This window comes from Mesobacillus sp. S13 (assembly GCF_020422885.1).
In the GTDB taxonomy this organism is placed as follows: Bacteria; Bacillota; Bacilli; order Bacillales; family Cytobacillaceae; genus Mesobacillus; species Mesobacillus selenatarsenatis_A.
The window spans coordinates 4,526,828-4,642,170 of the sequence record NZ_CP084622.1 but is presented as its reverse complement, the minus strand read 5'-3'; the positions used below and the strand labels follow the sequence as shown (position 1 = coordinate 4,642,170).

Here is a 115,343-nt window from a genome sequence, read left to right as displayed (position 1 = left end):
CAAAAGCTCTACACTCTCGAAGAGTATACAGAGCTTCAGACAGAACTGCTTTTCAAGGGAATCAAGGGGTCGGAAATGAAATTAGGAACAGGGGGAACAAAATGAGTATGCCGGAAATGTATCAACCAAAGAACCATATTCGCTTTGTGACAGCTTCAAGTTTGTTTGACGGCCACGATGCCTCAATCAACATCATGCGAAGGATTATCCAGTCAATGGGTGGCGAGGTCATCCACCTGGGTCATAACCGTTCCGTTGAAGAGGTCGTCAATGCCGCAATCCAGGAAGACGCACAGGGAATTGCGATTTCTTCCTATCAAGGCGGGCACGTCGAATATTTTAAGTATATGTATGACTTGCTGAAGGAAAAAGGCGCTTCCCATATCCGCATTTACGGCGGTGGCGGCGGCGTTATCATTCCTCGGGAAATAAAAGAGCTTCATGAATACGGGATCGCCCGCATTTTTTCACCGGAAGACGGCCGGAAATATGGCCTAAACGGCATGATCCAGCAGATGATCAAGGAATGTGATTTCCCAACCGTTACTCCAGAAGGCGTAGAGGAAATTGAGAAGCTGGAAGCGGGTGACTTGAATGCGGTTGCCAAGCTGATCACGCTTGCCGAGCAGCATGTCAGTTCTGAAAAAGAAACCGCTGCCGCTGTGGAAAGCTTGATGGAAAAAGTAAAGACGATGACCAAATCGGTTCCAGTAGTCGGAATCACCGGTACGGGCGGTGCAGGAAAAAGCTCATTAACAGACGAACTAATCAGGAGATTCATCAATGAAATACCTGAAAAGCGTGTTGCAATTTTGTCAGTAGACCCGACAAAACAAAAAACAGGCGGCGCCCTTCTAGGAGACCGCATCCGCATGAACGCAATCTTCTCTCCGCGCGTTTATATGCGAAGCCTGGCAACAAGACAGTCAAGATCAGAACTATCGCTGGCAATTAAAGATGCGATTGATGTCGTCAAAGCAGCGGGCTTCGACCTCGTCATCGTCGAAACAAGCGGAATCGGACAGGGCAATGCGGGAATCACTGATGTGTGTGATGTTTCCATGTATGTGATGACAAGTGAATTCGGTGCGCCATCACAGCTTGAGAAAATCGACATGATTGATTATGCGGATCTGATCGTCATCAATAAATTTGAACGCAAAGGCTCTGAGGACGCTAAGCGCCAGGTACAGAAGCAGTATCAGCGCAGCCATATGTTTTTTGATAAAGAGCTTGATGAAATGCCTGTGTACGGAACAATTGCCAGCCAGTTCAACGACCCTGGCACGAACGCGCTGTTTGCTGCACTTGTCAATACAATCAATGAAAAAGCAGGGACAAACTGGACGACATCTTTTTCTACCAATGCTGTAGTCGAAAAGCAGAATGTCATCATCCCGAATGATCGTCGTTATTATCTTCGTGAGATTTCGGAAACAGTACGAGGATACCATAAGCTTGCTGCGGAGCAGGCAGACCTTGCTCGCAGATTATTCCAGATTGAAGGGACAATCGAAGCAGTAAAAGAAAGAGAAACAAACAGCGAAGTCGTTTCCTCACTTCAAGTATTAAAAGAAGAAGTAGAGAAGAAGCTGACTCCTGAATCCAAATATATACTCGAAAACTGGCAATCCCTCAAGGAGAAGTACAGTGCTGACCAGTTCGTGACAAAGATTCGCGATAAGGAAATTGTCACGGAGCTAAGGACGAAGAGCCTGTCAGGTTTGAGCATCCCTAAAGTGGCATTGCCGAAGTATAAGGATTACGGCGAAATTCTTCGCTGGGTTTACCTTGAGAACGTGCCAGGAAGCTTCCCTTATACAGCGGGGGTATTCCCGTTCAAACGTGAGGGTGAGGATCCAAAGCGCCAGTTTGCTGGTGAAGGGACACCGGAACGGACGAACCGCCGTTTCCATTATCTTTCCAAGGACGACAATGCGAAGCGATTGAGCACAGCTTTTGACTCTGTAACCCTATACGGTGAAGATCCTGATTATCGCCCAGATATTTACGGTAAGGTCGGCGAGAGCGGTGTCAGCGTTTGTTCGCTTGATGACATGAAAAAGCTGTATTCAGGATTTGACCTTTGCCATCCGTCAACATCGGTTTCGATGACCATCAACGGACCGGCACCGATCATCCTGGCGATGTTCATGAACACTGCAATTGAACAGCAGGTACAAAAGAAGGAAGAAGAACTTGGCCGCAAGCTGAATGACGAAGAGTTTGCTCAAGTGAAGGAAATGACGCTCCAAACAGTTCGTGGAACGGTGCAGGCGGATATTTTAAAAGAAGACCAGGGACAAAATACTTGTATCTTCTCGACTGAATTCGCACTGAGAATGATGGGCGACATCCAGCAGTATTTTATCGACGAGAAAGTCCGGAACTATTATTCTGTTTCAATTTCCGGCTATCATATTGCTGAAGCAGGCGCGAACCCGATCTCCCAGCTGGCCTTCACGCTGTCAAATGGGTTCACGTATGTTGAATACTATTTGAGCAGAGGCATGAACATTGATGATTTTGCACCGAACCTGAGCTTCTTCTTCTCGAACGGCCTTGATCCTGAGTATTCCGTGATCGGCCGCGTAGCTCGCCGTATTTGGGCGACTGTAATGAAGAACAAGTATGGTGCAAATGAGCGAAGCCAGAAGCTGAAGTATCATATCCAGACTTCCGGCCGGTCTCTTCATGCACAGGAAATAGATTTCAATGATATCCGTACAACACTTCAGGCATTGATGGCCCTTCATGATAACTGCAACTCGCTTCATACGAATGCCTATGACGAAGCCATCACCACGCCTACGGAGGAATCAGTCCGACGTGCGATGGCCATCCAGATGATCATCACGAAGGAGCACGGTTTGACGAAAAACGAGAATCCACTGCAGGGTGCGTTCATCATTGAAGAGCTGACTGATCTGGTAGAGGAAGCAGTCCTTCAGGAATTTGAACGGATCAATGACCGCGGAGGCGTGCTCGGCGCAATGGAAACACAGTATCAGCGCGGCAAAATCCAGGATGAATCGATGTACTATGAGATGAAGAAGCATTCAGGGGAACTGCCAATCATTGGTGTGAACACCTACCTGAATCCAAATCCTCCATCCGAGGAAGAAATCGACAAGATGGAGCTTGCTCGTGCGACAAAAGAGGAAAAAGAAACCCAGATTCAAAACCTTGAAGCCTTCAAGGGTAAAAACAAAGATGAATCACAAGAAGCGCTCATTCGCCTGAAGGAAACTGCTGTTAGCGGAGGCAATATTTTTGCAGAGCTGATGGAAACGGTGAAATACGCGAGCCTTGGCCAAATTACCCGAGCGCTTTATGAAGTAGGCGGCCAGTTCCGCAGGAATATGTAAAGCAAGTTCAAGTGCAGCTTGTTTAAAATTTGGCTTTGTTAAAGCTGAAGGTTGTTTTTACATCCTGTTGATTGCAATGGAATGCGCGAAGACTCCTCCGAAAATGCTAACGCATTTTCATCGTGCGTGGGCAGGTTCGAGGAAGCTCAATCAATGTCCTGCGGGATCATCTGGCCAGGTGAAACCCCACAGCCGAGTTTAACAGAGTTTAAAATTCTAAAAGATTGTGTATAAAGGTAGGACGTGGCATTAGAGCTTTTTGCAATGGACCTAGATTGGGCAAGGTGGCTTGTAGGAAAACTATGAGCCACCTTGCATTTTGTTCATTCTATTTCGTAAACTAGCTTTACCTAGAAAATGGTCCGGTTTTTCACAAGAGGATCCGGATTTAAGGTGGAATTTGGTTTGTAATCATAACTTTTATAGAATTTTTCATATCTTTTGCCAAATAATCTTATATAATCTAGGTATCAGCTCATACATACGACCTACTTCAGGATGTGAAATTTGTGAGATCAGTGTTGTTAACGGCAGGTGCTGTCATTGCAGCTGCAGGCATGTATTATCTCTACCAGCGTCAGCTCGGTGCGATATCATTTTTCCTTCTTTCGATTGTCTTCTTTTTCCTGGCCTATACCCAGCTGAAAAAGCGAAAAAGGACTGGCAGCAGGAAAGTAGGCAATGAAAGCGAAAAAAGGCAAGAAAACGACAGATAAAACTGGCATAAAGGTTTAGAATTTGTTTATAATGTAGAATATGCATTCTGGGATATTTTCCTTGTTTTCGGACGCAGGGCCGGGTAAGGCCTGGAATAGAGAAAGGAAGTGCGAAGATTGAGTTTAAGTCAATACTCAAAAGAAGAGCTTCAAGAAATGTCATTGATTGAAGTTGCCTACGAAATGTTAAAAGAAAAGAAGCAAGCGATCACGTTCCAAGAAATGATGGCTGAAATCAAGAGCATTCTTGAATTGGACGAGGCCGATGTAAATGAAAAAATGGTTCAGTTCTATACAGATATAAACATAGATGGACGTTTCATGTCCCAGGGAGAAGGACGCTGGGGGCTTCGCGTCTGGTATCCTGTTGACCAAATCGAAGAAGATAATGTTACGACAGTCAAGCCTAAGAAGAAGAAGTCGAAGAAGGCAGTGGATGAGGATGACCTCGACCTTGACGAATTCGATGAAATCGATGAAGAAGATCTTGACTTTGATGACATCGACGAATTTGATGAAGATGATTCCGTAGACGATGAAGATGAAGATGATGATGAAGATTTCGATGAGGATCTTGAAGACACTGACGACTTTGACGATGATGACGAATTATTAGAAGACGAAGACGAAGATGAAGAACTTCCACTCGAAGATGAAGATGACGAGGATGAAGAACTGTAATTAACGGCTTGACTTTTAATAGGACCGGCTGTAGAATACTTTTTGGGCTCCTTAAAAAAGGACGATTATGTAAAACAGCTACAAAACGCTCCCCATACTATGTATGCGGGGCGTTTTTTTATTTTGTCCAGAAACCCCCAGGCAAACAGGTTTGCACCATAAACTGCAGGCCGATGATATCGTTAAAAATTTTTTTAATAAATCAATTAAACAGGTACATATTGTACAAACTGTTTGATGAGGGGGATTACACAAATGGCAAAGTATATTTTTGTAACAGGCGGCGTAGTTTCGTCATTAGGTAAGGGGATTACAGCGGCATCTCTTGGAAGATTACTGAAAAACAGGGGCATGAATGTAACAATCCAGAAATTTGACCCATACATCAACGTAGACCCAGGAACAATGAGCCCTTACCAGCACGGTGAAGTTTTCGTTACAGACGATGGTGCGGAAACGGATTTGGACCTTGGTCACTACGAGCGCTTCATCGATATTAACCTGAACAAGTACTCTAACGTGACAACAGGAAAAATCTATTCGACTGTCTTGAAAAAGGAACGCCGCGGGGACTACCTTGGCGGAACAGTACAGGTTATCCCGCATATCACGAATGAAATCAAAGACAAGGTTTTTCGCGCTGGAAAGGAAACAGGCGCAGATGTAGTCATCACTGAAATCGGGGGAACAGTTGGGGATATCGAATCTCTTCCTTTCCTTGAAGCAATCCGCCAGATCAAGAATGATGTTGGTCGCGACAATGTGATGTACGTCCACTGTACATTGGTTCCTTACATCAAGGCAGCCGGAGAAATGAAGACGAAGCCAACCCAGCATAGTGTAAAAGAACTTCGCAGCCTTGGTATCCAGCCAAATATCATTGTTCTTCGTACTGAAATGCCAATTTCACAGGACATGAAAGATAAGATTGCCCTTTTCTGTGACATTGATAAGGAAGCAGTCATCGAAGCTGCAGATGCAGATACGCTTTATTCCATTCCATTGGCATTGCAGGCACAAAAGATGGACCAGCTTGTCTGCGACCACTTCAAGCTTGATTGCGGCGAGGCCGACATGACAGAGTGGAATGCGCTGGTTGAAAAGGTGACTCACCTTTCCGGTAAAACAAGAATCGCGCTTGTTGGTAAATATGTAGAGCTTCAAGACGCGTACATTTCAGTTGTAGAATCATTGAAGCACGCAGGTTATGCATTTGACAGCGATATTGAGATCAAGTGGATCAACTCTGAAGAAGTAACAGAAGAAAATGTGGTTGAATTGCTGAATGACGTGGACGGAATCCTTGTCCCTGGCGGCTTCGGAGACCGCGGGATCGAAGGGAAAATCCTTGCAACCCAATTCGCGCGAGAGAACAAAGTTCCATTCTTCGGAATTTGCCTTGGCATGCAGCTGGCAACAGTTGAATTCGCTCGCAATGTTCTTGGCCTGAAAGATGCTCACTCTGCTGAAATCATGCCAAGCACACCGTATCCAATCATTGACCTTCTTCCTGAACAGAAGGATATCGAAGATCTTGGCGGAACACTTCGTCTTGGATTATATCCATGTAAGCTTGGTGAAGATACGAAAGCATTCGCCGCTTATGGTGATGATTTGGTGTATGAGCGCCATCGCCACCGTTACGAATTCAACAATGAATATCGCCAGGCAATGGAAAAAGAAGGATTTATCTTCTCTGGGACAAGCCCGGACGGCCGCCTGGTAGAAATCATTGAACTTGAAGATCACCCGTGGTTCCTGGCGTCCCAGTTCCACCCGGAATTCACATCAAGACCAACACGCCCGCAGCCATTATTCAGGGACTTCATCGAAGCATCAATCAAGTCAAGTAAATAATCCGCGGGATAATAAGCGAAAGCCGGTGATATTCACCGGCTTTTTTAGCTTTTATTAGTACTCCTCCAACATCTCTTCAATCGTGAATTTCAATCCGAAATAAATGAATAAGGCAACAATCGACGTGGGGTAACCGACTCTGTTTCCCATTTCATCAGGCAGGAGTCCTTTTTTTATTTTTAAATCGATGTGCACGTCAGCCATCGCATTTAGACTTTCAGCTTCTTGATCATCGCGGACAGTGGAGATGGCGACAAATGGAATCCCTTTATCCTGTAGTTCTCGCGCTGTCTCAACAGCCTCTTGATCGTCTGCGTAGCGGCTTACAATCAGAACGCGGTCAGCAGCCTCAAGTTCAACCTCCTCTGTTAAAATCGCTGCGGATTGCAATGGTTCCTCGCCATAGACCGCTTCAAGGGCTACCGCCTGCATTTCGTTTGTCCCGAAAATATATACTCTGCCCTCACCAGCTGCAGCTTGTGCCAGCAGTCGCGCTCCATCCTCAATTGAGAACTCTTCCTTTTCCTGAAGCCTGTTGAACAGACCTGCCAGCTGTGTCGAAAACATTTTTAACATAAAAGCACCTCCGTTTTTGCCAATACTGATTATAAAGTACTACAATGGGAATGAAAAAGCATCTGTCGAAAAATAAGTTTAAGAATATGGGAGGAATTTCAAGATTTTTAACGAATTGTGTAAATGGGGATAAGACGAAACCGTTTCCTAGACAAATACATTTAATAACATAATACATTTATTAGGGGGAAGAAGCGGCATGAAAGAAAAAATACTTATTGTAGACGACCAGTTTGGCATCAGAATTCTACTTAATGAAGTGCTGCAAAAAGAAGGTTATCAAACTTATCAGGCTGCAAATGGCGTCCAGGCCCTGGATATCGTTAAAAAGCATCCACCTGATCTCGTTCTTTTGGACATGAAGATTCCTGGAATGGATGGAATTGAAATTCTAAAAAGAATGAAGGTAATCGATCCGGACATCCGCGTCATCATCATGACCGCTTACGGCGAGCTCGATATGATCCAGGAAGCAATGGATTTAGGTGCGCTGACCCACTTCGCAAAACCATTTGATATCGACGACATCCGGGCAGCAGTAAAGAAATACTCACAAACCGTATCTTAAGTATCAATATTGATTACATAGGAAGGCCCTCTCGATTACTTCGAGGGCTTTTCTTTTTTAAAAAAAGGCTCTGTTAAAGCCCAATGTTGTTTTAAGCCCTGTTGATTGTAGTGGAAGGCGCGTAGACTCCTGCGGGATGAGAATGTCCTGGGGAGACCCCGCAGGCGCTTGCGCTGAGTAGGCTCCCCGACTGCCCGCGGAAAGCGAAGCGCCTGGAACGAAAATCAACAGCCAGGTTTAAGAGAGCCCTGAAAAATAGAAAAACAGAGTTTCCACACTAGTGAAACTATTGAAAACGCTTGCTTTATAGCATTTTTATGACACTTGCAAAAACAAGGCTAGAACAATGGCATTTCTGATTTTCTTCTGGTATGATACTTATGAATTCCACAGGATCATTCGTTTTGATGAATGCCATCTCGGGTACATAATCAAAAGCAGAGAAGGAAATCCTTTTAAAGGGTAGCATAGTCAAATGACGATTGATCATAACGAAGGAGGAAATGATATGCCTTTAGTTTCAATGACAGAAATGCTTAAAAAAGCGAATGCAGAAGGCTACGCTGTTGGGCAGTTTAACTTAAATAACCTTGAGTTCACTCAAGCGATCCTTCAAGCTGCAGAAGCTGAGAAGTCACCAGTAATCCTTGGTGTTTCTGAAGGTGCTGCACGCTACATGGGCGGCTTCAAGACTGTTGTCAAAATGGTAGAAGGTTTGATGGAGGACTATAAAACTACAGTTCCTGTCGCAATCCACCTTGACCATGGTTCAAGCTACGATAAGTGTAAGGAAGCAATCGACGCAGGTTTCACATCTGTTATGATCGATGCTTCACACGGACCTTTCGAAGAGAACATTGAAATCACTTCAAAAGTGGTAGAATACGCTCACTCAAAAGGTGTTTCTGTAGAAGCTGAATTAGGAGTAGTCGGCGGACAGGAAGACGATGTCGTTGCAGATGGCGTGATCTATGCTGATCCTAAAGAGTGTGAAGAACTAGTTCAACGCACTGGCATCGACTGCCTGGCTCCAGCACTTGGATCTGTTCACGGACCTTACAAAGGCGAACCGAACCTTGGCTTCAAAGAAATGGAAGAGATCAACAAGACTGCAGGCGTACCATTGGTACTGCACGGCGGAACTGGAATCCCTACAAAAGACATCCAGAAAGCTATCTCTTTCGGAACAGCTAAAGTCAATGTAAATACTGAAAACCAAATTGCTTCAGCTAAAGTTGTGCGTCAAGTATTGGCTGAAAAGCCTAACGAGTACGATCCTCGTAAATATCTTGGACCAGCTCGTGACGCAATCAAAGAAACGGTAATCGGCAAAATGCGCGAATTCGGTTCTTCTAACAAAGCGTAAAAGCAATAGAAATTTGTTATAATTAAACCGCCTTACAATAAGGCGGTTTTTGTCCATTTATATATGATTGAAAATTTTGTCGACTGGAGGCGTTTACAAATGAAGTTTTTTATCGATACTGCGAATATGGAAGAAATCCGCGAGGCCTATACACTGGGAATTTTATCAGGGGTTACAACCAACCCTTCACTCGTGGCAAAAGAAAAGAATGTGAAATTTGAGGACCGTCTGAAGGAAATCACCGAGTTAGTCCCTGGTTCTGTTAGTGCAGAAGTCATCGCACTGGATGCAGAAGGCATGATCAAAGAGGGGAAAGAACTTGCAGCAATCGCTCCTAACATCACCATCAAAGTTCCGATGACACCAGAAGGTTTGAAAGCTGTTTCTGTATTCTCAAAAGAGGGAATCAAAACAAATGTAACATTGGTCTTCAGCGCCAACCAGGCATTGCTTGCAGCAAGAGCGGGAGCTACATACGTATCACCATTCCTTGGCCGCCTGGATGACATCGGCCATAACGGACTAGACCTGATTTCAACGATTGCGGACATCTTCACCATCCACGGAATCGACACAGAAATCATCGCAGCGTCCATCCGTCATCCACAACACGTAACAGACGCAGCACTAAGAGGAGCACACATCGCAACCGTGCCATACAAAGTCATCCAGCAAATGTTCAGCCACCCGCTAACAGACAAAGGCATCGAAGCATTTTTGAAAGACTGGGAATCACGAGGACAGTAATTTTTTTAAAAACTGTGTGATGAAGGAAGAGAAATTATAAGCACCTGTTGATTGTAGTGGAGGGTACTCGACTCCTCCGGGATCAGCGGGTCAGGTGAGACCCCGCAAGCGCTTTAGCGCTGAGGAGGCTCACCGCACGCCCCGCGGAAAGCGAGTGCCCGGAACGGAAATCAACAGCCAGGTTCAAAGAGTTGGTTTTTTACTGAAAAAAATCAACTCTAATTAGGAAGTTTTACCCAATTTAAACTTTTTTGCATTTTATTACATGAATTTGGGAATATCGTGTAAACTAAAGAAATAGAAAACTCCCGGAATCTGCGTGTTTTTAATGGAAAAATATACCTTGTTGATTTCGGTAATCAAATCTAAGTAGAGCCTATACTGGTCTTAGCTGTAAAAGTTTGCATCTCCAGCTTGACCTTAATACATCACGGCTTAGAAGGGAGTCAAAAATGGAAAAGCTTAAGATTGCAGGCGGCTATCCTTTAAAAGGGACTGTACGGGTCAGCGGCGCGAAAAACAGCGCAGTGGCCTTGATCCCAGCAACGATTCTGGCTGAATCGCCTGTGACCATTGAAGGTTTGCCGGATATTTCCGACGTTCATATGCTCAAGGACTTAATGGAGGAGATCGGCGGTTCTGTTGAATTCTCGAACAATGAAATGACGGTAGATCCGTCTTCCATGATTTCCATGCCTTTGCCGAATGGAAAAGTGAAAAAGCTGCGAGCTTCATACTATCTAATGGGAGCTATGCTGGGCCGTTTCAAAAAGGCTGTCATTGGTCTGCCGGGCGGCTGCCATTTGGGTCCAAGGCCGATTGACCAGCATATAAAAGGATTCGAAGCTCTTGGTGCGAGTGTGACAAATGAGCAGGGCGCGATTTACCTTCGTGCCGACGAGCTTCGCGGTGCGAGGATTTATCTTGACGTCGTCAGCGTTGGGGCAACAATCAACATCATGCTTGCTGCTGTCCGTGCAAAAGGGCGTACCATCATTGAAAATGCGGCAAAAGAGCCGGAAATCATTGATGTTGCTACTTTGCTTACCAATATGGGAGCGAAAATCAAAGGCGCAGGAACGGATGTCATCCGGATTGATGGTGTAGACGAGCTTCATGGTTGCCGCCATACGATCATTCCTGACCGCATTGAAGCTGGTACCTACCTGATCCTCGGCGCTGCTATTGGTGATGGTGTGACGATTGATAATGTCATTCCTCAGCATATTGAGTCACTTGTGGCCAAGCTGAAGGAAATGGGCGCTAAAATTGAAGCCAGTGACGAGCAAATATATGTTGCGCCGTCTGAACTGTATAAAGCAGTCGATATCAAAACCCTGGTTTACCCAGGCTTCCCGACGGATCTGCAGCAGCCATTCACAGCGCTTTTAACCAGAGCGGAAGGTTCCAGTGTTGTAACAGATACGATTTACGGGGCACGTTTCAAACATATTGACGAACTGAGAAGAATGAATGCCAATATCAAAGTCGAAGGCAGATCGGCGATCATTAGCGGACCTGTGAAGTTGCAGGGAGCTAAGGTAAAGGCGAGTGACCTCCGAGCCGGAGCGGCGCTTGTCATTGCCGGACTTATGGCAGAAGGCGTCACCGAAATCACCGGTGTAGACCATATCGATCGCGGCTACAGCCACATTGTTGAAAAGCTTAATGGGCTTGGTGCTACGATTTGGCGTGAAGATATGACATCTGAAGAGCAAGAAGAAGTAAAAAAATCATAAAAAGTATAGTACAATGGAAGTTGTACAATACAAATAGTGGTGCTAATGCTTATCTAAACCGTAAAGTAGTATAACCTATTTGATTATGCAGCCGCCAAACTGCGGCTACATAAAAGTTTCTCTTCTAAGCAGTTTCATAGACATAATCGGCATTGAGGAGATGCTGATTATGCTAGGACTGAATACGAAGGAATTTAAAGAGGTATACCTTTTGTAGATGGGCATTAGCGCCTTTCATGATTAGGGGATGATCATATGGAACGTAGCTTAACGATGGAGCTTGTCCGCGTGACAGAGGCAGCGGCGCTTGCTTCAGCCCGCTGGATGGGACGCGGTAAAAAAGACGAAGCTGACGATGCTGCAACGTCAGCGATGAGAGATGTGTTTGACACCATCCCGATGAAAGGTACAGTCGTGATCGGTGAAGGGGAAATGGACGAAGCGCCGATGCTATATATCGGTGAAAAGCTTGGTACAGGCTATGGCCCGCGTTTGGATGTCGCAGTCGATCCTTTGGAAGGAACAAATATTGTAGCGTCCGGCGGCTGGAATGCCCTAGCTGTTCTCGCGGTAGCAGATAACGGCAACCTGCTTCATGCACCAGACATGTACATGGATAAACTGGCGGTAGGTCCTGAAGCGGTAGGAATGGTGGATATCAATGCTTCCGTTCTTGATAACCTGAAGGCAGTGGCGAAAGCGAAGAACAAGGATATTGAGGATGTTGTAGCGACGGTTTTAAACCGCCCTCGCCATGAACATATCATTGCCCAGCTTCGTGATGCTGGAGCAAGGATCAAATTAATCAATGACGGCGATGTAGCAGGCGCCATCAACACCGCGTTTGATTTTACAGGCGTGGATATCCTGTTTGGTTCTGGCGGAGCACCGGAGGGTGTCATTGCTGCGGTAGCGCTGAAAAGCCTAGGCGGTGAAATCCAGGGTAAACTGCTTCCGCAAAATGATGCAGAGCTCGAGCGCTGTAAAAAAATGGGCATAGATGTAAGCAAAGTCCTTCTTATGGAAGATTTCGTCCGCGGAGAAGATGCCATTTTCGCAGCAACTGGCGTAACCGATGGTGAGCTTCTAAAAGGAGTCCAGTTCAAAGGCTCTTACGGATCGACCCACTCCGTCGTAATGCGTGCAAAATCAGGAACAGTCCGCTTTATTGAGGGACAACACAGCCTGAAGAAAAAGCCTCACCTGGTAATGAAATAATATTTTTTTTAATGAACCGAAAACCCTTACAAATCAGCTCCCTTTGCCGCACTATGTAGGTAAAGGGAACTGATAAATAAAAAGATTGATTATTTTTCCTGTTTAAGGGTAAAATGAAAATTGTTTTAATACTAGAAAAACAAACCAGTTGTATACCTTCATTAATTCCTTCTTACAACCTTCAAAGGAACTCATTTCTTCTTTTTCCATCCATACGCTGATATTCTTAATACATTTTTTATGGGGGAAATCGAAATATTTTAAGGCGTGGTGACATTATGGAAGTAAATATTTCAAGCTTAGAAAATATGAAATTGAAAGAGCTTTATGAACTCGCAAAGGAGTATAAAGTCTCTTACTACAGCAAATTAACGAAAAAAGAACTTATTTTTGCTATTTTAAAAGCGCGTGCAGAGCAGCAGGGCTACTTTTTCATGGAAGGTGTCCTGGAGATCATCCAATCTGAAGGGTTTGGATTCCTGCGCCCGATCAACTACTCGCCAAGCTCTGAGGACATTTATATCTCGGCATCACAGATCCGCCGTTTTGATTTAAGGAACGGGGATAAAGTATCGGGTAAGGTCCGTCCTCCTAAAGAGAATGAACGATATTTCGGCTTGCTTCAGGTGGAGGCAGTCAATGGTGATGACCCTGAATCGGCAAAGGAAAGGGTTCACTTCCCTGGTTTGACGCCGCTGTATCCTGATCGCCAGATGAAACTGGAAACGACGCACAACAAAGTTTCGACCAGGATCATGGATGTCATCGCACCGGTCGGATTTGGCCAGCGTGGCTTGATCGTTGCTCCTCCAAAGGCTGGTAAAACGATGCTGTTAAAAGAAATCGCCAACAGCATTACGACAAACCATCCGGAAGCAGAACTGATCGTGTTGTTGATCGATGAGCGTCCGGAAGAGGTAACTGATATCGAGCGTTCCGTTGCTGGAGATGTGGTCAGCTCCACTTTTGACGAAGTGCCTGAAAACCATATCAAGGTCGCTGAACTTGTGCTTGAGCGTGCTATGCGCCTTGTTGAACACAAGCGTGATGTCATCATCCTGATGGACAGCATCACTCGTCTTGCTCGTGCCTATAACCTTGTCATCCCGCCAAGCGGACGTACATTATCCGGTGGTATTGACCCTGCGGCATTCCACCGTCCGAAGCGCTTTTTCGGTGCTGCCCGTAATATCGAGGAAGGCGGCAGCTTGACGATCCTTGCAACAGCGCTTGTTGATACAGGCTCCCGCATGGATGATGTTATTTATGAAGAGTTCAAGGGAACAGGTAATATGGAACTTCACCTTGATCGTTCACTTGCTGAAAGAAGGATCTTCCCGGCAATCGACATCCGCAGATCCGGAACGCGTAAAGAAGAGCTTCTTATTCCTAAGGATCACCTGGACAAGCTTTGGGCTATCCGCAAATCAATGTCGGATTCACCGGATTTCGCGGAAAAATTCCTGCGTAAACTGAGATTATCCAAGTCGAACGAAGATTTCTTCGCTGTCCTTGGTGAAGAAATGAAGGGAAATAACAAGCGTTCGTAATTCCAAATTCTGGACGTAAAAACTGACTTGAAATATATAGGTGGACTTGTTATAATGAGGTCAGTGTGTTTTTCCAATAACGGTCTAACCGTTGATTATAACTCTGTTTCGGATATGATTCAGGGCGGAAGGAGATGAAAAGAATGAAATCAGGAATTCATCCAAACTACAAAACAGTTAAGGTGACTTGCGCATGCGGTAACGAATTCGAAACTGGTTCTGTAAAGAACGAGATTCGCGTTGAAACTTGCTCTGAGTGCCACCCATTCTATACTGGACGTCAGAAGTTTGCTGAAGCTGGCGGACGTGTTGACCGCTTCAACAAGAAATACGGTCTTAAAAACAACCAGTAATAGTAATATAAGAAACCAAACAGGCAAGAAGCTTTGCGACTTGCCTGTTTTTTATTTTGCTTTTTTTGAAGAAATCGGGTACATAAATTTATTTTTGTGAACTTTATTAATGTGTCTAGATTCAGCACTGATTTTTGTTATAATGGAAAAAGCTGAAAAAAGTGTCGAACTTTTAATCAGGCTTTTTTCGTACCTTTATGGCATGAAAAAGCCGTAATTCTACGAAAGCAGCTTTTAGTTTTTAAATATGAGAATTGTCTAGCTCCAGCGCCTAGACCCTCGAGTCGCTTCGGTCCGCTCGATGAAGTCACAGAACGACTTCACCGTTCGGCCCTCCAGCGCTTGTCGGGATCTGCCCAAGGCGCTTACGCTTTTAAATTTTCCATCGAGGAAGGAGAGGCCGACCATGTACGTTATGAAACAAAGCGGTTGGATCGAATTGATTTGCGGCAGCATGTTCTCGGGGAAATCCGAGGAACTAATCCGCCGCGTGCGCAGAACTCAATTCGCCAAGCAAAAGATTGCTGTATTCAAGCCTGCGATTGATAACCGCTACAGCGAAGAATCGGTTGTATCACACAACGGAACTGCAGTTACTGCAAAGCCTATTGCCAACTCTACTGATATTTTCAAGCATATCAACCCTGATATCGATGTCATTGCGATTGATGAAGTGCAATTTTTTGACAATGAAATCCTTCCGGTTGTCCAGCACCTGGCAGACAGCGGCTACCGCGTCATCGTTGCCGGCCTTGACCAGGATTTTCGCGGCGAGCCTTTCGGGCTGATGCCTGCGTTGATGGCTGTTGCTGAAAATGTGACCAAGCTTCAAGCTGTATGTGCAGTCTGCGGATCGCCATCAAGCCGTACACAGCGCTTGATCAACGGCAAACCAGCCTCTTATGATGACCCAATCATTCTCGTTGGCGCATCCGAATCATACGAACCGCGATGCAGACATCATCATGAAGTACCTAAATCACCAAACGAGCTGAAACTCGAAAAAACGACGGAAAGCTTGACATAGTATGTTTAATCCTCCCGGCAGCGGGGGGGATTTTTTTATGTAAGGGTCAAAATTCCCTTATATTGGCTGAATGTGCAATTACGTCACTTATCGGTGCAAAAATAACAATTGAGCGTGCAATTAATGGTTTTGAGCGTGCAATTATGGCTCTGTACCGTGCAATAATAGCCGCTAAGTAAGAAGATAATTTTTCTAGTAGCTGATTTTGCTAAAAAGGAGCTAATTTTGGGCATGGTTGGTACCTCCAGAGGGCAAGATAACGACGGGAGGTGCCATAATTTGAAAAAATTACTCATGTTGATTGTGTTTGCAGTGGTTATGGTTTCAGGATGTGGCCAGGATAATACAGAATCAGTCTATGACAAAAATGAAGACCAGGCTGGCGTTGGCCTGAACAGAGATGATGACGGTGTCCGTGAGGGAGATGGCCCGAATTTCACCAAGGATCGGGATAATGGCATGACGATGACCGACCAGAACCCGAATTTGCTGAACACGGATAACGAGAACCACCATAGTTATTCCCAGGATGTCCAAAAAGCGAAGGATGTCATTTCTGACGCTGGATACGAGCCAGGCTCCATCTGGATCAACGGCGGTGAAATGAACGTAACCGCACAGCTTGAAGGACGCGTGACCAGGAAAGACCGTGAAAATGCCCAAAAGACACTGCAGCAAAAGTTGACGAGAGCATTACCGCGCTATGACATTAATGTAGATATTCAATAGAATTTCGCACTGCAGCAGCATGCTCGTAAAAAGGGCATGCTGTTTTTTTTGGCGCTTACGCATTTATTCTTGGGGCTGACTGAGGCGCTTACGCTTTTCCAGTCACAATGGCTTTGACTGAGGGGGTCAGCTATACTATAATTAGAATGTTATGCTATGTGAATGATCTGACCTGTTGCGGAAATAAACAGGCAAGAATAAATTTAATCCAATTTTCAAGGCAATTAAAATAGAGGTGAATGTCCGTGTTTGATCGTCTTCAAGCAGTTGAGGATCGTTATGAAAGATTGAATGAGCTATTGAGTGACCCGGAAGTTGTCAATGACTCCAAGAAGCTCCGCGAGTATTCTAAGGAGCAGTCGGACATCCAGGAAACGGTCATGGCTTATCGTGAATATAAGGAAGTTAAAGAGCAGTTGACAGATGCGAAAGCGATGCTCGAGGATAAGCTCGATGCAGAGATGCGCGAAATGGTTAAGGAAGAAATCTCTGAGCTTGAACCTCGTATTGGGGAGCTTGAAGATCGCATCAAGATTCTTCTTATCCCTAAAGACCCTAATGATGACAAGAACGTTATCATGGAAATCCGCGGCGCTGCAGGCGGCGATGAAGCTGCCCTATTTGCCGGTGACCTTTACCGCATGTACAGCCGTTATGCGGAATCCCAGGGCTGGAAAACGGAAGTCATCGATGCCAGTACGACTGGTGTAGGCGGCTTCAAGGAAATCATCTTCATGATCAATGGTAATGGTGCTTATTCCAAAATGAAGTTCGAAAATGGCGCGCACCGTGTACAGCGTGTTCCGGAAACAGAGTCAGGCGGCCGCATCCATACTTCAACAGCTACTGTTGCATGTCTTCCAGAAGCTGAGGAAGTAGAAATCGAGCTGCATGATAAAGACATTCGCTTTGATGCGTTTGCATCCAGCGGTGCCGGCGGACAGTCTGTTAACACGACAATGTCAGCAGTACGTCTGACACACATCCCGACTGGAATCGTCGTATCGTGCCAGGATGAAAAATCACAGCATAAAAACAAAGATAAGGCGATGAAGGTACTTCGTGCCCGCGTCTATGACAAGTTCCAGCAGGAAGCACAAGCAGAGTATGACCAAGTCCGTAAATCTGCTGTAGGTACAGGGGACCGCTCCGAGCGTATTCGTACGTACAACTTCCCGCAAAACCGTGTGACTGACCACCGCATCGGACTGACAATCCAGAAGCTCGACCAGATCCTTCAGGGCAAGATGGATGAAATCATCGAAGCGCTTATCATGGAAGACCAGTCCCAAAGACTTGAGAGTGCGAACAATGACTAATGTGAAAATATTTGAAGCCCTCAATTGGGCTTCTTCTTTTTTAAAAGAACATAAGCGCGAGGAGTTCGCCGGTGAGCTTTTGCTGCGGCACTATTCGGGGCTGTCCCGCACTACCATGCTGATGAACATGCGTGAAGAATTGGATGGCGAAGTATGGATCGAATTCCAAGCTGCTGTAAAAAGGCATGGCGCTGGCGAGCCGATTCAATATATCATTGGCAGCGAGGAGTTTTACGGCCGCCGTTTCCAAGTGAATGAGCATGTGCTAATTCCAAGACCGGAAACGGAAGAACTTGTGCATGGTACACTCCAGCGGCTGGACAAGCTTTTTCCGGATAGAGATTCGATTGACCTTGTCGACGTCGGGACCGGGAGCGGGGCGATTGCGGTTACCTTGAAGCTGGAAAAACCGGAATTGAAGGTAACAGCGGTTGACCTTTCGGAAGACGCGATCGAGGTAGCAAGCAAAAATGCAAGCCAGCTTGGTGCGGACATGGAATTTTTACATGGTGACCTGCTGCAGCCGCTGATTCTACAGAGAAAAAAAGTGGATGTCGTTATCTCGAACCCGCCATATATTCCGGTTTCGGACCAGGAATGGATGTCCGATATCGTCACCGAGCATGAACCGCATATGGCGCTTTTTGCCGGAGAAGATGGTCTGGATTTGTATCGCCGGTTCATGGAGGAACTTCCGCTGGTTTTAAAAGAAAAAGCGCTCGTTGGCTTCGAAATCGGTGCCGGCCAGGGTGAAGCAGTACGCGGGTTACTGGAAAAAGCCTTCACAAAAGCCAAGGTAGAGATTGTTTTTGATATCAATGGCAAGGACCGGATGGTGTTTGCCGAGTTGGACTCCTGACAAAAAGGGGTCCAATTTTTTTTTCAAAATTACTAGTTTAAGAATCTATCAAACTGTCCACACTGTTTACTAGTGAAGGGACGGTGCGAGAAATGATAAAGATGAAAAAATCAGCCGCTATTTTATACATATTATTACTATGTGCAGGTACTATTTTAAGTTTATATACACCGAAGAATGAAGTGACCGCGAAGGAAGCAATGATTATCCCGAATGAGGCAATCCGCCTGAGAATCCTTGCTGACAGCGATCTGGAAAAGGACCAGAACATCAAGCGCCTAATCCGCGACGAAGTGAACAAAGAAATCACGAAATGGGTTCAGGAGCTCACTTCGATCGAAGCAGCGAGGGAAGTCATCAAATCCAAGCTTCCCGAAATCCAGGTGATTGCGGAAGGGGTTATCGCAGCTGAAGGTGCAAACCAATCTGTAAAAACAGAGTTTGACAAAGTCCAGTTTCCTACTAAATTATATGGACAGTTCCTCTATCCAGCCGGAGAGTACGAAGCAATCCTGATCACGATTGGCGAAGGAGAAGGTGCGAACTGGTGGTGCGTCCTCTATCCGCCACTATGCTTCCTTGATTTCTCAAACGGAGAAGCAACAAGCGAAGGCTTCGATGAAAATGACAGCAAGGGCGACGTGAAAGTGGAAACAGCTGATGCTGAGCTTGATGATGAGAAGAACCAAGGTGAAAAAGAGAAGAAAAAAGACAAGAAAAAAGTATATGAAGGCGGCGAAGAAGAGGAAGTGGAGGTATCATTCTTCCTCGTCGAGATTTGGAACAGGATTTTCGGATAAAATAAGCCCCTGCGCAGGCCGCAGGGGCTATTTTTAGCTAAGAAGATAGATTGCAGTTCAGATAATGGCGATTTTCCAAATATATCGACCACATTTTTAATTATATCAGCGGATTTTTAAATATATCGACCACATTTTTAATTATATCAGCGGATTTTCCGAATATATCGACCAGGTGGGGAAATTCCGCTCTTTGTTTGGGCTTTTGCATAAATCTTGTTGATCTTAAATATTCTGCGCAAATCTTTCATCCGGAATCTTGTTAAGCATCACATAAAGTGTGACTGGCTCTGATCCGGTGTTTTTATAGGCCAGTTCTTCTGCGCCTCCAAGGTGGACAGTTTCGTTTGCTGCGGCCACGATCTCATCACCATCAACAATGAAAGTGCCTTCTCCCTGCATTGTTAAAATGAACACTTCAGTACCTGGATGCGTGTGTTTTGGTAGTTCCTGGCCTGGCATGAAGTTCAACAGGAACACAGTGCTGTCACCTTTTTTGAAAACAATTCTTTTCGTAAAACGTTCTTCGCTGAATTCCTGGTATTGTTTCAATGATTGTTTTTCCATGATAAAAATTCCTCCTTATTGTCTATTGATCATAATCGGTGCGATCTGGCTCAAACGATCGAACAGCGCTTTGCCGCCCTCGGTGTCAATCAAGCCAGTTTCTGTCAGTGTTTCATGCATCAGCTTCAGCCATGCCTGGGCGCGCACTGGTGTAATTTCGAATGGCATATGCCTGACTCTCATATTAGGTGGTCCAAATTCCTCGCTGTACAGTGCACCGCCTCCAGTCAGCTGGGTGAGGAACATCCACTGCTTCCGTTTGATTTCATTGATATCGCCCTCGAACAATGGACTGAGCTCCTCATTTTCGTAAACCTTTGGATAAAATGTATCGACTATCTTGCGGATTGACTCATCTCCGCCAATCTTCTCGTATATTGTTTTGATTTCCATCCCGTTCCCCCTTTTTTGAGAAAGGTTTTCAATTGATTACATTTATTATAACCAGACAAAAATGGTGGCATAGTGACTTAAATCACTCACTTAAGAATTTTTCACTATGAGAAGCTAGGAAACATTAGCTAGCTTCTCGTATGAAATACTTGGTAGGAGAGGAAATATACCTGTCAGAATTTCCAAAAATATTACATTCTTCAAACAAGCATATTACATTCCCTTTTTAATAGTTTCAGGTGGGGGGAATCCGGATATTCAAAGTAGTGTAACATCAAAACTTAGATTTCAAGGAGGATGAGTAAAATGGCTAAAAACAATAATAATGATAAGATGTCACGTGAAGAACGAGGACGCATGGGCGGCGAAGCTACAAGCCAAAACCATGGCAGCGAATTCTATCAGGAAATCGGCCGTAAAGGCGGCGAAGCAACTTCGAACAATCACGATCAAGATTTCTATCAGGAAATTGGCCGCAAAGGCGGAGAGGCTACTGCTGAGAGCCATGACAGCGAATTCTACCAGGAAATCGGGAAAAAGGGTGGCGAAGCAACATCAGAAAGCCACGATAAGGACTTCTATCAGGAGATCGGCCGCAAAGGCGGAGAAGCGACCTCTGAAAACCATGATCGAAGCTTCTATGAAGAAATCGGTGAAAAAGGCGGTAATTCCCGCAGTAACAACAATAACTAATCAGTTGGCTTAGATAACCGGAATCAAGAGGATGCACGGCAGCTTTCATGTTAATGAAGGCTGCCGTGTTTCTTTTTATCTTTTAGGTTCTACTTTTTCATGTCTCTCATATTAATTTACTAGAATCTTATTTTGAGGTGATAGAGATGACATGGAAAATCAGGAGTGCGAATCAAGAGGACCTGCCAAAGTTGGAAGCTTTTTTAACAGAGGCAGGAGTAAGCCCGGATGGATTGAATGATACAATTGAGAATTTTTCTTTAATGGAGAACCAGGAAGGAGAACTCAAAGCGTGCCTAGGAGTAGAGCCGGTAGGAAATGCAGGATTGCTTCGATCATTTGTCGTATCCCCGCAGATTGGCCAGCCTGATTTGATGCTTCTGTTTAAACGGGCATTTTTGACAGCGAAAAATCAGGAGCTGGAAGAGCTATATCTGGTTACGAACAAGATGAGTGCAGTTTCCTTTTTCTCAAGCCTTGGATTTGAAATGGTTAATCAATCGGAACTTCCCGACTCTCTTCTTGAAAAAAGTCATTTAAAACAAGTTCTAACTGTGGATAACTCCGCCATTATGAAAATAATTCTGTAAATTGTGGATTAATCCACAAAGTTATCCACGGATCCGTTAAAATTATACACAATTTGTGGATAAAAACTTGAGTTCTGCTTATTCTTCTTTTATACTTTCATAGAAATAGACTAGTATAGCGAGAAGTAAAAGGTGGATGTACATGCAAACACAAATGTGGACAGTGGATAAGACTGTGGATAATTTAAGAACATATCCACAAATCGTTGAAGCTGCACAAAAACTGAAGCAAAATGAAGTAGTCGCTTTTCCGACTGAAACAGTTTATGGCCTTGGCGGCAACGCAAAAAGCGATGAAGCTGTCATGAAAATATTCGAAGCAAAAGGAAGACCTGGAGATAACCCGTTGATTATTCATATAGCAAAACGAGAGCAGATTCATTCGTTTGTAAAAGAAATCCCTGAACAGGCTGCCGTGCTAATGGATGCTTTTTGGCCTGGTCCTTTGACGATCATTCTTGAAAAAAAAGATGGTGCGCTTTCTGAAAAAGCAACTGCTGGATTGTCCACAGTTGCTGTCAGGATGCCCGACCATCCAGTAGCGCTCGCGCTCATTGAAGCATCCGGTTTGCCGTTGGCTGCCCCGAGCGCAAATCTGTCAGGTAAACCAAGCCCCACGACAGCGAATCACGTTGCCGATGATTTAACTGGCAGGATTGCCGGGATTGTTAATGGCGGAGCAACGGGTGTCGGCCTTGAATCCACAGTTGTTGACTGTACCGGCGAGATCCCGGCGATTTTAAGGCCAGGCGGGGTAACGAAGGAACAGCTGGAAGCGATAGTTGGTGAAGTCGGGGTGGACCCGGCTCTGAAGGATTCAGACCAGGCGCCAAAATCCCCGGGAATGAAATATCGCCACTATGCTCCGAATGCGCCGTTCTACCTTGTTGACGGGACAAAGGATGAGATCCAGAAGCTTGTGAATGAGAAACGAAGAGAAGGCCTGAAAGTCGGCGTGATGACAACGAAGGAAAACAAGAGTTTTTATGACTCTGACATAGTGATTTCATGCGGTGAAAGAGCGAAGCTGGAAACGGTCGCCGAAGCACTTTATGATACACTCCGGGCCTTCAATCAAAAAGACCTCGATATCATTTTCGGCGAAATTTTCCCCGAACACGGTGTAGGCCAGGCCATCATGAACCGGCTATCAAAAGCATCGGGACTGCCGATTATTAATAAATAAGACACGGAGAAAAGCGCTTCAGTTTTGGAGCGCTTTTTGTAATGTGAATGTTATTTAGTTTCCTTTTTAACGGGAAAAAACCGATACACCAGTCAGGGAAAGCCCCTTGCTAATATCATTCGCAATCTGAAATTCCCTGCTTCTAAAACCTTTTGGACGTGCATATGCTGAATTAGCAAGTCCGAGGGGGCGAAGACATGACAGCAATAGCCGGCGAATTATTCACACTGATGTTGATGGCATTCGCGTTGGGAATGGATGCATTTTCCGTAGGTCTCGGAATGGGCATGTTCAGACTGACGAAGAGGCATATCTTTAAAATTGGCGTCACGATTGGTTTATTCCATGTGTGGATGCCGCTGCTGGGAATGGTGGCAGGGAGATTTTTGTCCGAGCAGTTTGGGGCGATAGCGGGATATATTGGCGGTCTGCTCCTGATTGTGCTGGGAGTCCAGATGATTTGGGCAAGCTTCAAAGATGATGAGACAAGCTTGATCACACCGGTTGGCAAGGGTTTATTTATTTTTGCCCTCAGCGTCAGCCTTGACAGTTTTTCAGTGGGACTGACTCTTGGAATTTACGGAGCGAGAACGTTGCTTGTGCTAGTCTGTTTCGGGGCTGCAGCAATGGCGCTTACGTGGGCAGGCTTATTGGTTGGAAAAAGAGTACAGGGATGGCTTGGTACATACAGTGAGGCATTGGGCGGCAGCATTCTGCTCGCATTCGGGCTCAAATTGCTTCTCCCGCTATAAAAATTTTTTGCGCCTGCTCGTCAGGTGTATTTTTTTTGCCTAGGCTCTTTTCGTAACTTTATTGCTTTCTTAAACAAAAGTAAGAACGGCACCTGGATTTTTTACGAGTAAAAAAGTAATCTGAACTTGAACTTGAAAAGAACCCCGACACCCTATAGCGCGATTTTTAAATCATGCACGGAAAGCAACGAGAGCAGCCTTTATCTTAAATGAAAATGCACAAGAATTATCATATAATGAAGAAAAGTTATTCATAGGAGGGACAAGCATGGCGCGCATTTTATTTGTCTGTACCGGAAATACATGCCGCAGCCCGATGGCAGAAGCGATTTTAAAAAGCAAGCAGCTGCATGGGGTTGAGGTGAAATCGGCTGGAGTGTATGCTCCGAATGGCGCGGAAGCTTCGGTCAACGCGAAGGTTGTGCTCACCGAAAACAATATCAATCATGACCATCGCTCCTCGACACTGACAAGGGAACAGATTGACTGGGCAACCCTGGTCTTGACGATGACACAGAGCCATAAAGGCTTGATCATGAATCAGTATCCGTTTGCGGCTGATAAAACTTTTACATTAAAAGAATTTGCTGATGAACCGGGAAACCTGGATGTAGCAGACCCGTTTGGCGGAAATGAACAAATTTATCGCCAAGCTTTTAAAGAAATTCAAAAAAGTATCGAAAGAATCCTTGAAAAAATCCGATAAAAACCTTGAGGAGTTTTTATTAATTTTTCAGGGGGATTATCAGTGGGGTCTAAACGCAGCTACAAAATGGGATTAAGAAAGAAAATGGTCATGCTGACGACTGTGTTGGCGATCATCACGTATTCAACGAGTGCAATTTTTATTTATTTCCTGCAGCCTTATGTACAAAATTTTATCCAGATCAATTCGGTCGTCTATACGGCGGCAGTTCTAGCTATGGGGATTTTCTGGTCAGGCCTGCTTGCGTATATGGCTGCCGGGCTGATTATCAAGCCGCTTCAAAAGCTTGAACAGTCTGCTTTAAAAGCAGCACAAGGTGAGATTGGCGAGGATGCGGAAGTTTCGAAATCAGATGATGAGATCCGATCTTTAGGATTGGCATTCAATAATATGCTCGCAAACCTGCGCGAAATGGTGAGCCAGATAGATAGTAACTTTAAAGAAACAAACGAGAAAGTCATCCGGATTTCCGGGCAATCTGCTGCAGCCTCTGAGCAGGCGTCCGTCATCTCGACAACCATTAAAGAAATCTCTGCGGGAGCTGACTCCTCAGCATTGTCGACACAGACAACTGCTGAGTCTGTCGATGAAGTCATCCGTATCGCCGAGGATGTCCAGGAAAAAGCGCGAGCATCTGAATCCATCTCTGTGGAAATGGTCAAAGACCTGCAGGAATCGAAAAATGCAATCCACTCACTGATTTCAGGCATCGAAACACTTGCAAATGATAACCGTGAATCTCTAGGTACAGTAAAAAGATTGGAAGAGAATGCGACTAAGGTAGAGCAAATCATCCAGCTTGTTGGCGATATCGCCGCGCAAACGAATTTGCTCGCATTGAACGCCTCGATTGAAGCAGCGCGTGCTGGAGAGCATGGAAAAGGGTTTGCAGTCGTTGCTGAAGAAGTCAGGAAGCTGGCGGACCAGAGTGCAGACGCCGTTCAGGGAATATCAGAACTGATCCAAAACATCCAGACAGAAGTCCGGAATGTGGTTGGCCAGATCAGCAGGCAGGTTGAAACCGCGAACGGTGAAGCGAAAAAAGGTGAGAGAACGAACCAGGTGATCGACGAAATGACATCGACAATCCATGAGATGGCAAATGTCATCCATGCGATCACAGCGCTAGTCGAAACCCAAATGGAAACAATCCAGCACACCTCTACGCAGTCGCAGGAAATGGCGGCAATCGCAGAAGAAACCTCAGCTGGAGCACTAAGCGTCGCATCAGCCGCAGAGCAGCAGGCAGAAGTCATCGCGAATGTTGAAGAACTGGCGGTAGACCTGAAGACTCAGGCGGAAAAATTAAAAGGTACGATTACGAAGTTTTCGTTATAATTTTAGGGGACCACAGCTGGGGATGCTGTGGTTTTCTTTTTATAATTGGAAAAAATCGCGCGAAATTTCCAATTCGCTATAAAAATGAAATTCTCGCTATAAAAATGAAAAAGTCGCTATATAAGATAGAAACTCGCTATATAAATTAAAAAGTCGCTATATAAAATGAAAACTCGCTATAAAATCACTATTTTGTATATAGTTTTTTTCCTGCTCCCAATTTAATCGAAAAAAATCCGTTTTCTTTATAATTCAGAGCGAATATGAGAAAATAACGATAGATTTGATCGCCCCGCAAGCCGGGAATACATAGGAGGATTTTACAATGAAAGTTGCTATTGCTTCAGACCATGGCGGAGTGAACATCCGTGAAGAAATCAAGAATTTGATGGACGAAATGAATATCCAGTATGAAGATTTTGGCTGCGAATGCGGTACATCTGTTGATTATCCCGACTATGCACTTCCGGTTGCCGAGAAAGTGGCGAACGGAGAGTTCGATAAAGGAATCCTGATTTGCGGAACAGGAATCGGCATGAGCATTGCTGCGAACAAGGTAAAAGGAATCCGCTGTGCGCTTGTGCATGATGTATTCAGCGCAAAGGCAACGCGCCAGCACAATGACAGCAATGTCCTGGCAATGGGTGAGCGTGTAATTGGACCTGGATTGGCGCGGGAAATCGCAGCCGTGTGGCTTTCGGAAGAATATGAAGGCGGCCGTCACGAAAACCGAGTAGGCAAGATCAAGGAGTATGAAAATAAATAATCCGGAGCATTCCGAAAATAAAATACCAATGTAATGGAGGCGTTACAACTGTCTATTGAACAATGGAAAGCAGAATTGAACTCCATCCTTACTGAATTTAATGAGCAGGTGCAGCTGAAAAAAGGCCAGGTGCTGGTCGTTGGCTGCAGCACGAGTGAGATCATTGGCAAGCGAATCGGCACAGCGGGTACAGACGAGGTTGCGGAAATGGTGTTCAGCCAGCTTCGCGAACTGAAGGATAAAACGGGTGTCCAGCTGGCCTTCCAGTGCTGTGAGCATTTGAATCGGGCGATTGTCGTTGAGCGGGATACGGCTGAACAGAAGCAGCTGGAAGAAGTGACCGTGATTCCAGTGAGGAACGCAGGCGGTGCTATGGCATCTTACGCCTACAAAAACCTAGAGGATGCTGTGGTCGTAGAGTTCATCAAGGCTGACGCCGGCATTGATATCGGCGATACGCTGATCGGCATGCAAATGAAGCACGTCGCTGTACCAGTACGTGTTCAGCAGAAAAGCATCGGTCATGCGCATGTGACACTGGCGAAGACGAGGCCGAAGCTGATTGGCGGTACCAGGGCGGTTTACGAGCAAACAAAAGAAAACGAGTCTTGTTGATAGGGAAAGGCAATGAAGGAAAATGCAGGCCTGATAACCAGTTCTACTTTTACCTTCAGCCTTTCCTTTCATTATAATATCGGCTAAAATAAGAATGAATTTTCTAATAACGGAACAAGGGAATACATATAAGAGGGGGAACTTAAGTGAAGAACTTGTCACAGCAGGACAACCAGCTATACGCTGCAATGCAGGATGAATTGAAACGCCAGCGTACGAAAATCGAATTGATTGCATCAGAGAACTTTGTCAGTGAAGCGGTAATGGAGGCGCAGGGGTCTGTACTTACGAATAAGTACGCAGAAGGATATCCTGGCCGCCGTTATTATGGCGGATGCGAACATGTTGATGTTGTTGAAAATATTGCCCGTGACCGCGCGAAGGAAATTTTCGGCGCGGAGCATGTCAATGTCCAGCCGCACTCAGGTGCACAAGCTAATATGGCTGTTTATTTTACGATTCTTGAGCAAGGGGATACTGTGCTTGGGATGAATCTTTCACACGGCGGCCACTTGACGCACGGAAGTCCTGTCAACTTCAGCGGCATCCAGTATAACTTCGTTGAGTATGGTGTAGACGAAGATACACATACAATCAACTATGATGTCGTTCTTGAAAAAGCTCGCGAGCACAAGCCGAAGCTGATTGTTGCCGGCGCAAGTGCTTACCCGAGAGCGATCGACTTCAAGCGATTCCGTGAAATCGCTGATGAAGTAGGCGCTTATTTAATGGTCGATATGGCACATATCGCTGGTCTTGTCGCAGCAGGCCTGCACCAGAATCCGGTGCCGTATGCTGACTTTGTCACAACGACTACTCATAAAACACTTCGCGGCCCGCGCGGCGGCATGATTCTCTGCAAAGAAGAATTCGCGAAGAAAATCGATAAATCCATCTTCCCTGGCATCCAGGGCGGTCCGCTTATGCATGTTATCGCTGCAAAAGCTGTTGCATTCGGCGAAGCGCTACAGGATTCTTTTAAAGAATACGCACAGAATATCATTTCCAATGCGAATCGCCTTGCTGAAGGCTTGAAAAAGGAAGGCATCGACCTTGTATCGGGCGGTACAGACAATCATTTGCTCTTGGTTGATTTGCGTTCACTTGGCCTGACTGGAAAAGTAGCAGAAAAGGTTCTTGATGATATCGGCATCACCGTCAATAAGAATACAATTCCATTCGATCCGGAAAGTCCATTCGTCACAAGCGGAGTCCGTATCGGTACAGCTGCCGTCACAAGCCGCGGCTTCGGTCATGAGGAAATGGACGAGATCGCATCAATCATCGCCTTCACATTGAAAAACCACGAAGACGAAGCGAAGCTGGAAGAAGCAAGCAAACGCGTTGAAGACTTAACAAGCAAGTTTGAATTATATCCTGAAAGATAAGTTTTTCACCCAGCGGTCCTCAAACGAATGAGGACCGCTTTTTATAGAAATAAAGTTTGGTTTTAATTTCAATCGGTGAAATGTCTAGCTCCAGCGCCTAGCCAGTTTTCATCCTTGCTTGTCTTCCTCGAGTTTTGAGCAGCTCGAGACGCTTCAGTCCGCCTATTGAAGTCAAAGAACGACTTCACCAGTCGGCCCTCCAGCGCTTGTCGGGGCTGACCAAGGCGCTTCCGCTTTTCAATCAAAAATCATTACGCTGTTGCGGTTGCTTGTACAGAAGTTTTTCTGTAAAATTATACGAAGTGTGATTCAACAGATCTTACATACAACAGACAGGTGTTCACAACTCATTTACCTTTAAAAGGAGCGATACACATGGCAAAAGTATACGTATTTGACCATCCATTGATCCAGCATAAACTTACTTATATCCGTGAAAAAAGCACAGGCACGAAGGAATTCCGCGAGCTTGTCGATGAAGTAGCAACGCTGATGGCGTTCGAAATCACGCGTGACATGCCTCTTGAGGAAATTGAAATTGAAACACCAGTCGAAAAGACAAAATCCAAAGTATTATCAGGCAAAAAGCTCGGCATCATCCCAATCCTGCGTGCAGGTATCGGAATGGTCGATGGTATCTTGAAACTGATTCCAGCAGCGAAGGTCGGCCATATCGGACTTTACCGCGATCCGGAAACATTGATGCCGGTTGAATATTATGTGAAGCTTCCAAGTGACGTCGAAGAGCGCGATTTCATCGTCGTTGATCCAATGCTTGCAACAGGCGGATCGGCCGTCGAAGCGATCAACTCTCTTAAAAAACGCGGTGCGAAGCACATCAAATTCATGTGTTTGATTGCAGCTCCTGAAGGGGTAGAAACGGTAAAAGAAGCTCACCCTGATGTAGATATCTACATCGCTGCACTCGATGAAAAGCTGAACGACCACGGATACATCGTACCTGGACTAGGAGACGCAGGAGATCGTTTATTCGGGACTAAATAAGGAGTGTTTGCGATGAACAAGCCTATTAAAGTAATGACCATCTTTGGGACACGCCCGGAAGCCATTAAAATGGCACCGCTTGTCCTCGAATTACAGAAACACCCTGAACACTTTGAATCAATTGTTACGGTAACCGCCCAGCACCGCCAAATGCTGGATCAGGTTTTGAATATTTTCAACATCAAGCCAGATCACGACCTAAACATCATGAAGGATCGCCAAACTTTGATTGATGTAACAACAAGAGGGTTGGAAGGCCTGGATAAAGTAATGAAGGAAGTCAAGCCGGATATCGTCCTTGTGCATGGGGATACGACAACTACGTTTGTGGCCAGTCTTGCGGCTTATTACAATCAGATTGTCGTCGGTCATGTCGAGGCAGGATTGAGAACGTGGAATAAATATTCTCCGTTTCCTGAGGAAATGAACCGTCAGCTGACAGGAGTAATGGCAGATCTTCATTTTGCGCCAACTTCTAAATCAGCGGCTAATTTGCTGCGGGAAAACAAGGCTGATGAGAATATCTTCGTAACCGGTAACACGGCTATTGATGCATTGAAGACGACGGTAAAAGAAACCTATCAGCATGAGGTTCTCGATAAGCTGGGCGATGACCGCTTGATCCTGATGACGGCACACCGCCGGGAAAACCTCGGTGAGCCAATGCGCAATATGTTCCGTGCCATCAAAAGAATCGTCGATGAGCAGCAAGATGTACAAGTTGTTTACCCTGTTCACTTGAATCCTGTTGTCCGTGAACTGGCAGATGAAGTGCTGGGCAATGATCCTCGCATTCATCTGATCGAGCCTCTTGATGTTATTGATTTTCATAACTTCGCATCCCGTGCCCACCTGATTCTGACTGACTCAGGCGGCGTGCAGGAAGAAGCACCATCTTTAGGTGTGCCTGTACTCGTTCTTCGCGACACAACCGAGCGTCCGGAAGGCATAGAAGCAGGAACACTGAAGCTCGCTGGGAACGAAGAGCAGCCAATTTACGAAATGGCAACAGAATTGCTGACAGACCAGGAAGCATATGAAAAAATGGCCAAAGCCTCAAATCCGTATGGAGATGGCCGCGCATCTGAACGCATTTGTGAAGCCATCCGTTATTACTTCAAACGCACTGAAAATCGTCCTGAACAATATAAATAAGCACCGATTAGACACCTCTTTTTTAAAAAAAGGGGTGTTTTTTAGGTGTATTGTGGCTTTATGCTACTTGATAGATTCTTAACTAAATAAGTTCAGTTGTAACTAAATGTTGATTTTAGATTTGTAAAATAAAAGGAGAAATTCCGCTTAAATTGAACACGAGCATTATTTCTTTAAAAATAAGGGTAGTTTTTCCGGTTAGCTAATCAAAATCAACTAATTTTGTCTTTTTTTTAGTAGTTAACCGTAATACCTCCGCTTATTTCTGCTTCCAAAGCTTCCCCCGTATACAGTAGCCGGAAATTCTCCGCTTATGAGATCTCATACGCACTCGAAAATCAACAATGAAAGAGGACTAGCCGTTTAAAAATAATAATTGCACGGATATCAATCATAATTGCACAGACATCAGTAATAATTGCACTCTCACCTCAATTAATTGCGCGAAAAGCCACCATAATTGCACGATAAACCTAAGGAATTGCACCATCACCCTATTTTTGGAAGTATATAAGAAGCCCCCGATTGCAACCCTAAACGGAAAAAGGGGGATTCCGTCTTGATCAAGCGTTCTCTAATGATTATTTTTCCAATATTGCTGATTCTCGCTGCTTTCGAGCCTCAAAAGCTGCAGCTTCCGCCGATTCCTCAAGAAGATCCCCAAACGGAAAAAATCGCAATTGTATTAACGAAGCAACAACTCAATGAACACGAAATCAACAATCAGCTAAAACCACTCAAGAACACTAAGCTTCGCCGCATCTTTACACATGCGATTAATGGATTCTCAATTAAAGGGCCGGTGTCTGAGCTGGAGAAGTTAAAAAAATCAAATGACATTCAATTTTTATCCGAAGTGAATACATACAAGGTGGAAAGCTCCGCCCATCTTCCCAACCGCTACAAACCAAGCGATAGTTTTATCGATAATTTTGAACTGATTGGAACGGATGCGGTCCATGGAATTCTTGATGAAAATGGCAATCGCCTGACAGGAAAGGGTGTAACAATCGGGGTAATCGATACGGGAATAGATTATGATCATCCTGACTTGCGGAGGAGTTTTGCCGGAGGGCATGACTTGGTGGATGGCGATGATGACCCGATGGAAACGAAGGGAGCCGGCTTCCGGAGCACCCTGCACGGCACGCATGTGGCTGGCGTCATCGCGGCAAACGGCAGGATGAGAGGGATTGCCCCAGATGCGAAACTGGTTGCTTACCGCGCGCTTGGGCCAGGAGGAAGTGGTACGACAGAGCAGGTGATTGCTGCTATTGATGAAGCGATAAAGGATAAGGTCGACATCCTGAATCTATCACTCGGAAATGACGTCAATGGTCCTGACTTGCCCATCAGCCTCGCGCTTAACAAGGCGGTGGACGAAGGAATCGTGGCGGTCACTTCCTCTGGGAACTCTGGGCCTAATCGTTGGACAGTAGGATCGCCAGGCACCGCTTCCAAAGCAATCTCGGTTGGTGCGTCAACTCCTCCTATGCAGGTGCCATATCTTAACGCAACAGGGATATCGGATAAAATCAGGCTTGAACTTTTACAGGGTTCGGACAATTGGAATATTACCCAAAGTGAAAACCTTGTATTTGCAGGCCTGGGCACGAAGGAAGAAATGAATGATGTAAGGGACAAGCTTGTTTTAGTAGAACGGGGAAAGCTTACTTTTACCGAAAAAGCGAAAAACGCCTATGAAGCTGGCGCAATCGGGGTAATCATCTATAACAACACTAAGGGAACATTCTTCGGGAATCTGGAGGAAAGCCTGCCGATCCCAGTGGCTGCAATCAGCAAAGAAGCAGGATTGGCACTGAAAAAACAATTCGATAATAACTCGACGCTGATCCGCATTCATTTAATAGAAGAAAAAGATATACTTGCTGACTTCAGCTCCCGCGGGCCGGTGACAGTCACATGGGAAATCAAGCCGGATATCGTTGCGCCTGGCGTGGCGATCAACAGTACAATACCAGGAGGCTACCTCCCGCTTCAAGGAACAAGCATGGCCGCGCCCCATGTTGCAGGTGCAGCAGCCCTGATCAAGCAGGCCCATCCAGAATGGTCACCAGCTGAGATCAAGTCGGCAATCATGAATACGGCCAAGGATATTACAGATCGAACGGGCAAAAGGTATCGTACATTCGAGCAAGGAGCGGGAAGGATCCAGTTAGAGGCAGCGATCAATACCGAAACCCTTGTCAGTCCTGGTTCCCTTCAATTCGGTAAATTCCAGCTTGCCGACAGCATGCATGAGCACAGTGCGAAACTGACTGTTAGAAATACAGGCTCTACTGCTAGGACCTATTCATTTTCCATTCCAAAAAAAGAACAGGGAATAGATTGGGAGCTTCCGATGAGTTTTACACTGAGACCGAACGAAGCGAAAGACGTGGAGCTTGCAATGATAGCCAGCCCTTCTTTGCTAAGGGATAAAATCCATGACGGCAGCCTTTCTATAGATGATGGGAAAAATAAGATCAGGATTCCATACCTTTATGTTGTAGAAGAACCGGATTACCCTCGTGTGATGGGCTTCGACTTCGCGCCAGCTGATAATGGCGAAGCCTACAGGTATGAAGTCTATTTGCCTGGTGGAGCAGAGGAATTCGGCATCGCACTTTTTGATCCAGATCAATACCGTTTCATCGGATTCCTTGATTGGGGGAGGAAGCTGGAAAAAGGAATGGTCGGAAAAGAAATACCTATGGAAAAATTGCCGGAGGAAGGGATGTACCTTGCGAAAGTATTTGCCCGAAAGCAGGGCAGGGAGAGCACGATCGATACAATGATTTTTATCAGTAAAAGTGTAAGGGCCGAAGAACATGATTGAACCAGTGCATGATGTAAAAATGCAAAGGGCGGAGAGAACGATTTAAACATTGCTTTATGTAAAAATGCTAGGGCCGGAGAAAGTGACCCCCTTTCCGGCTCTTTATTATTTTCGATTTAATTCATGCTATCATTTGGAAAAGTTGAGCTGAAATGCAATCGAAAATTAGTTTTTATAATATAATACTTAGATAGGGTTAATGGTATATATTCACAGTGAAAACTTTGTGAATTTTTTCACCCCAATGGATTGACATTGACTTTTGGCTATTGTATGCTTACAAAGGGCATAAAATGATAAGGTTTTCAATGTTGATATGCAAGCTTTTTTTGTGAAAATATTGTTTTTTCGAAAAATGATTTTTCACCCCCTGAAGCTCCCATTCTCATATGCGAGGATGCGTTTTTTATGCGCCGAAACAACCGCCACCCTTTACAAGCGATGGCACTCATGTCCGCTATACTATCTCAATTGGTAGGCTCCATTTTAATTGGCATTTTCTCCGGGAGATGGCTTGACCGTACCATTGGTACAGAGCCACTTTTCTTAATATTCGGATTGCTGATCGGATTGGCGGCAGGTGTTTATGCCATGCTCCGCCTCATCCAACACTTCTTTTCGGGAGACTAGCCATCTATGGAAATCCAGGACTTGTTTATTCGCCAGCGCAAATACATATTCACCTTGTTGTCTTTATACGTACTCGGGTACGGCTTTACAAGCTATCAATCTGTTTTTGCGGGGTTGATCTTTGGTACAAGCCTGAGCCTTTTTAATTTATGGCTGCTCGCGAGGAAAATGAACAACTTCGGGGATTCGGTGGTACAGGGGAAGAAGGTGCGATCGCTCGGCTCGATGTCGAGGCTTGCTACCGGAGCACTTGCTGTAATCGTTGCAATGGAATACCCGGATCAAATAAACCTTGTGTTTACAATTTTGGGATTAATGACAGCTTATATTGTCATTATGATAGATTTTTTTGTCCAGTCTTTTCAATCACGTAAATAGCGGGGAAGAGAGGTGAATAATTGATGCATCATGAAGCTCCTTTAGTTCCATTTTTAGGACTTTATTTTAACCTGGCAAACATGCTGATGATTACAATAGCTAGTGCTATCGTCTTCATCATTGCAGTACTTTCCACTCGTAAGCTTGCGATGAAACCGACAGGAATCCAGAATTTCATGGAATGGATCATGGATTTCGTAAAAGGAATCATCAACAGCACGATGGACTGGAAGGATGGGGGAAGATTCCATGTCCTTGGCATCACATTGCTGATGTATGTGTTTGTTGCCAACATGCTGGGATTGCCGTTCTCTGTCGTTGTCGACAATCAACTCTGGTGGAAATCACCGACAGCCGACCCAGTCATTACACTGACTCTCGCAGTCATGGTAGTAGGACTTTCCCATTATTATGGCGTCAAGCTTAAAGGTACTGCCGAATACGGCAAGGAATTTTTTAAGCCATTTTGGTTCATGTTCCCGATCAAGATCATTGAAGAGTTTGCGAACACGCTCACACTTGGTCTGCGTCTTTACGGTAACATTTACGCAGGTGAGATCCTGTTGGGTCTACTTGCAGCCGGACTTGCAACTGACGCTGTCAGCACTTTGGCGGCAGCCGTTCCAATGCTTGTATGGCAAGGTTTCTCCGTTTTCGTCGGAGCAATCCAGGCATTTATCTTCACAATGTTAACGATGGTTTATCTCTCTCATAAAGTGAGCCATGACCATTAATATATACCTGTTCATTTAATGGACAAAACTAAAAAAAACATTTTTTCATACATTAAAGGAGGAACTTTATAATGGGTCTTTTAGCAGCAGCAATCGCAATTGGTTTAGCAGCACTTGGTGCAGGTATTGGTAACGGTTTGATCGTGTCACGTACAGTAGAAGGTATCGCTCGTCAGCCAGAAGCTCGCGGTATGCTTCAAACTACAATGTTCATCGGGGTTGCATTGGTTGAGGCGATTCCTATCATCGCTGTAGTTATCGCGTTCATGGTTATTGGTGGTTAATCAATTATAAGAATTTAAGATGGCGAAGATCATTCCGCGCGAACCTTCGCCATTCTATTATGTAGGCTTCGTGCCGGTTCAATCCGGCGGAAGCAGACCTGAATTTGAATGTAAGCAATCGTTTGAAATAAAATCGGGCAAGCCCGGTATTGAAACGGGCAGCCTTTAGCGTTGGCTATTAGCCACAGGCTTTTAAGCCAGATGACGCTTGTTGGACCTTTTTAATCATGGTACAACTCTTGAAGGGAGTGAATCGAGGGTGTTAACAATGAATTTTGTATTGGGAGCGGCTTCCGGCCTTAACACTGGAGATATCTTGTTCCAGCTAGTTATGTTCCTCATCTTGTTAGCATTGCTTAAGAAGTTCGCTTGGGGTCCATTGATGGGCATCATGAAGGAACGTGAAGAGCATATTGCTGGCGAAATCGGAGCGGCTGAAAAGAGCCGTGCTGAAGCACAGAAACTTATGGAAGAACAGCGTGAAATGCTTAAGCAGGCACGCACAGAAGCACAGGGCCTAATTGAAAATGCAAAGAAACAGGGCGACGTTCAGCGTGATGAAATCATTGCACTGGCACGCACTGAATCTGACAGAATCAAAGAATCTGCGAAGCTTGAAATCGAGCAGCAGAAGGAGCAGGCTGTTGCGGCGATCCGCGAACAAGTTGCTTCACTTTCTGTATTGATTGCTTCTAAAGTAATCGAGAAGGAAATCTCTGCAGCTGACCAGGAAAAGCTCATCAATGAATACATTCAAGAGGCGGGTAATGCCCGATGAGCAACTCGACAGTAGCAAAGCGCTATGCCCTGGCACTTTTTCAACTCGCTTCTGAAAAGCAGGCTCTCCCACAGGTTGAGGAAGAGCTTCGCACAGTAAAAGAAGTTGTTGTGAACAATCCGGAATTGACTGCCTTTTTAAAGTCTCCGAAGCTTCCAAACGAGAAGAAGAAAGAGGTTTTGAAATCAGCTTTCGGATCTGTAAGCACGTATGTCCTTAATACACTGATGATCTTGGTTGACCGCCACCGCGAAGACCAGATCGCAGACGTTGCTGACCAGTTCATCGCCCTTGCGAATGATGCAAAAGGCGTGGCTGAAGCAAAGGTTTATAGTGTCCAGCCTTTGACGGCTGAGCAGGCTGAAGCACTTTCAGCTTCGTTCGCTCCGCAGGTTGGCAAACAGGCACTTCAAATTGAAAACATTGTAGATTCCAATTTGCTTGGAGGCGTAAAGCTTCGCATTGGAAACCGCATTTTTGACGGCAGCTTGCGTGGCAAGCTAGACCGCTTAGAACGTAAATTGCTAGGCTAAGATTCGTAGATAGGGGTGAAACTCATGAGCATCAAAGCTGAAGAAATCAGTGCGCTGATAAAATCGCAAATCGAAAATTATCAGTCGGAAATTCAAGTGAGTGATGTGGGTACAGTTATCAGTGTTGGTGACGGTATCGCCCGTGCTCATGGCCTCGACAATGTCATGGCTGGAGAACTTGTTGAATTTTCAAACGGCGTTATGGGTATGGCACAAAACCTGGAAGAAAATAACGTCGGTATCATCATCCTTGGACCTTTCACGGACATCCGCGAAGGTGACGAGGTACGCCGTACGGGCCGCATCATGGAGGTTCCTGTTGGGGAACAGCTTATCGGCCGCGTCGTAAACCCTCTTGGACAGCCAGTGGATGGCATGGGTCCAATCAACACAACAAAAACTCGTCCTATCGAGTACGCTGCACCAGGCGTTATGGACCGTAAATCCGTTCATGAGCCATTGCAGACTGGTATCAAGGCGATCGATGCTCTTGTGCCAATCGGCCGCGGACAGCGTGAATTGATCATCGGTGACCGCCAGACTGGTAAAACATCTGTAGCGATCGATACAATCCTTAACCAAAAAGGCCAGGACATGATCTGTATCTACGTTGCAATCGGACAGAAGGAATCAACTGTACGTAACGCAGTTGAAACTCTCCGTAAGCACGGCGCGTTAGATTACTCTATCGTTGTTACAGCATCTGCTTCACAGCCGGCACCACTTTTATACCTAGCTCCTTACGCTGGTGTAACAATGGGTGAAGAATTCATGTACAATGGCAAGCACGTTCTTGTCGTATATGATGACCTTTCAAAACAAGCGGCAGCATATCGTGAACTTTCCTTGCTACTTCGCCGTCCTCCAGGCCGCGAAGCTTACCCAGGGGATGTATTCTACTTGCACTCACGCTTGCTAGAGCGTGCTGCTAAGTTGAGCGACGCTAAAGGCGCAGGTTCAATCACAGCACTTCCGTTCATTGAAACACAGGCAGGCGACGTTTCTGCTTACATTCCAACGAACGTTATCTCAATCACAGACGGACAGATCTTCTTGCAGTCTGACCTATTCTTCTCTGGCGTACGTCCAGCGATCAACGCAGGTCTTTCTGTATCCCGTGTAGGTGGATCCGCTCAAATTAAAGCGATGAAGAAGGTATCTGGTACACTGCGTCTTGACCTTGCTTCATACCGTGAATTGGAAGCATTCGCACAGTTCGGTTCTGACCTTGACAAAGCAACTCAGGCAAAACTAAACCGCGGTGCACGTACGGTAGAAGTACTTAAACAAGATCTTAACAAGCCGCTTGCTGTTGAAAAGCAAGTTGCGATCCTATATGCACTGACTCGCGGCTTCCTTGATGATATTCCATTGCAGGATATCCGCCGCTTCGAAGGTGAATTCCTTTCATGGTTAGACCACAACCATACAGATGTGTTAGACCATATCCGTTCAACGAAGGAACTTCCTTCAGACGACGATATGAGTGCTGCAATCAACGCGTTCAAAAAGACGTTTGCAGTTTCTGAGTAACTAGAAAAGCGGAAGCGCCTTGGTCAGCCCCGACAAGCGGTGGAGGGCCAGCCGGTGAAGTCGTGCTTTGACTTCATTGGATGGACCGAAGCGACTCGAGGGGCTAGGCGCTGTAGCTGGACAGGTAGAATAAGTAGCAGCGCCAGCAGTCCTTTTTAAAAAAGGACCTGGCTTCTGCTTACACTTGGACTAACAATCTTTTGTAAAAGGGTGGTGAGAACCGAAATGGCATCTTTACGCGATATTAAAAACCGTATTACTTCGACTAAAAAGACGAGCCAGATTACCAAGGCAATGGAGATGGTATCCGCAGCTAAATGGAACCGTGGAGTCATGAATGCAAAAGCATTCGTTCCTTACATGGAAAAAATCCAGGAAGTGACTGCCTCAATCGCAATGGGCAGCAAGGATTCCAACCACCCAATGCTGAACAGCCGTCCAGTCAAGAAGACGGGATATCTAGTAATCACATCTGACCGTGGACTTGCAGGGGCATACAATAGTAACGTCCTTCGCCAGGTTTACCAGACGATCCAGCAACGCCATAAATCAAATGATGAGTTTGCGATTATCGCGATCGGGCGTGTCGGCCGTGACTTTTTCCAAAGCCGTGGCATGAACGTTGTCCTTGACATCGTCGGCATTGCAGATCAGCCGTCCTTCGCGGAAATCCAGGATATCGCCAGCAACACTGTTGGCATGTTCTCAGATGGATCATTTGATGAATTATATATTTACTACAGTCATTACGTCAGCGCGATCGCTCAAGAAGTAACTGATAAGAAGCTCCTTCCGTTAACGGATATTGGCGGATCTTCAACAAAGCTTACTTCTTATGAATTTGAGCCGAACGCTGAGGAGATCCTGGAAGTTCTCTTGCCTCAATACGCAGAAAGCTTGATTTACGGAGCACTGCTTGACAGTAAAGCAAGTGAACACGCTGCTCGTATGACAGCCATGAGAAACGCAACGGATAACGCGAAAGAGCTGATCAATTCCCTCAGCTTGAGCTACAACCGTGCTCGTCAGGCTGCTATTACCCAGGAAATCACCGAAATCGTCGGTGGAGCTGCAGCGCTCGAATAGATTTTTCAATGACAACAGGGGATGTGGCTCGATGCTGCATCCCATCATGATGTGTATATTTCAACTAGTACGATAGGAGGGAACAAGATGAACAAAGGACGCGTTCTCCAGGTTATGGGTCCGGTTGTTGACGTTAAGTTTGAAAGCGGCAATCTTCCAGAGATCTATAACGCTTTGAAAATTGTAACAAGCGATGCGGATGTGAACATCGAACTAACTCTTGAAGTAGCCCTTCACTTAGGCGATGACACAGTTCGTACAATCGCGATGTCTTCCACAGACGGCCTTAAGCGTGGCGTGGAAGTATTAGATACAGGTGCTCCAATCTCCGTTCCGGTTGGGGACGTAACACTAGGACGTGTATTCAACGTATTGGGTGAGTCAATCGACCTTGACGCTCCAGTTGCTGCTGATGCACGCCGCGATTCAATCCACAGGGAAGCTCCAACATTCGAACAGCTTTCAACTGAGGTTGAAATCCTTGAAACAGGGATCAAGGTAGTTGACCTTCTTGCTCCATATATCAAGGGTGGTAAGATCGGATTGTTCGGTGGTGCCGGTGTAGGTAAAACCGTTCTTATCCAGGAATTGATCAACAACATCGCTCAAGAGCACAGCGGTATCTCCGTATTCGCAGGTGTTGGTGAGCGTACACGTGAAGGTAATGACCTTTACCACGAAATGACTGACTCTGGCGTTATCAAGCAAACAGCGATGGTCTTCGGACAGATGAACGAGCCGCCAGGAGCACGTATGCGTGTTGCCCTGACTGGTTTGACAATGGCTGAATATTTCCGTGATGAGCAAGGACAGGACGTTCTTTTCTTCATGGATAACATCTTCCGTTTCACGCAAGCAGGTTCTGAGGTTTCTGCCCTACTTGGCCGTATGCCATCAGCGGTAGGTTATCAGCCGACTCTTGCTACAGAAATGGGTAAATTGCAGGAACGTATCACATCTACTAACGTAGGTTCTGTTACTTCCATCCAGGCGATCTATGTACCTGCCGATGACTACACTGACCCGGCTCCGGCTACAACTTTCGCTCACTTGGATGCAACAACGAACCTTGAGCGTAAGCTTTCTGAAATGGGTATCTACCCTGCGGTGGATCCACTTGCTTCGACTTCACGTGCATTGACACCTGAAATTGTTGGCGAAGACCACTATTCAGTAGCTCGTCGCGTACAGCAAACATTACAGCGTTACAGAGAACTTCAGGATATCATTGCGATCCTTGGTATGGATGAGCTATCTGACGAAGATAAGCTAACTGTACACCGCGCTCGCCGTATCCAGTTCTACCTATCACAAAACTTCCACGTAGCCGAACAGTTCACAGGACAAAAAGGTTCTTACGTGCCAGTTAAAGAAACAGTTAAAGGATTCGCTGAAATCCTTGACGGCAAATATGACCACCTTCCAGAAGATGCATTCCGCCTAGTTGGCCGAATCGAAGAAGTTATCGAGAATGCAAAACGTATGGGTGTAGAGGTCTAATAACGGACCAGGAGGGTAAAAAATGAAGACGATTAAAGTCAGTGTTGTTACTCCCGATGGGCCGGTGTATGAATCAGATGTTGAAATGGTAAGCACAAAAGCGAGCACAGGCGAGCTTGGAATCTTGCCAGGCCACATTCCTATGGTTGCACCGCTACAAATTGGCGCTGTCCGTTTGAAAAATGGCAGCAATAACGAGTTCATTGCAGTCAGCGGCGGCTTCCTCGAGGTCCGTCCTGAGCAGGTAACCATCCTTGCTCAATCTGCAGAACAATCATCTGAAATCGATCTTGAACGTGCACTTAAAGCAAAAGAACGCGCTGAGCAGCGCCTGCATGAAAGAAAGCAGGAGAACATCGACTTCAAGCGTGCAGAACTTGCCCTGCAGCGTGCAATCAACCGTATTTCAGTTGCAGAACGCAGAATCTAAGATACTTCAACACCCTCCGGCACTGCCGGGGGGTGTTTTTATTTTATAGAAGGTGATGGATTTGCTGAAATCTTATTATGTTGGTGGGTGAAATAGCGAATGTGCTGCGATTTTCTGCTGCCAGAAGATTTACAAATCTAGGAGCAGGTTCCGTTTCGCTATATAATCAATAAAGTCGCTATATAAATGAAAAACTCGCTATAAAACCGGTAAACTCGCTATAAAAATCAATAACTCGCTATAAAAAATAAAAACTCGCTATAAAAATAATATTCTTGCTATAAAACATTTGGATATCATCAATCAGCCTGGAAAAAATGCTGATGGATCAGGTTTGCAATCTAAATCTCGCTTATGCATCGTAAAAACTCATGTCCAGAGATATTTCAGCGTCAATCGCTCAATTAATCAGTCAATTAATCAGTCACTTTACCACTCAATTCTTAATTAATACCCTCATAAAGACCCCGCAATCAAAAATTCCATAATTCCGCCATAAATGAAAGCTGGCAAAGAACTTCACAATGTTGACAAACGTCACTGACAACTTAATCCAAATTGGATTTAATATAGGATGTAACCGATTGTCTGCTGCGTTTTACCGTTTAAAGCGCATGTTCGGGAGGCTGCACCCTCCATACTGGCAGGCGCTCGAAAAATGCCTGGTCAAAAGAGTAAGAATATATTGCCTTTATAGCAACTAAGTATGAAAGGGGAACCCTCTTTCCACCAATCCATTCATACTCAATGAGAAGCTATTTTTCTATTGAAAAAGCAATGGAAGAAGGTTGCCAGATTGTTCAAAGGCTTGTCGACACACTATTGTAACAATGGTATAATTGTTATCGGTTACAAGATTAAAAAGTATGAAAATTTCACAACATTGGAGGGATGGGCATGGAGCAGTTGAATCTATATCAAAATAACTATTTGATAGTCTTTGTGTTCCTATGTCTCGGGGTATTGCTTCCAATCGTAGCCTTGTTTGCGGCTAAGCTTTTGCGGCCGAAATACAAGCAGGACGAGCGGAAATATACCACCTACGAGAGCGGGATGGTACCGTTCAGTGATGCACGGGTCCAGTTTAATGTCCGTTATTATGTTTTTGCTCTTATGTTCGTTATTTTTGATGTAGAAACAGCGTTTTTGTATCCATGGGCTGTCGCCTATGAGAAGCTGGGAATCTTCGCATTGATCGAGATGCTGATTTTCGTCGTAATGCTTCTGATCGGACTCATCTACGCATGGAAAAAGAAGGTGCTAAAATGGATTTAAAGTTGGATGATTTCTCACCTGAAGAAGTGGCAGAACTCCAAAGGAATGTGTTCGTAACAACTCTAGAACAGGTTAAAGGCTGGGCCCGCAGCAACTCCATGTGGCCAATGACTTTCGGTCTTGCATGCTGCGCGATTGAAATGATGGCATCCAGTTCGGCTCACTATGACCTGGACCGTTTCGGGACATTCTACCGGAACTCACCTCGTCAGTCCGATGTCATGATTGTTTCAGGCACAGTTACCAAAAAAATGGCTCCGACTGTCCGCAGACTGTATGACCAATTGGCAGAACCAAAATGGGTAATCGCCATGGGTTCATGCGCGACAGCAGGCGGTCCATATGTAAAATCATACTCAGTTGTAAAAGGTGTCGATCAGATTGTGCCGGTCGATGTTTACATACCGGGTTGCCCGCCGAATCCAGCAGCATTGATTTACGGGATTAATAAATTGAAAGAGAAAATCCGTTATGAGGCGAAAACCGGGAAGAAGGTGATCTAACCGATGAGCGGGGAAAAGGATTTAGAGCAGATAAAGAGAGAAGCAGCCCAAAAAGCAAAAGAGCTTGCGAAGCAGCGACAGGCTGCTAAACAGGCAGGGGAAGGAAATGACCCGAAAGAGGTTGCCGACAAAGTCGCAGAACCTGAAGTGAAAGAAACAGAGGCGAAGGCAGATGCACCAGCAGGTGACGATGCCGAGCTTGCGAAAAAGAAAGCAGCCGCCGCAGCGAAGGCGAAAGCAGCTGCACTGGCAAAAATGAAAGCGAGTGGGCAGGCTGAAGAACCAGAAGCGAAAGAGGAAGTATCGGCTCCGGTAGAAGGTCAAGATGCTGAATTAGCCAAGAAAAAAGCAGCCGCAGCAGCAAAAGCAAAAGCAGCCGCTCTTGCTAAAATGAAGGCAACAGGCCAGACAGAGGAAAGCAAGGAAGAATCTGCAGCTCCTGAAGCTCCAGCAGGCGATGATGATGATCTTGCGAAAAAGAAAGCCGCAGCCGTAGCGAAAGCGAAGGCAGCAGCGGCAGCAAAAAGGAAGGCTCAAGAGGCAGCTGGAGGAGCAGACGCTTCAGCAGGTGACGATGATGACCTTGCGAAAAAGAAAGCCGCAGCTGTAGCGAAGGCAAAGGCAGCAGCGGCAGCGAAAAGGAAAGCTCAGGAGGCAGGCGGAGGAGCAGACGCTTCAGCAGGTGACGATGATGATCTTGCGAAAAAGAAAGCCGCAGCTGTAGCGAAAGCGAAGGCGGCCGCTGCAGCAAAGGCAAAAGCAGCAGCATCGGGCGGAGGATCCGCTGACGACGAGAAAGCGAAAGCGATTGCCGCAGCAAAGGCAAAAGCCGCAGCTGCAGCGAAGGCGAAGTCAGCAGCTGGTGCAAAAGCAGGAGCAGAAGAGCCTGTTGAAGAGAAAAAGCCATCTCCAAACCAGCCTTACTTAGATAAATATGTAAAAGCGATTACCGACAATCTAGGCGATGATATTTTGGAAGATTCGTATATTAATCCACTTTCAAAAGATGTCCCAACGCTTGTCGCTAAGAGAGAATCTTATTACCGATTGGCTGAATTCCTGAAGTACAACGAACTATTAGGCTTTGATTACCTATCAGAGATTCACGGCACTGATTTCCAGACACATATGGAAGTGTATGTTCACTTGTACTCATACAAAAACAGGCAGTCCGTTGCATTGAAGGTCAAGCTTGACCGCGACCAGCCGGTTATTGAGTCACTGGCGAACCTGTGGGCAGGTGCGAACTGGCCGGAGTGTGAAGCGTATGACCTGCTTGGCATCAAATTCGAAGGCCATCCAAACCTCCATCGCATCATGCTTGGTGAAGACTGGGTAGGCCACCCATTAAGAAAAGACTATGAACCGTATGATGTGGAGGTGTAGCCCGTGATACGCACAGAAGAAATGCTCTTGAACGTGGGCCCGCAGCACCCTAGTACACACGGTGTATTCCGCCTCGTTCTGAAAATTGATGGTGAGATTATCGTTGAAGCGAAGCCGGTCATCGGTTATTTGCACCGCGGGACTGAAAAACTAGCTGAAGACCTGCAATACACGCAGATCATTCCGTATACAGACCGAATGGACTATGTATCGGCAATGACGAATAACTATGTAATCGTCCATGCAGTCGAAACGATGATGGGCGTACAGGTTCCTGAACGCGCCGAGTATCTTAGGATATTGGCGATGGAATTGAACAGGGTTGCCAGCCACTTGCTGTGGTGGGGAACATTCATCCTCGACTTCGGTGCGACAAGCCCATTGCTTTACGCATTCCGTGACCGTGAGATGATCCTCAACCTATTGAATGAATTGTCTGGTGCTCGTCTGACGTTCAACTACATGCGTGTGGGCGGAGTCAAATGGGACGCTCCGGAAGGCTGGATTGAAAAGGTCGCTGAATTTGTCCCTTACCTAAGAGGACAATTGAAAGGTTATCACCAGCTGGTATCAGGAAACGAGATCTTCCTCAACCGTACAAAAAACATCGGTACATATACAAAGGAAGATGCGATCAATTACTCATTGAGCGGACCGAATCTGCGCTCAACAGGCGTGAAATGGGATCTGCGCAAGGATGAGCCGTACTCAATTTATGACCGCTTCGATTTTGACGTTGTCACTCGCGATGAAGGCGACGCGCTTGCCCGTTACCATGTAAGGATGGGCGAGATCGAAGAATCACTGAAAATCATCGAACAGGCTGTGCAGCAATTCCCGAAAGACGGAGAAATCATAGCCAAGGTTCCAAAAATCATCAAGGCTCCAAAAGGGGAAGCGTTTGTCCGGATCGAAGGCTCACGAGGCGAAATCGGCTGCTATATTTCCAGCGATGGCAAAAAAGAGCCGTACCGTCTCAAGTTCAGACGACCGAGCTTCTATAACCTGCAAATCCTCCCTAAACTGCTCGAAGGTGAAAGCATCTCAAATCTAATTGCAATTTTAGGAGCGGTTGATATCGTTCTTGGGGAGGTAGACGGTTAATGGTTCAGAACTTTCTCGAATCTAGCCCAGGCCTTATGAATTTCAGCATCTTTTTCGTCCTGGCTGTCGTCCTGCTATTAGTAATCCTTGGATTCGTAACGATGGCGATTCTGGCAGAGAGGAAAGTGCTTGGTTTCATGCAGGGCCGTTATGGTCCATCCCATGTCGGCGGTAAATGGGGGCTGTTGCAATCCGTTGCCGACGTTCTAAAGCTGCTAGTAAAAGAAGACTTAATACCAAAAGCAGCGGATAAGCCGCTGTTCATTATCGCGCCGGTCATCGCGTTCGCGCCGTCCTTCATGGTCATGGCGACGATTCCTTTGACTGACAAACTGCAGTTTGCTGACTTGAATGTAGGATTTCTGTATTATATCGCTATTTCAGGGCTGACAATTGTCGGCATGCTGATGGCAGGCTGGGCATCCAATAACAAGTACTCATTGCTTGGCGGTATGCGTGCCGCGGCCCAGATGATTTCCTATGAAATCCCGCTTGTCATGAGCGTACTTGGAATCGTCCTGCTGACAGGCAGCCTGAATCTTAATGATATTGTTGCAGCTCAAGGTGATAGTGGCTGGTTCATTTTATGGCAACCGATCGCGTTCATCGTGTTCTTCATCGCTGCTACTGCTGAACTGAACAGGGTTCCATTTGACCTTGCAGAAGCGGAAAACGAGCTTGTTGCCGGTTTCCACACAGAGTACTCTGGCTTCCGCTGGGCAATGTTCATGCTTGCTGAATATGTGTATATGTTCGCAATGTCTGCGTTGATCACTGTATTATTCCTTGGAGGCTGGCTTCCGCTGCCGTTCCTTGGCTTCATTCCAGGAGCTGTATGGTTCTCGCTCAAGTTCAGCTTGGTGGTCTATATCCTCATCTGGTTCCGTGCTACGTTCCCGCGTATCCGCGCCGACCAATTGATGGAGTTCGCATGGAAAGTGCTTCTGCCGGTAGCGCTGGCAAACATCTTCCTTACTGCTTTGATTAAAGAATTTTTTCTAAAATAGGAACGGAAGCAGCATTGCTTCCTGCATTAAAGGGGTGAATTACGTGCTAGGATGGACTAAAGGATTAGCTTATACCCTTAAACAATTGACTCGCGAAAAGCTGACTTACGATTATCCAAACGAACCGATTCCGCTTCCTGACAGGTTCCGCGGGATCCAGAAGTTTTATCCTGAAAAATGCATCGTCTGCAACCAGTGTGCCAATATTTGTCCGACAGATTGCATTAACTTGACTGGTAAAAAGCATCCTGATCCAACGAAAAAAGGCAAAATCATTGATACGTATGATATCAACTTCGAACTTTGCATCCTCTGTGACCTGTGCACAGAAGTTTGCCCGACTGAAGCGATCATCATGACGAACAACTTTGAGCTTGCTGAATACAGCCGGGATGATTTATTCAAGAACCTGGAATGGCTTGACGAAAATGATGAGAATATACGGAAGGTGAATAAAGCATGACGTTAACAGGCGAATTCTTTGCGTTTATGTCACTTGCTTTAGTGGCGGTAATCGGCGGCGTGCTTTTATTGAACCTCACCAAGGTCATCCACATGGTCGTAGCGCTCGTCTTTACATTCGTCAGTATTGCAGGTATTTATGTGCTCTTGTCCGCTGAATTCTTGGCGGTCATCCAAGTCATGATCTATTCCGGCGCCATCACGATCATGATGCTGTTCGGGATCATGCTTACCCGCCACCACGGTGATGAAGCAGAACCAAAGGGCGGAATGCTGCGCAAGCTTGCACTGCTGCTAGGCGTAATTGGCTTTGGAGCAGCGGTGTATTTTGGGATTTACGATTTGAATTTCGAAGCAGTACCAAATACGCTGCATGAAAATAACACAGAACAAATCGGGGTATCATTGTTCTCGCAATATATCATCCCGTTTGAGCTGACATCCGTAATCCTGCTTGCTGCGCTCGTCGGCGCAATCGTACTTGCGCGCAAGGATGACGAAAAGGAGGGTGATCAGGAATGAGTTCTGTTCCGGTTTCAGCCTATCTGGCACTTGCACTTATTCTTTTCTGCATCGGACTTTACGGTGCGCTGACAAAGAAGAACACAGTCATTGTGTTGATATCTATCGAATTGATGCTGAATGCGGTCAATATCAATCTGGTAACCTTCAGTAAATACGGAGTCAATCCTTCGATTACTGGCCAGGTTTTCGCGCTGTTCTCCATTGCGGTGGCAGCAGCTGAAGTAGCGGTAGGACTGGCGATCCTGATTTCGCTTTACCGTAACCGCAGGACGGTCAATATCGATGAAATGAATCAGTTGAAAAATTAGATTGATGGATTTTTCATAAGCGGCATTTGCCGTTAAAAACCAGAAGATTTCTTGTAGCTGGACTGCCCCGTGAAAGACGGGCCTCAATCTGACGGGCGTATATATGATAGATAGCGCGCGTTCAAAAAAGGGGATTGTGATATTAATGGAGAATGCTTGGCTCATTCCGCTGTTCCCGCTTGTATCCTTTCTATTCCTGCTGCTGTTCGGTAAAAAGCTTAAAGAAGCGAGCGCATTCGTTGGTATTCTTGCGACGCTTGCCTCTCTTGTATACTCCATCCTTGTGCTGATCGAGCGCTTTTCGGAGTCTACATTCAAAGCTGAATCCGTGTGGCTGACAATCGGGAATCTGGAACTTACTGCGGGCTTTGAAGTAAATCAATTAAACGCATTGATGCTGGTGATCGTGTCTCTTGTCAGCTTCCTTGTGCATACCTATTCAAAAGGCTATATGCATGGTGATGAGCGCTTCCCGGTTTTCTATGCTTATCTAGGACTATTTACTTTTGCAATGCTTGGTCTTGTAATCTCGCCGAATCTTTTGCAGACCTATATTTTCTGGGAATTGGTCGGTGTAGGTTCATTCCTGTTGATTGGATTCTATTTTTACAAAGAAAGCGCCAAAGCGGCTGCAAAGAAAGCCTTCATCATGACCCGTATCGGGGATGTCGGGTTGCTGATCGGGATGATTCTCTTATTCTGGCAGACTGGCAGCTTCGAATATGATGAAATTTTTGCAGCGGTAGAAGAAGGTGCTATTTCCGGAACGATGATTACTCTTACTGCAATCCTGATTTTTATCGGTGCAGTTGGTAAATCAGGACAGTTTCCGCTTCACACATGGCTTCCAGACGCAATGGAAGGCCCGACGCCAGTTTCTGCGTTAATCCACGCAGCGACAATGGTTGCGGCCGGTGTATACTTGGTTGCATCGCTGTTCCCGCTATTCAATGCGAGTGAGACAGCTATGCTCACTGTTGCGATCATCGGTGCCTTCACAGCGATTTTTGCGGCAACAATCGGCCTTGTCCAGACTGACATCAAGCGTGTACTTGCATTCTCGACTGTCAGCCAGCTTGGCTATATGATGCTTGCATTAGGTTCAGCCGGTTATGTTGCCGGAGTGTTCCACTTAATGACTCACGCTTTCTTTAAAGCATTGCTTTTCCTTGCAGCAGGCAGCGTCATCCATGCTGTACAAACTCAGGATATTGAAAAAATGGGCGGGCTTTGGAAAAAGCTTACCTTTACTGGACCTTTGTTCCTGATCGGAACACTGGCAATCAGCGGTGTCCCATTGTTCTCAGGCTTTTTCAGTAAAGATGAAATTTTGATCGCTGCATGGGCACATGAAAATTACGGCCTGTTCTGGCTGGCAGTGATCGCGGCGTTCTTCACAGCATTCTACATGTTCCGCCTGTTCTTCATGGTATTCTCCGGTGAAGCACGAAGCGAAATGAAGAATGTCCATGAATCGCCATCCGTTATGACTCTGCCTATGGTAGTGCTTGCTGTACTGGCTGTTGTTGCTGGTTATGTGAACACACCTTGGTTCGGCACTTTCCTTGGCGACTGGCTTGTTGAAGGAAACGAAGCTCTTGGCCACGGCCATATCGAAGGTCCAGGCTGGATCATGATTGTCGCGACAGCTGTTTCCTTGCTCGGCATCCTGCTTGCATGGATGATGTACAGCAAGAAGTCAGTTTCCCGCGACTGGCTGTCCAGCAGGGCGCCAATCGCTTATGGCATCGTGAAAAACAAGTACTATATCGATGAAATTTACAATCAAAGCATCGTTTTTGCAGTAAAAGGAATCAGCTTGTTCCTGCGCTTCATCGAGGTCTTCCTTGTTGAGGGACTTGTCAAGCTGACAACAGCAGCTGTCCAGGGACTTGGTAAAACAGGTGCGAAAATCCAGAACGGCCAGGTACAGACATATGGCACGATCGCCTTTGTCGGCCTTGCAGTCCTGATTGTCATCTATGCGTTAACAGGGGGGTATTTATAATGGATTTCAACTATTTTCTTACCTTGCTGGTATTCTCCCCTTTACTAGGAATCCTGCTTTTGGCCTTCATGCCAAAGGCGAATGAATCAGGCATCAAAATGCTTGGCGTATTGGCAACACTGCCGTCGTTGATCCTTGCGCTGATCGCATACTTTTCGTACCGCGGCGGCCATGACCTGGCCAATTTTTCGGAAAAATTCCGCTGGATCCAATTCGGCGGTCAGGGTGCTGAGCAGCAGGGCTTGTTCTCGGTAAACTACGAGCTCGGAATCGATGGTTTCGGTTTGATCATGGTGGTTCTCACAGCTGTGATCGCGACGCTTGCGGCAGTTGCTTCCTTCCATATCAAAAAAGAATGGAAAGGCTACTACATGCTGTTCTTGCTTCTCGAAATCGGGATGCTTGGAGTCTTCACATCACAAAACCTGATCCTGTTCTTCCTTTTCTTCGAAATTACATTGATTCCAATGTTCTTCCTGATTGGAAAATGGGGTTATTACGACAAAGAAAAGGCTGCCTACAGCTTTTTGATTTATAACGGCCTTGGGTCAGCCATCCTGCTGATCGTCATCATGGTGTTGTTCTCAAGAACTGGCACATCCAATATCGAAATGCTGTCAGTCATGATGAACGCAGAAAACGCGCCATTGTTCGCGCCAGTATCTGAGTCATTGAAAATGGGATTATTGATCGCATTGCTAGTGGCTTTCGGTGTAAAGCTGCCAATCTTCCCGTTGCATAGCTGGATGCTGCGCGTCCACGTTGAAGCGCCGCCATCCATCGTCATGATCCACTCAGGGATCTTGCTGAAAATCGGTGCGTTTGGTCTGATTCGCTTCGGGATGGGGATTTTCCCTGAACAATTCGCGGAATTAGCCGTATTGCTCGCAGTACTGGGTGTCATTAACCTGCTTTACGGTGCATTCCTTGCTTTTATCCAGACAGATTTCAAAATGGTCCTAGCTTACTCTTCTATTTCCCATATGGGGATCGTTTTAATCGGACTTGGAGCATTAAATGAAGCAGGAATTCAAGGGGCTATTTTCCAGGTCGTCTCACACGGCTTGATTTCAGCTCTATTGTTCTTCCTTGTTGGAGTTCTTTATGAGCGCACGCATACGACAACGCTTGCGAACCTTGGCGGCATGGCAAAAGGAATGCCGCTTGCATCAGGCTTCCTGCTTGCAGGTGCGATGGCATCACTTGGACTGCCTGGCATGTCCGGATTCGTCAGCGAGTTCATGGCCTTCCTTGGACTATTCGAGGAAATGCCAATCCTGGCAGCGGTAGGTACAATCGGCATCATCATGACAGCTGTTTACCTGCTGCGCGCAGTGCTCGCCATCACATATGGCAATGCAGAGCGCGAGTTTGTTGGAGTTTCCGACATCCGTTCATTTGAATGGGCTCCAGTATTGGTGCTCATCGGCTTGATCGTTCTGATCGGTGTATATCCAGCTGTTCTTAGTGAACCGCTTCAGGCAACTTTAGAGACTATCTTGATGGGAATAGGGGGGTGATGAAGGATGGATCTAGATACACTTCTATCATTTGATTGGGGGACGATGACTCCGGAATTCATCATCCTTGGTGTCATTGCCATTTTATCAGTCGCTGATTTATTCATGCCAAAGCATGTTGACCGTAAAGTCCTTGGCTGGGCTGCTTTTGCAGGTGTAGTACTGGCGCTGGTTTCACTGGTTTCACTTATCGGTACGGAAACAACATCGATTTTATATGATACATTCAGATTGGATTCTTTCGCGATCGCATTCAAGTTGATCCTCTTACTTGGATCTGCACTGGTCTTGCTATTGGCGATCGACTACAGGACGAATGACGGACTTGAGGAATATAAGGGAGAATTTTTCTACCTGTTCCTGACGGCATTGCTTGGTACGATGTTCATGGCATCAAGCGGCGACTTGATTACTTTATTCGTTGGCCTTGAATTGTTGTCCATTCCGTCCTATGTTCTTGCAGGGATGCGCAAACGCAATCTGAAATCGAATGAGTCAGCGATGAAATACGTCCTAAATGGCGGAATTTCTACCGCAATCACATTGTTCGGTATGAGCTATGTATACGGAATCGCCGGAACAACTAATCTAAAAGGAATCGCTCAAGTCTTTGGCGGACTGAGTGACCCTCAGCATATCTACATTCTTGGACTGGCATTCTTCATGATTTTCGTTGGCTTGTCCTTCAAACTGGCATCTGCGCCATTCCATATGTGGGCACCGGATGTATACGAAGGAGCACCGACTCCAGTGACAGCGTTCTTGAGCGTCGTCTCAAAAACAGCTGGATTCGTGATTATCCTTCGCATCCTCTTATCGATTTTTGGATACATTCCTGTCGCACAGGAAGATGGACAGCCAATTCCATTACTGTTCGCAGTCCAGGATTACATCGCATTCCTGGCGGGAGCAACAATGATCATTGGTAACGTCATCGCTTTAAGACAGCGCAACATCAAGCGCATGTTCGCCTACTCAAGTATCGCGCATGCCGGTTACATCCTTGTCGCATTGACTGCCATGTCATTCGTGACCTTCGATGCAATCTGGTTCTACATGCTCGCATACGTATTGATGAATCTTGGGGCATTCGCCGTGATCCAGGTGATAACAATGAAAACTGGCTCAGAAGATATCAGCCACTTTGCCGGCCTTTACCGCCGCTCACCTTTATTGGCTGTTGGAATGGGAATCTTCATCCTGTCACTCGCAGGAATCCCGGGTACTGCAGGCTTCATCGGTAAGCTGAACATCTTCATGGGCGCATTGATGGTCGACCAGGCCCACTATGTACTCGTATCGATCATGATTGCGACAACAGTCGTATCTTATTTCTACTACTTCGGAGTCATGACGCAAATGTTCTTCCGTCCGGCAGCAAGTGACGAAAAAATCCAGCTGCCAGCAGGAACTATCTCCGTCATCCTGATCACAGTAGTCGGAACAATCCTGTTCGGAGTCATGCCAAACCTGGCAATCGACTTCATGCAAAGTAACTTCAACCAATTCGTTGATTTTATGAGATAAGCGCCTTTCGGTAACAAAAAGCACCAATCATGTTTGGGTTTTGGGGAAAATCTATCATGGAAACAAAGGGGTAAATTCAGCTGGTCTGCATTGATTGCAGGCCAGTTTTTTTATGCATTGATTTAGATATGATGAAAGAAAGCCGAAAACTAAGGGAAGAGTTAGTTTCGGTCACAAGGGTGATAAATTAAGAGAAGAGTTAGTTCCGTCACAGGATAAATTAAGATGCGAAAATTAATCATGAAACTTTCCGGTTTCTGAAACGTCTAAAATAACAGGTAATCATCTAGTTTATGTTAAAATAGACATGGTTAGGGGGGACACTTTATGATTACAGGTTTTGGCGGCTTTGCGCTGACCAGCATTCTGACACATCTTATTTTTATCGCCATTTCATGGTGGGCTCTTCAAGCACTCCAATTCGATAAATTGCTCAGGGCAAACCATGTTCTTCAAGCCCGTGTTTTATACATTCTTGCATCCATCGCACTGGGATCCACCGTAAGTAATTTCTTCCTTGATTACCTCCAATGGTCACAGCAGCTTCCGATGATTTTTCAATAAAATCGCTTAATCAAAAGTAATCCGATCAATATTCAAAAAGCTCCGCGAAAAATTCTTCATTAATGGGGAGCTAGCAGTGGCTGGCATGGACTCTTTGGCCCATTCCTGTAAATCCTAAACAAATTGGTAAAAAATTAGGTCTTCATACATGTTTCCAAAACATGAAAACTTGAGTATTATTGTTTTTGTGCTTGTTTTTTGCAAAGGCATGTTTATTTTTTCACAAACAAATGAACACCCGGCTAAGTTGATACATAGAATGATGTCAAAAAGTGACGAGAATTCCCAAGTATGCGATTCGCTCTCCTGGTAAGAATGGTAATAAGGGGAGAGTGAGAGACATATGAAGAAGATTCCATTTATTTTATCAATTTTTGGCATTATTGGTTTTATTGTGTTCCAAGCTGGGAATAAGACGACTGTAGCTGACGCTGATCATGAAATAAAAACTCTGGCCTCAGTTTTGCAGGACGAAAATATTTTAATCACTGGTTGGTCTATATATGCTAGGGAAACATTGGTAGAAGAAAATGTCGAAGGTTTGGTAAAAGAACTGAAGGACCAGCTTCCGAATTGGACATGGAAGCACCGAGATGGAGAACTTACAGCTGTTTCTAATTCTTCTGAGATTCAGGAAAAAATTAAAATTGTTTCTACGGACACAAATGGGCTGATACATACGTATGTGATGTATGAGGTCAGAGGTCACTACTGGAATAAAAATACAGAAGCATTTTTAAACAAAAATTTACCAGGCAGAATATTTGACATTTTTCGAGGAAACGCCACAACTTTCTCTTGTATTGAAGGCGAGTTCAGTGATAAGATAAAATCGGCTTTACCTGTTTATAAAACTAAATTGCTAAAGGCTTTTCAAGCTAAGGAAGTCGAAGGGGTAGAAGAGGAATCATTCTTATCTACATCCGCTGTTTCGCCTTTGTTCGACAAACCCTTGAGCAATGACCATGAGATGAATATGCAGCTTGGATTACGGAAAACTGATCGATTGGGCGCTAAGACTACCCTCGTAGTTGGCACACCCATCATAACGATTGAATATTAATATAGAGAAATTGGACGCGGAGGGGAATACACTTGGAAAAAATCATCGTCCGCGGCGGACAAAGGCTAAGCGGTTCTGTAAAGGTTGAAGGAGCTAAGAATGCCGTCTTGCCTGTTATCGCTGCAACATTATTAGCAAGTGACGGAAAAAGCGTAATTCGTGATGTGCCAACTCTCTCCGATGTATATACCATCAACGAAGTATTACGTTCTTTAAACGCCGTAGTGGAGTTTGAAAATAACACGATTACAGTAGATGCATCCAGAGAGTTAAAAATAGAAGCACCTTTTGAGTATGTTCGTAAAATGCGTGCTTCTGTACTAGTAATGGGATCCCTGCTTGCCAGGAATGGCCGTGCTCGCGTAGCGTTGCCAGGCGGCTGTGCAATCGGTTCCCGTCCTATCGACCAGCACCTTAAAGGCTTTGAAGCAATGGGTGCGACAGTCAAGGTAGGCAACGGTTTTATTGAAGCCGAAGCAGCCAATGGCCTGCATGGAGCTAAAATATACCTCGATTTCCCTAGCGTTGGCGCTACGGAAAATATCATGATGGCGGCTGTTCTTGCAAAAGGCACAACCATCATCGAAAACGTCGCAAAAGAACCAGAAATCGTCGACCTTGCCAACTTCCTTAACAAAATGGGAGCGAAGGTAAAAGGCGCTGGCACTGGCACAATCAAGATTGAGGGTGTGGAAGTACTGTTCGGTGCTGATCACAACATCATTCCTGACCGAATCGAAGCAGGAACCTTCATGGTGGCGTCTGCCATCACTGGCGGCAACGTCCTTGTAAAAGGCGCTGTACCGGAACATCTTTCTTCATTGGTTGCCAAGATGGAAGAAATGGGTGTTACGATCATTGAAGAAGAAGATGGCCTTCGTGTCATCGGTCCTGAAAAATTGAAAGCAGTCGACATCAAGACGATGCCGCACCCTGGCTTCCCGACAGATATGCAATCCCAGATGATGGCATTGCTATTGCGCGCTCAGGGCACAAGCATGATCACTGAGACTGTTTTCGAAAATCGCTTCATGCACGTGGAAGAATTCCGCCGCATGAACGCAAACATCAAAATCGACGGACGTTCTGTCATCATGAACGGACCATCCAACCTTCAGGGAGCAGAAGTGGCAGCAACAGACCTGCGCGCCGCAGCATCACTGATCCTGACTGGCCTTGTAGCAGATGGAGTAACACGCGTGACAGAGCTTTACCACCTGGACCGCGGCTATGTGAACTTCCATCATAAACTTGCTGCACTAGGCGCTGACATCGAACGCATCAGCGAGGTAGAAGAACAGCCAGTAACTGAAAACTTAGTCTCAGACATGAACGCATAAGATATCTAGTCTTAGACATGACCCATAAAGAATACTACTCAATGAACCGGAGAATTGTGCTTACATGTATAGTTCTGCGGTTTTTTGATTTTTGATTGGTTTTTTTAAAAAAACCGCTGAATTCTTGTTATTAGTCCTGTTGATTGGAAGGGAATTAACTTCTTGTTTTAAAAATATCTGTCCAATTTCGACCGACTTATTATGAACGTTTTAAAGGAAAATATACAAATGATGAGCTTTTTTGAAATTTGTCATAAAAGCTTGTCCGCCTCCATATGAATGGAATGAGACGGTTAACGACCGTGAAATTTCATAATGGAGGCTTTTTCTATGTTAAAATTCAAACCACTCATCGTACTAGCTGCAATTCTATTTGCTGTCACACTCCTGATTCCATCCTTGCTCGTCCTCCCTTTTATGGAAGAAAAGGCAGGCGGAAAGCTTGGGGAAGAGTTGCAAAGTGAAGCGAAGGATGCTGCTGCTGTCCCAACTGCCGATTCCGCAGTAGAGGTAGCAGTTTACAGGACAGCTCTATCCAAGACCGAAAAGCTTCCGCTTGATGAATACTTGATCGGTGTCGTCGCTGCTGAAATGCCCGCCGAGTTTGAGCTGGAGGCATTAAAGGCGCAGGCACTGTCGGCAAGGACTTATTATGTAAAACAAATGCTGAGCCCAAATAAGGTAGGCGTACCTGAAGGCGCTCAATTGAATGATACAACCATTCACCAGGTATTTAAAAACAAAGAAGAATTGAAAAAGCAATGGGGCGTCGACTACAAATGGAAGATGAAGAAAATCGCCGAGGCTGTAAAGGCAACTGACGGCCAGGTCCTTACATTTGACGGTGCGCCCATTGATGCGACCTTCTTCTCGACATCGAACGGCTTTACTGAAAACTCAGAGGAATACTGGTCAAACTCACTGCCATACCTGCGCAGCGTAGAAAGCCCATGGGATCTGGAGTCACCGAAATTCCGCAACCAGACTGTGATGACCGTGGCCGATGTGGAGTCTAAGCTTGGGGTCAAGCTGCCGAATTCTCCGGAGATTGGCAAGGTCATCTCAAGAACATCAGGCAACCGCGTAGCCAAAATCGACATAGGCGGCAAAGTCCTAACTGGCAAAGAAGTCCGTGAAAAACTAGGGTTGCGCTCAAGCGACTTCACCTGGGAGCTCAAAGGCAATAACGTCGTCATCACCACCGAAGGCTTCGGCCACGGCGTCGGCATGAGCCAATACGGCGCCAACGGCATGGCCACCGAAGGCAAGAACTATCAGGATATCGTCAAACACTACTATAAAGGCGTCGAGATCAGCGAAGCAGAGAGTATGCTGACGAAGGTGACTGCGAAGAAATAAGATCAGGCTGCTTTTGCAAAACCGAATAATGACGTGGCCAGGGCGAAGAGCAGCCCTGGCTTTTTAGCGCATTTGAGTTGTGCTTCGGTAACTTTTGTCTTTTTGCGGGATTCAGTATGGTATATGTCGATTATTTTTTCCGGGAATTGAAGAATGTTTCAATGTCGGGTGGCATGTGGTAGATGCGGCCTTTTTTGGTGCCTGTGTGGGGGAGGTTCATAAAAGATAACATCCGATTTGCAGTCTTTATCGAAGGAATGTTTGCAAAGCGTCTAAATTCTTGATTTGTCATGGTAGGCTTAAAGAGAAGAAAGTGGTCTAATATTGCTCCGTGATGAGCAGTTTTAGATGAATGTCCACAATGAGGGCAAACCCAATGCCACTTCATGCGTGTCATCCCAAAAGTCGAACAAGCAGGACACTGAACTCCTTTATGAAAATCGGAGCTTGTAAGGGAGTAATACTTTAATAAATCCGGACGCTGTGGAGTATCCTTTTTTAAAAGAAGATTTGAGAATTTTTTTAGGTCTTTTACAGAAAGAAACTCTTCAGAATGGTTGGAGTCAAGCTGGTTTATTCTATTTAACAATACATCTCCTTTCACTACAATATTATTTAACGAACGATAATTGGTTCGGATAATAGCAGAAGAGTTACTGATAACCACAAAGTGGTAAACGGGAGGTAATCTAAACTTATGCTCATTTATCCATCTTTTTAGATGCCACGATTGCATTTTAACCTGTAGAACGGGACTATCATACGCTTTTTCTTTGTCTTCTTTGGTTTGGATCATTTGATTGGAATCTTTATCGAAGAAGAGTATACCTGAATGATTTTTCGTTTCAATCAGTACGATGTATCGAAGAGTTAATATGAGGGTGTCCATTTGAAAGTGCCAAGGGCCATCAGCAAGCCGCAAATCGCGGAATATATAGTAGCCTTTTTCAGGCAAAAAGCTTAAGCGGTAGTCAGTTTGCAATTCTCCTTTGTAACCAGAGCGCCAGCCTTTATAATCTTGCTCGATTTGTAAGAATTTTGGATGATTGTCATGGATTCTATTGAAGATAGCCTCATAAATACGGAGATGAATGGGATATCCTCTTTCTTTTTTTATCAAAATATCACTCCTTAAGTTGCTTTTTAGGACAAATTCTATAATTCAGCATGAAAACCTGCCTAGTTTCGTATCTTTAATTGTACATTATGTGAATTGTAGGTTTTAATCCCTGTTGTGATATGGATAATCCCCGTTGTAGAGCTTTTAATCCCCTTTATGTCAGTTTTAATCCTAGTTAGTGAGGATATAATCCACGTTGGCTAAAAAGAACACTAGTCTAAACAAAAAGCCAGCCTAAAAACAAGGCCAGCCCCTAAAAAACCGTAACTAATAACAATTTAAATACTAAACCCAGCTAAATTCCCCGAACTCTCTCCTCAATCCCGCGCAAAACCCTCCCCAGCCGCGGGAACTTTCCGCTGAAGCTGGCATGATGGATGAAGTGTGAGGCCGCTAATACCCCAATTACGTCTTTTATAAAATCAATCAGTGTTGCTGATCGGTACGGGACGAAGCTTTGATGGATCTCGTCGAGCAGGCCGTACAGAATCGCCACGCCCATGAAGGCGAAGCTCATCACCGGTGTGAAACGTCCGGTCGTCAAAGCCGCCAGGACAAGCAGCACGTACAAGATTCCAAACTCTACGAGATGGAGCGATTCTTTTATAAAACGGTCAACGCCCTGATTGGGCAGCTCGACCAATGCGTCTGCAGGATTACTGGACATAATCCAGATTGCCGCCATATAGAGCAGCGGAAGAATACGTAAAAACCATACTAATAACTTTTTCATGATGATACCTCTCTTTATAGTAGTAACCCGAAGAGGGCGAATTGTGTGAAGTTTACAGTTGACCCCGAATTAACTGTATCTCAACCAAACCACCCCAAAAAACTTTTTTGCATAATTTCCTAACCTTTGTCGAAAAATAAGCAGTAAAAAATTTTTCAACTCTATGTATATATTTTTTCGCTTCTGTTCAAACTGATTGCTGAGGTGATGAAAATGAGAGAGGAAGAAAAAAGATCTTCTCAAGACAAAAGCAAGAACAGCTTTTTCAAGAAGCGGTGGGTGTATCCAACAGTTTATATTGCTAGTGCCGCAATCATTCTAACTGGTGTCCTATGGTATCAAAACAGCGGAACCGATCAGCTGGATCAGTCGGAATACAAAGCGACTGACATGCCTGGTAAAAAGATGAATGACCAGCCAGCAGTTGAAGTGAACCGCGCGATGGAGAACTTTGTAATGCCAGTGGTGAATGAAGATGATGCAGTCGTCCAAATGGGATTCTATGACAATGAAGGCGACGCGGCTGAGCAAGAAGCAGCTCTAGTGTTCTATGATAATACGTACCATCCGAACACTGGACTGGACATTGCTACAAAAGATGGCAAGGAATTTGATGTAATCGCGTCACTAAGCGGTACTGTCACAAATGTCATGGAAGATGCAGTGCTTGGAAACGTCATTGAAATCGAGCATGACAAAGGTATTGTAACACAATATCAGTCAGTGAAAGACTATCAAGTTAAGGTTGGCGACCAGGTTGAGCAAGGACAAGTCATTGCGAAATCCGGAACAAGCCTGATCAATGAGAAGGCTGGCAACCACGTACACTTTGAAATCCGCAAGGACAATGTACCAGTCAATCCGCATGAGTACTTCAATAAGCCTCTAAGCGCATTGCAGGATGCAAATGTGACAGAAGAGAAAGCTTCTTCTGATGCAGATGCAGGCAAGTCTGAAGATGCTGACGGAGAAGATGTGGAAGGAAGCTCAGAGCAAGATGCTGAAGGTACAACTCCAGCGGAAGACAAGCCTGCAGAAGGCGGCTCTGATAAAAAAGACGAAGATAAGGACGCAGGAGAAGATAAAGACAAAGACTCTTCAACTGACGCTGATACTTCAACCAACTCCTAATAAAATCTAAATTTATGGAACCTGCCTAGCTATAAAGGCGGGTTTTTTTATTGGATTAATCAGAAAAGCTTCCGCTGTATTTTGTGGAAATTTTATAGTGAAAGAGGGAAGTCCTGAAGTTTATCTAATTGGCAATTCTATGGTAAAATCAGACAAGAGGAGGGATACATATGAAACGGGCACTATTTATACTTTTAACGGTCGTAATTGCCGCACTCATTTCCGGCTGCAGCAAGGAACCGACTCCCGAAGAAAGGTTTTCCCAGTACGTAAAGCTTTGGAATGACCAGAAATTTGATGAGATGTACGGATTTTTATCAAAAAAAGCGAAGGATTCCATCTCCAAGGAGGAATTCGTCTCTCGTTATAATAAAATTTATAAAGATTTAGAGATCAATGAGCTGAAGGTGAGCTACAAGCAGCCTGAGGAAGAGCAGGAACATGAAGAGAACGCAGAACTTCCTTTTTCAGCAAAGATGAATAGCGCTGCTGGCCCGATTGAATTCGACCACAATGCTACTCTTGTAAAAGAAGAGCGTGAAAAAGAGGCAAATTGGTATGTTGATTGGAACACGACGTACATTTTCCCAGAACTCGGAGCAGGGGATAAAATCAGCTTCAAGAATGTCCAGGCAGAACGCGGCAGCATCCTTGACCGTGCTGGAAACGGGCTTGCGATCAATGGGACGGCTGTCCAGGTCGGAGTGGTCCCTGGTAAATTAGGCGAGCCAAAAGAGCAGACCATCACCAAGCTTGCGGAGCTGCTCGATATGAAAGAAGAGCAAATCACTAAAGCCATGAACGCAGGGTGGGTAAAACCTGATTTGTTCGTTCCTCTGAAGAAAGTTTCCAAGACAGATAAAGGTCTTCATGAAAAGTTATTTGCGCTGAATGGAGTGACAAGCCAGATGGTGGGGGCCCGCGAGTATCCATATGGAGAAGCTTTGTCCCACTTGATTGGTTATGTCGGTCCAATCCTTGCCGATGACCTGGAAAAGCTGGAGGGAAAAGGGTACAGTGCAACCGACCTCATTGGCCGCCGCGGCCTTGAACAGGTTCTCGAAGAACAATTAAAAGGCACAAACGGAGTCAGGATTTCGATTGTGAAAGAGGACGGAACCGTCAAGACGCTTGCTGAAAAGACGGTGGAAAACGGGAAGGATGTCAAGCTGACAATCGATGTAGTGGCCCAGCAGCAATTGTACGACCAGCTAAAAGGGAAAGCGGGTACGGCATCAGCCATCAATCCGAAGACAGGTGAGACGCTGGCATTGGTCAGCGCGCCAGGATTCGATCCGAATGAAATGGCGCTCGGAATCTCGCAAAACAAGCGGAAAGTGCTAGAAGAAGACCCACTAAAGCCTACGCTTAATAGATTCAAGCTGACTTATGTGCCGGGCTCAGTGATCAAACCGATCACAGCAGCAATCGGACTTGAGAGCGGAAAGCTCCAGCTGGATACTGCTTTTGAAATTACTGATAAACAGTGGAGTAAAGACGCATCATGGGGCGGCTACAAAGTGACCAGGTATTCGAATGTAGTAGGGAATATCAACCTTGAAAAAGCGCTGATCTATTCGGATAACATTTACTTTGCGCGGGCAGTGCTCGGAATGGGCCAGGAAACTTTTACAGAAGGATTGAAGAAATTCGGCTTTGAAGACCAGCCGGAATATCTATACCCAATCGAGCCATCGCAAATCGGCAAGATTGACAGTGAAATCAGCCTGGCCGACTCTGCTTACGGACAGGGGCAGATGGAAATGAATATTCTCCATCTTGCAACGACGTATTCGCCATTCGTGAATAAGGGCAATATGATCAAACCAATTTTGAATATGGAAGATGAGCAGGGACAGGTATGGAAGGAAGGGCTTGTCAGTCCTGAAAATGCAGCGGCTCTGAATGGCATGCTGACAAAAGTCATCACCGATCCAAAAGGAACCGCCCACAATGGCCAGATCGCCAACTATCCGTTAGCCGGTAAAACGGGAACAGCGGAAATCAAGGAAAAACAGGGCGATAAAGGAAGGGAACTCGGCTGGTTCGTCGCCTACAACCCTCAATCCAGCGATATGATCGTCGCGATGATGATTGAGGATTCAGGTTCAAAGGATGTCGTGACAAGGGTGAAGGAATTTTATGAGTTAAGATTGCAAAGTGGAATGTAAGAAGTCCGGCCGAATATGGCCGGGCTTTTAAAAAGAGATAATGGGGGTGGCATATGATTAAAAAGACATTGATATTTACAATACTGCCTTTGATAATCGGAGCATTTAGTATCTTCATCCCGGACTTTTCAAGGTTCTACATGTGGCTTGTACTTGGCCTTTACATCCCGCTGTTTTTATATGCTATTTTCTTAGATATCACAGGGAAATCCAAAAAATCGGCTAAACTTAGAGGTTATGCCGGCTACTTTAGTTTTGTACTGACTTCAATCTTCTTCGCGCTCCCTGCAGTCAGGGCTTATCAGGATCACTTGGTCATTCTGTTCCTAATCATTGGATTATGGTTGTTAGCTTCTTTGCTAACATTTCGTTTCAATAATTTAATGAGTAAAATAGTTTTTGGAGAGAGTGATGAGTTGCGCAAATATACCTTCATTTTACACGGAACAATGTTTTTCGCCCTCGTGGCAGGTGGTGGCGGATATTATAAGGCAGCTGAGTATTTTTCAAATGTCTTTGGAGACGCAGCAATGTTCAGTTATTTTTCTATTCTTCTTTTGGTTGGTTCTTATTGGATGACAATCTTTGCTCATAGTACAGTTGGTATCTTCACAAAATTTAAATGAAAAATCCCTATCGTAACAGAAAGGGATTTTTTTATTTCGAATTTTCAGCTATTTTGATATAATATTTCGTAAGACGAAAATTAATAGGGGGAATCTAAATGTCTTTACATACATATCCTTATCCTTCCCAGCGGATGGCTTCGGTCGCTCGCAATGGGATGGTTGCTACGTCGCAGCCGCTTGCGGCGCAGGCGGGCCTTGATATTTTAAAAAAGGGAGGCAACGCAATCGATGCGGCCATCGCGACAGCGGCATGCCTGACAGTTGTCGAGCCGACTTCCAATGGAATTGGCGGCGACGCGTTCGCGCTTGTCTGGGTAAAAGACAAGCTGTACGGATTGAATGCGAGCGGCCCCGCGCCACAATCGATTTCCATTGAAAAAGTGAAGGAGCTTGGCCATGAAAAAATGCCTTCGCATGGCTGGATTCCGGTCACGGTTCCGGGGGCTCCATCAGCATGGGCGGAGCTGTCGAAAAAATTCGGCCGCCTGCCGCTTACTGAGGTGCTGCAGCCGGCGATTGACTATGCGCGCAATGGATATCCGCTGACTCCTATTCTCGCAAAATACTGGAAGGGTGCTTACAATGCTTACAAGAGCCGCTTCCAGGGCGAGGAATACAAGGAGTGGTTCTCCGTCTTCGCTCCAGATGGAAAGGTACCTGAGGCCGGCGAGATGTGGAAATCGGAGGATCATGCGAATACGCTTCAGGAAATTGCTGAAACGAATGGAGAGAGCTTTTACAGGGGGCCGCTTGCTGATAGAATCGCAGAGGCTTCTGAAAAAGCAGGTGCATTCCTGAGTAAGTCCGATCTCGAAAACTATCATCCTGAATGGGTGGAGCCAATTTCTGTATCATACCACGGGCACGAGGTGTGGGAAATTCCGCCGAATGGACAGGGAATCGTTGCCTTGATGGCATTGAATATTTTAAAAGGCTACGAGTTTACCCATCGTGATGACGTCCAGGGTGTGCATCTTCAGCTGGAAGCGATGAAGCAGGCGTTCACCGATGGCAAGGAGTATGTCACCGACCCTAAGACGATGCAGGCGATGGTAGAAGATCTGCTTTCCGAGAAGTATGGAGAGGATGCACGAGCGAAAATCTCTGATGAAGCGAGAATGCCGGAACCTGGCCAGCTGCCTAAAGGGGGAACAGTCTACTTGTCGACTGCGGATGGAGAAGGAAATATGGTTTCGTTTATCCAGAGCAACTATATGGGCTTCGGTTCAGGAGTAGTCGTTCCGGGAACAGGAATCGGACTGCAAAACCGCGGGCATGACTTTTCGCTAGACCCGAATCATGCGAATGCGCTGGCTCCGGGCAAGAAGACATACCATACGATCATTCCTGGATTCATCACGAAGGATGGCCAGGCAGTCGGCCCATTCGGCGTGATGGGTGGCTATATGCAGCCACAGGGGCATGTCCAGGTGGCGATGAATATGATTGATTACGGGATGAACCCGCAGGCTGCACTTGATGCGCCTCGCTGGCAGTGGATCGAAGGCAAGCAGATCGAAGTTGAGCACAACTTCCCGAATTATATCGTCAAAGAGCTTGCTGCACGAGGGCATCAGATGAAGGTAGCATACGATGGTGGAGGTTTTGGCCGCGGGCAGGTCATCGTCCGCAATCCGGAAACCGGTGTCCTGACAGGCGGGACGGAAATGAGAACCGATGGCGCAATTGCCTGCTGGTAAAGTATATTTTAATGAAGGAACACTCGATGGAGAGTGTTCCTTTTACTATTCTGTAAAATCATTACAAACAGTGCAATTCTATGGAAACAAGCTGAAAAATTTTTTTCGACAAACTTCATTACCTCTGACACCCCCTAACCCTTACTGCGACTAACGGATTTACCACGGTCTGAAAAAAATCGACATAGAAAGCGATTACATTTTTTAGAAATAACGTATTGACCTGCCTGGACATTATATGGATAATTAAATTAAATTTTCTAAAGATTTAGTTAAATAAATAATTATTCATTTATATGCAAGATAACTTTTACATAGGAGGAATCAACTTGATCATTCTAATCGGCCTGCTGGTGATTACCGGCATTAGCCTTTTCATGGGCTTAAGAAAAAACAAATTAATTTACCTGGCAGTTCCGTTCCTGAGCATATTTCTCTACTTCCTCATCCAGATCATCATGGTCCCGGCTCCGTTTTTCGAAACAGTGAAGTTCATCTTCAGCTTAAGTTAATCCACCCAGGTTCCGATTTCGTATTATTAGAATATATAAATTTTTAACTTATTTTAGTGTCTAGCTACAGCGCCTACCCCCTCGAGACGCTTGTCTAGTTTCGCCTCCTAGAAACTCCGAAACTTCAACTCCGCCCGCAGAAGCAAAAAGCGCTTCTTTGTCGGAGTCTCCAGTTTCTGCGTTTCTGGGCAGTCGGCTATACTTTTCGATTTCGATCCTGCCAATGAAGTCAAAAAACGACTTCACTGTCAGGCCCTCCAGCGCTTGTCGGGGCTGACCAAGGCGCTTCCGCTTTTCTAGTAGGTATCGATCTTGCCTGGCGCAAGGTTCATATAAAACAAATCCATAAAAAAGGAGTGGGGCAAGCTTTCTGATTCAATGCTGTGTCTGTCATTCATGAAGGATTATACAAAGGGGATTAGCAAAACCAAAGGGGTGTAAATGTGAAGAAAATTGATAAGTCAGTTGCTGACGCGTATTTCCGTGAAAAAACCCGTAATATGGTCATTTATTTCATCATCTGGTTCCTCGTTTCGTTCGGTGCGGTCATGATCGCCGAACCGCTGAGTGAGATTTCGATCGGCGGCTTCCCGTTCCATTATTTCATGGGAGCGCAGGGGGCAGTGGTCACATTTATCGTGCTGCTGTTTGTCAATGCCAAGCTTAGCGATGGCATCGATAAGAAGTATGGAATCGATGAGGAGAAGAACGTCAAGCTGAGCGAAGGAAAGAGCCTGGACCACTAGATCACGGAGAAAGAAAAAAAGAGCGTTTGAATAAGGGGGAGAACTTTGGATACACAATTCTTGGTCTCATTATCTATTATTTTAGCTACATTCGGTTTGTATATCGGGATTGCGGTTTACAATACAGCTAAGCAAACGTCTGACTTCTATGTTGCCAGCCGCGGCGTACCTCCAATTTTTAACGGGATGGCGATCGGCGCTGACTGGATGAGTGCCGCTTCCTTCATCGGAATGGCCGGTACGATCATGCTGCTCGGCTATGACGGCCTTGCGTATATCATGGGCTGGACAGGCGGATATTTGCTGCTGACCTTCCTGCTGGCGCCACAGCTCAGGAAGTACGGGCGATACACGGTTCCTGAATTTATTGGTGACCGATACAATAGCCATACGGCTCGCGTCATTGCGGCCATTTCAACGATCATCATCAGCTTCACCTATTCGATCGGTCAGCTTTCCGGTTCCGGTGTGGTTATCGGGCGACTGTTCGAAATCGATGCGAAGCTCGGCACGATGATCGGTGTGGTGCTGATTGCGACTTACGCTGCATTCGGTGGTATGAAGGGGATTACATGGACACAGGTTGCGCAGTATATAATTTTGATTATTGCCTACTTGATTCCGGTCATTTTTATGTCTCTCCAGGTGACAAGCAGCGCACTACCATGGCTTTCTTATGGTGAGCTAGTAGGAAAAATGGGCGAGCTCGACCGTGAGCTTGGGATCTCGGAATACTTCGCGCCATTCACGAACGGTACGAAATGGCAGTTCCTTGCCCTTATGTTTACACTGATGGCCGGTACTGCGGGACTTCCGCACGTTATCGTCCGTTTCTATACGGTATCAACGATGAAGGCTGCACGCTGGTCAGGCGCATGGGCATTGCTGTTCATTGGCTTGCTTTACCTTTCAGCACCTGCTTACGCGGCATTCTCACGCTTTATCCTGATGACAAAGGTTGCCGGCAGCAAAATAAGTGAGCTTCCTGCCTGGACGAAAACATGGGTCGATACAGGAAAGCTGCAGGTTGCCGATGGTAATGGCGACGGTGTCCTACAGTGGAGTGAATTGATCATCTCAAACGATATCGTCGTTATGGCGACACCGGAAATCGCTAACCTTGGCGTATTCGTTATCGGGCTTGTAGCGGCAGGCGCTATGGCCGCGGCGCTTTCAACTGCCGGCGGCTTGATGATCGCTATTTCGTCGGCTTTTGCACACGATATATACTACCGTGTCATGAAGCCAAACGCTACGGAAAAAACACGCCTGAATGTAGCGCGTATGTCAATCGTTATTGCTACCTTGTTTGCGGGCCTGATCGCCCTTGATCCTCCAGGTGCAATCACGCAAATCGTTGCCTGGGCATTTGCGCTGGCAAGTGGAACGTTCTTCCCTGCATTGATTCTTGGTGTATGGTGGAAGCGTTCAAATTCCCAGGGTGTTATTGCAGGTATGCTCGTCGGTCTTGCCGTGACATTGAGTTATATTTTTGCTGCGAAGTATGGCGGCTTCACGATCCTTGGCATTATCGACACTGGAGCTGGCGTATTCGGCGCTGCGGCTGCAATCCTTGCGAATGTGATTGTATCGCTTGCGACACCAGCACCTTCGCAAAAAATTCAGGAGGAAGTACTCGACCTTCGCTATCCTGAACAGATGAGCTACAAGAACGGCGAAGTGTGGATGAATGACGATGCAACAAAATCAGTATAAGGAAATCTGGAAGGCTGTGCAGTTCCACCCCCTATTCCAGGGGGTGGACGAACGCACGGCCCTTTCCCTTGTCGAGGAATGTGAAGCTCTTACCTATGGAAAAAGCGAAATGATGCTCAAGGCGAATACTCCTCGTCAGGGGCTTTTGTTGATTTTACAAGGAAATGCCGAGGTATTCGTGGAAAATGCAGCCGGACAGGAAGAAGTGCTTGAAGTCATCAAAAAAGGTGAAATTGTAGGGTTTTCAAGTCTGGCCGAATTCCTTGGATTTAGTAGTGCCGAGAAAACGCAGGCCAATGTCGAGGTAAGGGCTGTTGACGAAGTCCAGGCACTGCTTATTCCTTTTTCTGTACTTGCAAAGAGATGGGATGACCAGGATGTCCATGATTACCTGCTGTCCCAGGTATCGATTAGGTTGAAAGATGTGTACGGATCGCTTGCCGAGCAGGTGAAAATGGCAAAAGGAATAGGTGAGGGTGAGACGATTTTAGCAAGAGTCCAGGATTTGATGAGTGATAAAGTCGCGTCTGTTACTCCTGATACGAGCATTCAGGAAGCTGCCCAGATAATGGTTAAAAGGAAAACCAGTTCTGTGCTGGTGGTCGAGGGTGCTGAGCTGAAGGGAATCATAACAGAACGAGATATCGTCGGGCGGGTCGTTTCAAAAGGGATATCTTTTGACGGGCCATCCAGGCAGGTGATGACGGAAAATCCTGTGACGATATCAAGGTTCGCCTACTATTATGATGCTTTATCTAAAATGTTGCTGAACGGGATCAAGCATTTACCCGTGGTCGATGATGGGGGAATTTCGGGGGTCATCACACTGACCGATTTACTCAGGAAAAAGAACGACAGTGTGATGAGGACAATAAAGAAGATAGATGAGGCTGAGGAAACGAGTTTGCCTGAGGTTAAGGCAGCAATCTATGAAATGACCGAAACGTTGCTAAGAGATCGCGTTCCAGCAATCGCATTGTTGGACATCATTACAAAGCTTTACGACCGATTAATAGACAGGGCAGTCGAGCTGTCTATTTCGGCACTCCGCAAGCAAGGACTTGAGCCACCTGCTCCTTTTGCGTTCTATTTAATGGGTTCTGCCGGGCGCGGGGAGCAGTTCATGCTGACGGACCAGGACCATTTCCTTGTGTATGGGGATACGAATGATCACAGCTACTTCGAAAAACTGGGGAAAGAAATCACTTCAAGGCTCGAAACTGCAGGATACGCCCGCTGCAAGGGCTTGATGATGTCCAGTGAGGAGCAGTGGAGGGGAAACGTATTGCAGTGGCAGGATCGCGTCCGTAAATGGATGCTGCAATCGACGAATGAAAACCTTCTATTGGCACATAACTTCTTTTCCTATCGTTTCGTGGCAGGAAGTGAAGAAGTAAACAAAGAGTTCGAAGCAAAAATCGCCGAGCTGCTCGACCGTTCGAAAATCTTCCTCTATCGTATGGTCCAGGCAGAACGAGAGCAGGAAATCCCGACGCTGGATGAACCGATTCGCGCACTGTTCAAACTCGGCAGGAAAAGCATCGATATGAAAAAAGAAATCTTGTTTCCCTTCCATCACAGCCTGCAAATCCTATCGCTCTATTACGGTGAAATCCCGGGGACACCACTAGATAAAATCGCTAGCTTAAGAGAGAAGGGCATTTTTACTGAAGGGTTTGCGGAAGATGTACAAGAGGCCTTCAACCATATCCTGGACCTTTATATCAGGCAAAGATGGGCAAATAAAGGCGGAAGCTCCGTCCTATCCTTCGCCACCATGTCCACCAGACAAAAAGACGAACTCATCCTGAGCCTGAGAACACTCCGCGAACTACAGGGAATGGTATTTGCCAGATTCTCCGTATAATACCGTTCGACAAAAAGCGGGTGGTGACAGGCACCTCCCGAAGTTATAGGAATGGTAAAAATCCATGCCAATAATGGATTCGACAAATTTCGGGTGGTGACAGGCACCTTGAGGCACCTTGAAAAAGAAGGCACTTTGAAAGGAGGCTGGCATGTTTTTTCAACGGAAGAGTATTTCCTGCCCGCTTATGTATGAGAAGATTCCTTTATCGACTAAAATCGATGACTTAACTTTTGTTGTTTTCGACACGGAGACGACGGGATTTCAGGTGGCGAGCACGGATCGGCTGATTGAAATTGGCGGTGTTCCGGTAAATGGGATTAAGGTGATGGAAAATGATCGTTTTCAGACATATGTTAACCCGGAGCGACAAATTTCTCGGGAAATAATCGAGCTGACATCAATTACGGATGAAAAAGTTGCCGGCGCACCGCTGGCAACTGAGGCGATACAGGACTTCTTTGACTATGTGGGATCCCACGAAGCGGTATGCCTTGTCGGCCACTATGTCGGGTTTGATCATCTTGTGCTGAAAAGCGAGCTGAAGCGTGAAAAACTTGCGCTGAAAAAGCTGTTTACCATCGATACGCTCGACCTGATTGGCTTTATTGCCCCGTCCTATGATATGCGTGATTTAGAGCGATATGCAATGGCATTCGGAACTAGAATTTATGATCGCCACAGTGCTGTGGGTGATGCATTGACCACTGCGTATCTGTTCACTGAGCTGCTGCAACAGTTTAAAGATCGTGGGCATTCTACCTGGGGTGAGCTGATAAAGGCCACCGAAAGTCAGATGAGGTCGATGCAGTTTTAAGTGGAAGCAGTGTATCGGCCAGCGATACGAGATTGATTGAAATTTGAATAGAAATAACTCATATCGCTCGGCGATTCGCGATAGATTCATTCTCGATAATTTCATATAATGATTATAGTGTAAAAATATGTATTTTACTCTTTGAAGAGTTTGGTTGCATTCTATTGTTATGAAAATGGGGGAAATGCATGGATGCCGTGCAAATAGTGTTTTTGGTATTGTTATGGGGTGTACCGATTTTTCGTTTTATACAGATATACAGAAAATTGAATGAAGAGGAGAAAGCAGAAATTAAAGCCTCTTTAAAAAGCCCATTATATTACCTGGACGATGGATTTAGATATATAGGTTTTTTATTGATGTTTTCAGGGATGATAGCCCTCATTCCTGTTATTCAACATATCGGGGTATCTATCTTATTTATTGGCTGGTTTTATGGTGGTCTTGACCTCCTGGACAAAAGTGTTAAACAAAGTGTCGCAGCCATGTCAATATCACTTATTGCTGCTGGTGCTTATTTTCTCATATGGAGATAAGAAAAATGCTTAGAGCAGCTCTAAGCATTTTTATATTATTGAATATTGATCAATGCGCCATTTTTATAAGCAGCAAGCACTTGTTGTCCTGCCAGTTCCTCATACTTTCGTGCGGTCTTATAAGAAACCTTCAACGGAATGGCTTTACCGTCAGTCTCAAATTCAACGGTGAAATTATCCGCTGCTCCGGTGATGGTTGCTTCCATGAATTCGATATCGCCCGGTATGATCAGCTGCTGGCCGATCAGTACCATGTCCTGCTTTAAACCGTTAGCCTGTTTTAATTCTTTCAAGCTGACACCAAATCGCTGCGAGATGTTGAACAGTGTGTCGCCAGGGTTCACGGCGTATATTGCTTCATTCGTTACAAAGCTATGAGTCGGCACTGTAAGGGTTTGTCCAACATAAATGGAATCGGCAACCAATTTGTTTTCTTTCTTCAAATCTGTAACGGTTACTCCGTATTTTTTAGCCAGGGAGAACAAAGTGTCTCCTTTTTTAACAACGTAAATTCCTGCTTCTGTCTCTATAGGAACTTCAATTCGCTGTCCAGTCTTAATCATATCTGAAGTTAGTGAATTCACTTCCTTCAACATATCGACCGATGTATCATATTGCTTGGCAAGGCTGTAAAGCGTATCTCCTTTTTTGACGGTATAAAAGGATCCGACGGCATCTGTTTTCTTTTGTGCAAAGCCTAGCAGCAATCCTGCCGCCACCGATCCGGCTACAGCTGCACCGATCAGTTTTCTGTTTCGTTTCAAGGTCACTTTGCGTTTTTGCTCTCTGATTCTTTGTTTTCTAGTCTGTCTGTAGGTAATCAATTCTTTTTCTCCCCCAATAAAATAAACTCCTCAACAGAAATTCGTAAAGAAACAGGTTTTTATGTACACATATTTGGGTATATAGGAAAGTTTTTCTTATATAAAATAGTTCAATTTTTCAAAAAACTTCACAATACCTTGTCCCTATTGCTTATTTCGTGCATATATCCTCAACCAAGCTAATAAAATGTTACAAACCTGACAAAGAGAGTGTTTGAGGTGAGGAATCGTTTGAACAATATGAGGATTCAGCCGGGGACATGATTAATCTTCGTAATATCCAGAAGGATCTCCCTTCTGCCGCAACCGATTTGCGGAAAGCAGTATTAGCAGATAAAAGCGAGTCTCATTTCACACTTCTCACATCCAATTTAGGGAGGGCGAGTGGTGTGCACGATTACATCAAAGAGAGAACAATCAAGATTGGAAAGTATATCGTGGAGACGAGGAAAACAGTTCGCGTCATAGCGAAGGAGTTTGGCGTATCCAAAAGTACAGTCCATAAAGACCTGACAGAAAGATTGCCTGAGATCAACCCTGACCTTGCCAATGAAGTAAAAGAAATTCTTGATTATCATAAATCGATCCGCCACTTGAGAGGCGGCGAAGCCACGAAAATGAAATACCGCAAAGAGGAAAGGGAAGAAGAGCCGGTTAAGTGAAAAAAGATTGAAACAAACAGATTGGAGGGAACGTAATTCAGCTGTGTGACTATTGCCGAATTAGAAATGAAAAATGCCCAGCTTAGATCCAGTAGAGCCGGGCATCGCCACAGAAGGCGTGTATGATTCTGCTTATTTACATAGCGGAGGCTGCCGCCTTTTTATTATGCAAAAATGGGGACAGGCCTGAACGCATCATTCCATGTCCCGTTTATCTTACCGCAAGCCGGTATTATTCAGCCGTGCTTCCCTTGCCTTCGCGGCTCTTTCTGCGGCTGCCCGTTCCGCTGCCTCTCTTGCTTCTTCTTCCCTTTTGATTTCATTCGCTGCTGCGACGATATCCGGTCCGATTGAAAAAAGCAGCGTTTGCAACTCGGAAATCTCCCTACTGATGTTATTGATCGCGTTATTGATGTATGTCATTTCCTGCGCTTGCCATCCGCTGTTAAGATTCCCCTTGAAGTCCTGCAGCCTGCTTTTAATCTCGTTCAATTCCTGTGCGTAACCACTGATTCTATTTGCCTGCGAATACGCCTGGCCTACATTAATCTTCATTTGAATCACCTGCTCATTTATTTAGATTCTTTGATTATAGTATGCCTTTTGAAAAAATCCCAATGATAACCTGCAAATATTTGTAAAAAATATTGGGATTTTTTAGATATAAATGGTTTGAAATGGGTGTGGATGGGGTAAAAAGAACTAGTTTTCTGTATGTGGGTTATTAACTTCATACATTAACACCACTCTTTCCTTACTAGCTAAAAGCAAAAATAGGACTAAAATCCCTATTTTTCCAGTTAAGGGGGTAATTGGTTGAATATAATTCCTGATATTGTAAGATATTTATATATTTAGAGATGCACCCAAGGTTTGATGTAAAATTACACTTTTTGAGATAAAATGGTAAAAAATTAAGTTTTCACTTTACATACTGTTGAAATACAGATATCTAGGGCTGGGGAGGAATTGAGTTGATTCTCACACTTTTTGACCGGAATCGGGTATTCGATCTCGTTTTGCCTGAACGAGTCACAGGAAGGTACATACTGAATACGGAAGATCAAGAAAATAACCCGGTCGATATGCTGGCTGTTGAAGCGGAAGAAGGCCAATGGTACCTGAAATCCAACAAACATGCCTATTTAAAGGATAACGCCAACGAAATACAATCAAAGGTCCTCATTGAACCATTCAAAACATATAGTATTCACCGCAGCGATCATCAATCTGCTCTAGTCTATGTCGAGCCGCAAACGGCGGACCGCAATGAATTCACTAAACATATCGTAACTACCAATTCCATTAAAATCGGTCGTTCGCAGGAAAGCCAGATTTGTTTTTCGAACAAACTGGTATCAAGTTCTCACTGCGTCATCGAGTACAGCAGCAATGGCAAAGCAGTCATCAAGGATTTCAACAGTTCCAACGGTACATATGTCAATGGAGAAAGAATCAGGGAACAGGAACTGGCTGTTGGGGATGTCATTTTCATCATGGGTCTCAAAATCATTTTCAACGGCCGTCTATTGTCGCTGAACAATCCGCATAAGTCGGTATTCCTAGACCGGAATGCATTCAATTCATTCATTGCCGAAAAACCTGTAGTCGAAAAAGAACTCAACCTCGATGAAATACATATTGAAGAAGAAAATGATCAACTTTTTTACCGTTCTCCGCGCTTCAAGCGTGATATTGAAGAAACGACGATAAAAATCGATCCGCCGCCTCCGCAGCCGAATATTGATGAAACGCCATTGATGCTTTTGCTTGGTCCGTCGATCACGATGGGTATGGCTTCGCTTTTCACCGGTCTACTGGTTTTGCAAAGCGTAATGGGTAGGGGTGGGGATATTATGTCGGCGATGCCGACACTGGTGATGTCAATCAGCATGATGATCGGTACGGTACTCTGGCCGATTTTAACAAAGAAATATGAAAAAAAGCGCCGCATCAAGCTTGAGGGCATCCGCCAGGAAAAATATTCGAAATACTTGGCGGAAATGAAGCAAGCGATTGAGGAGGAGTGCAAGCACCAGAGCGAAATCCTGTTCGAAAATCACGTCACCCTTGAAAACTGCCTGACGAGAATCAAGCGTCGCCAGCGCAATCTCTGGGAGCGAGGAATCGGGCAGAATGATTTCCTTAAAGTACGCCTGGGAATTGGAGACCTGCCGCTGAACGCGGAAATCAAATATCCTGAGAAACGCTTCATGCTTGAGGATGACAATCTTCAGGATGAGCTATATCAAATCGTAGAGAAGCCGCAAATATTAAAGGATGTGCCGGTCACTGTCGACCTGACGGAGGAACGGATCAGCGGAATCATTGGCAGAAGGGAAGAAGTGAAGAGCTTCGTACAGGGTCTGATATTCCAGCTGACAGCATTGCATAGCTATGACGAGTTAAAGCTCGTGTTCATATACGATGAACATGAGCATCATACATGGAATTTCGTGAAATGGCTGCCGCATGTTTGGGATGATGGCAAGACGATCCGTTTCGTTGCCACAGACGCCAATGAAATCAAAGAGCTTTCAGCTTATTTTGAAAAAGAAATCAGTGCGCGCCAGGCTCTTGATGAGGAAGATCTTGCGGAAATTGAACAGCATTATATCGTGTTCTCGATGAGCAAGAGTCTCGCTTCAAAGGCTGAGATGATCAATCAGATTTTAAAAGAAAAGAAGAATATCAGTTTCAGTCTTGTCACTCTTTATGACGAGCTGAAAAACCTGCCAAAGGAATGTAGCAATGTCATCGAACTCGACAAGAGTTTTTCAAAAATCTATGACAAGGACGATATTTCCGGGAAATATATAGGGTTCAACGCAGACAGCTATCTGGAAGAGGATGCGGAAGAACTGGCTGTAAAATTAGCCAATATCCAGCTGAATACCTCACAGAAAGCTTATACCCTGCCTGATATGCTGACATTCCTGGAAATGTTTGGTGTAGGTAAGATCGAACATCTGAATGCGTTGACGAAATGGAAGGAAAACAATCCTGTCCATACGATCCAGACGCAAATCGGTGTCGATACGCAGGGCGATCCGTTCATGATCGATCTGCATGAAAAATACCATGGTCCGCACGGGTTGATTGCCGGGATGACCGGTTCTGGTAAAAGTGAATTCATCATGACGTTCATTTTATCGCTTGCGGTCAATTATCATCCCGACGAAATTGCATTCATCCTGATTGACTATAAGGGAGGCGGCATGGCGAATGCTTTCGAAGACCTGCCGCATCTGGCAGGGACGATCACGAACCTCGATGGAGCCGCTGTCAACCGTTCATTGATTTCAATCCAGAGTGAACTAAAGCGCCGCCAGGCCATTTTTAGCGAAACAAGCCGTGTTGTTGACCAGAGTAATATCGATATTTATAAATATCAGAAGTTATATCGCGAAGGCAGGGTGAAAGAGCCGCTGCAGCATTTGTTCATTATTTCCGACGAGTTTGCCGAGCTTAAGGCACAGCAGCCTGAGTTCATGGAGCAGCTTGTCAGTGCGGCACGTATCGGCCGAAGCCTTGGCGTCCACCTGATCCTGGCGACACAAAAGCCATCAGGTGTCGTCGACGACCAGATCTGGAGCAACAGTAAATTCCGCATCTCACTAAAAGTGCAGGAAAAAGCGGACAGTATGGAAGTCATCAAACGCCCAGATGCTGCAGAACTGAAGCAGACCGGACGCTTCTATCTCCAGGTCGGCTTCAATGAATTATTCGAACTTGGGCAGTCGGCTTGGGCTGGGGCACCGTATTATCCGTCCGACAGAGTCGAAAAGCATAAAGATGACAGTGTCGTTGTGATTGATGATCTCGGCCGCGTCATTAAAAATGCCCGTATCGATAAGCGCAAATCCACGGTGAAAAATCCGCCGAAGCAAATCGATGAGATTACCGAATACCTGGCGAGAATGGCAGAGCAGGAGAACATCAAGGTCCGCCAGCTATGGCTTGAACCGATTCCTGAGCTCATCTACGTTGATAAATTGAAGAAGAAGTATAACGTTATCCAGCAAGGTTTTGCGTTGAACCCAATCATCGGTGAATATGATGATCCGGCGAACCAGAGGCAAATGGTCATGCGCATGCCAATCATCCAGGAAGGAAACGCTGTAATCTACGGCATTGCAGGAAGCGGGAAGACGACATTCCTGACAACGATGCTGTACTCACTGATGGAGGAACACACGCCGAACGAAGTGAATTTTTACCTGCTTGACTTCGGTTCCGAAACGCTTGCCTGGTTCAAGGAAGCGCCGCATGTCGGCGATGTCATGCTTTCGCATGAAAGCGAGAAGATCCACAACCTGTTCAAGCTGCTGACCAGCGAGATTGAACGGAGGAAAAAGCTGCTTTCTAATTACGGCGGTGATTTTATCACCTACAACGAAATGTCGGGTGAGAGCCTGCCATCGATCGTTGTAGCAATCCACAATTACGCGGCGTTCTCGGAGATGTTCGAGGAGCTGGAGGAAGGCATTTCGTTCCTGACGCGTGAAGGCCTGAAGTATGGCATTTACTTCATCGTCACCGCAATCAATACGGGAGCGATACGCTACAGGCTGCTGCAGAACTTCAAGCAGATGTATGTGCTCCAGTTGAATGACCAGAGTGAATACTCGGGCGTATTGGGCAATACAGACGGAGTGTTCCCTTCCAAATCGAAAGGCCGCGGCATTTTCAAGAGCGATACGACATATGAATTCCAGACAGCTCATATCACAAGCGATATAGACAATATGTACAGCTTCATAACCGATTATTGCAAAGGCTTGCGAGATTCATGGACGCAGCCGGCCGCAACGCGCGTGCCGATCCTGCCGGAAAAAGTGAATCTGGACTACTTGCGTGATGAAGCAAGGAATATGAACAGCAATAAAGTGCCAGTCGGCATCGAGAAAAATTCCTTGAAGGCTGCTTACTTCGATTTTCTTGGAAACTATGTGAATGTCGTGACCGCCATGCAGAATGATCAATGTTCAGGTTTCATGCAGGGTGCAGCTGAAGTATTCAACGCTTCTGAAGGCAGGGAGCTGATTGTCATCGACCCTAATGAGCACTTTGCGGCGGGCCGCACGCAGGATTATAAGTACATTTCCGACGCATCTCAACTTGAAGATACGATCGTTTACCTGTTCAACACGCTCGTGCACCGCAACAATAGTACGAAGGATGCCATCGAGGCAGGCGAACAGCCGCCAGTGTTCGGCAACATCACCTGCATCATTGATTCCTTCACTGATCTGATGATGTATCTGTCTCCGGACGGACAGGATAAACTCAAGGTCTTCCTTGAAAAAGGCAATGGCCTCAACGTCAACCTGATCATTTCCGACAGTGCCGATAAACTGAGCTCGATTTCGTTCGAGGCCTGGTTTAAACAGCATGTATCGCTTAGCGATTTCATCTGGTCAGGCAATGGCATCACAGACCAGTACGTCATGAAGCTCGGCAAGGTAACAAACGATATGTACCAGGAAATCCCGCCAGGCTTCGGCTATGTCGTCAAAAAAGGAAAACCAACACTTGTGAAGCTGTTATCCTCAGTAGAAAGCATGCAAGAGGAGGTAGCGTACCATGGATAAGGTGCTAGTAGAGGTCTTCATCCCCGCCTCTGAAAAATCATACGACGTATTCCTGCCGCTCGAAAGCAAACTGCACGAAGTCGTCTACCTGCTCGCCGGCACCATGACCGAACTGTCACAAGGATACTTCTCAGCAACACACGACACCATCCTCTGTGACCGAAAAACCGGCACCATCCTGAACATCAACCAGACCGTCCAAGAAATCGGGTTGATGAACGGCGCGAAGCTGATGTTGATTTAGGCGGGACATGGGGACGGTTCTCTTGTCCCGTGGGGTGTAGAGTGCGACGTAGGAACGATGCACGTCTCACAGAATTTGAATATATGACCTTGGGGGCGGTTATCGAAAACCGGACCGTCCCTGCTTTTTTTTAAAATGGAAGGTGTGGAGAACTTGAAGAAGTGGATCAAGCTGACTGCGGCAATTTTATTCGTAATCATGGGAGGTGCGGGGTGTATGAGTTCGGAGAGTAAGGTAGTAGATCATTTAGAGAAAGTTTACGCAGAAGAGTTTGAAGTGGAAAGTACCAAAGAGGGCAGTGACATTTTTCCGGAAATGTACGGAAAAGACAAAGTAATTGCCCATCCTGAGGGAAAGCCAGAATTAGTATTCATTGCGGGTGAAAGCAGAAATGAGGCAGGGGTTTTTTACGATACCTATGTCCTATCCAAGTGGTCAAAAGAGTTGGATGCTAAGTATAGTGAGCAAATAAAAAGTGATTTTGGCCAAGAAGTTGAATTTAAAACGTTGCTCCTAGCCCAGGGAGATAAATATGATCCAAGCATGATTGACATTCCTTTTTCACAGTATGTTACAGAGAATAAAGAAGTTGATGTTACTGTTAAAATCGCGATTAAAACAGAGGGGGAGCCGGATATCTCTCAATATGCAGAACCTGTTTATAATCTTCTGGAGACTCTGAAGAAAGAAAATACGAAATTTTATGGAGTTTCAGTAGGATTTGTGGACGAATCTGAGGATATCTCAGATTACATGAGGACCTCAAACATTAACAATATCCCATGGTCAAACCTGAAGGCCAATGTCTACGGCACTATAATGGTAGACAATTTAACTGGAATCAATTCACCAGATGATATAGCCCAACACTACGATAAGTCTGAAGGGTGATTTTATGTCCATTAATAATCTGACTGAAGAGGAAAAGAATGTTTTATTAATGCTTTCATATTACGATTTGCCGACAGATAAAGAGTTGGATGGTAAATCAATTGATACTATTTGGTCAGTAGCCAAGCTGCAGGCAGATCCAAGCAAAGACAGCTTTAAGGCAATAGAGGCTTATATGGAAGCTAAATACGATGGTTCCAATTTAAAAAACCTCACACTTTCAGGATACCAAAACCACAACCCAAACACAGGTAATAATTCGGAAGTTGACTCCAACTCGGGCTTTGTAGGCTATGCGTTTAAGGATAATAGTGGCAATGCAACTGCAGTCTTCAGGGGCAGTGAGCCAATGGGGGATATGGGCCACCTAAGGACGGATTGGACCTCCAACTTTGAAGCTTCAATGGGAGTGGAAATAACGCAACAGAAGGAAGCCAATGCCTTCTATCAAAAATACCTAGCGGATACATCAGGTGAAAGGCTGCTGCTTGGCCATTCAAAGGGCGGTAACTTGGCGGATTATGTCTTCATTAACAACCTTGATGATAACACCAAGGCGTATGTAATAAATGCTGCTCCATTATATTGGTGGTCCTTATCAAAAAAGGAACAAGAGGCGTTAATGGGAGACCGCCATTATTTTATCGTGTATGCGTATGATCCAGTTTCACAGCTTGGCAAAGTGCCATATGTCGATAAGACGGTAGGCCTTAATGAAGATTATGATATTAAGAAGCCATTTTATCCCCACTCACTGACGAGTAGTGCTGGGTTTGATGAGAATGGAAATTATCGAGTATATGAGAACGGACAATCGTTTGGCAGGTCTGTTCTAAACAATATGATCTTTGAAGATATCTTTTATGGACTTTCTACCTCTACACCAATAAAGGCTTATAAGGCCGCTTACGTTGTCGCCAATGCAGCGAAGTATGTCATGCATTATACGGCAATAGCAATGACTGCAGCTGCCCATCTAATCAGGGAGCAGACAGTGAAGCTTGTCGTTGGCTTGGCAAAGGCAAAGAGGGAACTTGAGGAGAAGGTAAATTCATTTTTTACAGATCTTATTGCAAAGGCTTCTGTTAAAATCGGCAGTTTTATAGATAGCCTGAACGGCAACAACTTCCCAATCGAACCCTATATAAAAGTAGACATCCCAAGGCTGTTCTACTACGCAAACCGTCTGCGTTCGGTACAAAGGCGGATCGCACAGCTCAATGACATGATCGACGATTTGTATTGGGAGGCGGGGGTTGCCGGGTTGGATAATGTCCTGGCTGCTGATATCAGCACGTCGTTCGATTTCAGGATTCCGGAAAGCATCAATTATCTGAACAGGACCGCTGAACTTTTACAGCAGAATGAAAGGTATCTGGCCGGAAAAGCCGGTTCAATCAGGGGGTAAACAATGGATGCGAAAGTGAGAAGCAAGATTAACAGGATTGCGGCGGAAGCGAATGCAATCGCCCGTGAGCTGGAGGATATCTCGAATGGCCTCAGCCATGAATTCAAGGGGATTGGCTCGGTAAAAGCGGCATCAGGATTGCGGCGCTCTGCGGAAAAATACCGCTATGTAAGCTATAAGTTAAGAAGAATATGACTCTATTAGACTCACTTGAAAGGAGGTGAAAAGAATGGCAAGATCGATCACTGTTGAACCAGCAAAGCTTGAAACGACTGCTAACAAGATTGACCAGCAGGCAGCTGACTACGAAAGAAATTACAAAGCTCTTTTCAGCGAAGTCGAAGCGATGGCGGCTGCTTGGCAGGGTGCCGACAACCAGGCATACACTGCACAAATCAAAGGCTTCATGGACGACTTCAACAAAATGACTCAGTTGATGAGACAGTACTCAGAGTTCCTGAAGATGAGCGCGAAGACATACCGCGACACTCAGAGCGAGGTCATTAACCAGGCTAAGAGATTGAGCAACTAATCCTTAACATAACGCAGGAGGTGAAATACATTGGCAGGAGATGGAATCAAAATCTCGCTCGGCGAGGTTAGCAAAACGGCGGGCCAAATCCGCAACTTGAACCAGCAATTATCCACTAGATTGGAAGAAATCAAGAAGGACATGAACGCACTATCGTCATCTTGGAACTCAGACGCTTCCAACACAATCCGCGGCAACTTCAACTCACTGGCACCACGATTTGAAGAATATCGCCAGGTCGTCGACAGCTACGCCAAGTTCTTGGATAACACTGTCACAAACTACAACACTGCAGAAACAGCGATCAACAATAACGCCAGCTCTTTTAAATAATCACTTTTTTACAGAGGGTAGGGGGCAAGCAGCGCGTGCAGTTTGCCCTTCTGTAAAATAACCCCCTGTGACGTGGCGGTGAGTATTCAACGGGGATTATCCATTGGTCAACGGGGATTATTTGCCACTCAACGGGGATTATCCAGCATCCAACGGGGATTAAAAGCGGAGTAACGGGGATTATCCACAGGTGAACGAAGATGAAAAGCATATTAACGGGAAATTCCAGTGACCTAGCTGGTGGAATGGGCCCCTTCCTGTGAGAAGCGAGTCCAACCGTTGAAAAAGATAATCAACCGGAGATAAAATCCTCTCAACTGGAGATATAAGCTCTCCAACTGGAGATAAAGTCCTCTCAACTGGAGATATAAGCTCTCCAACCGGAGATAAAACCGTCTCAACTGAAGATAAATGTTCTTTTTTCATGGTAGATAATGTCTTTGTTCAAAAAAGAGGTTCGGTGGACCCAACCCATACATAAAATTCATTCAAAAATGGAGTCGAAGCGCAATGATCAAACAGGTGGAATTTAAACTGGAAAGCTACGGGATCTCGAAATTCCTTTATTATCATGCTGCCAGCAAGGCGGATATCGACGGCGGCCAGGTGGAGCTGCTAAGGGCGAGCCGAGTTCCGGGAATCCTGACATGCAATGCTATTTTAGAAGGGGATAACTGCTTTCTTCGTTATGACATGATTTCCGATAACACGCTGGAGTTGCTGAATTCCACGCCGGCGACGAAGGAACGTCTTTTCAACTGCTTCCTGAATATTGCCGAAACGCTGGTGGATGCCCAAGCGAGCGGCCACGATATTGAAAATTTCGTGTTCAGCCAGCGTGAGATCTTTATTGATAATTTTTCAAACAGATTAGTTTTTATCAACCTTCCTGTAAAAAATAATATTTTTGAAAAGGTATCACTTAAAGACTTTCTGCGTGAATTGCTGCTTTCGGCGCCTTACGAAGAAACGGATGATGCCGCGTTCTTCATCAAGCTACATAACTACCTGGTACAAACGGAGGACGTAACGCCAGAATACCTGCTGGAAAAAATGAATGAGCTGGCTGGTGAGGAAACACTGATACGCCAGCCTTACAAAATGCCGGAAAAATCAAAAAAGGCAGAGGCGGCTCCAGCAATCAAAGCGGAGGAAGAGATCCTGACGGAAGAACCAGAGCTTGAAACACCATCCATCAACCCGAATTTCTACAGCCCGGGCAGCGAGGTTCACACCATGAAGACGAGTGTCGACAATGGGGTGATGACTTCTGAATATACAAGCCAGAAGAAGGATGTAAAAACGGGCCGCAAGCTCGAAATTGAGGAAGAGGTTAACTATAAGCGGATCACCAGAGCTGAGCTTGGTGAAAATAACGCTTTGTTAAAAGAGGCGTCGGCACTCTGCAGCGGTACATCAATCAATATCCAGCCAGCCATAGCCAGCAGCAGTGAACAAGAGGATGGAGGCACTACCGTACTTGGTGTAATGGCGGATGAGGATGAGGGGACGACTACTCTTGGACATTCAATCCGCAGACCATTTTTATTGGCTGTTTCCAAGAACGAAAAAATCACGATTGCCAAGGACTTTTTCAAAATTGGCCGAGATCCGATGAGAGCGGACTTTGCATCGGAAAATAAAGTGATTGGCCGAGTCCACGCCCATGTAATTGTATCTAACGGCGAATATTTCCTGGAAGACAATCATTCTACCAACGGAAGTTTCGTGAATGGTGTGAAGGTATCGCCAAAGGAAAAAGTAAAAATCAAGCATGAAGATAAAATCAAGCTCGCGAACGAGGAATTCATTTTCATGCTTTATTGAGATTGATAGGAGGAACAATAATGGCATTTCAAGTGGCCTATCATACCGACATAGGAATCAAGAAGAAAACGAATCAGGATGGACTGTTGCTGAAAAGTGCAAAGACTCCTGAAGGTGAAATCGGCCTGTTTATCATTTGCGATGGCATGGGGGGCCTATCCCACGGGGAGCTTGCAAGCGCAACGGTAATCAGAGGAATGTCTGACTGGTTCAATCAAGATTTGCCAGAATTGCTGGAAGGCGGCATCGCTGAAAACGAAATTTCCGTCAAGCTTGAGGAACGTGTCCGCGAGCTGAACCTGAAAATCCTTGAATATGGCGAGGCTTCGAACATCAAGCTGGGGACAACGATTACAGCTTTGCTGATCCTCCACAAGCAGTATTTTATTCTTCAGATTGGTGACAGCAGGGCTTACAGCATCAACGATAGACTTGTCAAACTGACCGAAGACCAGACACTCGTCGAACGCGAGCTGAAGCGCGGTAATATTACCGCCGAACAGGCGAGGATTGACCCGAGGCGGAATGTGCTGCTCCAGTGCGTTGGCGCAACAAAGGACATCAGCATCGTCATCACGTCAGGCGAAGTCGAAAACGAATTAATGTTTATGCTCTGCACCGACGGCTTTTATCACGAAATCAGAGACGAGGAAATGCTCACACACCTGAACCCGCAGTCTTTTACCGAAGAAAAACACATGAAAGAAAAGCTCATTGAACTAGTCGAGCTAGCAAAAGAACGCCAGGAAACAGACAATATCTCGATTTTGCTGGCAAAACGGGACATGGGGAGAGTTCTCGCGTCCCAATAATGTGATTGAAGGTAATGGGGAAGGTTCTCGCATCTCAATAATGTGATTGCAGGGACATGGAGAAGGTTCTCGCGTCCCAATAATGTGATTGAAGGGACATGGGGAGAGTTTTCGCGTCCCAATAAACGGATTGACGAATCATGAGGAGAGTTCTCATGCACCAATAATGTGATTGAAGAAACATGAGTACGGTAATTGAGTCCCAATAATCGGGATTTACTGGAATAACGAAAGATATCCCCACGTTTCTGGGAGGAATGAAATTGATACAAATTGGAACCATCATTGATGACAGATATGAAATATTGAAGGAAATCGGACGCGGCGGAATGAGCGTCGTCTACCTGGCGATGGATAACCGGCTCAATAAGTCGCTCGTCGTCAAGGATATCCGCAAGCGCAGCAACAGCAACAACGAGCTGCTGATCAACAGCCTGGTCGTCGAGGCGAATATGCTGAAGAAGCTTGACCACGGTTCGCTGCCGAAAATCTATGACATCATCGAATCCGAGGGCGATATTTACGTGGTGATGGACTATATCGAGGGCGAGTCGCTGAAGGAGCGCCTCAAGCGCGACGGAAAAATCCCGGCAAAAGAGGTGATCGAATGGGCGAAACAGCTGAGCGATGTGCTTGGATACCTGCACACGAGGAAGCCATATCCCATCATTTACCGCGACATGAAGCCGGATAATGTCATGCTGACGCCAGAGGGAAAAATCAAGCTGATAGACTTCGGGATTGCGCGGGAATTCAAAACCGAGAATCTCTCTGACACTACGAATCTAGGAACGAAGGGGTATGCGGCACCTGAACAGATTTCCGGCAGACAGACGGATGCGAAAACCGATATTTATAGCTTGGGAATCACACTTTACCACCTCGTAACTGGGAAAAACTTGAGCGAGCCGCCATTTGAGATCAGACCAATCCGTGAATGGGACCCGACACTTCCAGAGGGCCTCGAGCATATCATCAAAAAATGCACTCAGGCCGAGCCGGCGAATCGTTATCAGAACTGCGAGGAGCTGAGTTATGACCTCGAGCACATCAACAGGCTGACGAAGGGTTACAAGAACATGCTAATCAAAAAACTGGCGATGTTCCTGGTTCCAGCGGTGCTGTTCCTGGCGTTCTCAACAACCTCTGTTCTCGGTTACAAAGGCATGAAAAATGAGCAGTTCCAGGATTATATGAATCTAGTCAATCAGGCGAGCATCGCATTGATGGACGGAGAGCAGACCGAGGCAATCAAGCTGCTCGAAAGCGCAACCCGTGTCGACAACGGGCGTTCGGAGGCTTATATCAATCTGCTTGATTTATATATTAATAGAAACCAGACAGACGAAGGGCTCGCCAAGCTGGAATCATATATACAGGATGAATACGGTGGAGTCCATAAGAATAACGAAGTTCTTTTCAAAATGGGGATGACCTATTTCGATGTAAAAAGGGACTATAACAACGCGTTAAAATACTTCCAGCAGGTGGATGAAAAAGAACTGCCGGATGCTAAATACTACAAGTCGCTGGCAACGACGATGAGCAGCCTGAATGTGGACTATACGAAGTTTGCCGGAGACCTTCAGGAGTTCCACGAGTACAATGATGGACTTGCCAATGACAGTAAAAAAATTGATAACTATAACTCTCTAGCTAATATCTATATTTCTTATAAGAGCCAGATTCCTGACGCGAACACCCAGGCGATCGAGATTGTCCAGAAGGCAAAGGACATCCTGGCAAAGCTTGAAAACGAACAGCTCCAGTTCAAATACGAGATGGAATTAGAACAGAAGCTTGCCCAGGCTTATTACAGCCGCGGCGTGAATTCCGAGGACAAAGCGAGTGCCCGCGATGATTACGAACAGGCAATCGAACATTACAACAACCTCCTTGATTTGAACGTCGCAGACCAGGAAGAGGTCTATGTCAAAATTGGCGTCATCTATCAGGAAATGAGTGAATTCTCTCGTGCAGTCGAGCACTTCCGGAACACGGTGCTGAAAAAATTCCCTGACAGCATCAACGCTAATGTAAAGCTCGGCAATCTCCTCCTAGACATCGAACAGAACAAAGAAGAAGGCAATCGGAACTACACCGATGCAAAAAAAGTTTATGAAAATGTAAGCACCCTGCCAGGTGCCAAAGACGACGAAGGATACAAAAAACTCACCAGACGCATGGAAAACTTGAATATTCTCTAGGGATGCAGGGGGCGAGCAAGGATACGTCCCCATGCTCCCAAGGAAGGCAGTTGAAGAAGAATGGCATACCAGATTATGTTTTACGGCGGTTTGGCAGGTGCGGTGATCGCGCTGGTGATTGCGGTTCTGACCTACGTGAAACTTAATATTGCCCAGGTCATTACCGATCTGACGGGCTGGAATTTTCCTGGTGCGGGGAGGAAGGCCCGGAAGAAAACGACCAGCACCCAGGCCGATACAAGCACAAAGCCGACGACAAAGGAAATCCATGTCCGCAAGAATGTCGATAAAGAAGTGGCAGCCGGTGAGTATGTGGAACCAACCGAGAAAATGGCGAGCGGCCAGATTGAGCCAACAGCTCTTTTGAATCATGAGAGCTTCAAGAAGACAGCCTTGCTTAAACAAGAGGGGCTGGAGCCGACGGCATTGCTATCTCCTGAAGGACTCGAGTCTACGACATTGCTAACACCCGATGGACTCGAGCCGACAGCTTTAATGGAAGAAACTCCACTGCGGGAACCAGTTGCTGCAGCAGTTTCATCGAACCAGAGTGTTTCCCACGAATCACCAATACAGACAACCATCCTGTCTGATTGGAATGAAACGACCGTCCTGACGGCTGACCCGGACGAAACGACTTTACTTGATGAAACAACACTATTGGAAGACTTCGAAGAAACCACCTTGCTGACGGAAGAAGAGCCACGATTTAAGAAACAAGTGGATATCATGATTGTCCACTCCAATACAATACTTTAAAGGAGAACAAAGATGATGGAACCAAGACGCAAGAAAAAAACGAGCAGGAAATGGGCCATTGCCATACCTGTTATCCTTGTTTTGATCTCATCCATCCTGGTTTTTAATGGCCGGGTGCTTTCAAACCTATGGGGTGTGAGCAGGAATGTCGAGTTCGATGGCCAGACGTGGAATATGCTTTCGGGTTCTTTCAATCAGAACTGGATGACGAACAAAGAGAACATCATTTTTACAATCGACCTTAGCGATGATTTTGCGAACGCGTCGCTGACCCCTCCGGCAGAGCGGCCGTTCAATGTGTTGGCTGCACATGATGGAAATCAGGTCAACGGGATTACATACAAGGAAGTCGGCGGTGACCAATTTGCCGGCAAGTATACGGTAAATGTTCCGTTCAGTGGCGAAGGCCGTCTGGATCTTCAGGTTGAACTGCTTGAAAACGAAGCGTGGGGCATAAAGTCTAATGTCCATGCATTCAGCATTACTAGAGATGCCACAGCTCCGAAAGTTACACTAGCGGGAATCACTGACGGCGAGCTGTCCACTAAAGAAGTTATTGTGGATGTGGAAGTGACGGAAAAGCATTTTACAAGCAATGATGTTATTGTTACCGCAACAAGGAATGGAAAGGATTACACAAACCTGCCTGCTTGGAAAAATACAGCCGAAACCTCGAAGAACTCGTATTCTTTTTCCCAGGAAGGCGAGTACATCCTATCTGTTAAAGCTGAGGACGGCGTAGGCAATGCCAGTCCTGAAAAAAAGGTCTCTTTTTCAATCCGCACTAAAGGCCCTGTGCTGTCGGTATTACACAGCGGGGAGCAGCTTTCCGGGGAAGAAGTGACAAATGCGAAACAGCTTGATCTTAAATTGACAAGCGGAATTTCGCTCGGCACGGCAACGGTGGCCATTTTTAAAGACGGAAAGGAACTTGAAACAAAGGATATGACGGTGTCTGGATGGGAAGCAACGCTTAGCTATCCAGTACCAGCAGATGGCCAATACGAATTCCGGGTGTGGGCGAAGGAAAGCCATAGAAATGGGCAGGAATACAATCTAACACCTTTCAAGTTCGTTGCTGACCAGACGTCACCAACACTGACACTCGATGGGGTGAGTGACGGGCAGGATTATGATGCTGCCAGGGAAATTACAGCGACTGTTGAGGATGTCCACCACAGCACAGCAAGTCTTGAGGTGACGAGGAAGGATATCACTGGAAAAGAAACAACAAGTCCAGTAACCCTCAATAAAGGGAAGGCAACTTTTAAAGCGGAAGAGGATGGAGAATATACGATTACATTGGCAGCAACCGATGGGGCAGGAAACTCTGCGGAAAAATCGCTGCGCTTCAAAATTGACCAGTCGAAGCCTGCAATCAGTCTTTCCGAAGATGTAAACGGAAAGTATTTCAACACTGACAAGGATTTGACAATCGAAGTCTCTGATATCACGCTCGACCTGACAAAGACAGCGTTGACAGTGAAAAAAGACACTGAGAATTATGTGATTGGATTACTTGAAAAACTTGCAAACCTGTTCAAGGCGCAGGTAAAACACACCTTTACACAAGAAGGGAAATATGAGATCAGCTTGAGCTCAACGGATGGTCTTGGCCATTCAGACTCGATTGAACCTGTGACTTTCACAATTGATAAAACAGCTCCACAGTTAACGGTTGAAAACATCGTGAAAACAGAAGAACAGACAGATGGGCCTCCAAAAGAATCACGTGATCTGAAAATCAGCGTCAGCGATACGAATATGGACTGGGAGCAAACAAAAATTCATGTGACGAGGAATGACGCTGAATTCTTGAACATAACAGGAAAAGATGTGGAAGGCACGCACTCGTTCACCGAGGATGGCAACTATATTGTCAACATCGAGTCCACGGATAAGGCGGGCAATACAACAAAGCATGATGAGATCAAATTCACGATCGACAACACAAAACCTGAACTGAAGATTTTCGGCGTTGAGCATAACGGACACTATCCAAAGCTTGAAAATCTTGAAATCTCGATCCAGGATTTGACCTTCCTTCTGAGCAAGACGGAACTTGTTGTTAAGAAGGATGGGGAAGACTTCAATATCGGGGATGGAAAGTGGAATGAATCCTTGACTCCTGGCGGTTTGAGAAAAGCGATCCGCAAGCTGAGCTTCACCGAAGAGGGTGATTATGAAATCAGCCTGACATCAACGGATTTCCTCGGCTTTGAAAACTCACTGGGACCTGTAAAGTTCACGATTGACTATACAGCTCCAGTAGTCGAAGCAAAAGGTATTGCAGACGGAGCGTTTATCCAAAAGGGCAATAGTGTAACGATCAAGGTTAAAGAGCATAATTTCAAATTCAATGACGTTGATATTGCTGTTGTAAAAGATGGTGAGACCTACTCAATCGGTGAGTGGAAAAATACCGCGGAAGATTCTGCACTGAGCCATCAGTTCGATGAGGATGGCGATTACGAACTCAGCGTCAAAGCAAAAGATAAGGCTGGCAATGAAGCAGAAGAACAGAAGCTTCATTTTACAGTCGATAATGTAAAACCTGAAGTCAAGGTTACTGGCGTAACTGACGGCAAGTACTACAATGGCAGCCGGGAAGTGAATATCGCAGTCGAAGAACGGAATTTTGCGAATAACAAGGTGGATTTGAAAGTTACGCGCAAGGTTGAAGTGGATGGAGTGAAGATGAACTACTCCATTGGCGAATGGAAAAATGTCGCGAAACGATCAGAATTGGGATATAAATTCGAGAAGGACGGCGATTACGAAATCACTGTAAGCTCGAAGGATGCTGCAGGAAATGAAGCGGCTGAGCAAAAAATTCTTTTCACGATTGACCAGGTGGAACCGGAACTGAGCATCACCGGCGTGGAAGATGACCATAACTACCGGACAAACAAACCGGTGAATATCAGGATTTCCGACCGCAATGTTGACCTATCGCAAACGAAATTGAATGTGAGCCGAAATGGCAAGACATACAGCATTGGCGCACCAGTGCTGTCAGGGAAAACGGCTGCAGTCAAGAATTTTACATTCAAGGAAGAAGGCAGCTATGTCATCAACCTGGATACGACAGATAAGGCAGGCAATAAAAAGAAACATGACCAGATTGCCTTCATTATCGATAAGACGAACCCGGTAGTCAAAATCGATGGTGTTGAAGATAACTCATTCAACCCATCCGGTAAAAATGTAACCATTTCTATTGATGAGCTTAACTTTGCCACAAACAATGTGGATGTCTCAGCAACAAAAGATGGTTCGAACTTCAAAATCGGCACTTGGAAAAACACTGGCAAGCTTTCGAAGCTGGGCTACAATTTTACACAGGATGGCTTATACACAATTCTTGCGACTGCAACGGATAAAGCAGGCAATGGCCCTGTTACGAAGAAAATGACCTTCACAGTCGACAAGGTAAAGCCGGCGATTGAAATTAAAGGTGTCGAGAATAATGCTTATTATAATGTTGATAAACAGGTCAGCGTTGCCATCAGGGACGTGAATCTGGATATCAACAAGATTACTGTTACAAGGAATGGAGCTGGCTACGGTGTTGGCGGTTTCGCTGTCAGAAATGGCGTCGCATCCCTGAGTCATAATTTCAGCAAGGAAGGCGATTATTCAATCCTTGTGGAGGCGACTGACAAGGCGGGCAACAGCTTCAGCAGCACGGTGAAATTCACGATCGACAAGACTAAACCGGTAATCACGCCGAAATTCAAAGGCGAAAACCGGGTGATCAAGAACGGTGAGTTCATCAATAAAGTGTTCACTCCAGAGTTTGCGCTTGATGAGTCAGAGGACATGATTGTCTCTGCTACATTGAACAATGGTCCGAACCTGGGACGTAATGTTCCGGTTGCTGCCAGGGAAATGAAATACACATACAAGGTCCTGGCACGCGATAAGGCAGGCAATGAAACATCGCTCGAAATCAGCTTCACACTTGATACAACAAAACCGAAGCTTGATATTTCCGGCGTGCTCGATGGATTCTTCAACAAAGACATCGCGCCAAAAGTGACGTATTCAGATATTCATTTAGACTCCAGCAAAACATCCGTCACTCTGAACGGCAAGCCTTTTAAAAATGGAACAAAGCTTGAGTATGAACAGGATTATATCCTTAAAGCTGTAGTCACAGATTTGGCTGAAAACGTGACAACAAGGACAATCGTCTTTACGATCGACAAAACGTCCCCTGTCATCAAGTTCAAAGAGCCAATCTCGAACAAGTACTTCAATACAGACCTGCTGCCGCAGCTGCTCATCGAGGATATGAGCGCTTATGACATCATTGCGATGATGCTTGACGGAAAGCCATATGAAGCTGGCGATCACATCAAGGAAGAAGGTAAGCACGTCATGTTCTTCGAGGTAAAGGATAAGGCAGGCAATATCCAACAGCTGAGCGTCGAGTTCATCATCGACAAGACGGCGCCGAAAGTTGTTGTTGAAGGGGTAAAAGAAAAAGAGAAATACTATGATCCAGTAGAAATCACCATCCGCCTGGATAATCCAAATGACACCCTGAAATCAGTCGAGATTAACGGTGAGCTGTTCAAAGGTGATGTCATCGAGGAAAACGGCTACCAGGTGATCAAAACAAAACTGGCAGAAATCAAGCCATACAAAATCAAAGTAACGGCCTATGATGATGCTGGAAATGAGAAAAGCAAAGTCATTTCATTTGAAATCGTCAAAAAAGGCGCGCTAGTAAAGTTTGTTGAAAACAAGCCTTTACTGGGAGGCACACTAGCAGGTGCCATCGGCCTGATCGCGGCAGCAGCGACAGTTTTAGTTCGCAGACGCAAGGTGAAGGTTGAGGAAGAATAAGGTGGATGAAAAAGGCCCGGGAGAGATCTCGGGTTCTTTTATTGGGAACGCCCATCTGCTTGGTAACTTATATGTGACAAATTTAAACAAATTGTTGCAAATTTTTCTGCTGGAAGTTACTTATTTACTATTGTTGTGATAAAATAAACAATTAGGGTAGAATATGGTTCGCAGATTGCGGCAGCGTCTGTGTAATCTCGGACATCGCGATCTATTTTACATAGATGAGGGGTTTCGACAGCTGAGATAACGAGGATAAATCAGCCGCAGCCAGCGCATTTGTCAAGGAGGAAAAAAGAAAAATGTTTGCTAGGGATATCGGGATTGACCTTGGTACTGCCAATGTGTTGATCCATGTTAAAGGCCGTGGAATTGTCTTGAATGAACCGTCTGTTGTGGCGATTGATAAGAATACGAATAAGGTTTTGGCTGTTGGGGAAGAGGCGCGCCAAATGGTTGGGCGTACACCTGGCAATATCGTAGCGATTCGACCGTTGAAAGATGGAGTAATCGCGGATTTCGATGTAACGGAGTCTATGCTTAAGCATTTCATCAATAAATTGAATGTAAAAGGCTTCCTTTCTAAGCCGCGCATCCTGATTTGCTGCCCGACGAATATTACAAGCGTTGAGCAAAAGGCAATCAAGGAAGCTGCTGAAAAGAGTGGCGGCAAGAAGGTCTATCTTGAAGAAGAGCCAAAGGTTGCGGCAATCGGCGCTGGCATGGATATCTTCCAGCCTAGCGGGAACATGGTTGTGGATATTGGTGGCGGAACGACTGATGTAGCTGTCCTGTCAATGGGCGATATTGTTACATCACAGTCCATTAAAATGGCCGGCGACAAGTTCGACGCTGAAATTTTAAATTACATTAAACGTGAATACAAGCTGTTGATTGGTGAGAGAACAGCTGAAAATATCAAGATTCAGATTGGAACTGTCTTCCCAGGCAGCCGCAGTGAGGAAATGGACATCCGCGGACGCGATATGGTATCCGGACTTCCGCGCACAATTTCCGTTCGCTCTGAGGAGATAGAAAAAGCATTGAGAGAATCAGTCGCTGTAATCGTTCAGGCGGCAAAAACAGTGTTGGAGAAGACTCCACCTGAATTGTCCGCTGACATCATTGACCGCGGCGTCATTTTGACGGGCGGCGGCGCATTGCTTCACGGAATCGACCAATTGATGCAGGAAGAACTAAAGGTGCCGGTTTTAATCGCTGATAATCCAATGGATTGCGTTGCTATAGGTACTGGAATCATGCTTGATAATATCGACCGGATTGCAGGCCGTCGCAGAATCGTATAAAAATAAAATCTGGAATTGCTTCGGTAGTGAATACGAAGGATTCCAGATTTTTTTGCTTTTTCACCAATATTTCTGGAATAAAACCCAAAATCCTACATTTTCCTGCAAATTTTTAATGTTTCTTGCCGATATATTTCTTATAATAGAAAGTAGTGAAAAAATTTCCTGAGAAGTTAGGGATTTTTCCAATAGAGGTGGAAGTATGTTTAAAGGTTTTTACACTGTAGCTTCCGGTATGCTTGCACAGCAGCGCAGGACGGAAATGCTGACAAATAATATGTCTAATGCCAATACGCCGGGGTATAAAGCGGATCAGGCAGGGATGCGGGCTTTCCCCGACATGCTGCTTCAACGCTTTGATAAGCAGCAAATCCCGACTGAAAAGGGCTTGAATTTGCCGTTTGCTAAGGAAATCGGCACAATCAATACAGGGGTTTACATGCAAGAAGCGATTCCGAAATTCATCCAGGGTGATTTGCGAGAAACCGGGCGAAAGACGGATGTTGCCTTGCAAGATATAAATATGCCTGAAAATGGCTCGGTGTTTTTTACAGTGCGCAACACAGATGGCACGGTTCGATATACAAGGAATGGGAATTTCACGATCGATGCGCAGGGTTATTTAACAACTGGGAGCGGCCATTATGTTTTGAATTCAGCTGGCCAGCAAATCCAGCTCTCGAGCGACCGTTTTACAGTAAATGAAGGCGGGGTACTAATCGGCGAAAATGGCGAGGAGGCAACTCTTGGGGTGGCCTATGCGAATAATCCGAAGCGGTTGATTAAAGAAGGTGACGGACTGTTCCGTACGGAAGATGGCGGCGAATTGCCGATTGCTATTGGCACAGCTGGCGTCCAGTTCAGGACTCAGCAGGGGTTCCTTGAACAATCCAACGTCGATATCAGCAGGACGATGACCGACATGATGTCAGCCTACCGGGCATTCGAAGCGAACCAGAAGATACTCCAGGCTTATGATAAAAGCATGGATAAGGCTGCGAACGAAATCGGAAGGCTATAATTATTCTGCGTTGAATTTTAGAAGGAAAATCGAAAGAATAAGAATTCTGGATCAAATTTTAAAAGGGATCGCTCACCTATACAGGAAGCGTATTGAGGTATAAAATATGAACAGAACAATGATCACCGCAACCAATACATTATCCCAGCTGCAAAAGCAGATGGACATGATTAGCCACAACCTTGCCAATATCGATACAGCAGGATACAAGCGTCGTGAAGCTTCTTTTACCGATCTGCTTGTTCAGGAATACAGGAATCAGCCGAATAATGCGCTTGAGCCGCAGAACCGGATGACACCATTTAATATCCGTCAGGGTACGGGTGCGCGTCTTGGCCAAATCCAGCTGATTCTTTCACAGGGCAGCCTGAAGTCCACCGGCCGTGAGCTTGATACGGCATTTACGGCAGAAGGGCAATTTTACCGGGTGATGGTCCAGAATGAAGACGGAAGTTCAGCGATGCGTTTGACACGCAATGGTGCACTCTATTTGTCACCGCTGTCTGATAATGAGTCAATGCTTGTCAATAGCGACGGGCATGCGATACTAGATGAGAATAACCAGCCAATTACAATCGCAGGCAATGTGAAAAATTTCAGGATTAACGAAACGGGCGGTTTTAAGGCTGAAATGTATGATGGGACAAGCCAAGAATACAATCTTGGTGTAGTATTGGCTGAGAAGCCGCAATTTTTGGAGCAAAAAGGCGGGAATCTGCTTGGATTGCCAGACAACCTGGCTGAACTTGGAGTAGACGAAGGAGACATCCTTACTAATCTGACTGGCCAATTGCGCGATCGTGTATCGATCGAGCAGCGTGTCCTGGAGCAATCGAATGTAGAAATGAGCAAAGAAATGACGGATTTAATCAATGTACAGAGGAGCTATCAGTTCCACTCGAAATCGATTACACTGGCTGATCAGATGCTCGGACTAGTGAATGGAATCCGTTAAGAGGGGAAGAACAATCAATATGGCTTTGAACAAGAATAATCAAGAAGCATTAACGCGTGAAGAAGTGAAAAAAGAGAAGAAGCAAACACGCGAGAAAAAGAAAAGAATCCGGGTTCGCCTTATTCCGATCTGGCTTCGGATTATTATTGTGCTCGTTCTTTTCGCAGCAAGCATTACGCTTGGCGCCATGTTCGGCTACGGTGTAATGGGAAGCGGCAAAGCGAAGGATGTTTTTGAGAAGTCAACCTGGACTCATATTATTGATTTGGTAAATAGAGAATAATTTTTTGAAGGAAGGGAGGTTTCCCTTCCTTTTTAGTTGGGTTTTTTAGTACAATGGTTAGTAAGTATTAGTAGGAGGTACTAAATTATGATGGACATCACTCAAATCAAAGAAATCATCCCGCACCGCTATCCATTTCTGCTAGTTGATAAAATTATTGAAATCGAAGAGGGAAAAAGGGCAGTCGGCATTAAAAATGTGACTGCTAATGAGGAGTTCTTCAACGGACATTTCCCAGATTACCCGGTCATGCCTGGAGTGCTGATTGTTGAGGCTCTAGCTCAGGTTGGAGCAGTTGCCGTTTTGAAGCTTGAAGAAAACCGCGGCAAAATCGGCTTTTTCGCTGGTATCGACAATTGCCGTTTTAAGAGACAGGTAAAACCAGGCGACCAGCTCAGGCTGGAAGTAGAGATGATCAAGCTGCGCGGCCCGATTGGAAAAGGAAAAGCGGTCGCTACAGTTGATGGCGAATTGGCTTGTGAAGCGGAAATTACATTTGCGATAAAATAAATGTTGCAGTGAACCCAATTTCATTGGTTGGGTTCTTTTTTTACATAATTAGGTAGAAGGTGCAATTATGGTTTTTTTCGGTGCAATTATTGGCAATAATTGTGCAATTATTCCTGGTTTTCGTGCAATTAGGCTGGAGAACGGTGCAATTATCACACTTTACTAAGAGAATAATTTTTCCAGCAAGGATATTAGCTCTTTTGGAGGAGTATTCCTCATGCAATTTATAGTTTTTTCGCTTTAAGTGTAAAAGAATTAGGCTTTTATAATCCAAGTTCCGCCATTTTCGTAATAAACAAGACTTTTCAGGTAGTGCATCCCCTTTTGTATGGAAGGCTGCTTTACACACAAACAAGAAAAATTATTTATCAATGCAATTTTTTTACAAAATAATGCAAGTTTTTTTCATTGGTGGGCAATCTAACTGCAGACCCGTGCAAAAGGTCTTAAAAATACCTATTAATGAAAGGGGCTTTTACTCATGAAGAAAAAGCTATTAATGTTAATCGGTGGCTCATTGCTATCGGCTATGTTCCTTGCTGGATGTGCGAATGACCAGGATCCTCCTCCGGATGATGATGTGGATATCGAGAATCCGGCAGATGACAACGGCAATGTCGATGATGACGGCATGATCGATGACAACAATGACGAAAACAACGACATCAACACTGACAACGATGGCGACATGATGGAAGACAACAACGAGCCAGGCGAAGATGCTGTTGAGGACAAGCTTGATATGAACGACGAGGACAACAACGATCAATAATGCAAAAAGGGCAGGTGTGCAAATTCCTGCCCATTCTTTTTGCGTTTTTGCCAACAAAAAAACTCCAGCTAATCAGCGGGAGTTTCATTACACTTTTTTCGGCTGCAAAATTTGCGGCCTTGTGATGATTTTTTCCTTGAATTCTGCAAGCAGTTCTTCGCCTTTAAATCCTTTATCAAGCAGATACTCCAGCAATTTTTCCGGATAATCGCTCTTCGGTTTGGTGAGCTTTCCGGTTAAAAGAATGCTGGCATGCGTACTTAGCTTCTTCACACAGCATACTTTGGTCAAAAATGCTGCCGGGTCGTTCTCTCGTTTGGTGATGACGACTTGGACGATGATTTCTTTGTCGTTGTCGCATGCATCCTGGAAATAAGGGATGTATTTATGATCGGCAAAAACCTCGACGAGCCAGGTCCCTTTTTCATCCTCTTTATTGATAATCAGGCCGTCTTCCATTTCGATATCCACTAAAGCATCATCATCAGCAAGCTGCATTGAAATCAACTTAAACGTCTTCATGTCAACCACCTCCCGTAATTCTTGTCCAAATTATAACACAGTATGATTCGAAAACGAAAAAAAGCCCATTTGTCGAAAGAAAAATTTCTGAATTGCTAAAATTCATTTTTGAGGGTATCAGGTGTGTGGAAAACTCAATTATTAAGGATAAAACTGTTACTGTGATGCAGTTTTTGCAGACAAAAACACGATTTTCGACATTTTACCACAGGTCTAAAAAGGATTATCATCGGGGTATCAAGGAGAAAGGAGATGAAAAGGTGATCAATCAAGTTACGCTAGTAGGTCGGCTGACGAAAGATCCGGAACTCAGGTTCACCCCTGACGGCAAAGCGGTGTCGAATATTACGCTTGCGGTGAACCGGCATTATAAGAACGCCAGCGGTGAAATCGAGGCTGATTTTGTCCATTGCATCCTTTGGGGCAAAACGGCAGAAAACACGGCAAATTACTGTAAAAAAGGTGCAGTGCTCGGGGTGACCGGACGAATCCAGACCCGTAATTACGATAACCAGGAAGGCAAACGTGTTTATGTGACAGAAGTAGTTGCTGAGGGAGTGCGATTTTTAAGTTCGAAGCCGGCAGGTACGCGGGAAACTCAGCAGACATCGCAGGCGCCCATGCAGCCACAGCCTGTTCCGATACAAAGGGAGGAGCTTCCATTTGTATAGCGAAACCGATTCAATTGAAAAGCTGCTTGTCAGCTTGATTAAAATGGTTGGAAAAAGCAATGAGAAGGTCGACGAACTCACCAAGCGTGTCCGCCAGCTCGAAATCGCCTCCAAAGAACTGCAGATTAACCGCGTCTACTCCTTCATAGCCGAGCCGCCAAGACCAAATTCCAGCAGAAAAGAATATGTCAGGAAGTAAGTGATTTTTGTAAAGAGAATAGAATTCAACACTAACGAATTTTCCTCGAAAACCCTCACACAGGACCTTTGAGAGAGAAATTCAATAAACTGATCTCCAATAAACCCTCAAATTTTGATGCCGGCTGATTAAGCCGGTCTTTTTGCGTCCAAAGGATTTTTTTAAAAAGAGTAATCTGTAAGTTTAAAATAGATAATAAATCCATATTTTGGTTTATATTACATTTTATTATAATCGTATATAATCTTGGGAGATGGTTTGCATTTTAACGAGAGAGGAAAGTGTATGTGAAGAAGTTTTTTGCGGGTGTTGGGTTTTTGGTTGTCTTGTTTTTGGGATTGCAACAGGTCAGTGCTGAGACAGTCCCGGGTAATATCACGGCTGATACGACCTGGACAAAGGAGGGTTCTCCTTACAGAGTTGGAATCATTACGATTGATCCTGGAGTGACGTTGACGGTTGAGCCTGGTGTAGAAATCATCAATTCTGGGAGTCCTTCCTGGATTGATGTAAAAGGCAAATTGAATGTTAAGGGTACGTCCGATGAGAAAGTCATCATTAAGGATGTTCTGCTAAAAGGCTTCGATTTCACAGGCAGTTCTATCAATATTGAACATGCGATTATCAGCAGGACGAACAGAGGCTTTCTCATTACCTCGATGTACCGGGAAGTCATCCTCCGCAACAATGAGTTTTCAGGTGGGGACATTTCGATCGGCTCGCCTACTACGAGCATTCTAATTGAAAATAACCTTTTTCAGGACAATGCCTGGCTTGACCTGAATAATGGATTAGCGAATATACTGGTCCAGCGGAATACTTTCTTTAATAAAGAAGACTATTATCCGTCAATTCGGATGTCTTGCAGCGATCCTAACTGTAAAACTCCTAATATCACAATCTCGGAGAATAACTTCTTCGGCTTTCCAACCTTTTTTGTAGAAGTGGAAAAGGGCAGGGGGCTTATATACAACGGAGCTAATAATTACTGGAGCACAACCGATACGGCGCAGATGAAGCGGAGAATCCTTGACGGAGCGAGGGACGACCGGCTTTCATCAGCCATCCTCGGTTTCAGCCCGATTGCCTATAAACCTATTAATAACGGGCTGCCATTCGGCAATCTTGAAGCACCGGCAGTCCATCAAGTCGGTGATGGGGAAACAATTGTAACCGGTCTGACAGATGGCGATTCCACTGTGAAAGTTTTAAAGGAGGACGTGTTGATTGGGGAAGGGCAGTCGAACACAGAGGGAGCTTTCTCTGTTAGTATTCCCCCTCAGAATGGCGGAAGGGTGCTGACGGTCACTTCTGTTGACAGCTATGGCAGGATCAGTCCGGAGACAACCCTTACGGTGAGCGATACGTCTGCACCGGAACCGCCGCAGGTCAATAAGGTGAATGATCAGGCAACGAAGGTGGAAGGCAGTACCGAGGCAGGCGCGACTGTGATTGTAAAAGTAGCTGGTGCTGAAAAACGGACGACTGCCGATCATAATGGTTATTTTTCCGTAGAGATAAATCCGCAGAAAGCGGGAACAGTCATTGAAGTCCAGGCGATCGATACAGCTGGCAACCTAAGTGGAATTACAAAGGTGACTGTCGTGGATGAGCAGGCGCCTGCCAGACCGGTGGTCACATCGGGTGAACTGACGGACCAATCGACATCTTTGCAGGGAACGGCAGAACCTCATTCGAAGGTAAAATTACTGCAGGATGATCAAGTGATTTTTTCTGCGTTTGCAGACAGTACTGGCAACTTTTCAATAACATTTAGTAATCGATTCAAGGGTGATTCAGTCATCAAAATAGTCGCTGAAGATCTTGCCGGGAATGTCAGCGAGCCGTTGATCATTACGGTAAAAGACGTGACAGCCCCTTATGTAGATATCAACAGGTGGGAATATGTCAACGAGAAGTCATCAGAGGTTAAAGGTTTCGCGGAGCCAGGAGCTTTTGTAGAAATTTTGAAAAATGATACAGTCATCGGATCGGGTACAGCGCTTGCTGACGGAACATTCACGATTTCTATTCCTGTTCAGCCTGGCGGTACCGAGCTGGTCATTAGGGCGACTGATAAAGCAGGGAACTCTGGCAGTGTTAAGGTGAACGTCATTGACTTGCCAGATCCGCTTCCGTTAACGGTCGAGCCTATCAATACGCTTAGCAACATTTTAAAAGGAAAAACAGCTCCAAATGTGTTCGTGAACATTGAAATCGATGGTGTACTCCACGTGGTGCAGGCAGATGGAAATGGATACTTTGAATTGAAGATCTCACCGCTAAAAGAAGGGACCTTGGTGTCATTCCTGGCCAATAATGACGAAGGGCACTATAGCGAGGAAGTTGTAGTGCCGGTATCCTGGAAAGCTCCAAGCGGCTGGTATAAGGCTGCAGATGGATTCTGGTATTACTACGATCCAGCGACAGGCAGCCTGAAGACTGGCTGGCTGAAATGGAATAAAAAATGGTACTACCTCGAAGCAGATGGCAAGATGAAAGTTGGCTGGAAGCAGCTAGGCAGTACCTGGTATTACCTGAACTCAGATGGTACAATGCGTGTCGGCTGGCTCAGCTATGGAGGCAAGTGGTACTACTTCCCTTCGAGCGGGGCGATGCAAACAGGTCTCGGTGCTCTGGGAGGCAAGTGGTATTATTTCAACAGCAGCGGCGCGATGCTGACCGGCTGGCAAAAAATCAATCAAAAGTGGTACTACTTCAATTCCGGCGGCGCAGGCCAAATTGGCTGGGCAAAGTTAAGCGGTAAATGGTACTATTTCAACACCAGTGCCATCATGCAAACTGGCTGGCAGAAAATCGGAGGCAAGTGGTACTACTTCAACAGCGGCGGTGCGATGGTAACCGGCTGGAATACGATTGGAAATAAACGCTACTACTTCAACTCTAGTGGAGTATGGCTATATTAGAGAGTTGCTTCAACCTTGTTCATTCATTGAACAAGGTTTTTTTCTGCGTTTAAAAGGTGATATGTAAATAAATGGAGAATATCTATGCTAAAGAACTATTTTATCTGGAGGGTTATGATGAATAAAAAGATTTTGTTCAGCTTTTTAGGAGTTCTGGTGGTGCTATTGTCGTTGGCAGGTTACAAGCAGGTGATTGTTGCAAAGGAAAAAGAGTTGGATATGCAGTACCTCAACCATATCCCTACAGTGCTTTATGATGATTTGCAATTGGAATTGTATGAATACGGACAGTGCAAAGAGGATACCAGAGAGGGTCGCGAAAAAGAACCGTCTGTGGTAGAACCGAGTTCTTGTGAAACCGTAACAATGGAAGAAGCGCTCGCTGGAAAAGAGGCCGATACCTTCGAATCAGGTAAAACGCTGACGGTCAAAAGCCAGAAGCCATCCGGCGAATTGGATGACAAAAATGGGCCTGCAAACGGTGTACGGAGGACATCCAACGGCGGATTTACAAAGGATGGTGCCAGCCTTGGACCTGGTGATGTAAAAATCATGGATCTGGTATCAGAAGACCAAATCATAAGTACTGTCGTTCTTCCCGATACCCCGGGATACTATACAGGCAATATGGAATTTAGTACGCCATCAGGCCGCAAACAATTTGTGTATCATTTTAATTTAAAATAAGGAACTTTTTTCATCCACTGGTGATTTTCGTGTAGATGTGTGAATTCTTAAGCGGAGAGACTCCGTCTATTGTATGTGGAGGACCTTTTGAAGCTGTTATTAAGGGGAGAACTTCCGGCTATTGTACATGGAGAACCCTTTTTAAGCCGATATAAGCGGAGAGATTCCGGTTAACGTCTATAAATAGCACGAAATTCATCGATTGGGATGAAATAAACGGAAAAACGACCCTTATTTTTTAAAAAAATAAGGGTCGTTTCCAATTTAAGCGGAGTTTGTCCGTTTATTTTTCAAACACTGTGACATCAATAAATTAATGAGTACCCAGCCCAGCGCTTCCTTTGTTTTTCTAAACGAAAGAAGCACAGGGTACGTCCCTTTGCTTCTTCAAGGAAATAAACAAGATTTTTTTCAATCGATTTACAGGTAATTGTAAAATTATGGAGTATATTGTAAAGGGAATCAATTAGTAGTCGAAACTGCATTATAGCCAAATTGGGGGAAAAGCTAATGCTGAATAAAATCTTATCTTGGAAACTAACACCATCTTTATGCCTTGGGATTATGTTCGGATCAATAATTGCTAATATGGGGAATTTTTTTAGTGCGATAATATTTAGTGTTTCTGGATTAATATTTTTGAAGGTAGTGACTGATAGAATAGAAACTCTGAAAGCGGAGTTAAAGAAAAGAGACATTAACCTTTAAATGAGGACTCACCCTATGCATCCTTCGTTTCGCTAAACAAAAGGAGCAAAGGGTCCGGCCCCTCGCTCCTTCGGCTTATGACAAAAACACCAATTCATGCAATTCATCAGTTGAAAGCTCGGTGATCCAGCTGTCGCTCTGAATGATCTGGTCGTTCAGCGATTGCTTTTTCTCGAGCATGGCATCGATTTTCTCTTCGAGCGTGCCGGTGCTGATCAGCTTGTGCACGTGCACGAAGCGGCTTTGCCCGATGCGGTAGGCGCGGTCTGTTGCCTGGTTTTCAACAGCGGGATTCCACCAGCGGTCGTAGTGGACCACATGGTTTGCCGCGGTAAGGTTGAGGCCGGTTCCGCCAGCCTTCAGCGACAGCAGGAACACAGGGAATTCGCGGTTCTGGAATTTTGTGATCAATTCATCACGCTTTGTCTTCGGCAGGCTGCCGTTCAGGAACGGAACATCAATGCCGAACTTCTTTTTCAGCGCGGCCTGTATCATTTCGCCCATTCCGATGTACTGGGTGAAAATGATGCAGCTTTCTTCCTGGTCGAGGACAGCGCTCACCAGCTCGATCATTTTCTCCATCTTCGCGGACCGGTCGATCAGTTGCTTCGGATTTTCCTCTTTCAAATATAGAGCAGGATGGTTGCACAGCTGCTTCAATCTGCTCAACATCTGTAAAATCAAGCCTTTGCGCTCAAAGCTCGACAGTGTTTCGATCTGGGCAAAGGTATCTTTTACAAGCTGCTCATATAATGACGCCTGCTCCACAGACAGAGGGCAGTATTCCTTTTGCTCAACCTTGTCAGGCAGGTTCAGCGCCACATCTTCATCCTTCTTCGTCCGTCTCAACAAGAACGGCTTGATCAGTGATTGAAGCTGGCTGATTTTTTCCTTTTTGTCTTCTTTTTCAATCGGCAGGATGAATTGCTTCTGGAACTGTCCGGCGCTGCCAAGGTAGCCACGATTCGTGAAATCAAAAATCGACCACAGCTCAGACAGGCGGTTTTCCATCGGCGTCCCGGTCAGGGCGATATGATGCTTGCCCTTCAGCTTCCTTACCGCACGCGACTGCTTCGTATCGGCATTCTTGATATTTTGCGCCTCGTCAATCGCGATGCTGCTCCATTCAATGCTTTCAAGATCTTCGAAATCGAGGTGTGTAAGTCCATAAGATGTCAACACGATATCCGAGCCTGTTGCTTCTTCGGCAAAAGAACTGCCCTTCAGGCGGTTCGGCCCATAATGAAGATGGACGCGCAAATCAGGAGCGAAGCGCTCGATCTCTTTCTGCCAGTTTCCGAGAACAGAAGTCGGGCAGATGATCAACGCCGGATGATCGTCGCTTTCCTGCTCTTTTACCGAAAGGATATAGGAAATCAGCTGAATTGTTTTCCCAAGACCCATGTCATCGGCAAGCAAGGCGCCGAATCCATACTTCCTCAGGAACAGCAGCCAGTTCATCCCAAGCTTCTGGTACGGACGCAGCTCGCCATGCAAGCCTGCAGGCACCGGCATATCCGGGATTTCCTTCGTTTCCGATAGCTGCTTCATCATCTGCTTCCAGTGGCGATTAAGCTCGATCTGGATTTTAGCGAATGCCCTTGGGTCCTCGAGACCTTCACCGTCTTCTTCCTCATCCGAAAGCTCCTGCTGCAGCAAATCGCGGATGTGGAGTCCTTCTTTGTCGGCTTTTTTCATCAAGTCCTGGATTTGGCGAATGAAGCCATGATCAAGCTTGATCCAGCGGCCTTTCAAATAAACAAGCCTGCGCTTCTCATTCACAAGGCGCTGGAAATCATCCTCGCTCAGGTCAACACCGTTCATAGAGAAACGCCAGTCATAATCGAGCATCGCATTCAAGCCGACAAATGAGCGGCGGTAGCCAGTCTGGCCCTTCAAACGCGCCTTTACCTTGAGGTTCGCGTTCTTGATCGCTTCCCACCATGACGGGAGGAGGATTTCGATGCCGAGCGCAATCAGCGTTTCGCTCGCTTCGGTCAAGAACATCCACGCTTCGTCCTCGGAGAGAGTCGACTTCAGGCGGCCATCTTCCTCAATCCATGGAAAAATCGAAGCAAGTCGCTTTTCTTCATCCTCAACTTTATCGCTATATAAATCCCAGCCGGCAGGATAGCTTTCATAATCGCGGGCTTCAATCAGCATAGGCTCTTCTTTTCCGCGCAAAAATAACCCAAGCTTCCAGTCACCAAGGTCATCCATTGGCTCCTCGAGGCGCATTCCAATCGAAAATGGTGCGGGATTTTCCTTCAGGCCAATCCACTCAAGCCAGCGGTCTTCGTCGAAATAAGCAGCCAGTTGCGAAGCTGACAGCTGCTTTTTCCTCAGGACATCAAGCTTGTCGCCGAGCAGATACTTCATCGTCTCATTTTCATGGAAGTAGGACTCCAGACTATGATGGAACAGATCCGCTACGAAATCACGTACCGGCAGCTTCTCATCATTGATCTTCAACGTTTCCTCCCAGAATGGCTCATGGAACTCGTCGAGCACGCTCACCGGCAGCTTCCAGCGAAAATCCTCGCCATCAAGCTGGGTAAAATCAGGATGCCATTCCTTTGCAAGGATCGCATCATAAATCGCGTGGGCAGTCGACAGGCAGATATCGCCAAGGTCATCCCATTCCCACTCGACAAGACGGTTGAAGCTCTCCTCGCCAAACAGCGTCACCAGCTGCCAGGCGCTCAAGGTCACACCCTCGGCAGAACCCCATTTGTCAGCCTCCAGCATCGTCCCATAATAACTTTCCTTATGGCGGAAAAAGAGCAGCTTCTTCCATTCAGAGGTCTTAAGGTCAAAACCATCAAAATCCTCAGCACTCAAAAAATACCGCCCGCCAGCAACAGGCATCACATCTATATGAAACTGCTTAATCTCAAGCATCAAAAGCACCTCCTTGGCGAGACATGGGGACGGTTCTCCTGTCTCTTTCTCACATTAAACTAGGAAAACGGGGACGCACCATACGCTTCCTTCGTAAAGGAGCAAAAACTAAGTCCCTATGCTTCCTCCACCTCAATCAACTTGTTCCTTGTACATTCTTCATGGAAAGCCCTCAATCGTTTCGTCCTCACGAGCAGTTTTCCGAAAAACTCTTCCCATTCTGGCACGCGCTTCAGCTTTTTATAAACCGTCCGCAACTTTTTGAGCAAGCGTGCGGCCTGCTTGTAGCTGCTGCGGTTTTTCATTTCAACTAAATCGCCGATCATCTGGTGATACAGCGGAATCAGAACTTCAGGAGCTTCTTTCTGTAAAACTTTAATCCGCTCGCTTGAAATCGAATTATATTCAAAGCCGAAGTAGGACTGCAATTCGCCCCATTGTTCGTATTGCTGTTTTTCAAATAAGGAATCTTCATATTCGTAAAAGCTGTAGGGCATGGCCTGTGCCAGCGCCCGGTCATACAGCTCGCCGCGGCCGATTTCACGTGTATACGTGCCGACAAGCTTCAAGGCGTAGCGGGTGAACTTTTTACAAGCATAATAATCACTTAGGTGCTTCAGGTAATTCCGCAGCTGCTGGACTAGGTATTCGATGAAAGGTCCCATCCGGTTCCACTCGCGCTGCACGCGGAAGCCGTCGAGCCAGTAAAACATATATGGAAGCGAACCGATGGAAAGAGAAGTAAATCGCTTCAACGCTTCTCCGTCCTGCTTCGCTAAAACAAGCTGATGAATCAATGCGATTTCCTCGACCAGATCCCGCTTATCATCGCCAAACGCCTCCAGACGAGCCCGTTCGGCATCACGCCAGCTCCCATTTTTAAAAAGTTTTTCCCATAACAGCCGATACAAATCTATCCGATCATAGCCAACAGATGCATCAGGCACCGTCAATCCGATCGTATCGTCCTTTAGCTGTTCCAAAAACGTATCAAACGAAAACGGCATTGTCCCATAGGCGAGGCGCTCGATGTATTCCTCGGCGTCATTAAACAGGTCCTCGAACAGGGGCCGATAGTAGCGGTCCATTGTCGGCATATCATCGTGCCCCATTTCGCCGGCCAGTTCAGTGAGCAAATTGAAGGAATGGACACAAGCTGCAATCATATAAAGGTTTTTCCAAACAGCCTCCAGCGGTGCAGAAACCTCAACTCGGCGAATATAGGAACGGAACAATCCGGGCAGAACATAGGCTTTAGGTTCGCCCTGGCCCTTGACGATCTCCTCGAAGCTCTCACGGAAGGAATCGGCCCAGCTATCATAATCATGTCCCGTCCGAGTATTTTTTTTAACAAGATCCTTCGCACGCTGCAGTCCCCACTTTTCGGCGTTCAGCTGTTCCTTGGCAGGCTTGCGCCAGGCTTCGACCCAATCAGAAACACTCGCCACATCGCTGTATGCCTGAAAAAACGCAGCCAGACGGTGTCGGCAAAAGGAATTAGCAGGGCAGGTGCAGCTGCTCTCTTCAGGATCTGACACATTTATGTACACACGAACCGGTGTTACGTCCTGGACTGTCGCCCAGATCGACTTCACCATATACTTCAGATGGTGGACCGTTCCCTGGCGATAAAGCATCAGCCCTTTTTGAACAAGACGCGCGTCCTCCTCGACCTCCGATTTGAGCATCCTATTCAATTTTTCAGCAGCTTCTTTAAAAATCGGTGCCTGGTTATCAGGTATGACAGCCACAGCGATTCCCCCGTTCATGCAGCATCAATTCTTCACTTTTTGCAAAATCCTGTCAGAATTCGACAAGCCTATTGGATAGGCAATGCTAAAATCGTGTCATAAGTAACTTTTAATCCATTCGAAAAAAACATATTCTTCTATTATAACCAAAAATGAGCCATTAGAGGAGAGGTGATGTGGGTTTTTGCAAATTGGTGAAACAATGCGACAGTAATGTTCGTCCAAAGAGTAGATGTCATCCTGATATTATTTTAATAATTGGAATTTTTCATATAGAATAGAAAATACAAAGACTAACCTGGGGGACAAACGATGAATAACCGAGTAGAAGTGTTTCGCGGCTTGTTTAATTATAAATATTTCACATACAAATTAAGGGATTCCGAGCATGTTCCCGGTGTCTGGAAAAATACATTCCTGCTCATCCTGCTAAGCGGCCTGGTATTCGGGATCAACGCCTATTTCGGGATTGGCTCTGAATATCTGTCAAAAAAACTGACATCGATTTCCCGGGAAGAATACGAGATGCAAAAGCTTCTGTTCATGGCTGGCCAGACAATCCTTGGCATCGTTTTCGGCGCTATCATGATCTTCCTGCCGGCATTATTCTTCTGGACGCTGTCAGATGTGGACCTGAAGAAGCTGCTGACAGTCCAATTTTTCGTGCTGCCAACCTTTCTTTTTGAAAAGATAATCGGGATCCCGCTTGCGCTTTCACTTGGCCTGACTCAGGTATCCTCGCCGTTCGCACTTGGCACGATTGCGCAATACATAACCGGAAATGACTTCATCATTTATTTCCTTGCTTCTATATCGATTTTTAAAGTATGGGCTATTTTCATAGAATACAAGTATTTGAAAATGCTGACAGGTAAAAACCCGAAGATCGTCCTGCTGATGGTTATTGGCATCAACCTCATCATCTGGCTGTTTGCGGCACTCGTTTCATTCATCCAATTCGATAAGATTCTATAAGGGAGGTGCACCAGTTGAAGAAAAAGACAGCGATTCTACTATCCGCCGGCACTATTTTTGTGTCCGGAAATCTATATTTGGCTTTGAAGGATGACAGCAAAGCGCTGCGCTCATCCTATATCAATAAATGGGCTGCCGTCGGGAAGGACAACCTTACTGAGACGCTTCATGCATCTGGTGTCGTCACTCCTGAGGAAGAGCATCAGGTTTACTATAATGACGAAGATGGCGACTTTAAGGGCTTCCTGGTAAAAGAAGGCGATAAGATCGACAGTGGGACGCCACTGTACGAATACTCTTCCAATAACATCGATGAGGACCTGGCAAGGCTGAAGGCGGAAAAAAGCCAGCTTGTCACCGAAGCGAATTTGATCGATGACCAAATCAAGCAGCTGAACTATCTGCAGAGTGTCTCGGCGTCGACATCATCGGCCAGCACCCCGGTCTTTGGGGACGGCTCCAGCACAAGGGATGATTCAAATGAACTGATGAATCTCTCGCTTGAAAAAGAAATCTATGACAAGCAGCGCGAAAAGGGCCGGGTCGAAGCGGAGATCGAGAAATATGAGGATTTAATTGATTCTTATGAAGGCACCGATGAGCTTGGCAAGAACAGTGAAGTCTCAGGCACCGTGAAACAGGTCAACTACGAATTGAAGAATCCGATTGTCACCATTATTTCGGACAAGCCAAAGGTAGAAGGCAAGTTCAGTGAGCGTGACTTGAAGGCTGTAGAAGAAGGCATGGAGGTATACGTGCAATCCGACCTGCTCAAGGGGAAGGTCGAGGGGACATTGACCAAGATTGCCGACTATCCTGAAGCAGATCCATCTGTGGATGCAGAGAGCCACTATCCCTTCGAAATCACGCTTAGTGAAGAAACCGAACAACAAATTCTAAAAGGCTCGCATGTCGATGTCAGCGTCATCACAGATCAGGTGCTAAACGCAACAACAGTTCCAGAGAAAGCCATCGAAAAGGGCAAGAAGAACAGCTATATTTACGTCCTGAATGAAAAAGGCATCGTCGAAAAGCGCAAAATCAGCAAAGGCCTGCAGCTAAGCGGCAAAACACAACTCAAAAAAGGCGCCAAACCAGGCGAACTAATCGTCCAAAAACCAGAAAACGTACAACAGCCAGACAACCCATTCTTCAGCAAACTCAACACCGACTCATTAAAGAAAAAAACCTTCAAAGAAGAAGGCAAACGCAACATCTTCAAGCAAATCATGGTCGGGTTCTTTAAATAGGTTTCGGCAGGTGCCTGTCACCACCCGAAATTTGTCGAACACAACCAGAACTGCAATAAACAAAGAGGAGGAACGTTACGTAGCGTTCCTTTTTTGCTGCCATCGACAGGTGCTTGTCACCACCTGAATTTCATCCGACAGGTGCCTGTCACCACCCGAATTTTGTCGAAGCAGTTTATTTGATGAGCCTATCCCTGCTTGGAAGGAATTGGCGGAGAAACGGAGAATACTAGATTGATTGCAGATAGATTATTTATTTTGAAGGCAGGGATTGTTTGGTGGGTGCACTTGGGTTTGCGGCATTTTTGTTCTTTTCTTTGCTCTTATTTATATTGGTGAGGAATAAGGAACTTATTAAAAAAATAAATTTGAAACATAAAGTAATAGTAGTCATTATATTTGTTGTTTTATTGTTGATCTCCACATCGACCATCTACTATGCAGGAAACTGGCTTGCAGCGTTTATTGATCATGAAACTCTTAAATTTGCATTCCGTATCATATGGACACTAATCATCATCTCGGTCAGCTCAAGGATATGGGAATCAATGCTGAGAAGAGTCAAACGAGATTCGGGAATCGTATAGTTCGACAGGTGCCTGTCACCACCCGAAATTTGTCGAATATAGAGGCGAAGGCCCTCCCGCCAGGGAGGGCCTTCGCCTTTTGTGTTGGTAGCTGTATATTCGCCAGGTTGTTAATCGGTCTTTGTTGTGATTGACTCTATCTTCCATATACCTTCTGTTTTCTTATAGGTGACAACCAAGGTTTCGGGTGCTTTGTTCTTGGTTTCCTGTATCTGGGTCAGCTGATATTCATCTTCTGAAATGTGCGCTAGATTATACTTCGTCTCTGGCCAAAAGCTAGGTACTGGATCTATTGGGATAATATAAATTCCATCTTCTTTTTCACCCAATCGAAATTTAAAGGTTTTTTCCACCAATTCATAAGATATAAAGTCTAGGAAGAGCTGGTAGAATTCTTCTTTTGTTTTCAAGTCGGGGAACTTCCCGCCAGGCCGGGTATCTGCCTCCTGATAAACGGACTTCCAAATATAATCGTACCTTGTGAGCATTTCCACAGCAGTTTTCTCATCGAAAGCAACCACTGGCTCCATATTTAATCTGAGTAAATCAAACGTCGGCTCGTATCCCTTTGCTTTTAAAATCGCATCGGCAATCTTGTTGAATTCGCCTACGGTCAGACTGCCTTTACGCTCAACAATTTGATACATACCTTCATCCTGCCAGGTTAAGAAAAGATGTTCGTCTGAAATTTTGTTGATCTTGCCAACCAGGCCATCTGCCAAATCAACAGCGATGTCAGGAACAGGGTAATCGGGTTTTTCTTCTCGCATGATATAGGCAAAATACTCTGCTTCATTCTGTTCATTCATATACATATGTTCATAAACATCTCCATCTGTGTGAGTATGCTTAAAGGCATACCCATCTGGCACATACGGCGGTACAATCAACTCGGGCTTGTCGTCATCCGGTGTTTCAGCGACTGGCGACTCTTCTTTGGCCGGCGGTGTATTTGCGTGGTTCTCTGTATAATACTTTTCAATCACCCAATACATCCCCAAGCTAAAAACAGCCAAAAAGGCTAAACTCAATCCCGCCGGTATCATTCTTCGAAAAAGATAACCTCTGGGCTTCCCGCTCTCCGCAAACCGCCTGGATACATTCCGCTTCATTCCCGCGTCAAACTCAAAACCATCAAGCTCATCCTTCAGACCTGATTTCAGTTTCTTCAGCTGTTCTTCCATAGTCCACACCCCTTTCTTGTAAAATGGCTTTCAATAATTCTTTGGCACGTGTAAGTCTTGACTTGACTGTATTAATGTTCAAGTCACAGATTGCGGCTACTTCCTTCAATGAACACTCCTGGTAAAAATATAAAAAGATAATTTCGCGATATTTTAACGGCAGCTTGAACATCGCATCTACAAGCTCCTGGTTCTCCGCATTCTGGATCAATTGTTTTTCCGGCCCAGCTTCCTGGCCGCCGAGTTTGGACGAGATATAGCCGGTGACAAGAACCTTCCGATGGTGCCAGCTTTTCAAATAATCCTTGCAATGATTCGAGGCCACCCGGTATAGCCAGGTTTGCAATTGCGCTTCACCCTCAAAAGTCTCGTATTTCTGAAAGCATTTAAGGAAGATTTCCTGTGCCAGATCTTCCGCCGTCTGCCGGTTCCGCACGTATGAATAGGCAAGGTGAAGAACCTTCGTTCCATACTCATCCATCAGTTCCTCAATCACTTGATCTCTTCGCATTCCTTCACCTCCGTCGTCTTTTTAAGCTTTAGACGATTCTATTAGGAAAAAAGTTGATAAGATTTCCCAATAATTAACTTTATATCTATGTGTAAAGTTTACTAGATTGATATTGTATAATTAAGACGAATTTTGTAAAATAAATCATGCATACCACTTTCTGGAACAGGATCCATCCTGCTCCTGAGAAAATAACAGATACATAGGAGGGGAAATTTTGAGCAAAAAACTATCGGTCTTATTTCTTGGTTTTGTGATGTTGCTATCAGTGCTCGCGCCTAAGGCGTCGTTTGCTGATACTTCAATTTATGATTTTGTCGTGACGATTGCTGGAAAAGAGTATGTCGTTACTCCAGATGAAGATTCAATGGAATTCAATGTAGATGACTTCATTTCCGAAGTAGGTCTACAAGAAACGGATAAAGTGGAAAAATTCACTGTATTCACGCCAGATGGTGTCGAATCTGTAACATTTGAATTTCTAACTCTAAATCCTTTCTTCCCAGACGCTACGATTCAAGTAGCTGACGGCAAGGCAGAGTACGTTGTTTCAGAAGTACTTGGCGATCTTGATAAGCAAAGCGATGGTGTATCCATCCAGCTTCTGCGCCAGCTGATGTACCCTGTGAACTACCAGGCATGGGTAACAGCAACAGCCGATTATGGAAATGGTGATTTTGACGTCCTTGACGTTCTTTTCACTTCTAACGATTCATTGGAAGTTCCTGCATCAAACGCAGTTGAACTAGATGGCATTACTTTGATTACAAACAATGGTCCAGTTGCACTTGAAAAAGTAGCGAGCAACCAATTCTATCTTGACCTTGCTGGTAAAGACGGGGATGTTCAAGTAACAGCTGTTGAGTTCTACTCAGACAATGCTAGCACTCTATCAACTTTCTCAAATGATTCAGCTCTTTATAGAGATGAAACAGATGTTAAGTTTGTAGATGGCGTAGCAACAATGAGTGTTGACAAGCTAACACTTGCAGAGCTTGCCGATATCATCGGTGAAGGTTCAGATTACCTTACAACATTCCAGGAAATGCGATACATGGTTGCAAGTCTTGGACAAGATACTTTTAACGCTTATGTAGCGGATGCGAATGGTTCACAGTCTCCATTCCAGGTTGTTGTGGGAATTGAAGGCTGGACTTATGAAAACGGCAAATGGTATTACATTGATTTTGAAGGCGAGCATGTAACTGGCTGGCTGGAAGATGGTGGAGACTGGTATTATCTTGACCCTGAAGCTAATGGTGCCATGAAAACTGGCTGGTTGAAGTGGAATGGCGAATGGTATTACCTGAACCTGAGTTCCGGTGTAATGGAGACAGGTTTCGAAAGAATCAAAGGTAAAACATATTACTTCCATGAAGATGGAGTAATGGCAATGGGTCTTACAAAAGTAGGTTCTTACAGGTACTACTTCGATGAAGATAAGAGTAATGAAGGAGCACTAGTTACTGGCTGGGAAAAAGTTAACGGCAACTGGTACTTCTTCAACAAGAGCACTGGCGCAGCTGAAACTGGCTGGGAAAAAATCGGCAACAAGTGGTTCTACTTCAATGCAGATGGCGTAATGCAAAGCGGCTGGGAATTCATCAAAGGCAAGTGGTATTTCTTCAACTACAATGGTGAAATGCAAACTGGCTGGTTCAAGCAAGGTACTAAGTGGTACTACCTTGATGCAGTAAATGGTGACATGAAAACAGGCTGGTTGTATAACGGTTATAAGTGGTACTATCTTGATAAAACTGACGGTTTCATGAAAACTGGATGGGTCAAGGATGGAACCAAGTGGTATTACCTTGATAACGGCGGAGTCATGAAGTCTGGCTGGATCAAGGATGGCGGCAAATGGTACTTCCTGAACAAAGGCGGCGACATGAAGACTGGTTGGCTGAAGTACAACTACAAGTGGTACTACCTCGATAACGGCGGAGTCATGAAAACAGGCTGGGTAAAGGTAGGCACTAAGTGGTACTACATGTACAACAGCGGTGTCATGGCAGCCAACACAACAATTGGCGGCTATCGTCTAGGCAGCGATGGTGCCTGGATTCAATAATAAGTAAAGATGCTGGACCGTTCTTGATGGGCGGTTCAGCTTTCATTTTATTTGAAACAAAAATGAAAATTTAACCAATTTTACTTAGAGAATTGTCCAGCTCCAGCGCCTAGCCAGTTTTCATCTTTGGGTAGGCTTCCTGGAGTATCTTGCGAGAAGAGTTAGCTTTGAGCAGCTCGAGTCGTTTCGGTCCGCCCAATGAAGTCAAAGAGCAACTTCACTGGGCGGACCTCCAACGCTTGTCGGGGCTGACCAAGGCGCTTGCGCTTTTCTTGTGAAAAGAGAAATTTTTCCTTTTAGCTTACAGCCAGAGTGAACATACTCATTACTAGAGGTGGTTATTTATGAAAAAGTGGAAAATCGTCCTGGCGGCCATTTCTGTCGTGTTATTGGCTGGAGCAGGAACACTTTATTATCTATTGGAAGTAAAGACATACGAAACGCAGGATGAAGTTGTAAAAGATGTAGTGGCTGAGGAATATGATATCGCACTGCCTGGTGAAGAAGGCAGTGAGGATTCAGCTGTTGAAGAGAGTGGCGAGGACGTAGCTCCTAGCGATTCCGCGAGTGAAAATACTTCTGCAGGAAGTGCAACGGAAGAGAGTGAAGAGGGAGCATCAGAGGAAACAACTGAAGCTTCAACAACCACTGGTTCAACAGCCTCTTCAAATACAACTGATGGTTCTAAAAGCCAGCCTGCAACAAGCACGGACAAGAAGGTTTCTTCCCAAGCAGGAGCAACCGAGAGCAGTTCCAATAAAGGCAACAGCAAACCGAAGCCAACTGCTGAGCAGATCGCTGCCAAGTACGAGCCGAGCTTCCGTGAGCTCGAAGCGCAGGCAAATGGAAAAATCGATGCTTTAGTAGGACATGCGATCGGTGAATATGTGGCGAAAAAGAAAAATGGAGAGGAAGTATCCTACTTCTACTTCTATTCCAAATACAACACTGCCGGCAAAATCCTCGAGCGCAACACAGACGGCGCATTCAACTACGTTTACAAAGCACTCGTAAAAGAACTGAAAGACAACGGCTACAACTCATCAGCCGCACAACAATACAAAACAGCATACGAAACAGCAAAAAAACAACGAAGAGCAGCACTCATCAACAAAGCAAAAGCAGCATTATAGGTGCCTGTCACCACCCGAAATATGTCGAATTCAGGCCGGACGCAGTCCGGCCTGTTTTTGTTTTGGGAAGAAAGTGTAGAACTCTACATAGAGAATTGTCTAGCTCCAGCGCCTAGCCCCTCGAGACGCTTCGGTCCGCCCAGTGAAGTCAAAGAACGACTTCCATGGGCAGACCTCCAGCGCTTGTCGGGGCTGACCAGGCGCTTGCGCTTTTCAATTATTCGGGTGGTGACAGGCACGACCCGAGCTTTGTCGAAAAATTATTTTTATATTACAAAATGGTGTTTTATTTGTAAATTCCCGGGGGATATATACTAGTCATATGGATGTTGTATCCAAATAAACCGGACTATCTTACCAGGTAACTTGATAACTCTTCCAGACGTTGTAACAATACGGTTAAACCCGCCCAGAAAAGGGAAATGCTGACTAATGACACGTCAGGAGAAGCTTGCTATTATATTAAAAAATCCCATCACGAGGAGCGATC

General features: G+C 45.5%; 104 protein-coding genes (1 of these 104 cut by a window edge). 91 read left to right on the top strand and 13 right to left on the bottom strand.

The features are described from left to right. The 5 genes from LGO15_RS23340 to LGO15_RS23320 all read left to right on the top strand — a co-directional run. On the top strand, window positions 1-105 hold the final stretch of the coding sequence (locus tag LGO15_RS23340) for a TetR/AcrR family transcriptional regulator (protein ID WP_167831080.1). Its footprint begins 549 nt before the window's first position; only the last 105 of its 654 coding nucleotides appear in the window; its start codon lies off the left edge, out of view; its stop codon occupies window positions 103-105. A 2-nt stretch (window positions 106-107) separates the two neighbouring features. Next, a complete protein-coding gene (gene icmF / locus LGO15_RS23335; RefSeq protein WP_226087972.1) occupies window positions 108-3,368 on the top strand; it encodes a fused isobutyryl-CoA mutase/GTPase IcmF in 3,261 nt (1,086 codons plus the stop codon). Window positions 3,369-3,877: 509 nt separating this feature from the next. Then, window positions 3,878-4,084 (top strand): hypothetical protein, encoded by a 207-nt coding sequence (locus tag LGO15_RS23330; protein WP_167830946.1) that lies wholly within the window; start codon window positions 3,878-3,880, stop codon window positions 4,082-4,084. Window positions 4,085-4,201: 117 nt separating this feature from the next. After that, window positions 4,202-4,765 (top strand): DNA-directed RNA polymerase subunit delta, encoded by a 564-nt coding sequence (gene rpoE / locus LGO15_RS23325; RefSeq protein ID WP_226086212.1) that lies wholly within the window; start codon window positions 4,202-4,204, stop codon window positions 4,763-4,765. A gap of 255 nt (window positions 4,766-5,020) precedes the next feature. After that, entirely contained in the window at window positions 5,021-6,622 is a 1,602-nt protein-coding gene (locus LGO15_RS23320; protein WP_167831082.1) for a CTP synthase, read from the top strand. A gap of 54 nt (window positions 6,623-6,676) precedes the next feature. On the opposite strand, the gene LGO15_RS23315 is transcribed toward LGO15_RS23320, so the two are convergent. Next, complete coding sequence (locus tag LGO15_RS23315; RefSeq protein ID WP_226086211.1) at window positions 6,677-7,198, bottom strand: DUF2529 domain-containing protein; 522 nt, start codon at window positions 7,196-7,198, stop codon at window positions 6,677-6,679. Between the two features lie 199 nt (window positions 7,199-7,397). Between LGO15_RS23315 and LGO15_RS23310 the strand changes: the two genes are divergently transcribed. From LGO15_RS23310 to spoIIR, 12 genes are all read left to right on the top strand, one after another. Then, window positions 7,398-7,766, top strand: a complete 369-nt coding sequence (locus LGO15_RS23310; RefSeq protein ID WP_041964634.1) for a response regulator — start codon at window positions 7,398-7,400, stop codon at window positions 7,764-7,766. 508 nt (window positions 7,767-8,274) lie between these two features. After that, on the top strand, window positions 8,275-9,132 hold the full coding sequence (locus LGO15_RS23305) for a class II fructose-bisphosphate aldolase (protein ID WP_167831084.1): 858 nt from the start codon (window positions 8,275-8,277) through the stop codon (window positions 9,130-9,132). Window positions 9,133-9,231: 99 nt separating this feature from the next. After that, entirely contained in the window at window positions 9,232-9,879 is a 648-nt protein-coding gene (fsa, locus tag LGO15_RS23300; RefSeq protein ID WP_167831085.1) for a fructose-6-phosphate aldolase, read from the top strand. Between the two features lie 452 nt (window positions 9,880-10,331). Beyond that, on the top strand, window positions 10,332-11,618 hold the full coding sequence (locus tag LGO15_RS23295; RefSeq protein ID WP_226086210.1) for a UDP-N-acetylglucosamine 1-carboxyvinyltransferase: 1,287 nt from the start codon (window positions 10,332-10,334) through the stop codon (window positions 11,616-11,618). A 255-nt stretch (window positions 11,619-11,873) separates the two neighbouring features. Continuing rightward, a complete protein-coding gene (gene glpX, locus LGO15_RS23290; RefSeq protein WP_226086209.1) occupies window positions 11,874-12,836 on the top strand; it encodes a class II fructose-bisphosphatase in 963 nt (320 codons plus the stop codon). Window positions 12,837-13,114: 278 nt separating this feature from the next. Continuing rightward, complete coding sequence (rho, locus tag LGO15_RS23285) at window positions 13,115-14,386, top strand: transcription termination factor Rho (protein WP_209437845.1); 1,272 nt, start codon at window positions 13,115-13,117, stop codon at window positions 14,384-14,386. A gap of 143 nt (window positions 14,387-14,529) precedes the next feature. Beyond that, on the top strand, window positions 14,530-14,739 hold the full coding sequence (rpmE, locus tag LGO15_RS23280) for a 50S ribosomal protein L31 (protein ID WP_041964628.1): 210 nt from the start codon (window positions 14,530-14,532) through the stop codon (window positions 14,737-14,739). A gap of 406 nt (window positions 14,740-15,145) precedes the next feature. Next, window positions 15,146-15,766: a thymidine kinase gene (locus LGO15_RS23275; protein ID WP_167831088.1), complete on the top strand. Its 621-nt coding sequence runs from the start codon at window positions 15,146-15,148 to the stop codon at window positions 15,764-15,766. 279 nt (window positions 15,767-16,045) lie between these two features. After that, window positions 16,046-16,495: a hypothetical protein gene (locus LGO15_RS23270; protein WP_226086208.1), complete on the top strand. Its 450-nt coding sequence runs from the start codon at window positions 16,046-16,048 to the stop codon at window positions 16,493-16,495. 245 nt (window positions 16,496-16,740) lie between these two features. Further along, window positions 16,741-17,814 (top strand): peptide chain release factor 1, encoded by a 1,074-nt coding sequence (gene prfA / locus LGO15_RS23265; RefSeq protein WP_226086207.1) that lies wholly within the window; start codon window positions 16,741-16,743, stop codon window positions 17,812-17,814. Continuing rightward, the gene (gene prmC / locus LGO15_RS23260; RefSeq protein WP_318999815.1) at window positions 17,807-18,673 is read left to right on the top strand and encodes a peptide chain release factor N(5)-glutamine methyltransferase; all 867 of its coding nucleotides are present in this window, start codon (window positions 17,807-17,809) and stop codon (window positions 18,671-18,673) included. Before prfA ends, prmC begins: the two co-directional genes overlap by 8 nt. 101 nt (window positions 18,674-18,774) lie before the next feature. After that, window positions 18,775-19,473 (top strand): stage II sporulation protein R, encoded by a 699-nt coding sequence (gene spoIIR / locus LGO15_RS23255; protein WP_226087970.1) that lies wholly within the window; start codon window positions 18,775-18,777, stop codon window positions 19,471-19,473. Window positions 19,474-19,698: 225 nt separating this feature from the next. Here the strand turns inward: spoIIR and LGO15_RS23250 are convergent, their stop codons facing one another. After that, window positions 19,699-20,040, bottom strand: a complete 342-nt coding sequence (locus LGO15_RS23250; protein ID WP_226086206.1) for a cupin domain-containing protein — start codon at window positions 20,038-20,040, stop codon at window positions 19,699-19,701. Window positions 20,041-20,055: 15 nt separating this feature from the next. Further along, complete coding sequence (locus LGO15_RS23245) at window positions 20,056-20,433, bottom strand: globin domain-containing protein (RefSeq protein WP_226086205.1); 378 nt, start codon at window positions 20,431-20,433, stop codon at window positions 20,056-20,058. A gap of 306 nt (window positions 20,434-20,739) precedes the next feature. On the opposite strand from LGO15_RS23245, the gene LGO15_RS23240 reads away from it, so the two are divergent. The 37 genes from LGO15_RS23240 to spoIID all read left to right on the top strand — a co-directional run bounded on the left by LGO15_RS23240 (window position 20,740) and on the right by spoIID (window position 57,303). Next, window positions 20,740-21,126 carry a KGG domain-containing protein gene (locus tag LGO15_RS23240; protein WP_226086204.1) on the top strand — a complete coding sequence of 129 codons (387 nt, stop codon included), beginning with the start codon at window positions 20,740-20,742 and terminating at the stop codon, window positions 21,124-21,126. A 146-nt stretch (window positions 21,127-21,272) separates the two neighbouring features. Continuing rightward, window positions 21,273-21,716, top strand: a complete 444-nt coding sequence (locus LGO15_RS23235) for a GNAT family N-acetyltransferase (RefSeq protein ID WP_226086203.1) — start codon at window positions 21,273-21,275, stop codon at window positions 21,714-21,716. Between the two features lie 142 nt (window positions 21,717-21,858). Then, window positions 21,859-22,902 carry an L-threonylcarbamoyladenylate synthase gene (locus tag LGO15_RS23230; protein ID WP_226086202.1) on the top strand — a complete coding sequence of 348 codons (1,044 nt, stop codon included), beginning with the start codon at window positions 21,859-21,861 and terminating at the stop codon, window positions 22,900-22,902. A gap of 197 nt (window positions 22,903-23,099) precedes the next feature. Then, entirely contained in the window at window positions 23,100-23,654 is a 555-nt protein-coding gene (locus LGO15_RS23225) for a manganese efflux pump MntP (RefSeq protein ID WP_167831096.1), read from the top strand. A 268-nt stretch (window positions 23,655-23,922) separates the two neighbouring features. After that, window positions 23,923-24,360, top strand: coding sequence for a low molecular weight protein arginine phosphatase (locus LGO15_RS23220; RefSeq protein ID WP_226086201.1), 438 nt, complete (start codon window positions 23,923-23,925; stop codon window positions 24,358-24,360). A 42-nt stretch (window positions 24,361-24,402) separates the two neighbouring features. Continuing rightward, window positions 24,403-25,698 carry a methyl-accepting chemotaxis protein gene (locus LGO15_RS23215; protein WP_226086200.1) on the top strand — a complete coding sequence of 432 codons (1,296 nt, stop codon included), beginning with the start codon at window positions 24,403-24,405 and terminating at the stop codon, window positions 25,696-25,698. 325 nt (window positions 25,699-26,023) lie between these two features. Continuing rightward, the gene (gene rpiB, locus LGO15_RS23210; protein ID WP_167831099.1) at window positions 26,024-26,464 is read left to right on the top strand and encodes a ribose 5-phosphate isomerase B; all 441 of its coding nucleotides are present in this window, start codon (window positions 26,024-26,026) and stop codon (window positions 26,462-26,464) included. A gap of 33 nt (window positions 26,465-26,497) precedes the next feature. Further along, on the top strand, window positions 26,498-27,079 hold the full coding sequence (locus LGO15_RS23205) for a TIGR01440 family protein (RefSeq protein ID WP_226086199.1): 582 nt from the start codon (window positions 26,498-26,500) through the stop codon (window positions 27,077-27,079). Window positions 27,080-27,225: 146 nt separating this feature from the next. Beyond that, a complete protein-coding gene (gene glyA / locus LGO15_RS23200) occupies window positions 27,226-28,467 on the top strand; it encodes a serine hydroxymethyltransferase (protein ID WP_226086198.1) in 1,242 nt (413 codons plus the stop codon). A gap of 375 nt (window positions 28,468-28,842) precedes the next feature. Further along, window positions 28,843-29,472 carry a uracil phosphoribosyltransferase gene (upp, locus tag LGO15_RS23195; RefSeq protein WP_079506306.1) on the top strand — a complete coding sequence of 210 codons (630 nt, stop codon included), beginning with the start codon at window positions 28,843-28,845 and terminating at the stop codon, window positions 29,470-29,472. A 12-nt stretch (window positions 29,473-29,484) separates the two neighbouring features. Beyond that, window positions 29,485-30,627: a non-hydrolyzing UDP-N-acetylglucosamine 2-epimerase gene (wecB, locus tag LGO15_RS23190; RefSeq protein ID WP_226086197.1), complete on the top strand. Its 1,143-nt coding sequence runs from the start codon at window positions 29,485-29,487 to the stop codon at window positions 30,625-30,627. A 577-nt stretch (window positions 30,628-31,204) separates the two neighbouring features. Continuing rightward, window positions 31,205-33,466 (top strand): S8 family serine peptidase, encoded by a 2,262-nt coding sequence (locus LGO15_RS23185; protein WP_226087969.1) that lies wholly within the window; start codon window positions 31,205-31,207, stop codon window positions 33,464-33,466. A gap of 408 nt (window positions 33,467-33,874) precedes the next feature. Continuing rightward, window positions 33,875-34,096, top strand: coding sequence for an AtpZ/AtpI family protein (locus LGO15_RS23180; RefSeq protein ID WP_226086196.1), 222 nt, complete (start codon window positions 33,875-33,877; stop codon window positions 34,094-34,096). Window positions 34,097-34,102: 6 nt separating this feature from the next. After that, entirely contained in the window at window positions 34,103-34,474 is a 372-nt protein-coding gene (locus tag LGO15_RS23175) for an ATP synthase subunit I (protein ID WP_167831104.1), read from the top strand. A 23-nt stretch (window positions 34,475-34,497) separates the two neighbouring features. Then, on the top strand, window positions 34,498-35,208 hold the full coding sequence (gene atpB / locus LGO15_RS23170) for a F0F1 ATP synthase subunit A (protein ID WP_167831105.1): 711 nt from the start codon (window positions 34,498-34,500) through the stop codon (window positions 35,206-35,208). Between the two features lie 71 nt (window positions 35,209-35,279). Continuing rightward, a complete protein-coding gene (gene atpE, locus LGO15_RS23165; protein ID WP_023613579.1) occupies window positions 35,280-35,492 on the top strand; it encodes a F0F1 ATP synthase subunit C in 213 nt (70 codons plus the stop codon). 259 nt (window positions 35,493-35,751) lie between these two features. Next, window positions 35,752-36,270, top strand: coding sequence for a F0F1 ATP synthase subunit B (locus tag LGO15_RS23160; protein ID WP_167831106.1), 519 nt, complete (start codon window positions 35,752-35,754; stop codon window positions 36,268-36,270). After that, window positions 36,267-36,803 (top strand): F0F1 ATP synthase subunit delta, encoded by a 537-nt coding sequence (locus LGO15_RS23155; RefSeq protein ID WP_167831107.1) that lies wholly within the window; start codon window positions 36,267-36,269, stop codon window positions 36,801-36,803. The genes LGO15_RS23160 and LGO15_RS23155 overlap by 4 nt, the downstream gene beginning before the upstream one ends. A gap of 24 nt (window positions 36,804-36,827) precedes the next feature. Next, the gene (atpA, locus tag LGO15_RS23150; RefSeq protein WP_167831108.1) at window positions 36,828-38,336 is read left to right on the top strand and encodes a F0F1 ATP synthase subunit alpha; all 1,509 of its coding nucleotides are present in this window, start codon (window positions 36,828-36,830) and stop codon (window positions 38,334-38,336) included. Between the two features lie 225 nt (window positions 38,337-38,561). Then, window positions 38,562-39,422 (top strand): F0F1 ATP synthase subunit gamma, encoded by an 861-nt coding sequence (locus tag LGO15_RS23145; RefSeq protein WP_167831109.1) that lies wholly within the window; start codon window positions 38,562-38,564, stop codon window positions 39,420-39,422. Window positions 39,423-39,509: 87 nt separating this feature from the next. Next, window positions 39,510-40,922, top strand: a complete 1,413-nt coding sequence (gene atpD / locus LGO15_RS23140; protein WP_167831110.1) for a F0F1 ATP synthase subunit beta — start codon at window positions 39,510-39,512, stop codon at window positions 40,920-40,922. A 22-nt stretch (window positions 40,923-40,944) separates the two neighbouring features. After that, window positions 40,945-41,352, top strand: a complete 408-nt coding sequence (locus tag LGO15_RS23135) for a F0F1 ATP synthase subunit epsilon (protein ID WP_102264580.1) — start codon at window positions 40,945-40,947, stop codon at window positions 41,350-41,352. Between the two features lie 897 nt (window positions 41,353-42,249). Then, window positions 42,250-42,627, top strand: a complete 378-nt coding sequence (locus LGO15_RS23130; RefSeq protein ID WP_167831111.1) for an NADH-quinone oxidoreductase subunit A — start codon at window positions 42,250-42,252, stop codon at window positions 42,625-42,627. Then, complete coding sequence (locus LGO15_RS23125; protein ID WP_023613587.1) at window positions 42,618-43,130, top strand: NuoB/complex I 20 kDa subunit family protein; 513 nt, start codon at window positions 42,618-42,620, stop codon at window positions 43,128-43,130. The genes LGO15_RS23130 and LGO15_RS23125 overlap by 10 nt, the downstream gene beginning before the upstream one ends. 3 nt (window positions 43,131-43,133) lie before the next feature. Continuing rightward, the gene (locus tag LGO15_RS23120) at window positions 43,134-44,516 is read left to right on the top strand and encodes an NADH-quinone oxidoreductase subunit C (protein ID WP_226086195.1); all 1,383 of its coding nucleotides are present in this window, start codon (window positions 43,134-43,136) and stop codon (window positions 44,514-44,516) included. 3 nt (window positions 44,517-44,519) lie between these two features. Further along, entirely contained in the window at window positions 44,520-45,620 is a 1,101-nt protein-coding gene (locus LGO15_RS23115) for an NADH-quinone oxidoreductase subunit D (RefSeq protein ID WP_167831113.1), read from the top strand. Then, a complete protein-coding gene (nuoH, locus tag LGO15_RS23110; RefSeq protein ID WP_226086194.1) occupies window positions 45,620-46,627 on the top strand; it encodes an NADH-quinone oxidoreductase subunit NuoH in 1,008 nt (335 codons plus the stop codon). Before LGO15_RS23115 ends, nuoH begins: the two co-directional genes overlap by 1 nt. 43 nt (window positions 46,628-46,670) lie before the next feature. Continuing rightward, window positions 46,671-47,090, top strand: coding sequence for an NADH-quinone oxidoreductase subunit NuoI (gene nuoI, locus LGO15_RS23105; protein WP_023613591.1), 420 nt, complete (start codon window positions 46,671-46,673; stop codon window positions 47,088-47,090). Next, entirely contained in the window at window positions 47,087-47,611 is a 525-nt protein-coding gene (locus tag LGO15_RS23100; RefSeq protein ID WP_167831114.1) for an NADH-quinone oxidoreductase subunit J, read from the top strand. Before nuoI ends, LGO15_RS23100 begins: the two co-directional genes overlap by 4 nt. Continuing rightward, entirely contained in the window at window positions 47,608-47,922 is a 315-nt protein-coding gene (gene nuoK / locus LGO15_RS23095; RefSeq protein ID WP_023613593.1) for an NADH-quinone oxidoreductase subunit NuoK, read from the top strand. The genes LGO15_RS23100 and nuoK overlap by 4 nt, the downstream gene beginning before the upstream one ends. Window positions 47,923-48,067: 145 nt before the next feature. After that, a complete protein-coding gene (gene nuoL / locus LGO15_RS23090; RefSeq protein ID WP_226086193.1) occupies window positions 48,068-49,930 on the top strand; it encodes an NADH-quinone oxidoreductase subunit L in 1,863 nt (620 codons plus the stop codon). Continuing rightward, window positions 49,930-51,450, top strand: a complete 1,521-nt coding sequence (locus tag LGO15_RS23085) for an NADH-quinone oxidoreductase subunit M (protein ID WP_226086192.1) — start codon at window positions 49,930-49,932, stop codon at window positions 51,448-51,450. Before nuoL ends, LGO15_RS23085 begins: the two co-directional genes overlap by 1 nt. 6 nt (window positions 51,451-51,456) lie before the next feature. After that, complete coding sequence (nuoN, locus tag LGO15_RS23080) at window positions 51,457-52,977, top strand: NADH-quinone oxidoreductase subunit NuoN (protein ID WP_226086191.1); 1,521 nt, start codon at window positions 51,457-51,459, stop codon at window positions 52,975-52,977. 327 nt (window positions 52,978-53,304) lie between these two features. After that, entirely contained in the window at window positions 53,305-53,541 is a 237-nt protein-coding gene (locus LGO15_RS23075; protein ID WP_226086190.1) for a DUF1146 family protein, read from the top strand. A 343-nt stretch (window positions 53,542-53,884) separates the two neighbouring features. Further along, the gene (locus LGO15_RS23070; RefSeq protein ID WP_226086189.1) at window positions 53,885-54,604 is read left to right on the top strand and encodes a YwmB family TATA-box binding protein; all 720 of its coding nucleotides are present in this window, start codon (window positions 53,885-53,887) and stop codon (window positions 54,602-54,604) included. A gap of 32 nt (window positions 54,605-54,636) precedes the next feature. Then, window positions 54,637-55,944, top strand: a complete 1,308-nt coding sequence (murA, locus tag LGO15_RS23065; RefSeq protein WP_167831119.1) for a UDP-N-acetylglucosamine 1-carboxyvinyltransferase — start codon at window positions 54,637-54,639, stop codon at window positions 55,942-55,944. A 330-nt stretch (window positions 55,945-56,274) separates the two neighbouring features. Then, window positions 56,275-57,303 (top strand): stage II sporulation protein D, encoded by a 1,029-nt coding sequence (spoIID, locus tag LGO15_RS23060; RefSeq protein ID WP_167831120.1) that lies wholly within the window; start codon window positions 56,275-56,277, stop codon window positions 57,301-57,303. Between the two features lie 130 nt (window positions 57,304-57,433). Here the strand turns inward: spoIID and LGO15_RS23055 are convergent, their stop codons facing one another. Together LGO15_RS23055 and LGO15_RS23050 are read right to left on the bottom strand one after the other, a co-directional pair. Further along, window positions 57,434-58,423 (bottom strand): nuclease-related domain-containing protein, encoded by a 990-nt coding sequence (locus LGO15_RS23055; RefSeq protein WP_226086188.1) that lies wholly within the window; start codon window positions 58,421-58,423, stop codon window positions 57,434-57,436. A gap of 295 nt (window positions 58,424-58,718) precedes the next feature. After that, on the bottom strand, window positions 58,719-59,156 hold the full coding sequence (locus LGO15_RS23050) for a VanZ family protein (protein ID WP_226086187.1): 438 nt from the start codon (window positions 59,154-59,156) through the stop codon (window positions 58,719-58,721). A gap of 213 nt (window positions 59,157-59,369) precedes the next feature. Here LGO15_RS23050 and LGO15_RS23045 point away from each other — a divergent pair, with 213 nt between their 5' ends. The 5 genes from LGO15_RS23045 (at window position 59,370) to LGO15_RS23025 (ending at window position 65,299) form a co-directional block, all read left to right on the top strand. Further along, window positions 59,370-60,287 carry a stage II sporulation protein SpoIIQ gene (locus LGO15_RS23045; protein WP_167831123.1) on the top strand — a complete coding sequence of 306 codons (918 nt, stop codon included), beginning with the start codon at window positions 59,370-59,372 and terminating at the stop codon, window positions 60,285-60,287. A 170-nt stretch (window positions 60,288-60,457) separates the two neighbouring features. Continuing rightward, complete coding sequence (locus tag LGO15_RS23040; RefSeq protein WP_226086186.1) at window positions 60,458-62,458, top strand: penicillin-binding transpeptidase domain-containing protein; 2,001 nt, start codon at window positions 60,458-60,460, stop codon at window positions 62,456-62,458. 53 nt (window positions 62,459-62,511) lie between these two features. Beyond that, window positions 62,512-63,084 carry a hypothetical protein gene (locus LGO15_RS23035; protein ID WP_226086185.1) on the top strand — a complete coding sequence of 191 codons (573 nt, stop codon included), beginning with the start codon at window positions 62,512-62,514 and terminating at the stop codon, window positions 63,082-63,084. 98 nt (window positions 63,085-63,182) lie between these two features. Then, the gene (ggt, locus tag LGO15_RS23030; RefSeq protein WP_226086184.1) at window positions 63,183-64,787 is read left to right on the top strand and encodes a gamma-glutamyltransferase; all 1,605 of its coding nucleotides are present in this window, start codon (window positions 63,183-63,185) and stop codon (window positions 64,785-64,787) included. Window positions 64,788-65,116: 329 nt separating this feature from the next. Further along, window positions 65,117-65,299 (top strand): hypothetical protein, encoded by a 183-nt coding sequence (locus LGO15_RS23025; protein WP_167831127.1) that lies wholly within the window; start codon window positions 65,117-65,119, stop codon window positions 65,297-65,299. 60 nt (window positions 65,300-65,359) lie between these two features. Here the strand turns inward: LGO15_RS23025 and LGO15_RS23020 are convergent, their stop codons facing one another. Then, a complete protein-coding gene (locus tag LGO15_RS23020) occupies window positions 65,360-65,545 on the bottom strand; it encodes a hypothetical protein (RefSeq protein ID WP_226086183.1) in 186 nt (61 codons plus the stop codon). A gap of 197 nt (window positions 65,546-65,742) precedes the next feature. Here LGO15_RS23020 and LGO15_RS23015 point away from each other — a divergent pair, with 197 nt between their 5' ends. The 5 genes from LGO15_RS23015 (at window position 65,743) to LGO15_RS22995 (ending at window position 70,981) form a co-directional block, all read left to right on the top strand. Continuing rightward, window positions 65,743-66,045 (top strand): DUF4212 domain-containing protein, encoded by a 303-nt coding sequence (locus tag LGO15_RS23015; protein WP_226086182.1) that lies wholly within the window; start codon window positions 65,743-65,745, stop codon window positions 66,043-66,045. A 45-nt stretch (window positions 66,046-66,090) separates the two neighbouring features. Next, entirely contained in the window at window positions 66,091-67,761 is a 1,671-nt protein-coding gene (locus LGO15_RS23010) for a sodium:solute symporter family protein (protein WP_226086181.1), read from the top strand. Beyond that, window positions 67,742-69,628, top strand: a complete 1,887-nt coding sequence (locus LGO15_RS23005; protein ID WP_226086180.1) for a DUF294 nucleotidyltransferase-like domain-containing protein — start codon at window positions 67,742-67,744, stop codon at window positions 69,626-69,628. Before LGO15_RS23010 ends, LGO15_RS23005 begins: the two co-directional genes overlap by 20 nt. A 151-nt stretch (window positions 69,629-69,779) precedes the next feature. Then, the gene (locus LGO15_RS23000; protein WP_226086179.1) at window positions 69,780-70,445 is read left to right on the top strand and encodes a 3'-5' exonuclease; all 666 of its coding nucleotides are present in this window, start codon (window positions 69,780-69,782) and stop codon (window positions 70,443-70,445) included. Between the two features lie 188 nt (window positions 70,446-70,633). After that, window positions 70,634-70,981, top strand: coding sequence for a hypothetical protein (locus tag LGO15_RS22995; RefSeq protein ID WP_226086178.1), 348 nt, complete (start codon window positions 70,634-70,636; stop codon window positions 70,979-70,981). Window positions 70,982-71,016: 35 nt separating this feature from the next. Here LGO15_RS22995 and LGO15_RS22990 read toward each other — a convergent pair whose 3' ends face one another. Continuing rightward, window positions 71,017-71,805, bottom strand: a complete 789-nt coding sequence (locus LGO15_RS22990; RefSeq protein WP_226086177.1) for a LysM peptidoglycan-binding domain-containing protein — start codon at window positions 71,803-71,805, stop codon at window positions 71,017-71,019. 389 nt (window positions 71,806-72,194) lie between these two features. Here LGO15_RS22990 and spoIIID point away from each other — a divergent pair, with 389 nt between their 5' ends. Continuing rightward, window positions 72,195-72,467: a sporulation transcriptional regulator SpoIIID gene (gene spoIIID / locus LGO15_RS22985; protein ID WP_031307660.1), complete on the top strand. Its 273-nt coding sequence runs from the start codon at window positions 72,195-72,197 to the stop codon at window positions 72,465-72,467. A gap of 216 nt (window positions 72,468-72,683) precedes the next feature. Here spoIIID and LGO15_RS22980 read toward each other — a convergent pair whose 3' ends face one another. Then, complete coding sequence (locus tag LGO15_RS22980) at window positions 72,684-73,022, bottom strand: hypothetical protein (RefSeq protein ID WP_226086176.1); 339 nt, start codon at window positions 73,020-73,022, stop codon at window positions 72,684-72,686. Window positions 73,023-73,441: 419 nt separating this feature from the next. Here LGO15_RS22980 and essC point away from each other — a divergent pair, with 419 nt between their 5' ends. The 18 genes from essC to LGO15_RS22890 all read left to right on the top strand — a co-directional run bounded on the left by essC (window position 73,442) and on the right by LGO15_RS22890 (window position 96,776). Continuing rightward, window positions 73,442-78,061, top strand: coding sequence for a type VII secretion protein EssC (essC, locus tag LGO15_RS22975; protein WP_226086175.1), 4,620 nt, complete (start codon window positions 73,442-73,444; stop codon window positions 78,059-78,061). Then, on the top strand, window positions 78,054-78,305 hold the full coding sequence (locus tag LGO15_RS22970; RefSeq protein ID WP_167831135.1) for a methyltransferase: 252 nt from the start codon (window positions 78,054-78,056) through the stop codon (window positions 78,303-78,305). The genes essC and LGO15_RS22970 overlap by 8 nt, the downstream gene beginning before the upstream one ends. A gap of 153 nt (window positions 78,306-78,458) precedes the next feature. Continuing rightward, the gene (locus LGO15_RS22965; protein WP_226086174.1) at window positions 78,459-79,196 is read left to right on the top strand and encodes a hypothetical protein; all 738 of its coding nucleotides are present in this window, start codon (window positions 78,459-78,461) and stop codon (window positions 79,194-79,196) included. Window positions 79,197-79,200: 4 nt separating this feature from the next. Then, complete coding sequence (locus LGO15_RS22960) at window positions 79,201-80,604, top strand: Mbeg1-like protein (RefSeq protein WP_226086173.1); 1,404 nt, start codon at window positions 79,201-79,203, stop codon at window positions 80,602-80,604. A gap of 3 nt (window positions 80,605-80,607) precedes the next feature. After that, window positions 80,608-80,799 (top strand): hypothetical protein, encoded by a 192-nt coding sequence (locus LGO15_RS22955; protein WP_167831138.1) that lies wholly within the window; start codon window positions 80,608-80,610, stop codon window positions 80,797-80,799. 34 nt (window positions 80,800-80,833) lie between these two features. Beyond that, window positions 80,834-81,136, top strand: coding sequence for a WXG100 family type VII secretion target (locus LGO15_RS22950; RefSeq protein ID WP_041964574.1), 303 nt, complete (start codon window positions 80,834-80,836; stop codon window positions 81,134-81,136). Window positions 81,137-81,166: 30 nt separating this feature from the next. Further along, on the top strand, window positions 81,167-81,469 hold the full coding sequence (locus tag LGO15_RS22945; protein WP_102264547.1) for a pore-forming ESAT-6 family protein: 303 nt from the start codon (window positions 81,167-81,169) through the stop codon (window positions 81,467-81,469). Window positions 81,470-81,979: 510 nt separating this feature from the next. Beyond that, window positions 81,980-83,296, top strand: coding sequence for a DUF6382 and FHA domain-containing protein (locus tag LGO15_RS22940; protein WP_226086172.1), 1,317 nt, complete (start codon window positions 81,980-81,982; stop codon window positions 83,294-83,296). Between the two features lie 20 nt (window positions 83,297-83,316). After that, complete coding sequence (locus LGO15_RS22935; RefSeq protein WP_226086171.1) at window positions 83,317-84,108, top strand: PP2C family protein-serine/threonine phosphatase; 792 nt, start codon at window positions 83,317-83,319, stop codon at window positions 84,106-84,108. A 257-nt stretch (window positions 84,109-84,365) separates the two neighbouring features. Next, window positions 84,366-86,315 carry a protein kinase domain-containing protein gene (locus LGO15_RS22930; protein ID WP_318999813.1) on the top strand — a complete coding sequence of 650 codons (1,950 nt, stop codon included), beginning with the start codon at window positions 84,366-84,368 and terminating at the stop codon, window positions 86,313-86,315. A 60-nt stretch (window positions 86,316-86,375) separates the two neighbouring features. Beyond that, complete coding sequence (locus LGO15_RS22925) at window positions 86,376-87,074, top strand: hypothetical protein (RefSeq protein ID WP_226086169.1); 699 nt, start codon at window positions 86,376-86,378, stop codon at window positions 87,072-87,074. A 12-nt stretch (window positions 87,075-87,086) separates the two neighbouring features. Beyond that, window positions 87,087-91,928 carry an Ig-like domain-containing protein gene (locus tag LGO15_RS22920; RefSeq protein ID WP_226086168.1) on the top strand — a complete coding sequence of 1,614 codons (4,842 nt, stop codon included), beginning with the start codon at window positions 87,087-87,089 and terminating at the stop codon, window positions 91,926-91,928. Window positions 91,929-92,230: 302 nt separating this feature from the next. Next, entirely contained in the window at window positions 92,231-93,235 is a 1,005-nt protein-coding gene (locus LGO15_RS22915) for a rod shape-determining protein (protein WP_167831143.1), read from the top strand. 202 nt (window positions 93,236-93,437) lie between these two features. Then, window positions 93,438-94,256, top strand: a complete 819-nt coding sequence (locus LGO15_RS22910) for a flagellar hook-basal body protein (protein ID WP_226086167.1) — start codon at window positions 93,438-93,440, stop codon at window positions 94,254-94,256. A gap of 106 nt (window positions 94,257-94,362) precedes the next feature. Further along, window positions 94,363-95,211 carry a flagellar hook-basal body protein gene (locus tag LGO15_RS22905; RefSeq protein ID WP_226086166.1) on the top strand — a complete coding sequence of 283 codons (849 nt, stop codon included), beginning with the start codon at window positions 94,363-94,365 and terminating at the stop codon, window positions 95,209-95,211. A gap of 19 nt (window positions 95,212-95,230) precedes the next feature. Next, the gene (locus LGO15_RS22900; RefSeq protein ID WP_226086165.1) at window positions 95,231-95,494 is read left to right on the top strand and encodes a DNA-directed RNA polymerase subunit beta; all 264 of its coding nucleotides are present in this window, start codon (window positions 95,231-95,233) and stop codon (window positions 95,492-95,494) included. Between the two features lie 87 nt (window positions 95,495-95,581). Continuing rightward, entirely contained in the window at window positions 95,582-96,004 is a 423-nt protein-coding gene (gene fabZ / locus LGO15_RS22895) for a 3-hydroxyacyl-ACP dehydratase FabZ (protein WP_226086164.1), read from the top strand. A gap of 481 nt (window positions 96,005-96,485) precedes the next feature. Continuing rightward, window positions 96,486-96,776, top strand: a complete 291-nt coding sequence (locus tag LGO15_RS22890; protein WP_167831148.1) for a hypothetical protein — start codon at window positions 96,486-96,488, stop codon at window positions 96,774-96,776. A gap of 87 nt (window positions 96,777-96,863) precedes the next feature. Here LGO15_RS22890 and LGO15_RS22885 read toward each other — a convergent pair whose 3' ends face one another. Further along, a complete protein-coding gene (locus LGO15_RS22885) occupies window positions 96,864-97,298 on the bottom strand; it encodes a YwpF-like family protein (protein WP_226086163.1) in 435 nt (144 codons plus the stop codon). 260 nt (window positions 97,299-97,558) lie between these two features. Here LGO15_RS22885 and ssb point away from each other — a divergent pair, with 260 nt between their 5' ends. The 4 genes from ssb (at window position 97,559) to LGO15_RS22865 (ending at window position 101,782) form a co-directional block, all read left to right on the top strand. Beyond that, a complete protein-coding gene (gene ssb, locus LGO15_RS22880; RefSeq protein WP_226087968.1) occupies window positions 97,559-97,969 on the top strand; it encodes a single-stranded DNA-binding protein in 411 nt (136 codons plus the stop codon). Beyond that, window positions 97,962-98,168 (top strand): hypothetical protein, encoded by a 207-nt coding sequence (locus tag LGO15_RS22875; protein ID WP_167830947.1) that lies wholly within the window; start codon window positions 97,962-97,964, stop codon window positions 98,166-98,168. The genes ssb and LGO15_RS22875 overlap by 8 nt, the downstream gene beginning before the upstream one ends. Window positions 98,169-98,455: 287 nt before the next feature. Further along, complete coding sequence (locus LGO15_RS22870; RefSeq protein WP_226086162.1) at window positions 98,456-101,095, top strand: Ig-like domain-containing protein; 2,640 nt, start codon at window positions 98,456-98,458, stop codon at window positions 101,093-101,095. A gap of 114 nt (window positions 101,096-101,209) precedes the next feature. Beyond that, window positions 101,210-101,782 (top strand): hypothetical protein, encoded by a 573-nt coding sequence (locus tag LGO15_RS22865; RefSeq protein WP_226086161.1) that lies wholly within the window; start codon window positions 101,210-101,212, stop codon window positions 101,780-101,782. Window positions 101,783-102,565: 783 nt separating this feature from the next. On the opposite strand, the gene LGO15_RS22860 is transcribed toward LGO15_RS22865, so the two are convergent. Both LGO15_RS22860 and LGO15_RS22855 read right to left on the bottom strand, forming a co-directional pair. Continuing rightward, window positions 102,566-105,391 carry a DEAD/DEAH box helicase gene (locus LGO15_RS22860; protein ID WP_226086160.1) on the bottom strand — a complete coding sequence of 942 codons (2,826 nt, stop codon included), beginning with the start codon at window positions 105,389-105,391 and terminating at the stop codon, window positions 102,566-102,568. Between the two features lie 116 nt (window positions 105,392-105,507). Continuing rightward, window positions 105,508-107,142, bottom strand: a complete 1,635-nt coding sequence (locus tag LGO15_RS22855; protein ID WP_226086159.1) for an SWIM zinc finger family protein — start codon at window positions 107,140-107,142, stop codon at window positions 105,508-105,510. Window positions 107,143-107,454: 312 nt separating this feature from the next. On the opposite strand from LGO15_RS22855, the gene LGO15_RS22850 reads away from it, so the two are divergent. After that, entirely contained in the window at window positions 107,455-108,117 is a 663-nt protein-coding gene (locus LGO15_RS22850) for a hypothetical protein (RefSeq protein ID WP_226086158.1), read from the top strand. A gap of 14 nt (window positions 108,118-108,131) precedes the next feature. Further along, a complete protein-coding gene (locus LGO15_RS22845; protein WP_226086157.1) occupies window positions 108,132-109,367 on the top strand; it encodes an efflux RND transporter periplasmic adaptor subunit in 1,236 nt (411 codons plus the stop codon). A gap of 697 nt (window positions 109,368-110,064) precedes the next feature. Here LGO15_RS22845 and LGO15_RS22840 read toward each other — a convergent pair. Beyond that, window positions 110,065-111,138: a DUF4367 domain-containing protein gene (locus LGO15_RS22840; protein ID WP_226086156.1), complete on the bottom strand. Its 1,074-nt coding sequence runs from the start codon at window positions 111,136-111,138 to the stop codon at window positions 110,065-110,067. Further along, window positions 111,095-111,649, bottom strand: a complete 555-nt coding sequence (locus LGO15_RS22835) for a sigma-70 family RNA polymerase sigma factor (protein ID WP_226086155.1) — start codon at window positions 111,647-111,649, stop codon at window positions 111,095-111,097. The genes LGO15_RS22840 and LGO15_RS22835 overlap by 44 nt, the downstream gene beginning before the upstream one ends. Window positions 111,650-111,866: 217 nt before the next feature. Between LGO15_RS22835 and LGO15_RS22830 the strand changes: the two genes are divergently transcribed. Then, entirely contained in the window at window positions 111,867-113,720 is a 1,854-nt protein-coding gene (locus LGO15_RS22830; RefSeq protein WP_226086154.1) for a PspC-like choline-binding domain-containing protein, read from the top strand. A gap of 344 nt (window positions 113,721-114,064) precedes the next feature. After that, on the top strand, window positions 114,065-114,853 hold the full coding sequence (locus LGO15_RS22825) for a hypothetical protein (protein ID WP_226086153.1): 789 nt from the start codon (window positions 114,065-114,067) through the stop codon (window positions 114,851-114,853). Window positions 114,854-115,343: the final 490 nt, after the last annotated feature.

Coding starts and splice junctions, on each gene's coding strand:
- icmF (WP_226087972.1), top strand. CDS start 108: ATGCCGGAAATGTATCAACCAAAGAACCATATTCGCTTTGTGACAGCT.
- LGO15_RS23320 (WP_167831082.1), top strand. CDS start 5,021: ATGGCAAAGTATATTTTTGTAACAGGCGGCGTAGTTTCGTCATTAGGT.
- LGO15_RS23315 (WP_226086211.1), bottom strand. CDS start 7,198: ATGTTAAAAATGTTTTCGACACAGCTGGCAGGTCTGTTCAACAGGCTT.
- LGO15_RS23310 (WP_041964634.1), top strand. CDS start 7,398: ATGAAAGAAAAAATACTTATTGTAGACGACCAGTTTGGCATCAGAATT.
- LGO15_RS23305 (WP_167831084.1), top strand. CDS start 8,275: ATGCCTTTAGTTTCAATGACAGAAATGCTTAAAAAAGCGAATGCAGAA.
- fsa (WP_167831085.1), top strand. CDS start 9,232: ATGAAGTTTTTTATCGATACTGCGAATATGGAAGAAATCCGCGAGGCC.
- LGO15_RS23295 (WP_226086210.1), top strand. CDS start 10,332: ATGGAAAAGCTTAAGATTGCAGGCGGCTATCCTTTAAAAGGGACTGTA.
- glpX (WP_226086209.1), top strand. CDS start 11,874: ATGGAACGTAGCTTAACGATGGAGCTTGTCCGCGTGACAGAGGCAGCG.
- rho (WP_209437845.1), top strand. CDS start 13,115: ATGGAAGTAAATATTTCAAGCTTAGAAAATATGAAATTGAAAGAGCTT.
- rpmE (WP_041964628.1), top strand. CDS start 14,530: ATGAAATCAGGAATTCATCCAAACTACAAAACAGTTAAGGTGACTTGC.
- LGO15_RS23275 (WP_167831088.1), top strand. CDS start 15,146: ATGTACGTTATGAAACAAAGCGGTTGGATCGAATTGATTTGCGGCAGC.
- prmC (WP_318999815.1), top strand. CDS start 17,807: ATGACTAATGTGAAAATATTTGAAGCCCTCAATTGGGCTTCTTCTTTT.
- spoIIR (WP_226087970.1), top strand. CDS start 18,775: ATGAAAAAATCAGCCGCTATTTTATACATATTATTACTATGTGCAGGT.
- LGO15_RS23250 (WP_226086206.1), bottom strand. CDS start 20,040: ATGGAAAAACAATCATTGAAACAATACCAGGAATTCAGCGAAGAACGT.
- LGO15_RS23245 (WP_226086205.1), bottom strand. CDS start 20,433: ATGGAAATCAAAACAATATACGAGAAGATTGGCGGAGATGAGTCAATC.
- LGO15_RS23240 (WP_226086204.1), top strand. CDS start 20,740: ATGGCTAAAAACAATAATAATGATAAGATGTCACGTGAAGAACGAGGA.
- LGO15_RS23235 (WP_226086203.1), top strand. CDS start 21,273: ATGACATGGAAAATCAGGAGTGCGAATCAAGAGGACCTGCCAAAGTTG.
- LGO15_RS23230 (WP_226086202.1), top strand. CDS start 21,859: ATGCAAACACAAATGTGGACAGTGGATAAGACTGTGGATAATTTAAGA.
- LGO15_RS23225 (WP_167831096.1), top strand. CDS start 23,100: ATGACAGCAATAGCCGGCGAATTATTCACACTGATGTTGATGGCATTC.
- LGO15_RS23220 (WP_226086201.1), top strand. CDS start 23,923: ATGGCGCGCATTTTATTTGTCTGTACCGGAAATACATGCCGCAGCCCG.
- rpiB (WP_167831099.1), top strand. CDS start 26,024: ATGAAAGTTGCTATTGCTTCAGACCATGGCGGAGTGAACATCCGTGAA.
- LGO15_RS23205 (WP_226086199.1), top strand. CDS start 26,498: ATGGAGGCGTTACAACTGTCTATTGAACAATGGAAAGCAGAATTGAAC.
- upp (WP_079506306.1), top strand. CDS start 28,843: ATGGCAAAAGTATACGTATTTGACCATCCATTGATCCAGCATAAACTT.
- wecB (WP_226086197.1), top strand. CDS start 29,485: ATGAACAAGCCTATTAAAGTAATGACCATCTTTGGGACACGCCCGGAA.
- LGO15_RS23185 (WP_226087969.1), top strand. CDS start 31,205: ATGATTATTTTTCCAATATTGCTGATTCTCGCTGCTTTCGAGCCTCAA.
- LGO15_RS23180 (WP_226086196.1), top strand. CDS start 33,875: ATGCGCCGAAACAACCGCCACCCTTTACAAGCGATGGCACTCATGTCC.
- LGO15_RS23175 (WP_167831104.1), top strand. CDS start 34,103: ATGGAAATCCAGGACTTGTTTATTCGCCAGCGCAAATACATATTCACC.
- atpB (WP_167831105.1), top strand. CDS start 34,498: ATGCATCATGAAGCTCCTTTAGTTCCATTTTTAGGACTTTATTTTAAC.
- atpE (WP_023613579.1), top strand. CDS start 35,280: ATGGGTCTTTTAGCAGCAGCAATCGCAATTGGTTTAGCAGCACTTGGT.
- LGO15_RS23155 (WP_167831107.1), top strand. CDS start 36,267: ATGAGCAACTCGACAGTAGCAAAGCGCTATGCCCTGGCACTTTTTCAA.
- atpA (WP_167831108.1), top strand. CDS start 36,828: ATGAGCATCAAAGCTGAAGAAATCAGTGCGCTGATAAAATCGCAAATC.
- LGO15_RS23145 (WP_167831109.1), top strand. CDS start 38,562: ATGGCATCTTTACGCGATATTAAAAACCGTATTACTTCGACTAAAAAG.
- atpD (WP_167831110.1), top strand. CDS start 39,510: ATGAACAAAGGACGCGTTCTCCAGGTTATGGGTCCGGTTGTTGACGTT.
- LGO15_RS23135 (WP_102264580.1), top strand. CDS start 40,945: ATGAAGACGATTAAAGTCAGTGTTGTTACTCCCGATGGGCCGGTGTAT.
- LGO15_RS23130 (WP_167831111.1), top strand. CDS start 42,250: ATGGAGCAGTTGAATCTATATCAAAATAACTATTTGATAGTCTTTGTG.
- LGO15_RS23125 (WP_023613587.1), top strand. CDS start 42,618: ATGGATTTAAAGTTGGATGATTTCTCACCTGAAGAAGTGGCAGAACTC.
- LGO15_RS23120 (WP_226086195.1), top strand. CDS start 43,134: ATGAGCGGGGAAAAGGATTTAGAGCAGATAAAGAGAGAAGCAGCCCAA.
- nuoH (WP_226086194.1), top strand. CDS start 45,620: ATGGTTCAGAACTTTCTCGAATCTAGCCCAGGCCTTATGAATTTCAGC.
- LGO15_RS23100 (WP_167831114.1), top strand. CDS start 47,087: ATGACGTTAACAGGCGAATTCTTTGCGTTTATGTCACTTGCTTTAGTG.
- nuoK (WP_023613593.1), top strand. CDS start 47,608: ATGAGTTCTGTTCCGGTTTCAGCCTATCTGGCACTTGCACTTATTCTT.
- nuoL (WP_226086193.1), top strand. CDS start 48,068: ATGGAGAATGCTTGGCTCATTCCGCTGTTCCCGCTTGTATCCTTTCTA.
- LGO15_RS23085 (WP_226086192.1), top strand. CDS start 49,930: ATGGATTTCAACTATTTTCTTACCTTGCTGGTATTCTCCCCTTTACTA.
- nuoN (WP_226086191.1), top strand. CDS start 51,457: ATGGATCTAGATACACTTCTATCATTTGATTGGGGGACGATGACTCCG.
- LGO15_RS23075 (WP_226086190.1), top strand. CDS start 53,305: ATGATTACAGGTTTTGGCGGCTTTGCGCTGACCAGCATTCTGACACAT.
- LGO15_RS23070 (WP_226086189.1), top strand. CDS start 53,885: ATGAAGAAGATTCCATTTATTTTATCAATTTTTGGCATTATTGGTTTT.
- spoIID (WP_167831120.1), top strand. CDS start 56,275: ATGTTAAAATTCAAACCACTCATCGTACTAGCTGCAATTCTATTTGCT.
- LGO15_RS23050 (WP_226086187.1), bottom strand. CDS start 59,156: ATGAAAAAGTTATTAGTATGGTTTTTACGTATTCTTCCGCTGCTCTAT.
- LGO15_RS23045 (WP_167831123.1), top strand. CDS start 59,370: ATGAGAGAGGAAGAAAAAAGATCTTCTCAAGACAAAAGCAAGAACAGC.
- LGO15_RS23040 (WP_226086186.1), top strand. CDS start 60,458: ATGAAACGGGCACTATTTATACTTTTAACGGTCGTAATTGCCGCACTC.
- LGO15_RS23035 (WP_226086185.1), top strand. CDS start 62,512: ATGATTAAAAAGACATTGATATTTACAATACTGCCTTTGATAATCGGA.
- ggt (WP_226086184.1), top strand. CDS start 63,183: ATGTCTTTACATACATATCCTTATCCTTCCCAGCGGATGGCTTCGGTC.
- LGO15_RS23005 (WP_226086180.1), top strand. CDS start 67,742: ATGCAACAAAATCAGTATAAGGAAATCTGGAAGGCTGTGCAGTTCCAC.
- LGO15_RS23000 (WP_226086179.1), top strand. CDS start 69,780: ATGTTTTTTCAACGGAAGAGTATTTCCTGCCCGCTTATGTATGAGAAG.
- LGO15_RS22995 (WP_226086178.1), top strand. CDS start 70,634: ATGGATGCCGTGCAAATAGTGTTTTTGGTATTGTTATGGGGTGTACCG.
- LGO15_RS22980 (WP_226086176.1), bottom strand. CDS start 73,022: ATGAAGATTAATGTAGGCCAGGCGTATTCGCAGGCAAATAGAATCAGT.
- LGO15_RS22970 (WP_167831135.1), top strand. CDS start 78,054: ATGGATAAGGTGCTAGTAGAGGTCTTCATCCCCGCCTCTGAAAAATCA.
- LGO15_RS22960 (WP_226086173.1), top strand. CDS start 79,201: ATGTCCATTAATAATCTGACTGAAGAGGAAAAGAATGTTTTATTAATG.
- LGO15_RS22955 (WP_167831138.1), top strand. CDS start 80,608: ATGGATGCGAAAGTGAGAAGCAAGATTAACAGGATTGCGGCGGAAGCG.
- LGO15_RS22950 (WP_041964574.1), top strand. CDS start 80,834: ATGGCAAGATCGATCACTGTTGAACCAGCAAAGCTTGAAACGACTGCT.
- LGO15_RS22940 (WP_226086172.1), top strand. CDS start 81,980: ATGATCAAACAGGTGGAATTTAAACTGGAAAGCTACGGGATCTCGAAA.
- LGO15_RS22935 (WP_226086171.1), top strand. CDS start 83,317: ATGGCATTTCAAGTGGCCTATCATACCGACATAGGAATCAAGAAGAAA.
- LGO15_RS22930 (WP_318999813.1), top strand. CDS start 84,366: ATGAAATTGATACAAATTGGAACCATCATTGATGACAGATATGAAATA.
- LGO15_RS22925 (WP_226086169.1), top strand. CDS start 86,376: ATGGCATACCAGATTATGTTTTACGGCGGTTTGGCAGGTGCGGTGATC.
- LGO15_RS22920 (WP_226086168.1), top strand. CDS start 87,087: ATGATGGAACCAAGACGCAAGAAAAAAACGAGCAGGAAATGGGCCATT.
- LGO15_RS22915 (WP_167831143.1), top strand. CDS start 92,231: ATGTTTGCTAGGGATATCGGGATTGACCTTGGTACTGCCAATGTGTTG.
- LGO15_RS22910 (WP_226086167.1), top strand. CDS start 93,438: ATGTTTAAAGGTTTTTACACTGTAGCTTCCGGTATGCTTGCACAGCAG.
- LGO15_RS22905 (WP_226086166.1), top strand. CDS start 94,363: ATGAACAGAACAATGATCACCGCAACCAATACATTATCCCAGCTGCAA.
- LGO15_RS22900 (WP_226086165.1), top strand. CDS start 95,231: ATGGCTTTGAACAAGAATAATCAAGAAGCATTAACGCGTGAAGAAGTG.
- fabZ (WP_226086164.1), top strand. CDS start 95,582: ATGATGGACATCACTCAAATCAAAGAAATCATCCCGCACCGCTATCCA.
- LGO15_RS22890 (WP_167831148.1), top strand. CDS start 96,486: ATGAAGAAAAAGCTATTAATGTTAATCGGTGGCTCATTGCTATCGGCT.
- LGO15_RS22885 (WP_226086163.1), bottom strand. CDS start 97,298: ATGAAGACGTTTAAGTTGATTTCAATGCAGCTTGCTGATGATGATGCT.
- LGO15_RS22865 (WP_226086161.1), top strand. CDS start 101,210: ATGATGAATAAAAAGATTTTGTTCAGCTTTTTAGGAGTTCTGGTGGTG.
- LGO15_RS22860 (WP_226086160.1), bottom strand. CDS start 105,391: ATGCTTGAGATTAAGCAGTTTCATATAGATGTGATGCCTGTTGCTGGC.
- LGO15_RS22850 (WP_226086158.1), top strand. CDS start 107,455: ATGAATAACCGAGTAGAAGTGTTTCGCGGCTTGTTTAATTATAAATAT.
- LGO15_RS22840 (WP_226086156.1), bottom strand. CDS start 111,138: ATGGAAGAACAGCTGAAGAAACTGAAATCAGGTCTGAAGGATGAGCTT.
- LGO15_RS22835 (WP_226086155.1), bottom strand. CDS start 111,649: ATGCGAAGAGATCAAGTGATTGAGGAACTGATGGATGAGTATGGAACG.
- LGO15_RS22825 (WP_226086153.1), top strand. CDS start 114,065: ATGAAAAAGTGGAAAATCGTCCTGGCGGCCATTTCTGTCGTGTTATTG.